The organism is Bifidobacterium gallicum DSM 20093 = LMG 11596, assembly GCF_000741205.1.
In the GTDB taxonomy this organism is placed as follows: domain Bacteria; phylum Actinomycetota; class Actinomycetes; order Actinomycetales; family Bifidobacteriaceae; genus Bifidobacterium; species Bifidobacterium gallicum.
The window spans coordinates 1-115343 of the sequence record NZ_JGYW01000005.1 but is presented as its reverse complement, the minus strand read 5'-3'; the positions used below and the strand labels follow the sequence as shown (position 1 = coordinate 115343).

The 115343-nt window shown below is 56.1% G+C and carries 90 protein-coding genes, 2 tRNA genes and 2 pseudogenes (1 of these 94 running past the window's edge); 24 read left to right on the top strand and 70 right to left on the bottom strand.

The genetic code is table 11. The annotated features are described in order from the left end of the window. Positions 1-588, bottom strand: a pseudogene (locus BGLCM_RS04910) (ABC transporter permease subunit) (its annotated part extends 375 nt beyond the left edge of the window); the annotation flags it as partial. Between BGLCM_RS04910 and BGLCM_RS08505 the strand changes: the two are divergent. Further along, entirely contained in the window at positions 551-730 is a 180-nt protein-coding gene (locus BGLCM_RS08505) for a hypothetical protein (RefSeq protein WP_006294129.1), read from the top strand. The pseudogene BGLCM_RS04910 and the gene BGLCM_RS08505 sit on opposite strands and share 38 nt — an antisense overlap. A 101-nt stretch (positions 731-831) precedes the next feature. Then, positions 832-1791: an ATP-binding cassette domain-containing protein gene (locus tag BGLCM_RS04905; RefSeq protein ID WP_069187321.1), complete on the top strand. Its 960-nt coding sequence runs from the start codon at positions 832-834 to the stop codon at positions 1789-1791. 85 nt (positions 1792-1876) lie between these two features. Here the strand turns inward: BGLCM_RS04905 and metF are convergent, their stop codons facing one another. From metF to BGLCM_RS04880, 5 genes are all read right to left on the bottom strand, one after another. Beyond that, entirely contained in the window at positions 1877-2779 is a 903-nt protein-coding gene (gene metF / locus BGLCM_RS04900; RefSeq protein ID WP_006294127.1) for a methylenetetrahydrofolate reductase [NAD(P)H], read from the bottom strand. 109 nt (positions 2780-2888) lie between these two features. Next, positions 2889-5189, bottom strand: coding sequence for a 5-methyltetrahydropteroyltriglutamate--homocysteine S-methyltransferase (gene metE, locus BGLCM_RS04895; protein ID WP_006294126.1), 2301 nt, complete (start codon positions 5187-5189; stop codon positions 2889-2891). A gap of 155 nt (positions 5190-5344) precedes the next feature. Beyond that, positions 5345-5839, bottom strand: a complete 495-nt coding sequence (locus BGLCM_RS04890; RefSeq protein WP_081450365.1) for a SixA phosphatase family protein — start codon at positions 5837-5839, stop codon at positions 5345-5347. A 53-nt stretch (positions 5840-5892) separates the two neighbouring features. Beyond that, on the bottom strand, positions 5893-6996 hold the full coding sequence (locus BGLCM_RS04885) for a tRNA (adenine-N1)-methyltransferase (protein ID WP_006294124.1): 1104 nt from the start codon (positions 6994-6996) through the stop codon (positions 5893-5895). Between the two features lie 91 nt (positions 6997-7087). After that, complete coding sequence (locus BGLCM_RS04880; RefSeq protein WP_148401518.1) at positions 7088-7957, bottom strand: ABC transporter ATP-binding protein; 870 nt, start codon at positions 7955-7957, stop codon at positions 7088-7090. A 208-nt stretch (positions 7958-8165) separates the two neighbouring features. Here BGLCM_RS04880 and BGLCM_RS04875 point away from each other — a divergent pair, with 208 nt between their 5' ends. After that, entirely contained in the window at positions 8166-8684 is a 519-nt protein-coding gene (locus tag BGLCM_RS04875; RefSeq protein ID WP_148401517.1) for a peroxiredoxin, read from the top strand. Positions 8685-8765: 81 nt separating this feature from the next. Here BGLCM_RS04875 and BGLCM_RS04870 read toward each other — a convergent pair whose 3' ends face one another. The 7 genes from BGLCM_RS04870 to hemW all read right to left on the bottom strand — a co-directional run bounded on the left by BGLCM_RS04870 (position 8766) and on the right by hemW (position 18351). Beyond that, on the bottom strand, positions 8766-9221 hold the full coding sequence (locus tag BGLCM_RS04870; protein ID WP_044084998.1) for a membrane protein: 456 nt from the start codon (positions 9219-9221) through the stop codon (positions 8766-8768). Positions 9222-9389: 168 nt separating this feature from the next. Continuing rightward, complete coding sequence (locus tag BGLCM_RS04865; protein ID WP_006294120.1) at positions 9390-9599, bottom strand: helix-turn-helix domain-containing protein; 210 nt, start codon at positions 9597-9599, stop codon at positions 9390-9392. Between the two features lie 63 nt (positions 9600-9662). Beyond that, on the bottom strand, positions 9663-9791 hold the full coding sequence (locus tag BGLCM_RS08700) for a hypothetical protein (RefSeq protein WP_274518192.1): 129 nt from the start codon (positions 9789-9791) through the stop codon (positions 9663-9665). 53 nt (positions 9792-9844) lie between these two features. Continuing rightward, positions 9845-10420, bottom strand: coding sequence for a hypothetical protein (locus BGLCM_RS04860; RefSeq protein WP_006294118.1), 576 nt, complete (start codon positions 10418-10420; stop codon positions 9845-9847). Positions 10421-10777: 357 nt separating this feature from the next. Then, a complete protein-coding gene (locus BGLCM_RS04855) occupies positions 10778-12313 on the bottom strand; it encodes a glutamate synthase subunit beta (RefSeq protein WP_044084997.1) in 1536 nt (511 codons plus the stop codon). Position 12314: 1 nt separating this feature from the next. Then, on the bottom strand, positions 12315-16877 hold the full coding sequence (gene gltB / locus BGLCM_RS04850) for a glutamate synthase large subunit (protein ID WP_044085077.1): 4563 nt from the start codon (positions 16875-16877) through the stop codon (positions 12315-12317). A gap of 307 nt (positions 16878-17184) precedes the next feature. Further along, positions 17185-18351, bottom strand: coding sequence for a radical SAM family heme chaperone HemW (gene hemW, locus BGLCM_RS04845; protein WP_006294114.1), 1167 nt, complete (start codon positions 18349-18351; stop codon positions 17185-17187). Positions 18352-18885: 534 nt separating this feature from the next. Between hemW and BGLCM_RS04840 the strand changes: the two genes are divergently transcribed. Next, positions 18886-19350 (top strand): GNAT family N-acetyltransferase, encoded by a 465-nt coding sequence (locus BGLCM_RS04840; protein ID WP_044084996.1) that lies wholly within the window; start codon positions 18886-18888, stop codon positions 19348-19350. Positions 19351-19467: 117 nt separating this feature from the next. Here the strand turns inward: BGLCM_RS04840 and lepA are convergent, their stop codons facing one another. Beyond that, positions 19468-21348, bottom strand: a complete 1881-nt coding sequence (gene lepA, locus BGLCM_RS04835; protein WP_162831964.1) for a translation elongation factor 4 — start codon at positions 21346-21348, stop codon at positions 19468-19470. Between the two features lie 151 nt (positions 21349-21499). On the opposite strand from lepA, the gene rpsT reads away from it, so the two are divergent. After that, complete coding sequence (rpsT, locus tag BGLCM_RS04830; protein WP_006294111.1) at positions 21500-21760, top strand: 30S ribosomal protein S20; 261 nt, start codon at positions 21500-21502, stop codon at positions 21758-21760. Positions 21761-22009: 249 nt separating this feature from the next. Here rpsT and BGLCM_RS04820 read toward each other — a convergent pair whose 3' ends face one another. The 3 genes from BGLCM_RS04820 to BGLCM_RS04810 all read right to left on the bottom strand — a co-directional run bounded on the left by BGLCM_RS04820 (position 22010) and on the right by BGLCM_RS04810 (position 25096). Continuing rightward, a complete protein-coding gene (locus BGLCM_RS04820; RefSeq protein ID WP_006294109.1) occupies positions 22010-22903 on the bottom strand; it encodes a trimeric intracellular cation channel family protein in 894 nt (297 codons plus the stop codon). 149 nt (positions 22904-23052) lie between these two features. Next, positions 23053-24180, bottom strand: a complete 1128-nt coding sequence (locus tag BGLCM_RS04815) for a branched-chain amino acid aminotransferase (RefSeq protein ID WP_044084995.1) — start codon at positions 24178-24180, stop codon at positions 23053-23055. Between the two features lie 322 nt (positions 24181-24502). Further along, entirely contained in the window at positions 24503-25096 is a 594-nt protein-coding gene (locus BGLCM_RS04810; RefSeq protein ID WP_006294104.1) for a 50S ribosomal protein L25/general stress protein Ctc, read from the bottom strand. Positions 25097-25377: 281 nt separating this feature from the next. On the opposite strand from BGLCM_RS04810, the gene BGLCM_RS04805 reads away from it, so the two are divergent. Beyond that, on the top strand, positions 25378-26409 hold the full coding sequence (locus BGLCM_RS04805) for an alpha/beta hydrolase (RefSeq protein ID WP_006294103.1): 1032 nt from the start codon (positions 25378-25380) through the stop codon (positions 26407-26409). A gap of 124 nt (positions 26410-26533) precedes the next feature. Here BGLCM_RS04805 and BGLCM_RS04800 read toward each other — a convergent pair whose 3' ends face one another. The 3 genes from BGLCM_RS04800 to BGLCM_RS04790 are packed head-to-tail and all read right to left on the bottom strand — an operon-like array spanning position 26534 to position 29410. Beyond that, positions 26534-27970, bottom strand: coding sequence for an NAD(P)(+) transhydrogenase (Re/Si-specific) subunit beta (locus BGLCM_RS04800; protein ID WP_006294101.1), 1437 nt, complete (start codon positions 27968-27970; stop codon positions 26534-26536). 3 nt (positions 27971-27973) lie between these two features. Beyond that, positions 27974-28282 (bottom strand): NAD(P) transhydrogenase subunit alpha part 2, encoded by a 309-nt coding sequence (locus tag BGLCM_RS04795; protein ID WP_006294099.1) that lies wholly within the window; start codon positions 28280-28282, stop codon positions 27974-27976. 3 nt (positions 28283-28285) lie between these two features. Then, positions 28286-29410 carry an NAD(P) transhydrogenase subunit alpha gene (locus BGLCM_RS04790; RefSeq protein WP_006294097.1) on the bottom strand — a complete coding sequence of 375 codons (1125 nt, stop codon included), beginning with the start codon at positions 29408-29410 and terminating at the stop codon, positions 28286-28288. 479 nt (positions 29411-29889) lie between these two features. Between BGLCM_RS04790 and BGLCM_RS04785 the strand changes: the two genes are divergently transcribed. Then, a complete protein-coding gene (locus tag BGLCM_RS04785; RefSeq protein ID WP_006294093.1) occupies positions 29890-31953 on the top strand; it encodes an AMP-dependent synthetase/ligase in 2064 nt (687 codons plus the stop codon). A 172-nt stretch (positions 31954-32125) separates the two neighbouring features. On the opposite strand, the gene era is transcribed toward BGLCM_RS04785, so the two are convergent. The 6 genes from era to BGLCM_RS04755 form a co-directional block, all read right to left on the bottom strand. After that, the gene (gene era, locus BGLCM_RS04780; RefSeq protein ID WP_006294091.1) at positions 32126-33139 is read right to left on the bottom strand and encodes a GTPase Era; all 1014 of its coding nucleotides are present in this window, start codon (positions 33137-33139) and stop codon (positions 32126-32128) included. Further along, positions 33132-34655, bottom strand: coding sequence for a hemolysin family protein (locus BGLCM_RS04775; protein WP_006294089.1), 1524 nt, complete (start codon positions 34653-34655; stop codon positions 33132-33134). Before BGLCM_RS04775 ends, era begins: the two co-directional genes overlap by 8 nt. Before the next feature lie 111 nt (positions 34656-34766). Beyond that, complete coding sequence (ybeY, locus tag BGLCM_RS04770) at positions 34767-35312, bottom strand: rRNA maturation RNase YbeY (protein WP_006294087.1); 546 nt, start codon at positions 35310-35312, stop codon at positions 34767-34769. Next, positions 35309-36436, bottom strand: a complete 1128-nt coding sequence (locus tag BGLCM_RS04765) for a PhoH family protein (protein ID WP_044084992.1) — start codon at positions 36434-36436, stop codon at positions 35309-35311. Before BGLCM_RS04765 ends, ybeY begins: the two co-directional genes overlap by 4 nt. A gap of 111 nt (positions 36437-36547) precedes the next feature. After that, positions 36548-36883, bottom strand: a complete 336-nt coding sequence (locus BGLCM_RS04760) for a histidine triad nucleotide-binding protein (protein ID WP_044084990.1) — start codon at positions 36881-36883, stop codon at positions 36548-36550. Between the two features lie 193 nt (positions 36884-37076). Continuing rightward, positions 37077-37874, bottom strand: coding sequence for a 16S rRNA (uracil(1498)-N(3))-methyltransferase (locus BGLCM_RS04755; RefSeq protein ID WP_044084988.1), 798 nt, complete (start codon positions 37872-37874; stop codon positions 37077-37079). A gap of 170 nt (positions 37875-38044) precedes the next feature. On the opposite strand from BGLCM_RS04755, the gene BGLCM_RS04750 reads away from it, so the two are divergent. Continuing rightward, positions 38045-38135: transfer RNA gene (locus BGLCM_RS04750), tRNA-Leu, on the top strand. Between the two features lie 169 nt (positions 38136-38304). On the opposite strand, the gene BGLCM_RS04745 is transcribed toward BGLCM_RS04750, so the two are convergent. Then, entirely contained in the window at positions 38305-39585 is a 1281-nt protein-coding gene (locus BGLCM_RS04745) for an O-acetylhomoserine aminocarboxypropyltransferase/cysteine synthase family protein (RefSeq protein ID WP_044084986.1), read from the bottom strand. Between the two features lie 721 nt (positions 39586-40306). Here BGLCM_RS04745 and BGLCM_RS04740 point away from each other — a divergent pair. After that, on the top strand, positions 40307-41188 hold the full coding sequence (locus BGLCM_RS04740; protein WP_006294080.1) for a TrmH family RNA methyltransferase: 882 nt from the start codon (positions 40307-40309) through the stop codon (positions 41186-41188). Positions 41189-41332: 144 nt separating this feature from the next. On the opposite strand, the gene BGLCM_RS04735 is transcribed toward BGLCM_RS04740, so the two are convergent. The 13 genes from BGLCM_RS04735 to aroC all read right to left on the bottom strand — a co-directional run bounded on the left by BGLCM_RS04735 (position 41333) and on the right by aroC (position 61061). Continuing rightward, on the bottom strand, positions 41333-41887 hold the full coding sequence (locus BGLCM_RS04735; RefSeq protein ID WP_044084984.1) for a metal-sulfur cluster assembly factor: 555 nt from the start codon (positions 41885-41887) through the stop codon (positions 41333-41335). Positions 41888-41935: 48 nt separating this feature from the next. Then, the gene (gene sufU / locus BGLCM_RS04730; RefSeq protein ID WP_006294077.1) at positions 41936-42496 is read right to left on the bottom strand and encodes a Fe-S cluster assembly sulfur transfer protein SufU; all 561 of its coding nucleotides are present in this window, start codon (positions 42494-42496) and stop codon (positions 41936-41938) included. 21 nt (positions 42497-42517) lie between these two features. Continuing rightward, complete coding sequence (locus tag BGLCM_RS04725) at positions 42518-43792, bottom strand: SufS family cysteine desulfurase (protein ID WP_006294076.1); 1275 nt, start codon at positions 43790-43792, stop codon at positions 42518-42520. 46 nt (positions 43793-43838) lie between these two features. Then, positions 43839-44615: a Fe-S cluster assembly ATPase SufC gene (sufC, locus tag BGLCM_RS04720; RefSeq protein WP_006294075.1), complete on the bottom strand. Its 777-nt coding sequence runs from the start codon at positions 44613-44615 to the stop codon at positions 43839-43841. Between the two features lie 2 nt (positions 44616-44617). Next, on the bottom strand, positions 44618-45847 hold the full coding sequence (gene sufD / locus BGLCM_RS04715) for a Fe-S cluster assembly protein SufD (RefSeq protein WP_006294074.1): 1230 nt from the start codon (positions 45845-45847) through the stop codon (positions 44618-44620). A gap of 3 nt (positions 45848-45850) precedes the next feature. Beyond that, positions 45851-47380: a Fe-S cluster assembly protein SufB gene (gene sufB, locus BGLCM_RS04710; RefSeq protein ID WP_006294073.1), complete on the bottom strand. Its 1530-nt coding sequence runs from the start codon at positions 47378-47380 to the stop codon at positions 45851-45853. 176 nt (positions 47381-47556) lie between these two features. Beyond that, complete coding sequence (locus BGLCM_RS04705) at positions 47557-49068, bottom strand: L,D-transpeptidase family protein (protein ID WP_052295070.1); 1512 nt, start codon at positions 49066-49068, stop codon at positions 47557-47559. A gap of 279 nt (positions 49069-49347) precedes the next feature. Continuing rightward, positions 49348-51012, bottom strand: coding sequence for a CTP synthase (locus tag BGLCM_RS04700; protein ID WP_044084982.1), 1665 nt, complete (start codon positions 51010-51012; stop codon positions 49348-49350). Positions 51013-51082: 70 nt separating this feature from the next. Continuing rightward, the gene (locus BGLCM_RS04695) at positions 51083-51511 is read right to left on the bottom strand and encodes an Rrf2 family transcriptional regulator (protein ID WP_044085071.1); all 429 of its coding nucleotides are present in this window, start codon (positions 51509-51511) and stop codon (positions 51083-51085) included. Between the two features lie 164 nt (positions 51512-51675). Next, positions 51676-56955: a type I pullulanase gene (pulA, locus tag BGLCM_RS04690; RefSeq protein WP_006294067.1), complete on the bottom strand. Its 5280-nt coding sequence runs from the start codon at positions 56953-56955 to the stop codon at positions 51676-51678. A gap of 484 nt (positions 56956-57439) precedes the next feature. Further along, a complete protein-coding gene (locus BGLCM_RS04685) occupies positions 57440-57886 on the bottom strand; it encodes a type II 3-dehydroquinate dehydratase (RefSeq protein WP_006294065.1) in 447 nt (148 codons plus the stop codon). Between the two features lie 106 nt (positions 57887-57992). Continuing rightward, positions 57993-59582, bottom strand: a complete 1590-nt coding sequence (locus BGLCM_RS04680) for a bifunctional shikimate kinase/3-dehydroquinate synthase (protein WP_006294064.1) — start codon at positions 59580-59582, stop codon at positions 57993-57995. 285 nt (positions 59583-59867) lie between these two features. Then, complete coding sequence (gene aroC / locus BGLCM_RS04675) at positions 59868-61061, bottom strand: chorismate synthase (protein ID WP_006294063.1); 1194 nt, start codon at positions 61059-61061, stop codon at positions 59868-59870. A 46-nt stretch (positions 61062-61107) separates the two neighbouring features. Between aroC and BGLCM_RS08060 the strand changes: the two genes are divergently transcribed. Beyond that, positions 61108-61611: a prepilin peptidase gene (locus BGLCM_RS08060; RefSeq protein WP_006294062.1), complete on the top strand. Its 504-nt coding sequence runs from the start codon at positions 61108-61110 to the stop codon at positions 61609-61611. Between the two features lie 99 nt (positions 61612-61710). Here the strand turns inward: BGLCM_RS08060 and mltG are convergent, their stop codons facing one another. From mltG to BGLCM_RS04640, 6 genes are all read right to left on the bottom strand, one after another. Next, positions 61711-62916, bottom strand: a complete 1206-nt coding sequence (gene mltG / locus BGLCM_RS04665) for an endolytic transglycosylase MltG (RefSeq protein WP_044084980.1) — start codon at positions 62914-62916, stop codon at positions 61711-61713. Between the two features lie 50 nt (positions 62917-62966). Then, positions 62967-63437 carry a Holliday junction resolvase RuvX gene (gene ruvX / locus BGLCM_RS04660; protein ID WP_006294060.1) on the bottom strand — a complete coding sequence of 157 codons (471 nt, stop codon included), beginning with the start codon at positions 63435-63437 and terminating at the stop codon, positions 62967-62969. A 226-nt stretch (positions 63438-63663) separates the two neighbouring features. Beyond that, positions 63664-66357 (bottom strand): alanine--tRNA ligase, encoded by a 2694-nt coding sequence (gene alaS, locus BGLCM_RS04655; protein ID WP_006294058.1) that lies wholly within the window; start codon positions 66355-66357, stop codon positions 63664-63666. Positions 66358-66371: 14 nt separating this feature from the next. After that, complete coding sequence (locus BGLCM_RS04650; RefSeq protein ID WP_006294057.1) at positions 66372-66611, bottom strand: hypothetical protein; 240 nt, start codon at positions 66609-66611, stop codon at positions 66372-66374. After that, entirely contained in the window at positions 66611-67030 is a 420-nt protein-coding gene (locus BGLCM_RS04645; protein ID WP_044084978.1) for a DUF948 domain-containing protein, read from the bottom strand. Before BGLCM_RS04645 ends, BGLCM_RS04650 begins: the two co-directional genes overlap by 1 nt. 144 nt (positions 67031-67174) lie before the next feature. Continuing rightward, the gene (locus BGLCM_RS04640) at positions 67175-67855 is read right to left on the bottom strand and encodes a histidine phosphatase family protein (RefSeq protein WP_044085067.1); all 681 of its coding nucleotides are present in this window, start codon (positions 67853-67855) and stop codon (positions 67175-67177) included. A 50-nt stretch (positions 67856-67905) separates the two neighbouring features. Between BGLCM_RS04640 and BGLCM_RS04635 the strand changes: the two genes are divergently transcribed. After that, positions 67906-68277 carry a phage holin family protein gene (locus BGLCM_RS04635; protein WP_006294054.1) on the top strand — a complete coding sequence of 124 codons (372 nt, stop codon included), beginning with the start codon at positions 67906-67908 and terminating at the stop codon, positions 68275-68277. Positions 68278-68470: 193 nt separating this feature from the next. On the opposite strand, the gene rpsD is transcribed toward BGLCM_RS04635, so the two are convergent. The 3 genes from rpsD to BGLCM_RS04620 form a co-directional block, all read right to left on the bottom strand. Then, a complete protein-coding gene (rpsD, locus tag BGLCM_RS04630; RefSeq protein WP_006294053.1) occupies positions 68471-69097 on the bottom strand; it encodes a 30S ribosomal protein S4 in 627 nt (208 codons plus the stop codon). A 233-nt stretch (positions 69098-69330) separates the two neighbouring features. Beyond that, positions 69331-71967: an ATP-dependent helicase gene (locus BGLCM_RS04625; protein ID WP_006294052.1), complete on the bottom strand. Its 2637-nt coding sequence runs from the start codon at positions 71965-71967 to the stop codon at positions 69331-69333. A 120-nt stretch (positions 71968-72087) separates the two neighbouring features. Next, positions 72088-72831: a putative ABC transporter permease gene (locus tag BGLCM_RS04620; protein WP_160268320.1), complete on the bottom strand. Its 744-nt coding sequence runs from the start codon at positions 72829-72831 to the stop codon at positions 72088-72090. A gap of 557 nt (positions 72832-73388) precedes the next feature. On the opposite strand from BGLCM_RS04620, the gene BGLCM_RS04615 reads away from it, so the two are divergent. After that, on the top strand, positions 73389-74384 hold the full coding sequence (locus BGLCM_RS04615) for a hypothetical protein (protein WP_044084977.1): 996 nt from the start codon (positions 73389-73391) through the stop codon (positions 74382-74384). A 271-nt stretch (positions 74385-74655) separates the two neighbouring features. Next, positions 74656-76059, top strand: coding sequence for an asparagine--tRNA ligase (gene asnS, locus BGLCM_RS04610; protein WP_006294044.1), 1404 nt, complete (start codon positions 74656-74658; stop codon positions 76057-76059). A gap of 120 nt (positions 76060-76179) precedes the next feature. On the opposite strand, the gene BGLCM_RS04605 is transcribed toward asnS, so the two are convergent. Then, on the bottom strand, positions 76180-77040 hold the full coding sequence (locus tag BGLCM_RS04605) for a CDGSH iron-sulfur domain-containing protein (RefSeq protein ID WP_238548636.1): 861 nt from the start codon (positions 77038-77040) through the stop codon (positions 76180-76182). Positions 77041-77277: 237 nt separating this feature from the next. Between BGLCM_RS04605 and BGLCM_RS04600 the strand changes: the two genes are divergently transcribed. Further along, a complete protein-coding gene (locus BGLCM_RS04600) occupies positions 77278-78468 on the top strand; it encodes a MalY/PatB family protein (RefSeq protein WP_006294039.1) in 1191 nt (396 codons plus the stop codon). A gap of 133 nt (positions 78469-78601) precedes the next feature. On the opposite strand, the gene BGLCM_RS04595 is transcribed toward BGLCM_RS04600, so the two are convergent. The 4 genes from BGLCM_RS04595 to BGLCM_RS04580 form a co-directional block, all read right to left on the bottom strand. Then, positions 78602-79363 (bottom strand): carboxymuconolactone decarboxylase family protein, encoded by a 762-nt coding sequence (locus tag BGLCM_RS04595; protein WP_006294038.1) that lies wholly within the window; start codon positions 79361-79363, stop codon positions 78602-78604. 76 nt (positions 79364-79439) lie between these two features. Further along, complete coding sequence (locus BGLCM_RS04590; protein ID WP_148401514.1) at positions 79440-79832, bottom strand: alpha/beta hydrolase; 393 nt, start codon at positions 79830-79832, stop codon at positions 79440-79442. After that, complete coding sequence (gene frc / locus BGLCM_RS04585) at positions 79833-81149, bottom strand: formyl-CoA transferase (protein ID WP_006294036.1); 1317 nt, start codon at positions 81147-81149, stop codon at positions 79833-79835. Positions 81150-81389: 240 nt separating this feature from the next. Next, positions 81390-83870 carry a phosphoketolase gene (locus BGLCM_RS04580; protein WP_006294035.1) on the bottom strand — a complete coding sequence of 827 codons (2481 nt, stop codon included), beginning with the start codon at positions 83868-83870 and terminating at the stop codon, positions 81390-81392. A gap of 666 nt (positions 83871-84536) precedes the next feature. On the opposite strand from BGLCM_RS04580, the gene guaA reads away from it, so the two are divergent. Both guaA and BGLCM_RS04570 read left to right on the top strand, forming a co-directional pair. Beyond that, on the top strand, positions 84537-86099 hold the full coding sequence (guaA, locus tag BGLCM_RS04575; protein WP_006294033.1) for a glutamine-hydrolyzing GMP synthase: 1563 nt from the start codon (positions 84537-84539) through the stop codon (positions 86097-86099). Between the two features lie 309 nt (positions 86100-86408). Beyond that, complete coding sequence (locus tag BGLCM_RS04570) at positions 86409-86594, top strand: type II toxin-antitoxin system prevent-host-death family antitoxin (protein ID WP_160268321.1); 186 nt, start codon at positions 86409-86411, stop codon at positions 86592-86594. Positions 86595-86893: 299 nt separating this feature from the next. Here the strand turns inward: BGLCM_RS04570 and BGLCM_RS04565 are convergent, their stop codons facing one another. Both BGLCM_RS04565 and BGLCM_RS04560 read right to left on the bottom strand, forming a co-directional pair. Then, positions 86894-87313 carry a very short patch repair endonuclease gene (locus BGLCM_RS04565; RefSeq protein ID WP_044084976.1) on the bottom strand — a complete coding sequence of 140 codons (420 nt, stop codon included), beginning with the start codon at positions 87311-87313 and terminating at the stop codon, positions 86894-86896. 39 nt (positions 87314-87352) lie between these two features. Beyond that, positions 87353-87628, bottom strand: coding sequence for a DUF4230 domain-containing protein (locus BGLCM_RS04560; RefSeq protein WP_274518193.1), 276 nt, complete (start codon positions 87626-87628; stop codon positions 87353-87355). 100 nt (positions 87629-87728) lie between these two features. On the opposite strand from BGLCM_RS04560, the gene BGLCM_RS04555 reads away from it, so the two are divergent. Next, positions 87729-88004, top strand: a complete 276-nt coding sequence (locus BGLCM_RS04555) for a hypothetical protein (RefSeq protein WP_202961059.1) — start codon at positions 87729-87731, stop codon at positions 88002-88004. 108 nt (positions 88005-88112) lie between these two features. Here the strand turns inward: BGLCM_RS04555 and msrA are convergent, their stop codons facing one another. After that, complete coding sequence (gene msrA / locus BGLCM_RS04550) at positions 88113-89075, bottom strand: peptide-methionine (S)-S-oxide reductase MsrA (RefSeq protein WP_148401513.1); 963 nt, start codon at positions 89073-89075, stop codon at positions 88113-88115. 209 nt (positions 89076-89284) lie between these two features. Between msrA and BGLCM_RS04545 the strand changes: the two genes are divergently transcribed. The 3 genes from BGLCM_RS04545 (at position 89285) to BGLCM_RS08055 (ending at position 91188) form a co-directional block, all read left to right on the top strand. After that, positions 89285-89506, top strand: a complete 222-nt coding sequence (locus BGLCM_RS04545; protein WP_006294021.1) for an ATP-binding cassette domain-containing protein — start codon at positions 89285-89287, stop codon at positions 89504-89506. Next, positions 89488-89730, top strand: coding sequence for a hypothetical protein (locus tag BGLCM_RS04540; protein WP_044091213.1), 243 nt, complete (start codon positions 89488-89490; stop codon positions 89728-89730). The genes BGLCM_RS04545 and BGLCM_RS04540 overlap by 19 nt, the downstream gene beginning before the upstream one ends. Before the next feature lie 84 nt (positions 89731-89814). After that, entirely contained in the window at positions 89815-91188 is a 1374-nt protein-coding gene (locus BGLCM_RS08055; RefSeq protein WP_052295066.1) for a hypothetical protein, read from the top strand. An 82-nt stretch (positions 91189-91270) separates the two neighbouring features. Here BGLCM_RS08055 and fucO read toward each other — a convergent pair whose 3' ends face one another. The 5 genes from fucO to BGLCM_RS04505 form a co-directional block, all read right to left on the bottom strand. Further along, entirely contained in the window at positions 91271-92422 is a 1152-nt protein-coding gene (fucO, locus tag BGLCM_RS04530) for a lactaldehyde reductase (RefSeq protein ID WP_006294017.1), read from the bottom strand. Positions 92423-92613: 191 nt separating this feature from the next. Then, positions 92614-93852 carry an RNA-guided endonuclease InsQ/TnpB family protein gene (locus BGLCM_RS04525; protein WP_006294016.1) on the bottom strand — a complete coding sequence of 413 codons (1239 nt, stop codon included), beginning with the start codon at positions 93850-93852 and terminating at the stop codon, positions 92614-92616. Between the two features lie 174 nt (positions 93853-94026). Continuing rightward, entirely contained in the window at positions 94027-95130 is a 1104-nt protein-coding gene (locus BGLCM_RS04520; protein ID WP_006294015.1) for an AEC family transporter, read from the bottom strand. A 136-nt stretch (positions 95131-95266) separates the two neighbouring features. After that, positions 95267-97057, bottom strand: coding sequence for an oxalyl-CoA decarboxylase (oxc, locus tag BGLCM_RS04515; RefSeq protein ID WP_006294014.1), 1791 nt, complete (start codon positions 97055-97057; stop codon positions 95267-95269). A gap of 371 nt (positions 97058-97428) precedes the next feature. Continuing rightward, positions 97429-98922: a chloride channel protein gene (locus tag BGLCM_RS04505; protein ID WP_006294012.1), complete on the bottom strand. Its 1494-nt coding sequence runs from the start codon at positions 98920-98922 to the stop codon at positions 97429-97431. Positions 98923-99301: 379 nt separating this feature from the next. Here BGLCM_RS04505 and pta point away from each other — a divergent pair, with 379 nt between their 5' ends. Both pta and BGLCM_RS04495 read left to right on the top strand, forming a co-directional pair. Further along, entirely contained in the window at positions 99302-100975 is a 1674-nt protein-coding gene (pta, locus tag BGLCM_RS04500; RefSeq protein WP_044084972.1) for a phosphate acetyltransferase, read from the top strand. Positions 100976-101140: 165 nt separating this feature from the next. Next, positions 101141-102370, top strand: coding sequence for an acetate/propionate family kinase (locus BGLCM_RS04495; protein WP_044084971.1), 1230 nt, complete (start codon positions 101141-101143; stop codon positions 102368-102370). 493 nt (positions 102371-102863) lie between these two features. Here the strand turns inward: BGLCM_RS04495 and aroA are convergent. Continuing rightward, positions 102864-104295 (bottom strand): annotated as a pseudogene (aroA, locus tag BGLCM_RS04490) (3-phosphoshikimate 1-carboxyvinyltransferase). A 305-nt stretch (positions 104296-104600) separates the two neighbouring features. Here aroA and BGLCM_RS04480 point away from each other — a divergent pair. Together BGLCM_RS04480 and BGLCM_RS04475 are read left to right on the top strand one after the other, a co-directional pair. Beyond that, positions 104601-104674: transfer RNA gene (locus BGLCM_RS04480), tRNA-Pro, on the top strand. Between the two features lie 225 nt (positions 104675-104899). Next, complete coding sequence (locus BGLCM_RS04475; RefSeq protein WP_044085062.1) at positions 104900-106102, top strand: hypothetical protein; 1203 nt, start codon at positions 104900-104902, stop codon at positions 106100-106102. Between the two features lie 111 nt (positions 106103-106213). Here BGLCM_RS04475 and glgX read toward each other — a convergent pair whose 3' ends face one another. The 7 genes from glgX to BGLCM_RS04440 form a co-directional block, all read right to left on the bottom strand. Further along, positions 106214-108355, bottom strand: a complete 2142-nt coding sequence (glgX, locus tag BGLCM_RS04470; protein WP_187367850.1) for a glycogen debranching protein GlgX — start codon at positions 108353-108355, stop codon at positions 106214-106216. Between the two features lie 38 nt (positions 108356-108393). Continuing rightward, positions 108394-109050, bottom strand: a complete 657-nt coding sequence (locus BGLCM_RS04465; protein ID WP_044084969.1) for an NUDIX hydrolase — start codon at positions 109048-109050, stop codon at positions 108394-108396. A gap of 65 nt (positions 109051-109115) precedes the next feature. Continuing rightward, the gene (locus tag BGLCM_RS04460) at positions 109116-110003 is read right to left on the bottom strand and encodes a Nif3-like dinuclear metal center hexameric protein (RefSeq protein WP_006294002.1); all 888 of its coding nucleotides are present in this window, start codon (positions 110001-110003) and stop codon (positions 109116-109118) included. Between the two features lie 80 nt (positions 110004-110083). Next, complete coding sequence (polA, locus tag BGLCM_RS04455; protein WP_006294001.1) at positions 110084-112966, bottom strand: DNA polymerase I; 2883 nt, start codon at positions 112964-112966, stop codon at positions 110084-110086. Between the two features lie 141 nt (positions 112967-113107). Continuing rightward, positions 113108-113881 (bottom strand): ANTAR domain-containing response regulator, encoded by a 774-nt coding sequence (locus BGLCM_RS04450; protein ID WP_006293999.1) that lies wholly within the window; start codon positions 113879-113881, stop codon positions 113108-113110. 219 nt (positions 113882-114100) lie between these two features. Continuing rightward, entirely contained in the window at positions 114101-114688 is a 588-nt protein-coding gene (locus BGLCM_RS04445) for an NUDIX domain-containing protein (protein ID WP_044084968.1), read from the bottom strand. A 415-nt stretch (positions 114689-115103) separates the two neighbouring features. After that, positions 115104-115343, bottom strand: a 240-nt coding sequence (locus BGLCM_RS04440) for a zinc ribbon domain-containing protein (protein ID WP_044084967.1), incomplete at its 5' end; no start/stop codon positions are given.

Here is a 115343-nt window from a genome sequence, read left to right as displayed (position 1 = left end):
GGCATAGACGTGACGGCCGAACACGGTGCGTGTCAGGATGAAGTTGTAAACGAACACGAGTACGGCGAGGATGACGAGCATGATCGGGATACCGCCTTGCGTGGCGTTGCCCGACAAGCCCAGCAGGTAAGTGACAACACCGATCAGCAGGATCGCAATGACAATCTTCGTGACAGCCAGGGCCATCGGTTCAGGAGTCAAACCGGCTTTGGCGACGCGCTGGCGACGACGCAGCTGGCAGTAGGCGAACACTACGGCGCATACGATACCGACCACAATCGTCAACCCGTCGAACAGACCCTACCAGCCGAAAATGTTCGGCAGGTAGTTCCTGGCGATGGCGCGGAATTCCGGAGAAGTGATCGGCACGGATTCACCGACGATGACCGTGGCCAAGCCGCGGAAGATCAGCATGCCGGCCAGTGTTGTGATGAAACCCGGGATGCCGACGTACGCGATCCAGAAGCCCTGCCAGCAGCCGATGACCAAACCGACCATGAGCGCGATGAGAATGGCAACAATCCAGTTGACACCTTGACGTTCCATAAGTATGGCGCAGACACCGCCCACGAACGCGACAATCGAACCGTTGTCGCAAGCGTTGCAACGGTTGCTGTTTCCCAATGTGCTCGACGTCATTGATGTGCTGCCCTCACGCTTCCCTATCAATGGGGCGGCCATCGGCGCTGCGCTCATGGCCGCCGAGGAAGCCAAGACCAATGCGCAGTAAGTATTAGTGGGCATGTGACATCATGCGGAACATGGCGACGCTGATGTGGAAAACGGGTAGAGTAAAGGGAATTGCACACATGTGCGGGGAGGGTCGGATACATGTCGGTACAACCGGTGATGTCACTCAAAGGCGTCAGCAAGCAGTTCGGGCATAATGAAGCGTTACGCTGCGTTGATGTTGACATCCACGCGCATGAGATCACGGCCATTGTGGGCGACAACGGTGCAGGCAAGACCACGTTGGTTCATGTCATTGCAGGCTTGATTCAACCCGATGCCGGCCATATTGAGTTGAACAATGAAACGGTGACCTTCACCTCCCCTAGGCATGCCACGCAATTGGGAGTGGCCGCCGTATTCCAAAATCCCGAGTTCTGCGACAACCTTGATGTTGCAGCCAATCTGTTCCTCGGCAATGAGTTGACCCAATACGGCGGCGTTCGTGACGACGATGCCATGCATAGGCAAGCCAGACAAGCATTGGACTCGTTATCCGCATCCATCAGTGCGAGTCGGGACATCAACTCACTGTCGGGAGGCCAACGCCAGAGCGTGGCGATAGCCCGCACACTGCTGCGCGATCCACACAGCATCGTGTTGGACGAGCCCACAGCGTCACTATCGGTGATCCAAACCGCGGAAGTGCTTGATTATCTCGTGCGGTTGCGCCGTCAAGGCCGCGCCATTGTCATGGTATGCCATAATCTGCCTGACGTGTTCGCTGTTTCCGACCGCATCATTGTCATGCGCCGAGAACTTGTGGTTGGTGAACATCTGACTGCACAAACCACTGAAATCAAGTCAAGTGACGGAACAGCAAAACAAATTCCAACAGCTCTCAGGCATTGCGTCCTGCAGCCTTGTGGTAATCCTCATGCTGTTGAACTTCGACATCGCGTCTTGGGTGGCGATCGGTGCGGTTATTGTTGGCGTGGTAATCGCGGCCATCCCCGTATGCAAACGCGGATTGCGCGAGCGCTTCCCGATGCTCAAGCCGGCACAACCGTCGTCTCCACTCAAACGCGGTCGCAAGCGTTGAACACGATTGAACATCATTGACGTATGACCTGCTTGACTGTCATCATCAGCCGGTCAGCCGGCCATACGGTTGAACAGTCGAGCAAGTCATGCGTCAACGTCCATGTCATGCCTGAGGTTGCTGGTCCGCCGTGAACAGGTCCTGCACGTTCGTCCAGATGCGCCGTGCCACCGCCGGACGGTTCATCGTATACAGGTGGATGCCATCCACGCCATGCGCGACCAGGTCGGCAATCTGTTGACTGGCGTATATGATGCCGGCTTGTTGCAAGGTTGCCGGATCATCCGACCAACGTGTGAGCATTTGTTCCACTGGTGCGGGGACTCGTGACGCGCACATGGAGGTCATGCGCCTGACTGATTTGGCGTTGGTGACAGGCATGATGCCCGCTTCAATCGGTACGGTGATGCCCGCGTCACGGGCCAAATCGAGGAAACGGTAATAATCATCGTTGTCATAGAACAATTGGGAAATCAAACGTGTGGCGCCCGCATCCACTTTGCGTTTGAGGTTATCGACGTCCTCTTGCAATGTTGATGCTTGAGGGTGTTTCTCGGGGTAACAGGCGCCAAGGATTTCCAAGTCGGGACGACGCTGGCGAATATATGCCGTCAAATCGCTGGCATGGGTGAACACGTTGACGGGTTCGCGATCGGGATTGCGGTCGCCGCGCAAAGCCAATATGCCGGACACGTGGGCGTCGTCGAACATCGCCAACGCCTCATCAACATCGTCGGCCGTCAAATATTGTGCGGTCAAATGTGCCACCGCGTTGATGCCGTATTCATGATGAATTGTATGGGCGATGCGGGCGGTGGCGGTACGGTCGGCCGATAGGCCTGTGCCGTACGTGACGGAAATGAAGTCGGGTTTCAGTCCGGTCAACCCGTCCAACGTGTCATAAATGGTGCCGACGGAAGCGTTGCGTTTGGGAGGGAACACTTCCAACGTAAAATGGGGTCGTGTCTCATGTTGATTCCGTTTCTCATAATCAAATCTGGTGTGCATCGGATGATGCATATGGCAACGGCTTCCCTATGTATGCCATCAGGGAAGCCGTTGTCTTAGCTGTCATGCGTGCATGTGCCGGAGCCTTGCCATAGTCGACTGCCTGGCGTCACAACATTGCGCGCGTGTGCCGGGCCGCTTCAACCAGATTGGCCAAGCTTGCCCAGGTTTCATGCTCGCCACGCGTTTTGAGACCGCAATCGGGATTGATCCACACTTGCTGCGCATCCATTTTGTCGAGAATCTGCGTGATGCGGTCCTCAATTTCTTCGACGGATGGGATACGAGGCGAATGGATGTCGTAGACACCTGGTCCCGCTTCGGTTTCGAATGCGGATTCCTGAATCGCGTCAAGCACGACCAAATCCCCACGCGAGGCTTCGAAACTGATCACATCGGCATCCATGGCATCGATATCGCGGATGATGTCGTTGAATTCCGAATAGCACATGTGCGTATGGATTTGCGTAGTGGGTTTGACCGCACTGTGCACGAGACGGAACGCAGGCACCGCCCAATCCAAATACTCACTATGCCAGTCATCGCGGCGCAGCGGCAGTTTCTCACGAAGGGCCGCCTCGTCAATTTGGATTACCGTGATGCCGGCGGCTTCCAAATCAAGCACCTCATCGCGAATGGCGAGCGCGAGCTGCTGGGTTTGTTCCTGCTTGCTGATGTCTTCACGCGGCCACGACCAGTTGAGTATGGTGACCGGTCCGGTCAGCATGCCTTTCATGGGCTTGTCGGTTTTGGATTGTGCGTAGGAGCTCCATTGCACTGTGATTGGACGTGCACGTGACACGTCGCTCCATACGATGGGTGGCTTGACGCAGCGTGTGCCATATGATTGCACCCAAGCGTTCTTGGTGAACAGGAAGCCGTTGAGGTTCTGGCCGAAGTATTCGACCATGTCATTGCGTTCGAATTCGCCGTGGACGAGCACATCCAGGCCGAGTTCCTCTTGGCGGATGATGGCGTCATCAATGCAGGTACGGATGAACTCGTCATACTCGTCCTGGGTGATTGTGCCTTTGCGTAGTTTGGCTCGTTCCGCGCGCACTTGGGCTGTTTGCGGGAATGATCCGATTGTCGTTGTGGGCAACAATGGCAGGTTCAACGCTTCATGCTGCAATGTACGGCGTTGGTTGCGCGCTGGATGTCGCACATAATCGTCATCGCCCAATGCGGCGATACGCTGCTTCACCGCCTCATCTGCGCTCACGCGTGAACCATCAAACAACGCTTGGTTGTCGGCCAATATGGCGCTGGTGCGGCGAGCGTCCTCGTCTGCTTGGGCCAAGTCCGCCAACGCTCGCAGTTCGCCGAGTTTTTCAACGGCGAATGCGAAATGGCGCAGCACGTCGTCGCCCAGTTGCGTTTCGCTGGCTGTACTAAAGGGCACGTGCAGCAATGAGCTTGCCGTGCTTACGGCCACATGGTCCGTCTTGGTGAGCAAGGCGTCGATCACACCAAGGCTTTGTGCGAAATCATTGCGCCAAATGTTGCGGCCATTGACCACGCCTGCGAACAGCGTGGTGTCTTGCGGTACGCCATGCTGTTGCACAGCCACCAGGTTTTGCTCTTTGCCTTCACACATGTCGAGGCCAATGCCGTCAAAGCCCAGTTCGCATACCGTGGCGTACACGTCGGCGATGTGGCCGAAGTATGTGTTGAGCAATACTTTGACGTCACCTTCACGTGCCGCCAGGATGCAGGCGTGCAAACGGCGGAACAATGCGATGTCGGCGTCACTCTTGTCCATTGCCAAAGCGGGTTCGTCAATTTGGATCCATGTGGCGCCCAATTCGGCAAAACGGCGCAGAATCTGTTCGTAGGCTGTGCTGATCTGTTCTTCCAACGCATCGGTGACCGTGATTTCTTCCGCATCGGCGCCACGCAGGAACTTCAAGAACGTGTAAGGGCCAATCAGCACGGGCTTGGTGTGGATGCCGGCTTCTTGCGCTTCCACGAACGCGTCGAACGGTGCAGTGCCGTTCAATTGGATTGACGTGCCTTGTTCATATTCAGGAACAAGATAGTGGTAGTTGGTGGTGAACCACTTCTTCATCGGCAATGCGGTCACGTCCCCATGCTCACCCTGGTAGCCGCGGGCCATGGCGAACATGGTCTCTTCAGGATTGTTGAAACCCAAGTCACGGTAGCGTTGCGGAATCACATTGAGCAGCATGGCCGTGTCGAGCATTTGATCGTAATAACTGAAATCATTGCTCGGAATTAAATCGATGCCCATGTCTTTCTGAAGCATCCAGTGTCGCATGCGCAGCTCATGACCCATAGCGACCACATCGGCAAGTGTGGCATTGCCCTTCCAATAGGCTTCAATGGTTTTCTTGAGCTCACGGTCGCCGCCGATACGCGGGAACCCTGACACTGATGTCAGAACGGTCATCTGTCCTCCGAATCATAATGGTGAATGATTGGGGGAAACACTAGCAATCCGGCCATATGCTAGCCTTATGCATCTCACATTATGATTGCCGGCATACCGTTATGCAAGCCATTGCGAGCTCAGCAACAGTGATGATATTGGTCGTTACCACTGGTTCAGTCGAAATCCTTGGGGCCCAACACCGCCAGTAATGTGGCCTGCCGCATATCCCATGATTTGAACGGGGCCGATGAGCCAAAAATTACGCAGGTCGCGGTAGGCAATCCCAGATTGAGCAGGTCAAGCAAATGCTGGTCGGAGGCGGGGTTGGCCAACCATTGGCTTGCCATCGACACGGTTGGCTCATGGCCAAGCACCATCAGCGTATGACGCTTCTCTTTGCAACCATGCAACGCGTCGAACACGGCTTGCATGCCATCGCCATACAAGCTTTTGTGCCAATCCACTTTGGGTTTGTCGCCAAAAGTTTTGAGCATGCGCATACAGGTTTGTTTGGCGCGTACAGCACTGGAACAGTCAATTTGATCAGGCACTAATCCCAATTCGCGCAACCCTTTGGCCATGGTCTTGGCTTGCTTGAGCCCTTTGTCGGTCAATTCGCGATTGAAATCCCCGCTGGCATGGAACGGTTCCGTCTTTGCATGGCGCATGATGACGAGCACATAATCTTGTTTACGGATAGCTTTGGCGAGCTTCTTCACATTCACCGCTCATGCTCCTTCACACTGATGCCGGGCTGGTCTGCTGGCTGGTCCGATTCTAACGCGTTCATCTGTCGTGTCAGATCACGAAGCACTTTCGACAACTTGCGATCGGAAATATCACGCAATTCCAAGTCTTCCAACCGTTCAGCGCGTTCTTGTGCCGTGAGCGAATCAACGTCGGTCATCGTGTCTTTGGTGGCGCGGTCACGTTTGCGCAACGCGTCAAACCCCGGTGCCATGGTACGGCTGATCACGAGGAATCCCGTGTGGCCGATCATCTGGTGGTCCGGGCGAATGGCCAAACCTGTCGCTTTCCAATTGCGTTCCAATGTTTCCTGGATTTGCGGTTCGGTCCAATGCCCCGATTCGCGCAACGCTTCAGCAAGACGGGAAATCTGGGTTGTTGTTGTCACATACGCACACAGTATGCCGCCAGGCGCAATCACACGATACGCTTGTTCCAAACGATTCCACGGATCGAGCATATCGAGCACAATACGGTCGTAGGAATGTTCAGGCAACGTGGCTGCGACCGAGTCAAAATCACCGGTCAACAAATGCCACCATGAAGGCTCACACCCGAAATACAGCGCGGCGTTCGACCAGGCGATACGCGCAAATTCAGGCCGCAGCTCAATGGTGGTCAACTGGCCGCGCTCATCAACGGCGTCAAGCAAATTGATGCTCATGGCACCCGAACCGGCACCGGATTCAAGCACGTTCATGCCTGAACGGATATCAGCCAGCTGAATGACTTGGGCGATATCCTTGGGATACATGATTTGGGCGCCTCGGGGCATCGACAACACATAATCAGCCAAACGCGGACGCATGACGGCAAACTGCCAACCGCCAATGGCGCGCGTGGCTTTCCACGGCTTGTTGGCGTCGCGCTCCGGATGGTTACTGTTGACCTGGGATTCACGCTTGCCAGTCACCGTGGTCACCACGATGCCTTCCGTGCGGCCAATCACATCATCATGCAAAATCAATCCATGTGAGGTTTGCGTACAACCTCCCGGCACCAGCTGATCGGTAATCTTATTGGATCTGCGGTCGGTAAACTGCACCTTCTCCCCTGCCTGCAAGGGTCCTCGACGCATGGACGCTCCTCCTTTGCCGCTGTGTCATACCGTATAGAGCGTAGCCCATGGCCACCACGAGCCACGTCACCACTACACGAAAACTTCCGCGTTAACGCACAAAAGCGCTAAAACGACCGTCACGCTCATGTACCTCAAGCGGCATGCCAAACAGTTGTGACAACCGTTCGGAAGTCAACCCTTCGGCAATTGGCCCCGCATACACAATCGTTCCGGCAGCCGGATCCGCACCGACTTGAGATTCACCAGTTTCACCACGACGGCCCATGATGGCGATATGGTCGAATCCTGGTGGAATTTCCTCAAGATGATGCGTGACGAGCACGATGGTGCGCTGATCCGCAGCTTGCGCCAATTCACGTAACGCACCAATCGTGGTTTCGCGACCTCCCAGGTCTAGACCGCTGGTCGGCTCGTCAAGAATCAACAAATCAGGATCGCCCATCAACGCGCGGCAAATCAGCACACGCGTGCGCTCCCCCTCGGAAAGCCGCACCATGGTCTTGCCTTCCAAATAGCCGATACCGAACCGTTGCATCAGCGAACGCGCCAACGCATACTGTTCCTCGCTATAGGTGTCACGCCAACGACCCGTCGTGGCCGTCACCGCCGTGACCACGGCATCAAGTGGATCTTCGAATTCAGGGATGGCGCGAGCTAGTTCCGCCGAACTCAACCCAATGCGATGCCGGTAGGAAAACACATTCACTTTGCCAAGCCGATTGCCCAGGATTTCAACCACGCCTTGCGAAGGGTACCCGCGGGACGCCATCATTGACACGAGCGTCGATTTGCCAATACCATTGGGGCCAAACAACACCCAACGCTGCCCCGTGGGAATCTCCAATTGCACATCAGAGAGAATCGTGCGGCCCTGACGGCGGAACCCCACATCCGTCAAACGCAGCGCCGTCGGATGCTCCATATTGATTGGCGATGATTGCAATGGTCCATCCATCATGACCTCCTGTCCGCTACCGTAAGCCGCAACAATCCCGTAGACACTCTTTGCCGAAATTCTTGGTATAAGTGAACTGTGATTGAGTGCCATTGTATCGACCGCCGCATGCTGATACGCGATAGTTCCTGAATGTCGGCTGGAAATCTTCGCAAGGTTCTCACCGCGCGTATTCATACGATTCCAAGGAACGGCACCGTAGGATATGACCATGACCAATAACACTATTGCAGGCGAAAAGCCTTCGTTTGAACATCCAGTCCACCTCAAGGCCGGCGAGAGCGCACCGAACTTCGAACTCGAATCCGACGAGTACAAGCACTATGCGCTCGCTGATTTCAAGCACCAGAACGTGGTGCTGTTCTTCTATCCGCAAGCCATGAGCAGCTTGTGCACGATTGAAGCCAAGGGCTTCCGTGACAACATGGAAAAGCTGAACAATCTGGGTTACACCGTGATCGGCGTTTCCGGCGACGGCGTTGACAAGCTGCAAGAGTTCCGTGAGAAGTACAATCTGAACTTCACGCTGCTCTCCGACCCGACCTATGAAGTGCATAAGCTCTATGGCACCGTGACTGAAACGCATGAAGACGGCAAGAAGCAGTTCCATACGGTGCGTTCCACGTTCGCCATCGGCAAGGACGGCAAGATTGAACTCGCCGAATATGACGTCAAAGTCGACAACCATATCAACGAGTTGATCCGTGACATCGAAAAGGTTGAGCGCTGAGACACCGCTGAACGTTTCACAAAACAAGCAAGGAGCCGGCTTCCCAATCGGGAAACCGGCTCCTTGCCGTATGGCCTGCAATCAGACCGCTGTGCCGTTCTGGTCCAAGTTCGGATTGTTCTTCGGGTTGCCGGCCGTGAAGAACAGGCTCAACACACCCAACGCGAATACGCCGGAAACCACGAGGATGGCCCAATCGGGATGGTTGGGCAGCCACATCACGACGAAGAAGAACATGGCGGAAACCACGATGACCACCCAGCTGACCAGACGAGCCCAATTACGGGCCGAATGCGGCGCGCGCACTGCGGGCGGGTCAAAATCGTTGGGATCGGTGTCCATGGCGTGCTCTTCGGCTTCAATTTCGCTTGAAGTCGGCTTCCACGGACCTTTCTTGCCTTCCGCGATGCGCACGGAGCGCTCCTGGAGCTGTTGCTCATCAATCATGCCTTTGCGGCCGCGGCCGTTTGTGGAATCATACTGCTGGGGAATGCCTTTGCCCTTGGCTTTGGCACGACGTTCTGCGCGATTCGCCATAATGTGGTGCTCCTTCATAACAAAACGGTCGGCGCAATGCGCCGACCGTGGGATTGCTGTGCTCCAGTGTACTTGACTTTTTCTTGCGTTCATACCGCTCATGCCAAGAGCGCCAAATATCGGGAGGCTACGTTGGGGTGACCCCGTCTATCAGGATAGAGCGTGCGCTCAATCTTGCGTGTACACAAGAATGTCGCCAGGTTGGCATTGCAAGGCTTCGCAAATGCCGGCCAATGTGGTGAAGCGGATGGCGGATACGCGATTGTTCTTGATCTTGGAAAGATTGACATTCGTAATGCCTACCTTGTCGGCAAGTTCATTGAGTGACATATGCCGTTGCGCCATCATGACGTCGAGCGTGAGTTCAATGTGTCCCATGGCGGGACTCCTTTCCAATGAATGCACCGTGGAGAATCGTAAAGGTCCAATGGCGGTGCGGTGCTAGATGTGACGTTCCAGGTGTTTGCTGTGTGCTTCCTCGCATGCGAGGATATGTGCCACACTGAGCATGATCGAGCTGATGGTGAGGGTCAACAGCCCGATCATGTCAATGCTGATGAGATGTCCCATGATCAATGGTTCTGTTCATCGTGATGCGTGGTGGAATCCATCACGGCACTGTCTTAGACAAGGCCTTCCACGTCTTGACGCATCACCTCACCTTGGGCGAAGACTTGGGAGATGCACAGCATCAGCAGGCCAAGCATGAGCATGGTCACATTCAACACATACGTGACCATGCCATGGCCCAGCGCAAGTGTGCCGACTGCGCAGACAATGAAGCCGATGACAATGGTCAGCAGCAAGAAGATGCCGATTTCACGCACCATGCGCGTCACATCCTGCTGGAACGGTGTGGCCCCCCTGGCGAACCAGGTGCGCCCTTCGGCCGTTTTGATGATCAAGTAGGTGTCGCGGAACACCATGGCCATGGCCACAAGCATGAAGAACGCGCCAATGGCATAGGTGCGCAGTCCCCCGGCGTCAATCACGCCATGCGCATCAGCGACGTGCACGCTCAATCCGTAGGTATCGACCACGCCGTCGCCAAGCAGGTTCGCTGGCACCAACGACGAAATCCAAGAGGTGGAGAACCATGAGCTGACAAACAGCACGAGTGCGCAAACGGCGGCGATCCAATGCAGGATTTCCACAATCTTGGCCAGCACCTTGGTCAGGGAATCAAGTGGAGTGTTCATGACGATATCCTTTGCTCTATGGGAACAACTATTGTTCAAATGACTATCAGCTGATGGTCCCATAGTAACGCAATGATTATCGCCTTTCAACTACTTATTAATGTATTTCGATAAATAATTATCGAAAAGCAAGTATTTAGAACGGTTGCAGACGCCCGCCAGTCAACAAACTGGATGTTCACTATGCGAACACACCCTGAGCCGAACCGGTGTCCCGTAAAGCAGGCAACCATCACCAACATTGCAATACCAAGGCGACGCCACCCTTCCCGGCCTCACACATATCAACAACAAAAGCCGGTGTGACCTCCCAAGAGCATCACACCGGCTCAAACAAGCACAGTCTTGAGCGTGAACTCAGACGCGCGGCAGCATCATCGGCTTAGCCGAAGCCTTGATAGGTGCCGGCAGCTCCGTACCTCCCATCAGATAGGAATCAACGGCGGCCGCACATGAACGCCCCTCAGCGATGGCCCAGACGACCAAGCTCTGGCCGCGACCCGCGTCACCACAGGAGAACACGCCTGGCTGGCTCGTCTGGAACGCGTCATCACGCGCCACGTTGCCACGAGCATCAAGATCCACCGGCATCTGCTCAACGAGCGTGTCGGTATCGGGATGCAAGAAGCCCACCGAAATCAGCACAAGATCGGCAGGAATCACGCGTTCCGTACCCGGCTGGCGAGTGAACGGGCCGTTCTGGCCAGGAGCCACGTCAACAATCTTGAGTCCCGTGACGTGACCGTGTTCATCCGCGATGAACCCTTCAGTCTGCGTGGACGTCTCGATGGTGACCTTTGCTTCCTGCTCAGGAGTGCCCTCGAACTCGACGGAATCGGTGTTGTAGATATACTCGCCACCCTCTTCCATCGACGATGTCTTTTGATACAAGCGGGCGAACGTAGGCCACGGCTGGTTGTCAGGACGAGTCAACGGTTCCTGCGGCATGATCTGCAGCACCGTCACATCCTTGGCACCCTGACGGATCGCCGTGCCCAAGCAGTCGGAACCCGTGTCGCCACCGCCGATGATGACGACATGCTTGTCTTTGGCCGTCAAATCATGCACCGGCTCCACGCCATACACGCGACGCGTCGCATCCGGCAGGAACTCCATCGCGAAATGGATGCCATCCATCGAACGGCCCGGCAGATTCATGTCGCGCGGCACAGTCGAACCGATGGCCACAACGACAGCATCATACCGGTCACGCAACTCATCCCACGAAATATCCTTACCAATCTCAGTATTCGTGCGGAAACGCGTGCCTTCAGCTTCCATCTGCTCAACACGCCGGTCAATCAGACGCTTGTCAAGCTTGAAGTTCGGAATACCGTAGCGCATCAACCCGCCGATGGCGTCATCACGCTCGTAGACGACGACCGTATGGCCGGCGCGAGTCAACTGCTGGGCGCAAGCCAAGCCTGCAGGACCGGAACCAACCACAGCGACCGTCATATCAGTCAAACGCTGGGGACGTTGCGGCTCCACAATGTCAAGCTCCCAAGCCTGGTCAATAATCGTGCATTCGTCGTTACGGATCATCGTCGGCGGCTGGTGGATGCCCAACACACACGCGGACTCGCACAAAGCCGGACAGATACGGCCCGTCACTTCCGGGAAATTGTTCGTCATCGACAGACGGTCATACGCATCCTGCCACTGTCCCTGACGCACCAAATCGTTCCACTCGGGAATCAAGTTGCCCAGCGGGCAGCCAGACATGCAGAATGGCGTACCGCAATCCATGCAACGGGCGGCCTGCGCTTGCGTCCACGGCTGCAAACCGGACTCGGCATGGACGTCAAGCCAGTCCTGGATACGCTCCTGAACCGGGCGCTCCGCGAGTTCATGACGTGTACGGACCTTCAGGAATCCTTTTGGATCACCCATGTCAGCGAGCTCCTTCCATAACGTGCTCGTACGTCTCTTCCCAGACGCCAGGTGCATTGAAATCGATGTGTTCCAGGTTGGCCTGCTTCATGGCGGCCGTCATCGCAACGAACGGGCGCGGCACCACATGCGTGAAGCGCGTGCGCGCATTGTCCCAATCCTCGAGCAAACCTTGCGCGAATGCGGAACCCGTTTCCTCAGCATGCTTGGTCACCAGACGCTTGAGCTGCTCTTCAGGAGCCGGACCCTGGTGCAGCGGGGACGCCGCGGCACGCTCGTTTTCCTGGTCCAGCGTTTCGAACAGCAGCGGACCGTTCTTGGCGGCCGGATTGACCTTGTCCATGTCCAGATCAAGCACATAGACGTTGCCACCCGAGAAGCCCGCACCGAAGTTGCGGCCCGTCGGACCCAAGATGACGACGGTGCCACCGGTCATGTATTCACAACCATGGTCACCAACACCTTCCACCACGAACGTGGCGCCGCCGTTACGCACACCGAAACGTTCGCCAGCACGGCCGGCCACAAACATTTCACCCGAAGTGGCGCCGAAACCAAGCACGTTGCCGGCAATGACGTTGTCATGCGTGTCATAGCTGACATCGGCATCGGGGCGGATGATGATGCGGCCGCCGGACAGACCCTTGCCCGCATAATCGTTGGTCTCGCCGATGACGCGCATCGTCTCGCCACGCGGAATGAACGCGCCCAGCGACTGGCCTCCCGAACCATGCAGCGTCATGTCGATCGTGTCGTCCGGCAAACCTTCTTCGCCATAACGCTTCGTGATCTCGTAGCCGAGCATCGTGCCGAGCGTACGGTTGACATTGCGAATCGGCATGTCGATGCGCACAGGTTCACGACGTTCGAGCGCATCGGCGCACAGCGCGATCAGTTCGTTGTCCAGAGCCTTGTCGAGCTCATGGTTCTGGTCGATTGTCTTGTGCAGGATCGTGCCGGGTACCGGGCCGGGCTGCATGAGCACGTTCGTCAAATCAATGCCGGCTGTCTTCCACTGCTGCACAGCCTCGTTACGATCCAGGCACTCGACGTGGCCCACGGCCTCTTCGAGCGTGCGGAAACCGAGCTCAGCGAGAATCTCACGAACCTCTTCAGCGATGAACATGAAGAAGTTGATCACGGCTTCAGGAGTACCCGAGAAACGTGCACGCAATTCGGGATCCTGCGTGGCGATGCCTTGCGGACACGTGTTCTTCTGGCACACGCGCATCATGACGCAGCCTTCAACAATCAACGCGGCCGTGGCAAAGCCGAATTCCTCGGCTCCGAGCAGCGCGGCAACCACCACGTCGCGACCCGTCTTCAATTCGCCATCGCACTGCACGGTGACGCGCGAACGCAAGCCGTTAAGAATCAGCGTCTGCTGCGTTTCCGACAGACCGATCTCCCATGGCGTACCCGCATGTTTGATCGCGTTGAGCGGGGCCGCGCCCGTACCGCCGTCATAGCCGGAAATCAGCACGACATCGGCATGGCACTTGGCCACACCCGCGGCCACGGTGCCCACGCCGAACTCGGACACGAGCTTGACATGCACACGGGCTTGAGGATTGGCGTTCTTGGCATCGTTGATCAGCTGCTTCAGATCCTCAATCGAGTAGATATCGTGGTGCGGCGGCGGCGAAATCAACTCCACACCAGGTGTGGAATGACGCACCTTCGCAATCCACGGCGGCACCTTGGCGCCTGGCAGATGGCCGCCCTCGCCGGGTTTGGCGCCCTGGGCGAGCTTGATCTGCAAATCCGTGGCATGCACCAGGTAATTGCTCGTCACACCGAAGCGCGCCGAAGCGATCTGCTTGATCTTGCTGCACAGCAACGGATTGTTCAGACGGTCTTCCGACTCGCCACCCTCACCCGAGTTCGAGCGTGCGCCAATCGTGTTCATCGCGATGGCCAGCGTCTCATGAGCTTCCTTCGAAATGGAACCGTAGCTCATGGCGCCAGTCGAGAAACGCTTGACAATCTCGGTCGCCGGTTCAACTTCATCAATCGGCACGGGCTTGCGCGTGGACTGCAACGACATGAGGCCGCGCAACGTCATCAAACGGTTCGACGTGTCGTTGATATGCTTCGAATACTGCTTGAACATACCGTAATCGGCGCGGCTCGTGGCCTGCTGCAGCAGGAAGATCGCCTCAGGATCGTTGAGATGGTCCTCACCCGTGCGACGCCACTTGTAGTCGCCGCCGGTCAGCAGCTTGCGATGCGGACGAGCGGTCCACATCTCGGGATAGGCCACGCGGTGGCGAATCGCCACCTCTTCAGCCAGCACATCCAGGCCGACGCCACCAACACGAGACACAGTGCCCGTGAAGTACTCGTCAATGATCTGCTGATCAAGACCCACGGCCTCAAACAACTGCGCGCCACGATAACTCATGATCGTGGAGACACCCATCTTGCTCATGATCTTGAGCACGCCAGTGGACAGCGCGTTCTTCAGATTCGCCACAGCCGTGGCCGGATCAACGGTCACATAGCCTTCACGAGACAGGTCCTCGACCGACTCGAATGCCAGATACGGGTTCACCGCGGCGGCGCCGTAAGCAATGAGCAGCGCCACATGGTGAATCTCACGCACGTCACCGGCCTCAACGACCATCGAAATCTGCGTGCGCGTATGGCGGCGCAGCAAATGGTGCTGCACGGCCGAAGTCAGCAGCAGTGAAGGAATCGGACCCCACGTGTGGTCGGAGTTGCGGTCGGAAAGGATCAGGAAGTTGCTGCCGTTGGCGATGGCTTCGTCAATCTCGGCGAAAATCTCCTCGATACGTTCACGCAGCGCCTCGCCACCACCGGCAACCTGGTACAGGCCGCGCACCACGAACGGCTTGTAGTAGCCGTCGAGCATGCGGGCGCGATCCAGACGCTTGAGCTGGCTCATCTGCACGGAATCGAGCACCGGCTTGCCAATCACGATCTTCTTTGAATGCAGTTCGCAATCCTCAAGCAAGTTGGGTTCGGGACCAATCGCTGATTCCAGCGAGGTCACAATCTTCTCACGTTCCCAATCCAGCGGCGGGTTCGTGACCTGCGCGAATTTCTGCGTGAAGTAATCGAACAGCATGCGGCTGCGCTTGCTCAGCACCGACATCGGCGTGTCGTTACCCATCGACCCCAAGGGCTCCTTGCCCGTGTTGGCCATGGGAGTCAAAATCATCTTGAGGTCTTCTTGCGTATAGCCGAACGCACGCTGACGACGCGTCACCGAATGGTTCGAATAATTGATGTGCTCACGCTCGGGCAGTTCGCTCATCTGCACCGTGTTCGCTTCAACCCATTCACGGTAAGGATGCTCGTGGGCCAGCTGCTGCTTAATTTCCTCATCGGCGATCATGCGACCTTCAGCCGTGTCGATCAGGAACATGCGTCCCGGTTCCAGACGGCCCTTCGCCTCGATCTGATCGTCGGCAATCTGCGGCAGCACACCGGCTTCCGAAGCGAGCACCACGTAGCCGTCCTTCGTGACCTGCCAACGTCCCGGACGGAAGCCGTTGCGGTCAAGCACGGCGCCAACCTGTGTGCCGTCGGTGAAGATGATGTGGGCCGGGCCATCCCATGGCTCGATCAGCGTGTTGTTGTATTCGTAGAACGCACGCACGTCCGGATCGAGCTCCTTGTTGCTCTCCCAAGCCGGAGGCACCATCATCAAGACGGCATGCGGTAACGTACGGCCAGCAAGGTTGAGCAGCTCGAGGCATTCGTCAAACGTGCCCGAATCGGAGTAGCCGGGCGTGTCAATCGGCAGCAATGGCTTGATATCGCCCAACAGTTCGGAGCTGAACATGCCTTCGCGTGCGGAAAGCCAGTTGCGGTTGCCCTGGATTGTGTTGATCTCGCCATTGTGGGCCAGTAAGCGGAACGGCTGAGCCAACGGCCACGACGGGAACGTGTTCGTGGAAAAACGCGAATGCACGATGGCCACAATCGCCTTCATGCGTTCATCTGACAAGTCCGGGAAGAACGGCTTGAGCTGCATCGTCGTGAGCATGCCCTTGTACGTAATCGTACGCGCGCTCAGCGAGGCGAAATACACGCCGACTTCATGCTCCACGCGTTTGCGCACGCGGAAGGCCTTGCGGTCGAGCGCAATGCCTTCAAGCTCACCTTCCGGATCCACCAGCACGAGCATTTTGAACGAGGGCATGCTGGCCAAGGCCTGCAAGCCAAGGCCGTCAGGATTCGTGGGCACCGTGCGCCACGCCACGGCCTGCAGTCCCTCTTCCTGGGCGATATTGGCGATGGCCTGCTCCTGCTGGCCACACACGCCCAAATCGCGGTCAAGGAACGCGATACCGGCCGCATAGTGGCCTGCCGGCGGCAATTCCACATCCACCACAGCACGCATGAACTCGTCCGGCATGCTCATCAGGATTCCCGCACCGTCACCCGTGTTCTCCTCGGCACCCACGGCTCCACGGTGGTTGAGGTTGACAAGCACTTCGATGGCATCGTCAACGATGCGTCGCTCAGGCTTCCGGTTGAGGGTGGTGACCATGCCCACGCCGCACGCATCGTGCTCGGCTCGAGGGTCGTACATCCCCTCGGGGTCATGGATGGTCAAATCAAGCGGGGCCTGGAACGTCACCGCGATCACCTCTCTTTGAACTGGTCGGCGCGCCGCCAGATTCAGCGGCCGCCTTGTATTGTGCGTTCAAAGATTACAAGCGCCCGTGTTTCCGCCCTCCCTCGCGTCCACATAACGAATCAGCAGTATTGCGCTGCGTTGGCAGCAACAAGACATGAAATGACGCGGATTTCGAGGGGGGTACCTCGTCATTCGCCCCGACTTTGTTTCGAACGAGTTTCTTACGTATTTCCAAATCTTGCGCTGCTTAGCCTTGGTTTTAGCTGATATATTCCATCAATTGCATAATCATTGCGTCATTGAGCAGCCTGCCACGTCGCGTCGGCACGGCCCTGCCCTCATTCAAGGCTCGCGGATCAAGCAACCCTTCATCAGCAAATTGCCGCCATGCAGCCTGTGGAATCCGTGCATCCGCCTGTGCGATATCGAGTCCCTCGCGGATACGCAGTCCCAGCATCAGTTGCTCTTCGGCCTGTTCAGTGGCGCTGATCGTCTCACTGCCGGCAAACGGCACGCGCCCCTCGTTGATTGCTTGCGCCCACACTTTGGGGTGGGTGATGTCCCACGCGCGCACAGCGCTGCCCTGCACATCACCGTAGTGTGAGTGGGCGCCCGGTCCGATGCCGGCCCAGTCCACATTGCGCCAATATCCGAGGTTATGCCGCGATTCGTAGCCCGGTTTGGCCCAATTGCTCACTTCATACCAGTCGAAGCCGGCTTGGGTCAGCAACGTGTCGGCAATATCATATTTCGCGGCTTCATCGTCATCATCAGGTTTCGGCAACACTCCCGCGGCAATACGCCGCCCCATCGTCGTGGTGGGTTCCACGGTCAGCGCGTAGGCGGAAATATGGTTCACACCAAGCGCGATGGCTGTTTTGACCGACGTGCGCCAGTCATCAAGGCTCTCCCCCGGCGTGCCGTAAATCAGGTCCACGCTCGAACGCAGTCCCGCCCGGTTTGCCGCATTGATTCCGGCTTCCACATTCGCCGGCGTGTGTGTGCGGTCCAGCGTGTGCAACACGTGCGGCACAGCCGACTGCATACCGAACGAAATCCTGGTGAAGCCCGCGTCGGCGAGCGCCTGGATATAGTCCGCATCCACCGTATCCGGGTTGGCTTCTGTGGTTATTTCCGCCCCGGCCTCAATACCCCAAATACCGTCTATGGCCTGCACCATGGCTGCCAGATTGCTAGGCGTCAAGATTGTGGGAGTACCGCCGCCAAGGAACACCGTCGAAACCGGACCCTCGTCGAGGCCGTGATCGAGCTGCCATTGACGCACCAGTCTCATCTCTTGTATGGCTTGGTGCGCATATCCTTCCCGCGACGCACCATTGCCAAGGTCCCGCGCCGTATAGGTATTGAAGTCACAATACCCACAACGACGCAAGCAAAACGGCACATGCACATAGACTTCGAACATGGTTTCCAATCTAGCGCAACGCCATTCCGACGAGTAGCTCATCAGCGGCGCCCTACCGAATCCGCCCGGACACCTGACCAAGGTGGGTTCCTATGCCGAGCGGCTGTTCCGATATCGTTCACTGTCTTATCTGGATGCACAAGACACTGGATCGGCGTTCATGCAGATGGCTGCACGCAACGGCTGAGTCGGCATATCGCAGTAACGGCATATTCACAACGAACAGTCACGTCGTTATCACCTCTAAAGCCGCATATCTACCTATATGTCTGCCTGCACATGAGGCGTGCTGTAGCGCCTATGAGGTAACCGCTCTCCCCACATGCATTAACTGTGTTAATTAATTAACTCAGTTAATACTCACGATGTCATTTGAAGATGTGGAAAAGAGAGTGCAGAAAGCCTATGACTGAGCTCATCGCATTGTTATGCTGTAGCTCCTGCCAATTAATGGAAACAATACAAGAGATTGTTTGCTCAAATAAAACAAATGACATCAATGGCATTAGTAGCCATTTCCACAAAGGAGCTATCATGATTCGCGAGGCCACAACTGCTGACATCAAGGACATGCTTCGTCTGTATGCACAACTGCGCAATAGGCCAATACCACAAGTATCGGAAGGCATTTCGTCAACATGGCAGTCCATTCTCGCCGACCCTAACCACCATGTCATAGTCTATGAGCAGAGTGACGAGATTATTTCCTCATGCATATGCTTGATTATTCCTGATTTGACTCATGGCTTGCGTCCCAAAGCCATCATTATGAATCTGATTACTGACGAGCGGTACCGCCGTCAGGGATTTGGTTCCGCATGCATGGGCTTTGCACAAAATTTGGCCTTTAGGGAAGGCTGCGCAGAAGTTGAGGTGCACATTCCAAACGATCGGCACATTCTGTATGAATTCATGCTCAGCATCGGCTACCAGACAGATACCGCATTCAACATCTGCCGTAAGCCCGTGCGACCCTCGCGATATGCCACCTGGTACTAATCGCAGGTGAAGCATCGTGGTAAGGATGATTATGCCGCGTTGACCCAGCCGGGTGGGATGGATCGCTGCAATCCATCCCACCGCGATACCACGACCAACATTCAAATTCGGAAAAGCTCATCCCTCGGTTTTTTGAGCGGCACGAATCTTGTCTTTGGTGTCGCGGTCGTTGCCGGCTTCACCGGTGGACAAGGCGGCGACGAAGGCTTCTTGAGGCACTTCGACGTGGCCGAGCATCTTCATACGCTTCTTGCCGGCCTTCTGCTTTTCAAGCAGCTTGCGCTTACGTGTGATATCGCCGCCATAGCACTTGGCCAATACGTCCTTGCGCAACGCGCGGATGTTTTCACGTGCGATGATGCGTGAACCGATGGCCGCCTGGATTGGGATTTCAAACTGCTGGCGTGGAATCAGTTCGCGCAGTTTCTTCGTCATCATGACGCCATAGCTGTAGGCCTTGTCACGGTGCACAATCGCGCTGAACGCATCGATCTTCTCACCTTGAATCAGGATGTCGACCTTGACGAGATCAGCCGCTTGTTCGCCATCCTCATGGTAATCAAGCGACGCATATCCTTTCGTGCGGCTCTTGAGTTGGTCAAAGAAATCGAACACGATTTCAGCGAGTGGAATACGGTAATGCATTTCCACGCGGTCGGTGGAGATGTATTCCATCGTGCCCATGACGCCACGGTGGTCCTGGCACAAATCCATGACAGCGCCAATGAACTCTTTTGGCGTGATGATGTCGGCGGCGACCACCGGTTCCACAATGCGCTTGATCTTGCCTTCCGGGAACTCGCTCGGATTGGTCACGCGATGTACGGTGCCATCTTCGCTCGTCACCTCGTAGGGCACGTTCGGTGCCGTGGAGATCAGGTCCAAACCGAATTCACGACTCAACCGTTCCGACACGATTTCCATATGCAACAGTCCCAAGAAACCGCAGCGGAAGCCGAATCCCAACGCCACAGACGTTTCAGGTTCATAAATCAATGCCGCATCATTGAGCTTGAGTTTATCCAACGCTTCACGCAATTCAGGGAATTGCGCATTGTCAATCGGGAACAAGCCCGCATATACCATAGGTTGCGGATCGCGATATCCCGGCAGCGGTTCAGTCGCCGGATTCTTGGCCGAAGTGATCGTGTCGCCAACCTTGGACTGGCTGACGTCCTTGGCACCCGTGATCACATAACCGACTTCACCGGCACCCAACGCTTTCGTGGGCATCATGTCGGGGCTGATCACACCGATTTCGATGGGGTCATGCTGCATGCCGATACCAAGCATTTCCAACTTTTCACGACTGTGCAGCTCCCCGTCAACCATGCGGATATAGGTGACGATGCCACGGTACGAGTCATACACCGAATCAAAAATCAAGGCGCGCGACGGCGCTTGCGGATCGCCTTCAGGAGCCGGGATATCGGTGACAATGCGGTCAAGCAGTTCAGCCACACCCTCACCCGTCTTGCCGGAAACGCGCAACACGTCGGACGGGTCACAACCGATCAGACCAGCGATTTCCTCGGCATGCTTGTCTGGTTCGGCGCTGGGCAAATCGATTTTGTTCAGCACGGGGATAATCGTCAAATCATGGTCAATGGCCATATACAAGTTGCTCAACGTTTGCGCTTCAATGCCTTGCGTGGCATCCACGAGCAACACCGCACCCTCACATGCGGCCAACGCGCGTGAGACTTCATAGGTGAAATCTACGTGACCGGGAGTGTCAATCATGCCCAACGTGTATTCCACGCCATCAAACGTCCAAGGCACGCGCACGGCCTGCGATTTGATCGTGATGCCGCGTTCCTGCTCAATATCCATGCGATCGAGGAATCGGTCACGCATCTCACGTTCGGGCACAATGCCGCTCAGCTGCAGGATTCGGTCAGCCACCGTCGACTTGCCATGGTCGATATGGGCGATGATACAGAAATTTCGAATCACCGACTGATCGGTGAAACCCGGCTGGTTATGCTGCGTGGCCACGCAATCCTCCTCGTTACACGAAAACTCCATTGATTCTAGCGTTAGAGCGTGGAAAACATGCCCACTACACCACACTGCACATTATCCATGAGGCATGCTAGTATTTCACGACGTATGTCCTTATAGCACCAAGCCGTTTGGAGAATAGATAGTGGCAAACATTAAGTCGCAGAAGAAGCGCGTGCTGACGAACCAGAAGGCTCACATGCGTAACGTCTCCGTGAAGTCCGCGCTGAAGACCGCGGTTCGTCACGTCCGTGAAGCCATCGCCGCCGGTGACAAGGCTCTCGCTGAAGAGAAGTTCGCAATCGCATCGCGCAAGCTCGATAAGGCAGCAAGCAAGGGTGTGATCCACAAGAACCAGGCTGCGAACCGCAAGTCCAGCCTCGCTCTGCAGATCAACGCCATGTGATGCACGCGTCGGCACTGACCGACGTAATCATTGAGCTTCAGACTGGAACCGTACTTGTACGGTTCCAGTTTTTCTCTATTGCGATGCCTCCACCAATCGCACCGGCGCCAACCATATTGATGAGGCACGCCAGAACAAACGAGACACCGAATATGATGAAGGGCCATATCGTTGATATGGCCCTTGCTATTCTCACCTATGGCATGTCAATCGTCATGCTCGTCGATTGATGCCGACTTGCCAACTTCCCTATTGGTTATTGTGGCCAGCATCAGATTTGATGTCTGCCATGTTTTCCTGAAGATGCACATCCGCTGGCGATGATGAGGCGGATGCCGATGACGGTGTGCGCAACAGTTGCATGGCGGATCCGTCATCATCGTTGGCGGTCGAGTCCACTTCTTGCACAATGCTGGTGGGATGCTCGTCATGCAATGATGCACGATGACGGACCTCACGGCGAATCAATGTGCTCAGCAGCACAGCTTTCTTACGTTTGACAGCGCCTGGCAATTCGATGTCGAACTTGACAGAAGCCAATCGCAACGCAACCACGAGCAACACAATGACCACGTCCAGGCTGAATTCGGCATGGAACGAGATGGCACCGTATTGTTCCATGCGCCACACCACCACGGTCAACACGCAGCCGATGACTGAAGGCACGATATACCAATGCCGGTCACGGATGATTTGCGGCACATCATTGAGCAGAATGTCACGGATTGTGCCACCGCCGATGGCCGTGAACGTGCCCAAAAACACTGCGGTCAAACCCGACGTGTTATACATGAGCGCCTTGCTCGCACCATTGACGGCAAACAAACCGATAGACAACGCGTCAATCGTCAGCATCGTCCATTTGAGTTTGTTGACCTCCGGGTGGATGACGGCGACCACGCATCCCGAAGCGAACGCTGTGAACACAAAGCCACGATCAGAAATGCCCGCAGGTGGCACTGCGCCCAACAACAGATCGCGCAAAATACCGCCGCCCAATGCGGTCAGCCATGCAGTGATCAAAATGGTCAGCAAATCCAGTTTCTTCCGGATTGCGGTCAAGCCTCCACTCATACCGCAGAAGAAAATAGCCAGATATTCGATTGTCTGGAAGAATGGGCTGGTTTGTAGTGCAATTCCCACGCAATCCCCTTCTTTCGAGCACACAATAGAAACACGCAAACACTACCACAGTGGAAATATGAGTACAGCGTCATAACGCGTGTTGGGGCGCCCACTATCCAGAGTGAACGCCCCAACACCGTAGACAATCAGTCTAGTCTCGCGTGTATTCAGCACACCTTCCACATCCAGTTATGCGGATCTTCAATTTCGCCAAGCTGAATACCCAGCAGCTGGTTGCGGATGGCCATCGTCAACTCGCCAGGCTTACCGCCATTGACTTCGATGTCGAACGTTTCCGACTTGAAACGGCCAATCGGCGTGACAATAGCTGCCGTGCCACAAGCGAACACTTCGGTCACTTCACCCGACTTGATGTCTTCAAGCAGCTGGTCGAGAGCGATCATCGTCTCGACCACGTCATGGCCGTCATCCTGCAGCAGCTGGATGATCGAACGGCGCGTGATGCCCGGCAGGATCGAACCGGTCAGGCTTGGCGTCTCCACATGGCCGTCCTTGTGCACGACCATCATGTTCATGCCACCGAGCTCTTCGAGATAGGTCTGCGTGGCGGCATCCACGAAGCACACCTGTTCGCAGCCCTGCTCAATGCCACGATATTCACCGAGCAGCGAGGCGGCATAGTTGCCACCACACTTGGCGTAACCCGTGCCACCGGGGCCTGTGCGGAAATACTTGTTTTCCACCCAGATGCTGACGGGCTTAATCTCGCCCGGGAAGTACGGGCCGGACGGGGATGCGATCACGCAATACTCGACCTCTTCAGGAGCGCGCACACCCAGGAACGGTTCGGAAGCGAAGATGAACGGACGCAAGTACAGCGTGTATTCACGACGCGTGGGCACCCACTTGACATCCTGCATGGTCAGCGCGGCCACGGAACCGAGGAAGTCGTCAATGGACACCTCGGGAAGATAGAGACGACGGGCTGAATTCTGCAGACGCTCGGCATTCGCATCCGGACGGAACAGCCAAACCGATCCATCGGCATGATGATAGGCCTTAAGACCCTCAAACACTTCCTGAGCGTAATGCAGCACGGAAGCGCCCGGATCGAGCTTGAGCGGCGCATACGGTTCGATACGGCGGTCAGACCAGCCCTCCCCCTTCGTCCAGCTCATATGGGCCATGCTGTCGGAAAACAGCTGGCCGAATGCCGGCTTGTCAATCAGCTCTTCACGGCGTGCGTCCGAAGCCTTGTTCTCGTTGGGCAGCACGGTGAATGCCTGGGCGAGCTCCTGCAAACGAGCCGGATTATGATGGGATTCATTCGTCATAACTATCATCTTCTTCATGGTCGGTCGACAAAGGATGTCGCGAAGCTTGCGATTGGTTCCATACTGTTGCACAATCGGACGGCTTGTCCAACGATAATGTTCACCATGTGACCCACTTTGTTGTAATCAATACAGTTTCTTCAGAAGTCCAGGAAGTCGGAATACTGCGATGGCACAAATCTGGCGCACCTGACTACGCTACAGCAGATATGGAAAAGCCCCGCAATCCAGTGTGAATTGCGGGACCCTCATAAGCATTACATCACGCGCCAGCATGCCACCGCGATCAAGCGGGCCGTTCAGCGCAACGCAATGTCAGTACTCACTCAGCGTCAGCGGCAGGAGCTTCCTCAGCCGGAGCTTCAGCGGCCTCTTCATCTTCCTTGACGGACACGATGGACTCGTCAGGATCGGTGACGTCGAGCTCGATGCCCTCCGGCAGCTCAAGGCCGGCAGCAGTGATGTGCTCGCCAGCGCTCAGACCCGTAACGTCAATCGTGATGCGCTCAGGCAGATTGGCCACATCAGCGCGGACCTTGAGCATCTGGACGTCGACGAATGCGGTGGCAGCGCCCTTCGGCTCGCCCTCAACAAACACCGGCACCTCGACCTCGATCTTCTCGCCGGCCTTGACCTCATAGAAGTCAACGTGCTCAACGATGCGCTTGACAGGGTTGCGCTGCACATCCTTGACCACTGCCATCGTGGACTTGCCGTCATACTTGAGCGTGATCAGGGCGTTGTTGTGACGCAGAGCCAGCGTCGTTTCCTTCATCGGCAGCGTCAGGTAGACGGGCTGGTCGCCACCGGCGTACACGGTGGCCGGGATCAGCTTGGCGACGCGCATGCGGCGAGCCGGGCCCTTGCCGAACTCAGTACGCAGGTTGCCTTCAAGAGTAATGGTTGTGGTTGCCATTGTGAGTTCCTTTCTGTGTGGTTTCAGCGCATCAACGAGCCGAAAGCACAGCGGAACCGCGCTTTCATGCCGAGTCGATAACGGAGCGCGCGCTCCCTCGCCAAAGCAACTTCCTCACTATAACCGCATGGCTGAACAAACCAAGAACAACTGGTTGCGCTTGACAACCGTGACGGCAATATTGCTGGAAGAGAAGAGCGTTCACTGGCAGACGTGCCAGCAGCAAGAATGGAAACTAAGACAACCATTGACTGAGCTCTTGAGCAGAAAGCGGCATCATCATGACCACATCACACCCAGCCAAGCGCGTGACCGCCGGCACCATCGTGAAGAAAGCGGCGCTCGGTGTCGCTGCAGGCGCAGGCCTCTACGCCCTTGCCTCGGCGATCGCGTTCGAATTCACCATTGACACGAAATCCCCTATTTCCATATTCGCAATGAAGAAAAGCGGACGCTTCAAAGTGATGCAGACGCCCAGCGACTTCACTGCGGAAGCCGCTGCATGGTTCCACAACCAGAAGCATTCCGTGTATACCGACAGCACTGACGGCAAGCAACTGCACGCCTGGAAATTCGAGCCGTTCGATTCCACGCCACGGCCCCACCAATACGTGCTGTGCATCCACGGATATATGGGAACCCCGACTGAAATGCAACCATGGGCCTACCATTTCGCGATGCGAGGCTTCACAATCCTCGTGCCGTGGCTCAGCGGTGAAGGGTTGCAACACAACCGCTACACGGGCATGACCTACACCGAAAGCCTGGACACGCTCGACTGGATCAACTACATCATTGGGCAAGACCCGCAAGCGCAGATCCTGCTCGACGGCACCTCCATGGGAGGCTCCACAGTCATTCTGGCCGCGGGCGACCACCCGATGCCAAGCAATGTCAAGGCCATATTGTGCGACAGCGCATTCGACTCCCCCTATGAGGAAATGATCGGATCGACGCAGCGCAACACGCATCTGCCGCGACCAATCGCCAAAGCCTTGGTCAATGGCGTGGACGTGATCAACCGCATGGTGCAAGGATTCTCGTTCAAGGACATTTCGATTACGGACGCGGTAAGCCGCATCACGTTGCCGATCCAATTCCTGCAAGGCGCCGATGACAAAGTGGTGCCCAAGGATTCGATCATGCACCTCTACGACGCATGCCCGTCCACAGACAAACGCCAGCTCGTGATCCCTGGAGCCGCCCACGTGTATGAAGTGCTGACCGAACCTGAACTCTATTGGACCACCGTGGATTCGTTTGTGGACGACTATTTCCCGGCACCGCAGCAAACGGCCAAGAAGTCAAAGTGACAGCAGTGCTCAATTTACTGTAAACCCACGATAACGAAAGCGGGATGACGCCATTGAAGTGCCATCCCGCTTTGTATTGCCATCTTGACGAACGCATGCTCGTCACACGATCGCTATGAGGATACTAGTTCAGCAGTTCCTTGACAGCTGCGATGACAGCCTGCAGGCCGGCCTTCGCGTCGCCGAACAGCATCTGCGTGTTGTCTTCGAAGTACAGCTCGTTTTCGATGCCTGCATAGCCGCGACCACGACCACGCTTCATGACGACGACGTTCTGCGACTTGTCGACATCGAGAATCGGCATGCCAGACACTGGCGTACCGGGCTTGCGAGCGGCAGGGTTCGTCACGTCGTTGGCGCCGACCACCAGCGACACGTTGGCCGACGGGAACTGCGGATTGATATCGTCCAGATCCACGAGCTCCTCGTACGGCACGTTGGCTTCGGCGAGCAGCACGTTCATATGGCCAGGCATACGGCCGGCCACCGGATGAATCGCGTATTCGACTTCCACGCCGTGTTCCTTGAGCAAATCACCCAAATCAGCGAGTTCGCGCTGAGCCTGTGCCTGAGCCAGACCGAAGCCTGGCACGAAGATGACCTTGTCGGCATAGACGAGCTGCACAGCCACATCATCAGCGGACGTTTCCTTCATCGTGCCTTCCGGACCGTCAGCGGCACCGCCGGCAGCATCCGAACCGCCGAAGCCGCCAGCAAGCACCGACAGCAGCGGACGGTTCATGGCCTTGGACATGAGCACCGACAGCGTCACGCCAGCGGCACCCACGAGCGCGCCAGCCACAATCAGAGCCACGTTGTCAATGGCCAGGCCGGACATGGCCACAGCCGTACCAGTGCAAGCGTTGAGCACGGAAATCACCACAGGCATGTCGGCGCCGCCGATCGGGATGACGAACACGAGGCCATAGCACAACGCGAACACGGTGGTCAGGATGCTCCAGAGCAGCTTCTGCTCGGGGAACACGCACAGCAACACGAACGCGGCAATCGTCAACGCGGCAAAGAAGATATTCCAGAAACCCTTGCCCGGCAGATTGAGTTTCTTGACCCATTTGATGCCCTGCAACTTGCCGGCGGCGATCAACGAACCCGTGAACGTGATCGAACCGATTAGCACACCGAGGCCTGCCGTGATCAGCACGACAAGGCTGGGTTCCTCACCGGCCAGGATATCGTTCAAAGCCACGAGCGCAGCAGCGCCACCACCCACGGTGTTGAACACGGACACCAGCTGCGGCATGTCGGTCATCTTGACCTTCTTGGCCGAGACGACACCGGCGATGGCGCCGATGGCGATGCCGGCAATCAGCACGATGACGGCGGTGACACTGATGAAGCCTTGCACAAACAGCACGACGAATGCCATGACGCAAGCGACAATCATGCCGAATGCCGAAATGAAGTTACCTTTGCGGGCGGTCTTCGGGGAGTTCATGAAATGGAGGCCCATGACGAACATGACGGCCGAAAACAGGTACACGAACCATGCCACAATGTCGAGCACGGAAGGCCCTTGGTTCAGTTCTGCAATGACGAGCATGGTTTACTTATCGCCTTCCTTCTTCGACTTGGACTTGTCGGACTTGAACATCTCAAGCATGCGGTCGGTGACCACGTAACCGCCCACCACGTTCATTGTGCCGAGCACTGCGGCAAGGAAGATGAACACATACGACAGCCAGTTGTCGGCTGTGGCGGCCACGATGACGACACCAACGATAACGATGCCGTGAATCGAATTGGCACCGGACATCAACGGCGTGTGCAGTGTCGCGGGCACCTTGCCGATGACCTCGATACCGATGAGCAGTGCGAGTACGAACAATGTGATGGATACCACGAGAGTAGGCATGAATTACTCCTTCGTTCCTGCGACGACCATGGCCTGATCGATCTCGTCGGATGGGTCAATTGTCAAAACGCCATCCTTGATGAAATGCGTAAGAATATCAGCCACGTTACGGCTCAACAGATTCGATGCCGTCGTGCTGACTTCGCTTGCCAAATAGGGGGCGCCAATCACCGTCACGCCACCTTCAGTGACCTGCGTGCCAGGAGCGGAACCTTCCACGTTGCCACCGAGCTCGCTGGCCGCGCAGTCAATAATGACCGCACCTCGATGCAGGCCGTCCACACCCTGCTTGGTCAGCAGGACTGGAGGCTTGCGGCCTGGCACCTTGGCCGTGGTGATGATGATGTCAAAACCAGCGGCCTTCTCGTCGACAGCGGCCTGCTGGGCTGCTTGCTCTTCAGGCGTCAGCGCGCGAGCATAACCGCCCTCGCCTTGGCCCTTCGAGAAATCAAGACCCAAGTCAAGGAACTTGGCGCCGAGCGATTCGACCTCATCCTTGGAAGCAGGACGCACGTCATATGCCGTGACGACAGCGCCCAGACGCTTTGCCGTACCAATGGCCTGCAAACCGGCAATACCGGCACCGAGAATCAGCATCTTCGCCGGGCGGATGGTGCCAGCGGCCGTCGTCATCATCGGCAGGAACGAACCATAGGCATTGGCTGCCTCGAGCACAGCCTTGTAACCCATGACCGAATTCTGCGAGGTCATCTCATCCATGGACTGGGCGGCGCTCAGCTGGCGCGGCAAACGCTCAATAGCCACAGCGGTCAATCCCTGCTGCTTGAGCTCATCGACATATGCTTCATCGGTGAACGATCCCAACATGCCGATAACCCAGGTGCCGGCCTTGAGCTTCTTGACCAGCTCGGCCGAGGGTCGGTCCACAAAACCGATGGCATTGGCTTGCTCAATAATCTGCTGTGCGGTGGTGACCTTCGCACCTGCCGCCTCATAATCGGCATCCGTATAGAATGCTTTGTTTCCTGCGCCCGATTCGATAAGACACGTAACACCCGCTTTACGCAGGCGAGTAACAATATCCGGCGTCAGGGCGACACGGCTCTCGTGATCCGACGTCTCGTCGAACACGCCAAAGAGCACGCTGCCTTCTGGTTGTTCAGCCATTTGAACCCTTTCTTCGCATCCCCCACTATGGGATGTGTGGTTATTCAGCGCACTACTGTAACCAAATACACCTATTTGGGCGAAATGTGTCCATCTTTCGGCATTGCAATGGGTTACCAGACGTTTCGGGGGTGACATTCGGCACGCGTTGGCCCAGATTCACCCAGTGGACCCCGCGCCTGTGGCAGCGGCGAGTAGGCACAGCTGCCGGTCGCAACAACAACGTCATCAACGGCACTGTGAACGGCACTGGATGCATCCTGCATCACCGCTGTTCGGGCACAGCGTAGATAGCTCCGTGTTTTTCGCTGAATCACTGGAAAATGGCGAGATTCCAGCAGTAATTACGGTACCGTAGCAATGTGTTGTGCTATTTCACGGCTAGACTCGTGCTGTAGATAAGCATCGGCGGATTTTATTTGCCCATTGTTCCGTCACCCCACGCGGGTCATCCCGCCGAATCAAGGAGCGCAACCATCATGTCGTTACTGCAGTCGCTGCATCATACCGCGTCCAAAACGGCGCAAAAAGTATTGAACCTCAAATCGGATTTCTCCCATCCTGTCAGCGATGACGCTTCTTCCGACACACCTGATTATGTGGATCCCTCACTGATGCCACAGCATCATGATTATGAGCATTTGCCACATGTGGACTATTGGGGTCCCGACCGGCCTACGACCACCTTCATCGATGCCGATTCCAGTTTCATCACGGCATCCACCGAAGGTAATCCTCCACTGCCCGAGGATTTCACGATTTATAACCTGTACGCCAATCGAGCCGAACGTATGGGTGATGAACCGCTGTACACATACAAGTCCGGCAATACATGGTTGACCAAGACCGGCAATGAGACGCTTGAAGACATTCGCGCAGTCGCCAAGGGTCTGCTGCATTACGGTCTCAAGCGTGGCGATAGCGTGGCATTCATGTGCCGCACCTGCTATGAGTGGGATGTGTTCGACGCCGCAGTGCTATCTATCGGCGGCGTGCTCGCCACCATCTATGACACGGACTCAGCTGAGCAGATTCGTGATATCTGCCAGAACTCCGATGCCCGATTGCTCGTGGTGCAAACGGACGAGATGAAAGCCAAGACACCGAAGGCTGTCGAAGAATGCCCGAAGCTTGAACGCGTCATGAATTTTGAGAATGGCGCTTTGGACGAACTCAAAGCTTACGGTGCCGGTGTTTCCGATGCCGATCTTGATAAGCGTATCGCCTCGGTCAAGCGCAACGACCTGTGCTCAATCGTGTACACGTCGGGTTCCACGGCAGCACCGAAGGGCGTGGAAATCACGCATGAGCAGTTCTGCGCCACGGCCGTCAATTTGCCCCCATATATGCCGGATTTGTTGTTCAACAAGAAGCATCGCGTTTTGCTGTTCCTGCCGCAGGCCCATGTGTTTGCGCGTGCGATCAACTATATTTGCGTCGCTTCCGACATTCATTTGTACATTGCCCAAGGCATCAAGACGATGACTGCCGACTTGAAAGTGGCACGCCCACACATCATGATTGTGGTACCGCGTGTGCTCGAAAAGGTGTACAACGCCGCATCCCAGAAAGCCGGAACCGGCCCCAAGGGCATGGTATTCGCCGCGTCAGTGGTGGCAGCACAGAAGTACATGCATGAAATTGGTGAACGAGGCCACGCCAGCAAGTTTGTGACGGCTCGCCGTAACGCGTTTGATCCCGTGATTTATAAGCAAATCCGTGAAGTGCTCGGTGGACATGCCCAATGGTTCGTCACGGGTGGCGCTCCGCTGGATCCTGAACTCATGGCGTTCTTCCGCGGTGCGGGTGTTCCGGTCTATGAAGGATACGGCTGCACGGAAACCACAGCACCCTGCGCGTTCAACCCGCTTTCCGTGCCCTACCATGAGGGTTCTGTTGGCATCCCGTTCCCCGGATTCCAAGTGCGCATCGGCGATGGCAACGAAATCCAAGTCAAGGGTGATTCGGTATTCAAGCGGTATCACAAGAACGAAGAAGCCACCGAATCCTCATTCACTGAAGATGACTGGTATTGCACGGGTGACTTGGGACGTTTGGATGATGATGGCTTCCTCTACATCATCGGCCGCAAGAAGGATCTGATCATCACTGCAGGCGGCAAGAACGTCTCCCCCGGCCCCATGGAGGAAGTCATTACACGTTGCCCGATCGTCTCCCAAGCCTTAGTGCTGGGCGACAAGCGTCCATTCATCTCGGCATTGATCACGCTGGATCCCGACATGTTGGCGCAATGGCTGCAATCCAAGGGACTCAACCCCGATATGACGATGGAAGAGGCATGCAACAATGCCGCCGTACGCGCCGAGGTGCAAACCTGGGTCGACAAGGCGAATGAAGGCGTATCCCGTGCTGAGTCAGTGCGCAAGTTCATTATTGTGCCTGAAGAGTTCTCCCAAGAAAACGGGTTGATGACGGCATCCATGAAGATTATCCGTCCGAAGGTGCTGCAGCGCTACACCAACCTGTTGAACACACAGATGTATACCAAGCGCAATCCCGCAGCGAATGTTGACGGCCGCTGACCTGTCGGCTTCCAGCACATCACCATTCAGCCCATACCAATGAGGAGGGGTGTCCAGTGCAACAACTGCACTGGACACCCCTCCCGTATTTCTTGTATTACACACGGTTAGTTATTGACATTACCGTCTTGCACAAGCCGATATTGCCCGGCTAGTGCGACTTCCAACCGGATCAGAACCCGAGCTTCTCAAGCTTCTTCGGATCGGACTGCCAGCCCTTGGCCACTTTCACATGCATGTCAAGCTGCGCTTTGCAACCAACAATGCGGTTCACAGCAGTGCGCAGTTTCTTCTTGACGCGCACCAGATGCTCGGCTTTGTGCCCGATGATGATGGGTTTCTGCGAGTCACGCTCCACATAAATCGACACCATGACGGTGGCCTTGCCGTTATAGCGCTCGCCAGTTTCCTCGTCAATCGGATATTCAATGGAATCGACGACCACTGCCAAAGAGTGGGGCAATTCATCATTGAGTTCCTCAAGGAATGCGCCACGAATCAGTTCGGCGATTGTCTCTTCAGGGCGTTCCTCAGTGATTTGTTCGGCAGGATACATCTGCGGACCTTCAGGCAGATGCTCAATCAGCACATTGCGCACTTCTTCGATGTTGTCGTCCTTGAGCGCGCTGACGGGCACAATATCAGTGAAATCAGCAAATTCGTTGATTTCGATGAGCTTGTTGATCAGGGTTCCCCGATCAAGTTCATCAATCTTGGTCAGCACACCAATCAGCGGCACTTTCCAGCTGAATGAACCATCATCACGTTTATGGGCGAACTCGGCACGCAAACGACTTAAAATGCGCTTGTCGCCGGGGCCGATTTCCTGGTCGGCCGGCAGCAGGAACGCAATGGCATCGCAATCCGCCAATGATTCATCCACAATGTCGTTAAGACGCTGACCGAGCAACGTGCGCGGGCGATGAATACCTGGCGTGTCCACGAGCACCATTTGCGCGTCATTCGTCGTCAAAATGCCTCGAATGGCTTTGCGCGTGGTTTCCGGACGCGAAGATGCGATGGCGATTTGCGTGCCCAATAACGCATTGATCAGAGTGGACTTGCCGACGTTCGGCCTGCCCACAACGGCCACGAACCCTGAACGCGTCACGTTCAGGTCTGGATGCGACGTGGTATCCGCGGTAGCCGTAGTATCGGTAGTCTCGGTGGCTGCTGTCTCACTCATGCTTGTCTCTTTCTGTATGGTTGGTGTGGTCAGTGTGGTCAGTATGCCCAGCCTCAGCATCAGCATTGTGCTGCGAGGTCTTGGAGCCTTCTGCCGAATGAGCATGATGCTCATCATGTCGGTCAGATTCATGGACCGAGGATTCCTGATCCTTGCCGGGTTCTCGCTGCTCTCCAGTTTCTGTGTCAGTATCGACTGCTGCGGGTTGGGCCACAATCATCGACACTTTTTTGCGCCGTCCCGCCGAATCCACTGCAGTCAATTGGATGCCATGAGTTTGCACGCTTGATCCCACAATTGGCACGCGTCCCAACAACTTGGTCAGCAGGCCATAGACCGTGTCCACGTCGTCTTCGTCGAGATCGACTTCAAACAGCTCCTCGAGCTCGGCAATCGGAGTACGGGCCGGCAACAGCCATGCCCCGTCATCACGCTGATGCGGTTCCGCATGTTGCGTGCGATCATGTTCGTCTTCAAGCTCCCCCACGATTTGCTCAAGCGCATCCTCAATCGTTACCATGCCGGCAATGCCGCCATACTCGTCAACAACAACAGCCACATGATGGCGCGTCTGCTGCATCTCATGGAACAGGTCGTCCACAGGTTTCGATTCAGGAACAAGCATCGGTTTGCGCACAATGCTAGCAATCGAACGATCTTTGGCTGAACCGTTGAATGCCGTTGCACGCACGGCATCTTTCAGATAGGCGATGCCAATAAGGTCATCCACATCGTCACCAATCACCGGAATACGCGAGAACCCCGAACGTGAGCACAGCTTCAGAAACGAGCCGAGTTTGGCATCTTCATTGATCGTGATCATATCAGTGCGAGGCACCATGATTTCACGGGTCAACGTGTCGGCCAAAGTCAGCACATTGCGCAGCATTTCAGAAATCTCATCATCAAAATTGTTGGATTCCGCAATACGATCAATGGCGGCTCGACCTTGATCAAGCTGCAGTTTTTCCAATTCCTCATCATCGGAAAGTTCAGCATGAGGATGCTCATTTTTCTTTGCGGCCCTAGAGGCAAACGGCGCCAGCCTGCAGGCCACACTCATCAGCGTGGCATGCTTCATCAGCAGCAGCAACGGCTGCTGGTTGCCCAGGTTGCGCGGTTGCGTCAACATGACTATGAGCGCCACAACAATGCTGAACAGGAAGCCCGCCAACAGCACAACCCACAGTTGGAACCCCCACACCATCATGATGGCACCCACACAAGTACCCGTAAACACGTTGGCAAGCACACGGCAATAACTGCAGGCACTCCCCGTTCCCGAACGGTCCGCCACGAGTCGTTGAATCCGGTACACACGATGGATGCGTTTGCCGCGCATGAACTCGCTGAGTTCACCGTCAGTGCGCAGGTCAATGACCATGTTGTTCATGCTGGCCCGAGTCACCCAGCGCACGGCGTTTTCCAGCGATGCCAACGTCATGGACAGACTGACCAACAGCACTACTGCAATACCCAACAGCACACTGACAACTATGGTTACCGCCTCAGTCATGAGGCTCCTTCTTCCTTGTTTGCATGGTTTGCATGCGGATGGTTTCCATGAACACGGCGCCCCGCGTCAACCCGTAAAAACAAGCTTGAGCATTGCGCAATCATCACGCACTCAATGGCCAAACTGGCGCAATCCGCCGTGTTCCGCATCCCATATTTGCAAAGCGTCAGGCACCCCTTGCGGCGCTTCGAGCGACCAGTGCGTGCCTTGGCGCACGGCAAAGAATGTCAACAGCAGTTGGCGTTGCAAGCCGAACATTTGGCGTTCCTGGTCTTTGGTGCGGTGGTCATAGCCCAGCAGATGCAATACGCCATGGATCGTCAGCAGCAGCATCTCTTCCATTGCGCTGTGCCCTGCGGCGGCAGCCTGTTGGGCTGCCACCCACGGGCAGATCACAATGTCGCCAAGAATGCCTTCCGACAGTGCGTTGGTGCTTCCCGGACGCAGTTCATCCATCGGGAAACTCATCACATCGGTAGGTCCCAACAGTCCCATCCAGCGTTCATGCAGTTGCGCAATCGGGTCGGGATCGACAAACAGGATGGCCAAATCCGACTGCGTGCTCACTTGCATCTGTTCCATCACCCATAACGCCAGATCGGAAAACACTTTTCCATCAATCTGCCATTGGGTTTCATTGGTCACGTCCACGCTCATTGCGTTTGCTCCTCGCTATGCTGCCGCTTGCCATGTGCGGCTCGGGTTGGCGCATGGCCGCCGGCCGCGGCATCGGCCTGTTCATATGCCGCCACAATCCGGCCCACCAAGGCATGCCGGACTACATCATGCTCACCCAAGTGCACAAATGCAATGCCGGCAATGCCACCCAAGATACGTTCAATCGACTGCAACCCGCTGCGCGTGCGCGGCGTCTCCAGATCAACCTGGGTCACATCCCCTGTGACCACCATTTTGGTATTGAATCCCAGGCGCGTCAGGAACATTTTCATCTGCTGTTCCGTTGTGTTCTGCGCTTCGTCAAGAATCACGAACGCGTCATTGAGTGTGCGTCCGCGCATGTACGCCAAGGGTGCCACTTCAATCGAGCCGTCATCCATGCAGCGCTTGAGTTGGTCGGGGCCCAGCATGTCGGATAGCGCGTCATAGAGAGGTCGCAGATAGGGATCGACTTTCTCGTTCAATGTGCCGGGCAGAAATCCTAATCGTTCTCCTGCTTCCACTGCCGGACGTGTCAGAATGATGCGCCGGATACGGCCGTCCTGAAAATCACGCACGGCTTTGGCCACGGCCAGATACGTTTTTCCCGTGCCTGCCGGACCGATTGCGAACGTGATTGTCGCGTCATTGATTGCGTTGACGAGGGCTGTTTGTCCTGCTGTTTTGGGGCGCACCGGAACGCCTGCTGCAAACGTGATCGTTCCCGGAACCTGCGGCTTGCGCCGTTCGGCCCGCTGCTCACGTGGCGAGCGGATCGAACGTTCAGCGGCGCGCAATTTCTCGACCGTTTCACCGTGTCCGGGAACCAGCTGGCGAACGGGATTGGACAGCACTTGCTGATCGAGCATGCGGCGGACGGTAGCGGCGTCCATAGGCGACCCATAGGCGGCGTCCATCACTTGCTCAAGAATGTCTTGGGCTTGGCTGGCTTGGGACTCGCCTTCCCGGGTTGTTGATTGAATCGTCACGGTATTGCCGCGAACGTGCATGGTAATGTCACCGAAGCGTTCATCAATTTCGCGCAGCACTTCGTCTGCGGGTCCGAAAACGTTGACCGCGTCAAGTCGGTCGGGAATCGTCACGGTTCGTGTGGTGGTCGCCAAGGCTGTTTTGTCATCCCCTTGTTAGTTGGTTGCGTGTAAAGTTTGCGCACAATGATTCAGGAATGTGGGCAGATTCACGATATTGATTTCTGCCCACCTCTCGTCGCGGCTTTATTCATCAAGTTTTTCACCGGTCAAAATATGGCCATGCACATGGAACACGGTTTGCCCCGCATCTTCGCCCGTATTGAATACCAGACGGTATGCGCCATGGAACTCCTCATCGGCGAGCTGCTGCGCCACTTGCACCATATGGGCCAGCTGCTTGGGATCAGCTTTGGCCAGCTGCGCCACATTCTCATAATGGTTGCGCGGCACAATGATGATATGTACTTTCGCCTGAGGATTGATATCTTTGAAGGCGTAGGTGGTCTGGTCTTCGTAGACTTTCTCACTGGGGATTTCACAGTCGATAATCTTGCAGAAAATGCAATTCTCGTCCTTCATGGTTCCCTTTCTAATCATGTTGCCATCATGGTGCTCACGGGCGTGGGTGCCACACTCATGCGTACTGAGCACCATCGTATTGATATTGCCGGATTTTCGCCACATCAATATAGGCCAATGTTGTGGCGCGTGCACTATGCCGACGCATGGGCGCCTATAGGATTCAACGATAGCGGCGCAGACTTAACTCCAGTTACAGGATGCGTCCCGTTGTGCGGCTCAGCAATGCCAAGGCCACCGGTCCCGCACTAGCCGCCCGCAAGATGGTACTGCCCAGTACGCAACACAATGCTCCGGCTTTGGCGAACTGCGCCACTTCCTGTTCGCTGATGCCGCCTTCGGGACCGACCACGACATACACGGTTCGTGCACGTTCGTCTTCAAACGTGCGGTTCATCATCGCTTGCACAGCTTCTTCGACATGCGACCAATGCGTGGTTTCATCCTGATGCAACACAACCACCACATCCCCATGCACACAGGCACGGCGACAAATGGCTTCGACACCTGAAGAACGCACACATTCGCCAAGCTTGGGAATCCATGCGCGGCGTGATTGCTCGGTGGCAGCCACGAGCGTTTGCTGCCATTTGCGGTCGGTACGCCCCTGCTTAAACCGTGCGATCGAGCGGTCAGCCTGCCACGGAATGATCTCATCGGCACCAATCTGCGTAGCCATGTCAATGGCCTGTTCATCATGACCCGTTTTGGCCAATGCCTGGATCAGCGCCAACCGGATGCGCGGTTCCGGTTCCGTCTCAAAACTACGCACCTGCACCGAGCCGCTCTGGTCATCAAGCACACTGGCATTGATACGCAGCCCTTTGCCGTTGGACAATTGCAGGGCGTCCCCGTTCTTCAGACGCATGGCGCCCATGGCATGGCGGCGTACCGCATCCGGAAGTTCAATCACCCATCCTTCGTGCAAGGTGTCACCATTGAGCGGTGAATCATCATGGCTGGGGTCAATCAGAAACATTGGACTCGTCATGCGCTCCAATCTACCGTTGCCACTAACCCACGGCGTGGTGCATGACCGTGATGTCGATGCGCGCCAGATGACAGTGTTTGGTATGCCTACTCAATGCGACACGCCGAGACTTGCGTAAACCAGTGGAGCGGCTTATAGTTTCATTTCGTTGCCGCGAGCAACCAACACCTGTCCGGGTGGCGGAATGGTAGACGCGCTAGCTTGAGGTGCTAGTGCCTATTTTAAACGGGCGTGCGGGTTCAAGTCCCGCTCCGGACACCACGAAATCCTTGGATTCTTACGAATCCAAGGATTTTTTGCATATATGCTCCCCTTATCTGATGGAAGCAGAGCAGTCGCTATGGGGGCTATAAACGGTGTATGTCTCCAAGTCGCAATACTGGAGACACACACTGCTCATGGCTATGGCATTGTCACCAAGACCTCCGGGTTAGAGTGCGGCGAATCCGCAATCGAGGTCGGCGAGGATGTCATCAATATGTTCAGTGCCGATGGACAGGCGAATCGTATTGGGCTTGATGCCGGCTTGAGCCAGTTCTTGTTCGGGCAGCTGCGCATGGGTCGTGGTGGCTGGATGAATGACCAGTGATTTGACATCGGCCACATTGGCAAGCAACGAGAACAGTTCCAAATTGTCGATGAACCGCCACGCTTCCTCTTGCCCACCCTTGATCTCAAACGTGAAAATGGAGCCTGCACCGTTCGGGAAATACTGCTGGTACAACTCATGGTCAGGATGGTCAGGCAACGACGGATGATGCACGGTCTCGACGAGTGGATGGTTTGCCAGATACTCAATAACACGCTGCGTGTTATAGGCATGCCGTTCCACACGCAATGAGAGCGTTTCCAATCCCAGCAGCAACAGGAATACGTTAAACGGCGAAATCGTGGCACCTGTATCGCGCAGTAGGATGGCTCGCACATATGTCGCGAATGCGGCCGGTCCTGCAGCCTCGGTAAACCGGACTCCATGATAGCTGGCATTGGGTTCGGAAAGCCATGGGAATCGGCCGGACGCAGCCCAATCGAACGTGCCGCCATCCACAATCAGGCCGCCCAGCGCAGCGCCATGGCCGCCAATGAACTTGGTACCCGAATGCACCACAATGTCGGCACCATGCTCAATCGGACGAATCAGATATGGCGTACCGAACGTGTTGTCCACTACGAGCGGCAGCCCGTGATTGTGGGCGATCTGCGCTAATGCATCAATATCAGGGATATCACTGTTGGGATTGCCCAACGTTTCGATGTACAACGCCTTTGTTTCCGGGCGGATTGCCGCTTTGACCGCATCAAGGTCATGCACGTCCACGAGTGTCGAGTCAATACCGAAGTCCGGTAGCGTATGCGTCAGCAGATTCGCTGAACCGCCATAAATCGTGCGTTGTGCCACAATGTGGTCCCCTTGGTGGGCCAAAGCTTGGACCACATAGGTGATGGCGGCTGCGCCCGATGCCACAGCCAGTGCGGCCACTCCCCCTTCAAGTGCAGCCACTCGCTGCTCGAGCACTTCCTGTGTGGGATTGGTCAAACGTCCGTAAATGTTGCCCGCGTCGCTCAACCCAAAGCGTGCTGCGGCATGGGCGCTGTCATTGAACACGAATGATGTGGTGGCATAAATCGGCACGGCGCGTGCGTCTGTGGCCGGATCAGGCGTTTCCTGGCCGGCGTGGATTTGGAGGGTTTCGAAATGCTGGTTCGTCATGATGGTTCCTTCATACAGGATTCGCATGGTGCGCAAGGCAGGGAATGGAAATGGTGATTGGGTTGCCTGGCGATCCATGTGATGTCAAATGGTCTGATAATGGGGCTTGGTCAAGCGGCAACCGTCATGTGGCTCAATACGTTGTGGGTCACATTGACATATGACGGGATGTGAAGAACAGCTTGGACAATATCAGCACTGCGGCAACTAGCAATACGATGTCAACGTATGCGCTTGCTATGCGGCAAAGCTCCCGGATTGCGGATGGACCGGCGAATGTCACAATCGCATAATGATTACCGAACAGCGATTGCAAGGTCCCCGGCCATCTCGTTGGTCCGGGAGTTACGCATTCGACGAATTGCGGCAACGGCCATCATGTCATCGTGCCGCACATTGAGGAAACCCTGCGCAGTGCAAGGTGATGCCATAACCTGCATGGGTCTCCTTTCCATAGAACAACGTCAATCGGTGTTGTCAGCGAATCTGGCGTATCGAAGACGTGTGAAGTTTTCCGTTAACCTAGCAGCGCCACGTTGACATGATGGACGACACGTTCACAATATGGACATTCCGTAGTGTTCACGGCCATCATGTGTGCCGCACAGGCCGCACAGTTGTTGGTATTCTGGCGTACGCTACGACTGGAGCGCTTCCGATCAGCGAACTTCCCTATCCCTGTCATCCGAATGTGCGCATCTGTAGAAAGGCCGGCTTTGCCATGCAGTTCATACCGATTGATTCCGTTGATGATGAACGTATCAACGCTTATGTGAACCTGACTGAATTGCAGTTGCGCAACAAACTTGAGCCAAGCAAAGGTCTGTTTATCGCCGAATCGCCAAAAGTCATCGACCGCGCGTTGGCCGCAGGCCGCGAACCATTGTCCTTGCTGGTGGAAGAACAGTGGATTGATGGTATGGGCGATGAGTTCGCCTTCATTGACGAGCATTGGGGGCCTGACATTCCCGTATACATTGGCAGTGAGGCCACGCTGCACAAGCTGACCGGCTACCGGTTGCATCGTGGCGCGTTAGCGGCTATGCGTCGCTGGCCATTGCCTAGTGTCGAGGACGTATGCCGCAATGCAACCCGTGTGGCTGTGTTGGAAAATGTGGTGGATCATACGAATGTGGGCGCCATCATGCGGTCAGCGGCCGCGTTGGACGTGGATGCCGTGCTTGTTACTCCATCGTGTGCCGACCCGCTGTATCGTCGTGCAGCACGCGTATCGATGGGCACGGTATTCCAAGTACCATGGACGCGTATCGGCGGTGAGGGTGATGTGCGCACCGCCGACAAACATGCATGGCCTGAGGCGGGACTTGAGCAATTGCATGGCTTGGGCTTCACTACTGTGGCCATGGCGTTGACTGATGATTCCATTTCGATGCAAGAGCTGGAACGTCGCTTGCGCAGCGACCCGCTGGAACGTGACCATATCGATAAACTCGCGTTGATTTTCGGCACTGAAGGCGACGGTTTAAGCCATACCACAATCGCCCATGCTGATTTGACCGTCAAAATACCAATGAGCCATGGTGTTGACTCGCTCAATGTTGCCGCATCCAGCGCCGTGGCGTTTTATGCCACACGAAAGTGAGCCGCACGGTACACGTCATGCCATCAATCTCTCACCCAAGCAAGCACAATAAAGAAGCTGCGCCTCACATCAGCTCCATTGAGGAGCGATGTGAGGCGCAATCATATGAATCGTGAATATCCGCCTATTGGTATGCCGGCACCATCAGTATCGCGGCAACGCGTCGAGATTAAACCCGATGGCCGCCAGCTGTTCACGTCCCTCAGGCGTGATGTTGTTGACAGTCCAGCGCGGCGTCCACGTCCAGTCAATGCGGAACTCTTCCACGAGTCCAGCCAATGTTGTGGCGCATTCATCTTCAATCAAATCAGTCAACGGGCATGCGGGTGTCGTCAATGTCATCGTCAGGATCGCACGTCCCAACTCGTCAATTTCAATGCCGTAGACAAGTCCCAAGTCAACCACATCGATGCCGAGTTCGGGATCGATGACCTGGTGCAACGCTTCTTTGACATCTTCTGCTGTGGCACGGCCAATATCATCGATGGCTTTCATCGCAATGCCATTGTTGCAGCATCCATCCTCGCCATGCCCACCGCATGCGCATTCATGCTGTTCCTGCTGCAAGGTTCCTCCTTTGAGGTTTTTTGCCAATGAAGGATTGGCCATCACAGCCTCAGCCTCATCAACATTCGGTATGGCTCGGTTGACCGCTTCAAAAATAGTTGACTGCGGTCCGGGCACCATGGAATCCGACATCGTTCGTTTCTCCTGTCATGTAATGGTACGTGACTGCGTCGTTCTTGGCTAGGCCTCATCTTGCGCCGGTGAGCCCGAAGCTGTCAACGCCCTGGCCATCGAATCCTTGAGACCTTCCCATCCCAGCAATGCGCATTTGATGCGCATCGGATATTTCGATACACCTTGGAAGACCACTGCGTCACCCAACGCTTCTTCCTTGGACTCGTCATCCAATCCCCTGCCGCGCGATTGCATCAGCTCATGGAAATCCGCAAACAGTTCCATCGCATGGTCGACTGGTTGGCCTTCCACCAGATCAACCATGACTGACAAGCTGGCTTGGCTAATTGAACATCCATGGCCGTCCCAAATCAGACGCTCAATGATATGCGGTTCTTGCGCGCTGATTTCCACATATACGGTCGCTTCATCACCGCACGTCGGGTTGAACTGGTGGGACTGCCCGGTAGTGCAAGCTTCATGCAGCGCGGTCACGCTGGCTTGCCCCGCTGTGGCATGTTCGTCGGCCAGATCAGCAGCGAACGTTTGCTTGCCGTGCGGATGTTTGGAGGCTTCAAGAATGACCTCCTGATACATTTGTTCCAGTCCGCTATCTATTTCGGCCATATTTATTTCCCTTTTCTCCCACTATGCGTGAAAAAACGGTCGTACCTGTGCCACGGCTTGCACGAAAGCCCGAGCCTCATCGACCGTATTGTAAATGCCGCTTGACGCACGGTTTGATGCATAAACGCCGAAATGGCGATGCACGGGTTGCGCACAATGATGGCCCACACGGATCGCAATGCCTTGGGCGTCAATGAATTGGCCTACATCATGCGGATGCACACCCTCAATTTCGAACGCCACCGTGCCAATGCGATCACGGTCGTTGGCCGGTCCAAGAATGCGTACACCGTCAATGTCGCCTATCTTGAGCAATTCTTTGGCAATCGCGCGTTCATGCTGTTCGAACCGGTCCATGCCGATGCCTTGCATCCATTCAGCGGCCACACCGGCAGCCACGACTTGGGCGACGGGTTGGGTGCCCGCTTCAAAGCGTGCCGGCGGCATCATGTATTGGGCCGGCTGATCCATCCAAGCCAATTCGACCATCGAACCGCCAAAATTCGCCGGCGGCAACGCTTCCAGCAACTCACGTTTGCCATAGAGGAATCCCACGCCCGTCGGACCATACATCTTGTGTGCGCTGAACGCGGCGAAGTCCACATCCAACGCATGAAAATCCACAGCCAAATGCGGCACCGACTGGCAGGCATCCAGCACCATAATGGCACCGACCTCATGCGCGCGGCGTACGATGGGCGCCAAATCCGTGATTGCGCCAGTCACATTGGCCACATGCGTGACAGCGACGATTTTGGTGCGCTCACTAATGACCTCGTCGGCCATGTCGGATCGGATGCGACCATCCTCGTCCAAGTCGAACCAGAGCAACGTGGCGCCCGTACGGGCCGCCAATTCCTGGAACGGCAACAACACCGAATGATGTTCAGCTTTGGAGACGACAATCTCGTCACCCGGCTGCAACGCGAAACGCTGCGCAGCCTGTCCACCACGGCCCAATGACGCGTTGCCGAACGCGGTAGCCAACAAGTTGAGACCTGCCGTGGCGCCCGACGTCACCACAAGCTCCTCCTCGCCTTCCTGGGCATTGGCGCCTACCAGGCGTGCGACTTTGGCGCGGGCGTCCTCAAACGCCATCGTGGAGCGGGCGGCGAGTTCATGGGCGCCGCGATGCACACCGGCGTTGATTGTCGCATAGAACTGCGATTCAGCATCAATGACACTCTGCGGTTTTTGCGCTGTGGCCGCTGAATCCAGATATACAAGCGGTTTGCCATGCACAGTGGTGCCAAGGATCGGGAACTGCTCGCGAATCTGCTGCAACGTGGGTGCCAATGCTACTCCTTCAACGCCGATGGGATGATATGTGAATGTTACGCAATCAGGCCAATGCCGATTCCGAAGCGCCTTCCGGCATGAACTCGTCGTAACCGCGTTCTTCCAGTTCGTCAGCCAATTCAGGTCCACCGGTCTTCACGAAGTGGCCATCGGCAAATACATGCACGATGTCCGGCTTGATGTATTTGAGGATACGCGTGTAATGCGTGACCATCAGAATGCCGAAGTTGTCTTTCTCCTTGGCACGGTTCACACCTTCCGACACAATACGCAACGCATCCACATCCAGGCCTGAGTCGGTTTCGTCGAGGATGGCGAACTTCGGAGCCAGCATCTCAAGTTGCAGCACTTCAGCACGCTTCTTCTCGCCACCAGAAAAGCCCTCATTGACCGAACGCGTAGCGAACTTGGGATCCATCTTCAGGCGCTTCATCGCTTCAGTGAGTTCCTTGGTCCACGTGCGGATTGCAGGCGCTTTGCCATCCACTTCGGTTTTGGCCGTGCGCAAGAAGTTCGTCATCGACACACCCGGCACTTCAACGGGATACTGCATAGCCAAAAACAGACCAGCCTTGGCTCGCTCATCCGGCGTCATCAACAGCAAATCCTGGCCATCAAGCAACGCCTGGCCCTGCTCGATCTCATACTTGGGATGTCCGGCCAAGGTGTATGCCAGTGTCGATTTGCCCGAACCGTTCGGTCCCATGATGGCATGCGTTTCACCAGATTTGACCGTGAGATTGACACCTTTGAGAATTTGCTTGCGGCCTTCCTTCGTTTCGACGGAGGCGTACAGATCCTTGATTTCCAATGTATGCATGATTACTTGTCCTCCTCGAAGACGGAATCGGAGTTGGGGGTTTCGCTACGTGCCAGACGACGGTCGATGGCATCCATAAGATGGCCGGAAATGGCGTCCACGCCAATTTCCTCAATGAGCTCCGCGAAGAATCCACGGACCACAAGCTTGCGCGCCTCGCGTTCGCTGATACCGCGTGATTGCAAATAGAACAATTCCTCGTCATCAAAACGTCCGACGGAGCTGGCGTGGCCGGCACCGATGATATCACCGTTCTCGATTTCCAGGTTCGGTTCGGAATCGGCAATAGCACCAGGCGTGAGCACAAGATTACGGTTGAGCTCATAGGAATCGGTACCTGGAGCGGTGGGCTCAATCAGTGCGTTGCCAACCCATGTGGAGTGCGCGCCCTTACCGCTCAACGCACCTTTGTATACCACGCGGGACTTGCAATCGGGTTCGTTATGCACAACCATTGTGCGATGCTCAATATGCTCGCCCGGATCCACAAAATAGATGCCGAGCATGTTCACATCACCATGGTCGCCACCAAAATCCTGATCCATGCGGATGCGCACCACATCGCCACCCAACGTCACGACGGCATGGCGCAAGCTCGCGCCCTTGCCCACATGGATGCGATGGTTGCCCACATGTTTGGAACCCGCCTGCCATTCCTGCACAAACGTCGTGGAAATCTGGGAATCCTCCCCTGTCGTAATTTCCACACCTTCAGCCAGCATAGCCATACCGCTATGCTGCACCACCACATCGGCATGCACATTGGCATCGGCATGAATCACCAGATGCAACGCATCCATATCCATACCGCTGCCTTCCACCTTGACAAGCACCGGTTCGTCAAGATCATGCTTGATATGCACGATTACCGCCTCGGCGCTGGCGTTCCACTGCACCACCGAGGGACGGTCGTTCGGTTTGGACACTTTGCCCGAATAGCGCTCGCCCATGGCTTCACGCGTAGCCTCGACCTTGGCCGCGTCGAGCTTGTGGCCTTTCATGTCACTGATTGTGACATGCGTGCGTCCTGACGCGGTGAATGGCACGAAGAATTCGTTGATGCGGTCCACAGGAGTAAAACGAAAATCATCCTGCTTACGGGACGGCACAGCGAAATCGTCGAGTGAGAATGAGCGCGGCGCACGGTCAGCGCTCGACGGCATGGCAGCGGGAACCTTGTACGGATCGTGAGGGTCCGCTACCGGAATGTTGATTTCCTTGACGGTAGCCATAAATCAGCCCACCGATCCTTCCATTTGCAGTTCAACAAGCCTGTTGAGTTCCAATGCGTATTCCATAGGCAGCTCACGGCTGATCGGCTCGACAAAGCCGCGCACAATCATGGCCATGGCTTCCTTTTCTTCCAGGCCGCGGCTCATCAGATAGAACAGCTGGTCTTCAGAAACCTTGGAAACGGTAGCCTCGTGAGCCATCGACACGTCATCCTCACGCACGTCAACATGCGGATAGGTATCGGAACGCGAAAAATCGTCGACGAGCAACGCATCGCATACGACGTTCGAACTGGAACCTTCAGCACCCTCGACAATCTTGACCAGACCGCGGTAGGCTGAACGGCCGCCGCCACGGGAAATGGACTTGGCCACAATCGTGGAGCTCGTGTGCGGAGCCAGATGAATCATCTTGGCACCAGTGTCCTGATACTGGCCGGCACCGGCGAAACCGAGCGACATCGTGGACGCGTTGGCATACGGTTCGGCGAGAATGCAAGCCGGATACTTCATCGTGGCCTTGGAACCGATGTTGCCGTCGACCCATTCCATCGTGCCGCCTTCACGCACATAGGCGCGCTGCGTGACGAGATTGTAGACGTTGTTCGACCAGTTCTGCACGGTCGTGTAGCGCACACGCGCGTTCTTTTCCACCACGATTTCGACGATGGCCGCATGCAGCGAATCAGTGGAATAGATCGGGGCCGTGCAGCCCTCAACGTAATGTACGTAGGAGCCTTCATCAGCAATGATCAACGTGCGCTCGAACTGGCCCATGTTCGGTGTGTTGATACGGAAATAGGCCTGCAACGGGATATCCACATGCACACCCTTGGGCACGTATACGAACGAACCTCCTGACCACGCGGCCGTGTTCAACGCGCCAAACTTGTTGTCGTCGGGCGGCACGACTTTACCAAACCACTTGCGCACAAGTTCAGGGTATTCACGCACTGCCGTGTCGGTGTCCACAAAAATGACACCCTGCGCGGCCAAATCTTCCTGAATCGAGTTATAGATGACTTCCGACTCATACTGGGCGGCGACGCCGGACACGAGCCGGCTCTTCTCGGCTTCGGGGATGCCGAGACGGTCGTAGGTCGTACGGATGTCGTCAGGCAGGTCTTCCCATGTGGCGGCCTGCTTGCCCACAGGCTTGACATAGTACTTGAAATCATCGGCATTGAAGCCCGTCAAATCGACACCCCAGTCAGGCATCGGCATGTCAACGAACGCACGATAGCCTTTCAGACGCATGTCGAGCATCCATTCAGGCTCATGCTTGTCTGCGGAAATTTCGCGCACAACTTGTTCGTCAATGCCTTTTTTCGCAGCCTCACCTGCGGCATCGGAATCATGCCAGCCATACGTGTATTCGCCAAACTGGTCGATGATTGCATCATCCTGTTTAATTTTTTCCTCGTTGACGCGAGCCCTGTCTGCCAGGTACTGGCTCATCTCGACGTCAGCCGCGGCATTCGGTTCTTGGGGATTTGCCACCGTTGCCTCTTCTGTTCTTCGGTTGGTTTCCATCCATTAACCTAACAGTTTGGCCGTGTAAATGCCAGTGGTTCTTTCAAGAGCGTCAACATTACACAAAGGCCGGCGTTGCAACGAATAACCAGTGGCAACGCCGGCCGTTGTGAGCAATACCACAGCGAACGTTTGCGCTGTGTCTTGGCCAGTCTTATCGGATGGGATGTTCCAGCTTACTGCTGCACGTGCACGGGAGTGCCTTCCACAGCAAATTCAAAGAACCATGGGGCCACATCCCAGCCAATGCCCACGCAACCATGCGATGTATTGCCCATGGCTGGAATATTGGCATCATTGACGGCGTATGACGTCGCGATGCGATGGATTGCACAGCCTGAACGCGAGAAGTAGTTGACGAACCCGACTCCTTTGACATCCCAGCTTTCCTTGGTACCGTCAGACAAGGTCAAGTTGCCGCTCATGTCTTGCGATTCGTATTTGAGCCACACGTCAAAATCACCCAGCGGCGTGCACAAATCGCCCGCACAAGCGCCCGTCTGCACGTTGTTGCCTTGACCAACCGACGCATTGAAACTGCGCACCAGTTTGCCGTTCTCATAGGCATACACTTTGCGGTCTGACAGGTCGACCACCACGTTGCGTTTGGTTTCAGTCACCTTCATTGGATCGACCTTGCCCGCCAGCACAATGGACGGGGATTTGCCCTCGAGCACTGCCGGAGCCTGGGTCAGGATGGCGTCCGCCGCATTGTCGGCCAATGTCACGCCGTCATGGCCTTCCGAGATGACCTTGATCACTTCACCATCATTGCCCGTCAACACCACACGGTCTTCCTTAGTGGAAGACAACGTCGGTTGGATGTCGTTCGTGAAATAGTCCTTGATGGCTTGCACATCGAATAACACGTTGCCTTTACGCACTTGGTGCTCTCCGGTCGTCTCCGACACGTCCACGCTGGACACCTTGGCCAGGCCGGCAGGATCAAGTTTGGCAATCGTCTCATCGTTCATCGTGAACGTGATCGGGTTGGTGATATAACCGTTCAACGTATCGGCAGCCTGTTGGGCCTTGACGTCGGTGATAGCCGGTTCAATCGTTTCGACGGTGGCTTGTACCGCTCGCGCGTGGGTATCCGTGCCGTTGACGGCGGCTACCAGTTGATCAGCGACAGGCTTGACCGCAAGTCCTTGCGAATTGACAGCCGGAGACGTCACGAATGACGTGCCTTCTTCATTGAGCGTGACGGTAGCGTCCTTGGGATCGTTGACCTGCTGATTGAATTTGGCATTGAGTTTCGTCGCGTCGGCCTTGGTAGCGTCCAATCCCCCGTCGACTGCGTCCTGGCTCCACGGCATATATTTGGTGAATACATTGCCATCTCGCTTGGCTGACATTGTTGCATCAGCCAGTGCCTGCGGATCGGTTTGCATGCCGATATCAGCCAACGTGATACGTTGTTCAGTCCCGTTATACGATACACTCACCGCCGTGTTGGCGGCACAGTCTTCCACGAATTGCACGACTTGTGCGCGGCTTTTGCCGGTCATGTCCTGTCCCCACAAGCTCACACCCGGCAGCACATGTGACTGGAAAAACAGTACGATGCCAGTCACGCAGGCCGCAAGCACCACGATTACACCCACAATCCACGGCCAGATGTGACGCTTCTTGCGTTGACTCACTTGAGCGTTCGCCATCGGATCCGGTTGCGGTACCACTGACATGTCCACCTCATAGCTTGTTGGAATAGGTATCTTACGTTGGGCAATAATCACCCTGCGTATCATCGTACGCAACGTTCATCGTAAGCCTTACCCCCGCCGTAGTCCATAAACCTGCTCGTTTTTCGCAATTTCTTCAAGTTTTTCACGGGCTCGAGGCACCCTGTATTTGGGTCGTCTGCTGGCGGTAGGCAGCACTCAGCCCGCGCTGAACACTATACAAAGATGTATTTCTGTTCAACGCGGGCTGAGCAACTCACAGCACCGGTATCTTTACGATGCTTACTGGCGTGCTTCCTGATGGTCAAGTGCCGCCTGCACCAGGCCTGCAAACAATGGGTGCGGCTTGGTTGGACGGGACTTGAATTCAGGATGAGCCTGCGTGGCGACGAAGAACGGATGCACGTCGCGCGGCAACTCCACGAATTCGGTCAATTCACCGTCCGGGCTCTGGCCTGAAATGACGAGACCACCTTCACGCAGCGCATCCTTGTAGGCCACATTGACCTCATAACGATGACGATGACGTTCGGTCACATGCGTGGTGCCATACAAATCGGCTACAAGAGAGCCTTCGAGCAGTTCAGCCGGATACGAGCCCAAACGCATCGTATGGCCCATATCACCGTTGCCGGCCACAATGTCCTTCTGTTCTTCCATCGTCGCAATGACAGGATGGGCGCAATCCGGCTCAAACTCGGACGAATTGGCGTCCGCGATGCCGAGCACATCGCGCGCATACTCAATGACCATGGACTGCAGCCCCAAGCACAGGCCCAGCGTGGGCAATCCGTGTTCACGCGCGTAGCGCAGTGCGCCGATTTTGCCTTCAATGCCTCGAATGCCGAAACCGCCAGGGATCACAATGCCATCCACCTGGTTGAGCGCCGATGCGGCGCCTTCTTCTGTTTCGCACAAGTCGGCTGCAACCCACTTGACGTTCACCTTGGCGTAATTGGCAAAACCACCTGCCTTGATAGCCTCGGTGACCGACAGATAGGCATCGGGCAAATCAATGTATTTGCCCACAATGGCAATGTTGACCTCATGCTTGGGATGATGCACACGCTCAAGCAGGTCTTCCCATTCGTCCCAATCCACATCATGGAACGGCAAGCCCAGTTCGCGCACCATATAGGTGTCAAGACCCTCATCGAACAGCGTCTTGGGCACATCGTAAATGCTTGGCGCGTCCACGCAGTTGACCACGCCTTCAGCGTCCACATCGCACATCAGCGAGATCTTGGCCTTGATGGATTCATTGAGCTTGCGGTCGGAACGCAACACGAGCGCATCCGGCGTGATGCCGAGCTGGCGCAGCATCATGACCGAATGCTGTGTGGGCTTTGTCTTGAGTTCGTGGGCGGCGGCGATGTATGGCACGAGTGACACATGCACAAACATGCAGTTGTCCGGTCCCAGTTCACGACGCACCTCGCGGGCGGCCTCAAGGAATGGCTGGGATTCAATGTCACCGACAGTACCGCCGATTTCCGTGATGATCACATCGACATCGTCGGAAGCCTGGGCACGCATACGCGATTTGATTTCATTCGTGATATGCGGAATCACCTGCACGCACTGGCCCAAGTATTCACCGGCGCGCTCTTTGCGCAACACTTCCTGATAAATCTGTCCCGTGGTCACATTGGCCTTCTGGCTGAGGAACACATCAAGGAAGCGCTCATAATGGCCGATGTCCAGATCGGTTTCGGCACCATCTTCAGTAACATAGACTTCACCATGTTGGAGCGGGTTCATGGTGCCTGGATCAACGTTGATATATGGATCAAGTTTCTGCTGCAGCACATGGATGCCGCGGCTGCGCAACAGACGTCCGAGGGAGGATGCCGTCAGACCTTTACCAAGGGAGGAGACCACACCACCAGTAACGAAAATATGCTTGGTAACGTGCTCTTGGGAATTGCCATGTTTGCTTCTAACCATGGAACTTCAGCCTATCATTTTGCCGTGACGCGGCGTGTTGGCACGGGGGGTATCACAACGAACATGCTTGTCACATAAATGTGCGCATGTGTTGCGCCAAATCCGCGACCGTCATGGACTGCAATTCACGTTCCATGGCGGCATGCACACGGTCAAGCCGCACATCGAGCACATCATGGATATGCCGTCCCACCGGCTCGCTGCGCCCTGGATTGTCATGGAAATTGAACAATCCCGCATCATCGACCGCTTCAACAGCATCAAAAATGTCAAGTAACGTAATGTCTTGAGGGTCGCGGGCCAATACGGCGCCTCCGGCGCCTCGCGTGACAGTGATCAAATCGTCATTTTTCAATTGTTGGATGAGCCGGCGAATAATCACGGGATTCGCGTTGACGCTTTTGGCCAGGAACGTGCTCGTGACTTTATGGTCCGATGAGTAGACATCAATGGCTACCATCACATGCACCGCCATGGTGAATCGACTCGAAATCTGCATGCCCCCTATTGTAAGTGCGATCGTTTGCACAGCAGCATTCATGCCAGATTGCGGGCAGCAATAATCATGACAACCTCCAGCCATGAAGAAAGCCCGGACCATGATGGTCCGGGCTTTCCCCTTCACTTGCTCATTGTTCGTTCAATGAGCATGCACAGGCGCTTTCAGCGTCCGTTCTGCTTGGCACCGCGCAGATGCTGCACATAGCACAGTGCAAGACCAGCCATGAGCAGTGCCACTGCGATAGCGGCCACAACGATCACCGAAGAACCCGTGGCAGCCATAGGCGAGGAATAGCCATCCACACCATTGGCACCATTAGCACCGTTGGCACCGTTGACGCCATCCGCACCGTTCGCTCCATCAGCGCCATTAGCACCTGGAGTTCCATCCTGGCCTGGACGGTCAATCGTTTCGTCATCCTGATGATCAGGATCGGCTGGGTCGGACGGGCCGGATGGGTTGTCCGGATCGGCCGGGTCGGACGGATCCGCCGGGGACTTGTCGGTCAGCACGGTGGCGGACAGCGGCGCAAGCGTCACACCGTCAGCGCCAATCACGAGCTGGTCTCCAGCCTGGGCGACCGGTCCGCTCACCGTGTCGGCAGCATCGGTGGTGTCGGTATCAGCGGCATCATCCAATGCGGTCAGAACCGGCTGCGCAATCGTGGTGCCGAGCTCCACATTGCCATCACCCACGAGCACCGAATACGTTCCAGCCTTGACACCTTGCAACGTCTTGGCATCCTCGTTGGCATTGAGCGCGATGATATAGGTATCATCACCGTTCTTGACCTCATAGGCGACAATGCCGTCTTGGGCCTGCAACACCTTGGTCTGCTCGTTGATTGCGAAGTGGTCTGCGCGACGCAGCGCGTTGACCTGCTTGCGCAGCTCGATGAGTCCCTTGACATAGTTCACGCTGGATGCGTACTCATCCTGGGACATGCGGTTCCAATCCAGAGCGTTGACACTGTCACCCGACTTGTAGCTGTTCTCGTCGCCGCCCTTGGTGCGCAGGAATTCCTGGCCAAGTTGGATTTCAGGGATGCCATAGCTCAGGAACACGGCGGAGTCGGCGAGCTTGGCACGCTTGATGCGCGTGGCCAAATCATCATTGGGCACCGACACTTCAAGCTTGTCGTTGAGCGTCAGGTTGTCGTGGATTTCCACATACTGCACCACCTGTGTTGCGGAAGCGTAGTTCGACGAACCACCGTTGCACTGCTCAGCAGCATCCTGGCCATCAGCCTTCTGGCAACCCAGCATGTTGGTCAGCATGAGCTTTTCCATACCAGGCTTGCCTGAGATGTAACCCGTGTCAAGCGAATCGAACACCGAGCCCTTGAGACCATCGCGAATCGAATCGTTGAAGAACGACACTGAGGAATTCTCATTCTCCAATGCCTTGGCGTTGATCTGCGTGGACATCATCGACTTGTCCATCGTGGTGTTCATGTCCCAGCCTTCGCCAACGATCATGATGCTCGGATCGATGGCGTCAAGGGCCGCACGCACAGCCTGCATCGTCTTCAAGTCATGCAGACCCATCAAGTCGAAGCGGAAGCCGTCCATGTTGTATTCCTTGGCCCAGTAGGTCACGGAATCCACAATGTACTTGCGCATCATCGCACGCTCGGAAGCCGTATCGTTGCCACAGCCCGAGTTCGACACGAGCGAGCCGTTCTGGTAACGGAAGTAGTATCCCGGCACCGTCAGGTTGAACGGGTTCGAATTCAAGTCGCCAACATGGTTGTACACCACATCCATGATCACGCGCAGGCCGTTGTTGTGCAGGCCTTCAATCATCTGCTTGGCTTCCTGAACACGAGCCTGTGGCTTTGCGGCATCCGAAGCATACGAGCCTTCCGGCACGTTGTAGTTCTGCGGATCATAACCCCAGTTGTAGTTCGAATCGTCCAGCGGCTTGGTTTCGTCAACGCTGATGTAGTCATACATCGGCTGAATCTGCACATGCGTGATGCCCAGTTCCTTGAGGTAGTCAACACCCGTGGCCTGGCCGTCAGCATTCTTCGTGCCGTTCTCGATCATGCCCAAGTACTTGCCGCTGTGCTCGTCGCAGACGCCCGAAGACTTGTCCTTCGAGAAGTCACGCACGTGCGTTTCAGCAACCACAGCATCGGTCGGGCTGTGGAACGCAGGCATGCGCTTCACGTCACCAATCGAAGCCTGCTCGTCAGACAGCACGACCGAACGGTGGCCGTTGACCACAGAGGCCTTGGCGTAGGGGTCGGCGGAATCATTGACGGTCCCATCGGCGAAGGAAACGCGATAGATATATGCCGTGGATGCAGCGACCTGTTCGGTCACAGCCCACACGCCCTTGTCGCCACGCGTCATGGCCACAACCTTGTCTTCAGCCGCATCAGCGCTATCCGACGCCTTGAACGTGACGAGCTCCACCTTGGTTGCCGTCGGTGCCCACAACTTGAATGTGGTGCCATCCTTGGCCCAAGTTGCGCCAAGATCATCGCCGTCATAAGCGAATTCCTTGTCGAACTCGTCGGTACGGACCACAGAACCGGCTACGGCGTCGGCCGAACCGAAGCCTTCAATTTCCACCGTGTACTTGGCGGTCAGATCAAGGTTGTCCTTGAGCGTGACCGTCACCGTGGTGCCGTTGACCGTCACATCCTCAATGGCGACTGCCTTGCCGTCAGCGCCGCTGACCTTGACGTCGTCAGCCTTGATGTCGGCCTGCTTGGAGAGCTTGACATCAATCGCATTGTTCTTGGCGATCTGCGCCGAGACGATACGGGCGCCGAGGGACGGGCGAGCCGTGTAGACGGTCGCGTCATCCTGCATGAGCCACACTTCAGCCTTGGCCGTGCCGTCATTGCTGAACACGAGCGCATCGGCAGACATCTTGATGTCGCCGTCAGAGCCGTCCTTCTTCTTCCACTCGTCCACACCGTAGCGGCGCAACAGACCGAAGTCCGAGTCGCCGTTTGCAGCCTGATAGGTGTAGTTGGAGAACGATGCGGTAGCAACTTCGCCCCAGTCATCATGGCTCGTGAACTTCGGAGCGAAACCGTTGGAGTTCGAGTTCCACATCCACAGATCCCACTGCGGCACCTTCGTCTCGGTATCCGCTGCATTGAAGTAGAGACCATCGTTGCGCATGTAATGCACGGTGACATCGACCTTGTCGGCCTTGCACTGGTAATCAGCCGGAGCTTCGGTCAACGTCGTATCGGGGTCACCAGTGCCGTCCACCCACAATTCCACAGTGCCGGTCTTGCTGACTGTGGCGGTACGATCACCGCCGAACTTGTTCCATTCCGCAGTGGTGATGATGAATCCGAACTCGTTGTACTTGCCATCGAACGTGAGTTCGGCGACCTTGCCGTAGCAATCCTCACCTGTGAACGGATGGTTCACAGCATTCATATCAGCGCCAGTCGAATCCTTGCCCCACACATAGACACCACGATTGTCGTCAGCATCCTGCGGCTTGTAGTGCACGACCATTCGCGTCTGCGCGTCAATCGATTCGGGATTGCCCACAGTCAGCGTTCCGTTTTCGACGCCAACATGCGTGATGCCCTTGGCGACCAGATAGTTGGCGCCATTGTTGCTATCCCAGTCGGATCCGCCATTGTTGAAGCAGATCTGATGTTCCTCGCCCTTGGTGTCAATCGTCTTCTTGTAGTAGCCCTGAGCGTCCGGGCCTTCCATCTGCTCACCCGGCTCAGCCGTCCAGTCGGAACCGGCACCGTGATGCACGAACACCTTGTCCCAATTGTTCGTCGGCTTGTACCACACGGTCGTCGTCTGGTCGTCCGGCTTGACAGACGTGTCAGGAATCACAACGTCCGGAGTGCTCGGGTCGACTGCCACGTCGGATGCCGGATGCGACGCCTTCGTGGCACCTGCATAAAGCGCCACTGCCTGCATGGCCGGAACCGTCGTCTTGACTTCACCGCCAGACACGGTCACCGTCTTCGAGCAGTCCTGCACAGCGTAGACGTCGCAGTACTCGCCATCAGGCAGCGAAGTCTTGTAGGTGGCCTCGTAATCTTCGGTCGAGTTGTTGATCGCGACAAAACCTTTGTCACCACGCGAGAACGCGATATTGTTCTTGCCGTCATCCTGCCAGTCGGTCACCGTCGTGCCATCCACATAATTATGGAACGCAATCATGCCGCGCGTTGTCGTCCAACGCTGCTGGCAGTTCCATGCGCCATCCTTGGTGGAGCAAGCCTGGTCGAAATCGACATCGTCCACCTTCGTATCGGTGGCTCCCGGAGCGCCGGCGTCATGGCCTTCCTGGCCATCCTCATACTTGTAGTCGGAAATCAGACGCGGCGTGCCGTAATCATAGGCCAGCATGAACGCATTCGCGAGAGCATACATCGAATCGTTCTTGTAGGTGATCGCGCCATCGTTGCGTGCCGTGTCCCAGTTCGTGACGAACACGTTCGCCAAATTGGACGGAATCGCGTTCGGATTCGACGACGTGTCGCCGAGGCGCGTAGCGAGGTCGCCCAAGCCGGCGATGCTGCCCTTGAACTTGGCGTTCAGGTCCGACTTGTAATCGAACTGCGTGACAGTGCCAGTCTCAAAATAATTACGCGGTTGGATGCCGGCAGCTTCATTGGCATTGCCGATGACTTCCTGGATCCAATAGATGTCGTTGGCGTTCTTGCCAATCTTTTGGGCCATCTTGTCTTTGATGGCCTTCATATCATCCTTGTTGATGTGCTTGACGGCATCCATGCGGAAGCCCTTGACACCCAGGTTGTAGAGCTTGACGAGATAATCGGATTGGATGTCTTGCACTTTGGCGCTCGACGTGTCGAAGTCCCACATCGAGCTCAGACGGCCTTCCTGCACTTCCTGCTGATTCGTGTAATCAGCGATGCTCTTGCCGTTCTCGTAATCATGGAAATCGGCGGCGGTCACACCTTCTGGATACTGGTCATGCTCCCCCGTGAAGCCAGGATATTCACCGGTCGAGCCGTTATATGTGGTGCCGGCAACGCCAGTCTGCTCGCCTGCAGCCACGTCCGAACCGGTCGTCTGGTTGAGCACAACATCAGCGATGGTGCCCACACCTGCAGCCTCACACTGTGTGACCATGTTCTTGAACTCGGCTTCGGTGCCCAGTTTGGAATCGAGTTTATAGCTGACAGGCTGGTAGGAAGTCCACCAAGGCGTGCCTTGGATATGTTCCTGAGGCGGTGAAATTTCCACGTAGGCCACGCCTTCCGGGCCATATGTGTTCGTACATTCCTTCGCAATGGAGTTCCAGCTCTGCTGGAATGCGATGACCTGCACGTCGGTCGCTTTGGGTAATTCTGCTGCATTGCTGGGATCCGCATGCGCCGGCAATGACACGCCTGCACACAGGCTGGCCACCATTGCCGTCGACAGGGCGATGCCTGTCCGACGCTTTGCGGAGCTGTTTGGCATTGACGCCATCCCTGCTCCTCTTCTCTTCTTTTTCTCTTCTTTCTGATTCCCGCAGTAGGTGATACTTGCGGTTTTTGGTCGGCATGGTCGACGAGTTGCCAGATGGGATCGCCATTGATTCGTCTTGCATGCCAGCTTGAAGCGACGCATGGCTTGTGGCCTGGCCGTGTCAACGAAGCATGTGCGCGGGACCTTACGTCGTTGCGGAACCCTCTTGTGCAATGCATACGTTGTCAAGACAGCTGGAACCAAGTATAGGGGGCGTTCACCAAACCTCCAAAAATCCACAGATAAATGACCAGTATCTGTCAGATTTGTCCAAAAACAGCGCCGCAATCAGCATGCACGACTGGAGCGTTCTTCATTGAAGCGCTCCCAAATTCCTGTGATACAGCAATGTTGCGCCAGCATTCTTCAAGAACACTGGCGCAACAGCGACAACCGCCTACTCTTCGCTATGAGTAAACTGTTGTGATGGCTTTGGTCATAGCCATTACTGACGGATGAGTTCCGCTACCGCTTCCAATGCGAGACGGTATCCGTAGAATCCCAAACCCGTAATCGTTCCCGTGGCCACAGCGGAAATCACGGAACGTTTGCGGAACTCGTCGCGCGCTGACGGATTCGAAATATGCACTTCCATGAGCGGCAGTCCTGCGTCCCCGACCATGTGCGCCGCGTCCGCTAATCCGTAGGAATAGTGCGTGAAGGCGGCTGGATTCATGACCACAGGATTGCCATTATCGGCGGCTTCGTGCATCCATCCGATCATCTCGGCTTCATCATCGGTCTGACGTACTTCAACAGTAAGGCCCAAATCCTGCCCCCATTGCGTGCACAACCGTGTCAGTTCAGCCAAGTCCTGCTTGCCATACACGTCAGGCTGCCGTACGCCCAAACGTCCGAGATTTGGTCCGTTGACCACCAGTACGGTTGTCATCCTCGCCCTGCTTTCTTGGAAACTATATTGATTTCTGCATAAGCCACATGCGGTAGGCAACGGGGGCATATGCAGAAATCACACTACAAATAAAATACTGATTTATTTACGCCTGCACCAAACGGAAGGCCTGCTCGACCGCTTGGGCCGGCGGATCTTCAAGATGGATGACGTGACCAATCTTGTCAACAATGACGAAACGCAACGTGTTGCCACGGGCTTTCTTGTCGCGGTGCATGAGCGTGAGCACGTCATCGAAACGGTCATGATGCCAGCTCGTCGGCAACCCGAGTGAATCAAGCAGCGAACGAGTCTGATCCACGAATGCGTCGTCCACGTGACCGGTCAGACGCGCCAACTCGGCCGCGTACACCATGCCCACGGCCACGGCATTGCCATGACGCCAGCGGAAGTGTTCAAGCTGTTCAATGGCATGGCCGAACGTATGCCCATAGTTGAGGAATTCGCGCAAACCGGCCTCACGCAAATCATTGCTGACATGATGGGCTTTGACACGCACCGTACGTTCAATCAACTCAGCCACCACGGGTTCAAGGTCGGACCCCAAGAACGTGGATCCGTCAAACGCGCGCAGTTGGTCCGCGTGGTCTTGCAGAATCGTCAGGATTTCCGGGTCCCCAATAAACCCGGACTTGGCCACCTCACCCAAGCCTTCAATGAAAATGTCGTTCGGCAACGTCACGAGCGCACGCAGATCAGCGAGCACACCTGCCGGCGTGTAGAACGATCCGACAAGGTTTTTGCCTTGCGGCGTATTGATGCCCGTCTTGCCACCTGTGGACGCGTCCACCATCGCCAACAATGACGTCGGACAATTCACATAGCGCACACCGCGCATCCACGTGGCGGCCACAAACCCGGCCAAATCAGTGCAAGCGCCGCCACCCAGGCCCACCACAGCGTCGGAACGCGTGAAGCCTTCTTCACCCAACCGCTGCCAAATGCCATTGGCAACCTCAATCGTTTTACCAGCCTCGGCGTCGGGAATCGTGATATCACTGACTTCATAACCGGCTTGACGCAACAATGTGCGCGCCTGATCGCTATGCCGACGCACCGAAGTGGTGTGGATCAGCGCCACACGCACGGGTTTGGGACCGAGCACGTGAGGCAGCTGCGCCAACACGCCTTCACCAATCTGCACATCGTAATCTTCGATGCCGTCCCCTGTCACGTGGACAATGCGTTCGTTCATCACGTCCACCATCCTTTCTGCCGCTTTGGCCGGAGTCATGCTGTGTGTGCGTACGGTCACATTGGCCATGCGTGTATACGTCGGATTGCGCTGTTCAAACAGCATGCGCCAACGGGCATCCGCATCGCCGTCCAACATTGGCCGCCCCCCGCCCTTCCTGGCGCGTTCCATGGCCTCTTGCGGGTGAGCCATTAAATAAATGACTTTACCGCCCTGCAATTTGTATTGTTCAAGCGCATCCTGAATTGCGGGCGTCATCGGCGCCCCTCCACCCAACGCGAAGATGCCGGGAAAGCGTTGCAAATGTTCAATGACCACATCGCGTTCTACCTCACGGAACGCGGGTTCACCATGTTCGGCGAAGTACTGCGGGATTGGCATGCCAATGGCTTGTTCAATACACAAGTCGGCATCGGCGAATGGCAAACCCAGCAGATGGGACGCCTCTTTGCCGATACGGGTTTTGCCGGCTCCCATCATGCCAATAATGACGGCGAGCGGATGCCCTTCATCAGTCAGATGCGCCGAGCAATTGTCAGTCGTATGGAATGCGTTGTTTCGTTTGGATAGCGCGGAGCGTCGGGATGGCCTGCGACGCTTGTTCCCCGCTGCCGCATGGGCATGATGCGGTTGTGCGGTTGGTCCGTTACGGCGTGGCCTGCGTCGACGATGTCGAGATCCTGCCATGGCATGTCAGCTTTCTGTACGCAAGTGGGGTGGCACAGGGCCTCCCCACAACAATGGTCATACTGGTTTGCGCGGTATTCAGCGCATATGCTCAGGCCAGGACGCCAGGTACTGTTCAATGTTGGCCCGTGTTTCAGCGACACTGTCGCCACCAAACTTTTCCAACAGATACTGGGCCAGCGTCAAACGCACCATGGCTTCTGCCACTACCGCAGCAGCCGGCACGGCTGTACTGTCGGAACGCTGGTTAATGGCTTGCGCGGCGGTACCATCGGCAACGTCTACTGTGTTCAATGCGCGCGGAATCGACGGGATGGGTTTCATCGCGGCGCGCACAATGATTGGTTCGCCGTCAGACATGCCACCCTCAATGCCGCCAGCACGGTTCGTGACACGTGTGATATGACCGTTAGCATCCATGACCATTTCATCGTGGGCTTGGGAACCTGGGCGCATTGCCTCGAGGAATCCGTCACCGATTTCCACACCCTTGATGGCTTGAATGCCCATCACCGCTGAGGCCAAGGCCGCATCAAGACGGCGGTCCGATTCTACGTACGTACCCACACCAGCAGGCATGCCGTAGGCGATGACTTCTACCACGCCACCCAGTGTGTCGGCATCCTGTTTGGCTTGATCAATGCGCTGCATCATGGCTTGCTCAGCCTCGGTATCAAGCGTGCGCACAGGCGACGCGTCAAGCTGTGCCACATCTTCTGGGCGGGGACGCTGCACCTTCGTGACATCGAGCACACCAGCCCCGCCAATCGACAACACATGGCTGACCGTACGAATACCGAACACTTGATCAAGGAACTTGGCTGCAATACAGCCCAATGCTACGCGCGATGCCGTCTCACGTGCACTGGAGCGTTCAAGCACAGGGCGCGCATCATCAAACCCGTACTTGCGCATGCCCGTCAAATCGGCATGCCCTGGACGCGGGCGTGTCAACGGGGCGTTGCGGCCTTCGCGCGCCAGCTCATGGTCGAGAGGATCAGCACTCATCACTTCGGTCCATTTGGGCCACTCGGTGTTGCCGATTTCAATGGCAATCGGAGAACCCAACGTGCTGCCATGACGCACACCCGTCAGCATGCGCACCTGGTCTTGCTCAAACTTCATGCGTGCGCCACGGCCATATCCCAACCGTCGCCGCGCAAGAGCGTCAGCCACATCTTGCGATGTCACCTCCACGCCGGCCGGCAGCCCTTCCATCATGGCGACCAATGCCTCTCCGTGGGATTCCCCCGCCGTTTGCCAACGCAACATGCCAACTCCTTTGATTTGAACCAAAACTCCGGCCTATTGTAACAGCATGAATACAGTTGTGGCGATACCGGGTCTCATATGTGCCGCCGTGCTCTGCGCCGGCGATATTCGTAGGCGGCGTGTGTCTCGGCGCGTGGTCATCGGGGGCATAGCCGCCCAACTGGCCACGCAATGTGGATGGGGTTGGTTGGCGAACGCATGGATGGTGCCTGCCGCCGGCTTATCGGGCATGCTGATTGCAGGTCTAATGCAGTGGATATTGGCATCCGTTGTGCCGGGTTCGTTGGGATTCGGCGATGTGACATGCGCCATGTTGCTTGGTACGGTGCTTGGTCCGTTTGGCGCCATTCCGTTCACCATATGGTGGCTCGTTATGGGTGTGATTGGGCTGGGCGCCCTTGGATGGGCATCACGTCGCGCCGGCGCCGTACTACGACGCAAATCGCGGTCACGGCGTCGCAGGCATCATATCAGCATCCCGTTTGTGCCCGTGATGCTTGCGGCCGCAGTGATCACCATAGTGGTCAGCCAGTGCGGGCTGCACTGGTAATGGGATTCACTCCGATATGACCATGGCTGCACTCGCCATCACGGCTGATTCAAACTGACCTCACCATGGTCATGCTCGGTATGTGCTTATGGACTGACACTAACTCGCGTCAGGGTTATTGGTTTTGTATTCCTGCACATACTGCTGGAATTGTTCGTCATTGTCGGTGAACTTGGTTTCACCCGTCTTCAGGTTCACCGTCACAAAATACAGCCAATCACCGTCTTCAGGATGCAATGCCGCTTGAATCGCATTATCGCCCGGATTGCTGATTGGTGTGGGTGGCAAGCCCTTGTTGACACGCGTGTTGTAAGGGTTGGACGCATCAGCCAATTGCTCATTGGTCAGCATGTTGCCCGTGGTGTGCAATCCATAGGCGACTGTGGAATCCATGCCCAAGGTCATGTCTTTGGCCAAGCGATTGTCAATCACGCGTGTGACTTTGCCGTAGTATTCAGGCAAATTGACTTCAGCCTCGGCGATGGAGGCGATAATCAGCAACCGTTCACGTTCTTGACCTTGCGGCACGCCCAGTTCATCAAGTTTGGCAATGCGCGCTTCGACCATCGTGCGCAGGATTTGTGTGGCGTCGTTCTCTTTGGCCACATCATAGGATCCTGGTTCAAGCCAACCTTCGAATGACCCGTTGGCTTCGGCAGGCAGAATGCCCGATCCCTTATTGTCAAGAATCTTTTGGAATTCCTCTTGCGGTATGCCGCTGACCTTGGCCGCGTTGGCAATCACATCGGTATCACGTTCCCCTGGGCGCACCTCAAGGAATCCTGCAGCATTGCCTTGGTTTGAAAGGATTGTGGCCGCATCCGATGCTTTCATCTGCAGTTTCATCGGGAATGTGCCAGGATACAACGTCAAATGGTTGGCTGCGACTACTGAGGTAAATGCTGCCGCTGATTTGATAATGCCTGCATCAACGAGGTTTTGTGCGATTTGATCGGCACCTTGCCCGGTTTCCACCGAGAATTGTACATCGCTCGTACCGGGACCCGGATAATCATCAACGACGGCTTGGTTCGTTTGCCCTGACTGCCAATTTTTCAACGCCTTGACTGCAACAATACCGCCAACGACCAGCAACGCCAGAACTGCAATGGATACCACGATGGCAACGATACGATGGCGTTGGCGCGCCTTGCGCCTTGCTCGCATCGCACGACGGGACCTGGGTGGGCGTGGCGGCGCATAAGCGCCATTGCCATCATGACCATCATCATGGTGTTCGATATGTGAACCATCGTCCCATGTCGTATTCTGCTCGAAGAAATCGTGCAGATCGCCATCTGTCACTCTTGTCACCTCTTGATCGTTGTTCACGCCTCATACCGGCTCAAGCCGTATCACGCTTGCTGATGGTCGCTGCCGGCTTGGTCTAAAGCGGATTGGAGAATCTCCACTGCCGACTGTTGATCGACCATGGCTCTGTGGTTGCGTCCCTGCACCTGTGCATCATGCAAACGCCGATGTGCATCCACCGTTGTGAGCCGTTCATCACATAGCGTAACACTGGGCATGGTTGTAATGCCACTGCGTGGGTCTGCCACTTCTTGCACAAGCCGATGAATCAGCTCTCTCACCCACGTGCGCGCCTTGCGCGCGCTGGCGCCTTCCGTGCCGTCAAGTTGCAACGGCAACCCCACCACCACATGATCCACTTGCTCGTCTTCAATGATGGCCAGCACTTCATCGAATTCGACACCATAATTGCCCCGCACAGTGATATTGCCCGCAGGGTGTGCAAACGTCAGTTGCGGATCAGACAAGGCCGTCCCTATGCGGGCATTGCCCAAATCAAGACCAAGCCAAACCAATGTTGTTCATCCTTCCTGTACGTATGAACGATGCCTGGCAGCATAGCAAACAGCAATCAGCCATGTAGCCTTCCGCCACAACACCTGTGTGCGACAATCCGTCAAACACTGCACTACCCATGATGATGCCCCGATCGGTATGCACCAATCGGGGCATCATCACCATGTGGGGATGTGATGAGCATCATGCCCATATGCTGTTGCCATCATGCTCATCATCGACCTCTCACGCCTGCAGCACTTGTGCCTTGAGGTTGGCCAACGCGTCGTCAATCTTTGGAGCGTCGGAGCCGCCGCCTTGGGCGAAGTCAGGCTTGCCGCCGCCACCACCGCCCAGCGTCTTGGCTGCGGCGCTGACCAATGCACCAGCCTTGATGCCTTGCTCGCGCGCAGCCTCATTGGTTGCTACGGCGATCATCGGCTTGTCATCATCAGTCAAACCAGCCAACGCCACCACCACAGGCTTATCTGCGCCGAGGCGGTTACGCACATCCATCACTGTCTTGCGCAACGAGTCGAATGAGCCGAAATGGCCGACGTTCTTGACCGCGACGAGCACCGTGTCGTTGGCTTGCTTGGTTTGCTGCACCAAGTCAGGAACCATCAGGCTCAGCTGTGATTCATACATGGCCGACAGACGGCGATCGGATTCCTTGAGCTTGCCGAGCAATGTGTTGATACGGTCAGCCAACTCGTCAGGACGCGCATTGAGCGTATCGGACAACTGCGAAACCAGCGCGTGTTCGCGGGCGCTGAAGTCATAGGCGCTCTGGCCTACCAATGCGTCCACACGGCGCACACCCGAACCGATCGAGGCTTCGGACATGATGTTGATCTGGCCGATCTTGCCCGCATAATCGACGTGCGTACCACCGCAAAGCTCACGGCTCCATCCGTCGTCGCCAATCGTGACCACGCGCACAATGTCGCCATACTTTTCGCCAAACAGATGCATGGCACCCAACGCGATGGCGTCATCGAACTTCATCTCTTGCGTGGACACACGCAAGTTGTCACGCAGACGTTCATTGACTCGCGCTTCCACCGAGTTCATCAGGTCCTTGCTTGGAGCGCTCGACCACTGGAAATCAAAACGCAGACGGTTCGGAGCATCCTCGGAACCACGCTGTGTGGCGTGGGGGCCGAGTTCCTCGCGCAATGCCTTGTGCACAATGTGCGTGGCCGTATGGGCACGCGCAATAGCGCCACGGCGCTCAATATCGATGGATGCTGTCACATCGGCACCAACCACCAGCGTGCCTTCCACGAGACGGCACTGATGCACAATCAAATCCTTGATCGGCTTTTGCACATCATCAACTTCAAGCACAGCACCATCATCGGCAATGATGGTGCCCTCATCAGCCAGCTGGCCACCGGCTTCGGCATAGAACGGCGTGTGGTCAAGAATGACTTCCACCGTAGCCGGCGCCGTGACGGCAGGAACCGACCCTTCGCCTTCCTTCATGATGCCGATGACACGTGAACGCGTGCTGACTTCGGTGTAGCCTTCGAACACAATCGGGCTCTCCAGCGTCTTCTTGAAGTCATCGTATTCGCTCAAATCCACGTTGTGACGCTTCTTGAGCGCGTCCTGCCGTGCACGCGACTTTTGCTCAGCCATGAGCTCGCGGAACTTGGCCTCGTCAACCTTCACGCCCTGCTCGGCAGCCATCTCCAAGGTCAGCTCGATCGGGAAACCGTAGGTATCGTGCAGTTGGAACGCCGTGTCACCCGTGATGACAGCAGGCTCAGTAGAGTCGGTGTCTTCATCCTTGGCCTTCTTGACAGCCATGTCGAAAATCTCGATACCGTTGGTCAAGGTGCGACGGAACGCGTCTTCCTCACCATAGGCGGCTTCGGACACGTCCTTGAACGTGGCAGCCAGTTCAGGATAGTTCGGTTCCATGGCGGCTTCGGACACCGGCAGCAGCTGTGGCATCACAGGATCCTGGTAGCCCAGCACGCGCATTGCTTCCACCGTGCGACGAATCAGACGACGCAGCACATAACCGCGGCCCGCGTTGCTTGGACGCACGCCATCGCTCATGATCATCAACGCGGAGCGCACATGGTCGGCGACCACGCGGAACTTGACATCCGCGTCCTTGTCGTCGCCATACTTGATACCCGTTATTTTCTCACACGCTTCGATGACCGGGTAGACTTCGTCGGTTTCATAGATGTTTTGCTTGCCCTGCAGCAAGTACGCCACACGTTCAAGACCGGCACCCGTATCAATGTTCTTATGGGCAAGCTCACCCACAATATGCAAATCGGTTTTCGATTTGACGTTGTCGACCATGAAGTTCTCGAACACGAGATCCCAAATCTCGATGTATCGGTTTTCATCGGCGATCGGGCCACCCTCAACGCCGTACTCAGGGCCGCGATCCACATAGATTTCGGAGCATGGACCGCCAGGGCCGGGGCCGCCTGTGGTCCAGAAGTTGTCTTCCATGCCCAGAATCTGAATGTGTTCAGGATCCACGCCCTCATTACGCCACAAGGCGCGTGCTTCATCATCGTCAGTGAATGTGGTCATCCACAGTTTGTCTTTGTCGAAGCCCAGGCCACCTTGGTCTTGCGGCATCGTCAACAAGTCATAGGCGTAGTGGATGGCTTCTTCCTTGAAGTAATCACCGAAGGAGAAGTTGCCGAGCATCTGGAAGAACGTGCCATGCCTTGTGGTCTTGCCAACCTCGTCAATGTCGAGCGTGCGCACGCACTTCTGGTTGGACGCCATACGATGGCTTGGCGGCGTCTGCTCACCCATCAGATACGGGATGAACGGCACCATACCGGCAATCGTGAACAACGTGGTGGGATTCGGGGAGATAAGCGAAGCGGAAGGCACTACCAAATGGCCTTGCTGTTCGAAGTAATTGAGGTATCGCTTGGCGATCTCGGCTGTACGCATGAAGATTGCAATCCTTAGTCTTTGATGATGCCGGAATACTGCTGGTTGAGTTGGGCTTCACGGGTGCGCTGCGCGGTCTTGAACTCGGTGATGAGTCCCTCTAACGTGCGCATTGCCACATGATCCTGGTCAGGGCCAAGCACGAACTGACGTGCCTGATCTGGGGTGTTGGCCTTCACATAGGCCTGTGCTTTGCTGACTGCGAGCACGCCTGTGGCGACTCCCAGTCCGATCCAGAACAATCGTTTGAACATCAGGCCTCCTTCATGGGTTCGGTGGCGTCAACGGCGGCTGCATCCGCTGCAGGCGCCTTGGATGCCTTGGCGTCCATGAACGAACGCGCGGTGGTCTTGATGGCGTAGAAAATCGACGCGATCTTGATAATCGGCTTGCCCAGGAACGAACCGTACAGATTCGTCAGTGCGCCAATATTGTTGGCCGTGGTCGAAGCCGCTTGAGAAATGTCATTGACATCAGCGAGCGATTTGTTGACTTGCTTGACCGTGGTCACGCCTTCGTCAAGAGCCGGAATCGCATGATCGCCAGTGTCCTTGATTGTCTGAGCCATCTGGTCGAACAGCTTGCCCAAACGAATCAGCGGATAAATGAGGAATCCAGCCAATATTGCGAACACGATGGCAGCAATCAGACCTGCGATTTCACCAATACCCATCTTGGGCACCTCTTTCCCGTTGCGGAGCCGAACGAGCATCGTTACGACTCAACCTACGCGCTTACAGTAACCAGATGGCAAGACGCACAGCCTTTTACGGCCATGGCATGCGCTCACCATGATACAGGCCAAACGCTGGATATGTTAGGGCCGTTCGTCATAGGCCACCACGATCACTGCGTCATCCAATGGACGTGTGAAGTCAATATCGAGCCAAGTATGCGATCCATTGCGAGGCCGTTGGGACAGGTCGTAACCTGCTGGCGCGAACCGGTGCATGAGGCTCAACAACGTATTGCCGTGTGATATTTGCAACACATGGTCGCCATCCTTCAAGACAGGATTGGAACCAATCAGCGCGAACCCCTCTTCTACTCGGGACCAGTACTCCGCATCTGATTCGGCATCATGGAACGGGTCGGCTTCCTTGAGAAAATCCCTCGTGGCCGCAAGCCCATAACGCTCAACTATGGCGTTGTATGTTGGTGCCCCATGTGGACCACCCGCCGCCAACCACGCCATATTCATATCCTGGCCTTCAAAATAGCCGTACGATTGCTCGCGGAAATGCATGTCGCTGATCAACGTGGGTCGCTTATGACCGGCTGCTTCGTTGATATCGAGAATACGTTGCGCCGTGATTTGGGCACGCGTAGTGTCGGAACAATACGCTGCCGCAAAATCGAATCCGGCCAATGTATGCCCGGCCACGTCGGCATCGGCGATACCACTTGGGGTCAATGGCGAGTTCGACCATCCTTGCAGTCTGTTGTATCGGTTAAAAAACGTTTGTCCATGACGGACCAGATGCAGATGAATACGCATAGTCATGATTATTGCACGCATGACGTGCGCAATACGGCATACTGGTAGCTGTGTCACATTTCATTGTTCGTTGGCTTGTTCTGACCATCGCCGCGGCCATCATGGTCGCGCTGTTGCCGGGCTTTACCGCCATCGGTTCGCCGCCTGTCCTTGGCGTCGCCGCGTTTGCGCTGTTCATGGCTTTGCTGGACGCTTCCATCCGCCCGATCGTCAATCTGCTGTCACTGCCGTTGACGTTCTTGACGTCCGGCATTTTTGCGCTCGTGCTCAACTGGGTGTTCATCATGGAACTGGCATCATGGTTGGTGTCCTCACTGTTCCATGTGGGTGTCACAATCGGCGGCTTCCGGTGGGCCGTGCTCGGTTCGCTGATCATGTCCATCGTTTCCGGCATCGTCTCGTCCGTCATCGGTGCCGACTGACTCGCCTTTGCTATTGCCGTAGCCTCGACATGGCCACCATACCGCCATGCCATCGCCTCACGAATGGCATGCGTCACCAGAGTCACCTTGTGGCGTTATATGCCGTCACAACGGGAAAAGCCCCGCATAAAGCGGGGCTTTTCTCGGTATGTATGTCCTTATGCTGTATTGATTTACAGTATGTGGATCCAGATCAGCGGGCGTAGAATTCGACCACGTACTGGATGTTCACCTGCACCGGGATTTCCTCGGCCTCAGGCTTGCGCGTCAGGGTAGCCTTCAAGGAAGGCAGGTTCACGTCCAGGTAGCCCGGAACCGGAGGCAGCACATCGCGGTGCACGCCTTCAGCAGCGATCTGGAATGGAACCATCGTCTGGCTCTTCGGCTTGACCTGGATGGTCTGGCCGGGCTTGACGCGGTAGGACGGGCGATCCACAATGTTGCCGTCCACGAGGATGTGGCGATGGACCACGAACTGACGGGCCTGAGCCGTGGTACGTGCAATGCCGGCACGCAGCACGAGGGCGTCAAGACGGGTCTCAAGGTCGGTCAGCATGGCGTTACCGGTCTGGCCGGCGGTGTGGGTGCCCTTCTCGTAGGCAGCGCGCAGCTGCTTCTCCGAGATACCATACTGAGCGCGCAGACGCTGCTTCTCGCGCAGACGCACGGCGTAATCGGACTCAGTGCGACGGCGCGTACGGCCATGCTCACCAGGAGCGTATGGACGCTTTTCGAAAATGCGCTGAGCCTTGGGGGTCAGTGCAATGCCCAGGGCGCGGGAAAGACGCACCTGACGGCGGGAACGCTGAACGTTCGTCATTGTTCAATTTCCTTTGGTTGAATCTGTCGTTGTCTGAACGGAACGAATGCGCATCATGAACGATGCACATCCGCTGAGTCGGCCTCTCCAGTGCTTCATCGTGCCGCAACACGAACGGCCATCACATGGCCGCCGACCCACTGATGGGCTGTGACTCCAGACGGTGCATTCCGGCCGGAACACACCAATCGACAACCCTACACCTATGGCCGGATGAATCACCGTGGTGTTGATCACAACTTTTCGATCGGTGCCATTCGCAGCATCAGACGCTTGGTGCCATTGGAACCAAAATTAACGGTCAGTACTGAATTCTCACCTTTGTCTTGTGTGTCAACCACGGTGCCAAGCCCAAACTTGTCATGCGTGATTTTGTCGCCCACATGGAAATCACTGATGTTGAGCCCATTGTTCTTTTGGATCGACGACGCGGGTTTTGCTGTTGGTTTGCCACTTTTACGCGTTGTGACTTTGCCGGACCGGGACGATGATGCATGGCCTGAGCCTCGAGAACCATACGAGCTTGAACCATATGATGAACCCGATCCGTATGAGGCGCGTGACCCATGCGGGGCATGCGACCCGAAGGTGGCATGCGATCCGCGCGACGAGCCGTAGGAACCACCGCCGAATGTGGATTGGGAATGCGAACGGAGCGAACCAGAGGAATCATAATCATGGGCAGCACTACGAGGAGCCGCGGAACCGAACGAGGAACCACCGAACGTGAAACCCTGCGGTTCGTCGTCAACCCAACCGCCGAACTCGTCGTCATCATCGCCCCAGCTGGAACGCATGCGTTCTATACCAGCTTCACGACGTTTCCAATCAATAAGTTTGTCGGGAATTTCGTCGAGGAACTGGCTGGGCAACATTTCATTGGCCTGTCCCCACTGGGCGCGTACGGCAGCGCGCGTGACATACAAATGGCGTTTGGCCCGTGTGATGCCCACATACGCAAGACGCCGCTCTTCACTGAGTTCGGTATCATCTTCCATGGCGCGCGAATGCGGGAACGTTCCCTGCTCCATGCCCGTCAAGAAGACGACGGGATATTCCAATCCCTTGGCCGTATGCAGTGTCATCAACGTGACCTTGCCGGTATCTTCCTGTTCCCCCGGAAGCTGGTCCGAGTCGGCCACAAGCGCCGTCGTTTCCAAAAAACCGGCCAAAGACGCGTCGGGCGTAGTCTGCTCATACTCGGCCGCTACGGACTGCAGCTGAGACAGGTTCTCCACGCGTGACGCGTCCTGCGGGTCGTCGGACTTGCGCAGCTCCTCGAGCAGCCCGGATTCCTTGAGCACCTGCGCAACAATGGCGGACGGCTTGGAATCATGTTCGGCCGCAAACTGCCGCAGCGACACCATGAGATCACGGAACCGACGCAACGGATTCGCCGTGCGCGCCGTCATGCCCTCAATCGAGTCGGCTTGTTCCAGCGCTTGCCAGAACGTGCCACCAATCTCGTCGGCATGGGCGGCGACCAACGCTTCGGCACGAGCACCGAGCCCGCGTTTCGGCACATTCAGAATACGGCGGACATTCACGTTGTCAGCCGGATTGACGATGGCTTGCAAATAAGCCATCGCGTCCTTGACCTCACGACGCTCGTAAAACTTCGTGCCACCGACCAACTGATACGGCACATGCGCACGAATGAGTCCCTCCTCAAGCGCACGAGACTGCGCGTTGGCGCGATACATGATGGCCATGTCGCAGAAGCGCACACCTTCTTGCGTGTTCAAACGCAACAGTTCCTGCGCAATCCAGTGGGCCTCAAGTTGGGCGTTGTCGGCCGCATATCCGGTGATCAACTCGCCCGATCCCACAGCCGTCCAGAGCTTCTTGGGCTTGCGGCCCTCGTTGTTGGCGATGACAGCGTTGGCCGCATCCAAAATCGTCTGCGTCGAACGGTAGTTCTGCTCGAGCATGATTGTGCGGGCGTTCGGGAAATCCTGTTCGAAATCCTGGATGTTCGAAATGTCGGCACCGCGGAACGCATAAATGGACTGGTCCGAATCACCTACCACCGTCACACTGGCCTGCGGGCGGCCACCCGCTCCCCCAGACTTGGCTTGGTCAATGCCTGCAAGTTCGCGGATCAACACATATTGGGCGTGATTAGTGTCCTGATATTCGTCGACGAGAATAAAGCGGAAACGATTGCGGTAATAGTCAGCCACTTGCGGATCGGTTTGCAGTAGCTCGACCGTACGCATGATCAAATCGTCAAAATCAACAGCATTGGCCATGCGCAACCGATGCTGGTACTCGGCGTACATGACGGCATAGAGTTCCTCAACGTTGCCGATACGGCCGAACTGATAGCCTCGCATACCGGGCTTGTAATCGGCGGCATAGGTAGCCAACTGGGTCTGCCAACTGATGAGCTGGTTTTTATAATCGCTGATACGCGCCAGAATGTTGCGCGGCGTAAAACGCTTGATATCAACGTTCAAATCGGATGCAATCAGCTTGATAAGCCGTTCACAATCAGCAGTGTCATAAATCGAAAAGCCGGACTTGAGTCCCACCGACTCGCCATTGCGGCGCAAGATGCGCACGCAGGCCGAATGGAACGTGGACACCCACATGCGTTGGGCTTCAGGACCAATCAACGCTTCCAAACGTTCCCTCATCTCGGCAGCCGCCTTGTTCGTGAACGTGATGGCCAATATCTGGCTCGGCCATGCGCCAAACTGGCTCAAAATCCAAGCGATACGGCGTGTCAACACGCGTGTTTTGCCGGAACCGGCGCCGGCGCCAATCAGCAGCGCAGGCCCGGAATATTGTACGGCCAATGCTTGCTGTTCGTTGAGATCACCAACGAGTTCCTGGGGAGTACGAGCGATGAGCGCGGCGTCTTGCACGAATCCGAATCCTTCCGGATAGAGAACAGTTCAACTCGAAGTAGTGTACGCCCAAGCCTCCATCACAGCCAGCATGCCTCGATGCTCTTGGACTGGGCAACCGGAATTGGCCGGCGTATCTCATTGCTGCATGTGCGCGACGTACGGGCCCCCAAATACGGGCGTGTAGGAAGCGATGACGCACAATGCGAACGCAATCATGACCAGCACAAACACGATGTTGGCCCAACGCTCGCTGAGCTTGTAAAAGCCCATGCAAATCAACGGGTAAAACACCCATACGTACACGGTGGCCATCAAACCGATGAAGAAGTCGTTGACAATCCATCCCTGGTTGAGGATGTTGCCTGGCAACACGGAGTTGTCCCAGAACGGATAGACGCCGTTAGCGTCGGGCTGATTGATAATCAGGCCGATCACTGTTTCAAGTACGGCCGCGAGCGCGACCATGAGGATGAATGATTCGAATATGGCGCCCCATAGTGTTTTGCGTCGGTTGACAATCCATTCTTTGAGCGGTTCGATAACGAGTGTCATGGCGACGGCTCCGATGCCGTATACCCAGTACGGCACGAACCATGGGTCGTGCCATACGGCGTAATCGGGTGACACGATGCCGAAGAAGTGGTTCATCGTCAGGCAGTATGGCAGTTCCATCCAGTGGCCGATGATGCTGAATAGTGCGAGGCATACGGTTAGGGAGCGCCAGAATGCCCAGGTGCGTGGTTGGAACCAGCCTATCTCGTCGTGTTTGAGGTTGTCGTGGATTATGGGCGCGGCGGGTTCTCCTGAGTCATGGGGTTCGCTTTGCCCGTACTGGTGGTGACGGTTGGATGTGTTGTGATCATTTGGCCTGTTGTTCATCGCGCTCATCCCCTAGATATGTGAGGTTCTGCGATGAGTGTATCGATATTGTGTGGGGAAAAACCTGATAATTTGCCATTCTCCTCTATCAGTGAGAAAACGGCGCTGGCGGCATACCGAGTGACGTCACCTAGTTTGAGGGCACGCGCATGCATATCTATGCATAAACAACGGTGCATATATGCAGTTGTGGGCCGCTTTCCGTTGGAAAACGACCCACAACTGAGGAAGTCCGGTGCTGGAACCAGTCCCCTATAGCCAAGATCCCCTCTCGCCTAGCCCAACCCTAGGCTTCCCGCGAATCAGTATACACGGCACGTTCAAGATTGCAAATGCGTGGGCCGTGTGTCAACCATGACTGAGGATCATATAGAGCTATCGGCTCATTATGCAATGCGCTGTTGCATATGCATGGTGGTGCATAGTGCTGGGTACTAGGGAGTAATTCATGATGCTTGATTTTTGCGCTGATACCAAGGAACGCCGCATGGCTTGGCCCTGCCACGTACATTGGAAGGTAGTACTGTCATTCGTTTTTTTACTGGTAAGGAACCATCATGACTACTGCACATCGCGAGGCGGCGCGACATCCAGATGTCCCTACGCGCACACCTCAGCCGCACGTTCCACAACGCGATCAGCCGTCAGCGCATGCTGGCAGCCTCAATGAGACCACTCATGGCCATCCGCACCTTGATGACATGCGCATTGGCTATGAGTGGCATGCGCGTCGACGCGCTTTTGGCATGGCCAATGGTTTGGGGTTGATTATTATGGGCGCGGCAACCGCTGATTTCATGGGGTTGTTGCCCCAAGACAACAGTGAGGATGTGCGCCGTGTGGTGGATTGGATTGATGAGCTGATCGCCCATGAAAGCCATGAATTGATCCAGCTGTCGAAGCATCAGTCCCATCCCGAATCGTTTCTGGTGTTCATTGTGATTGCCGCTATCGGCATGTTCATGTTGCGTAACGCTTCGGAGGATAACGCGCAATATCATGAGGCGTTTCCTCGTCTTACATTCCGTTACCCGAAGGAACGGCGCCGTAGCATGCGTATCGCGCATGTCCTTGGCGTGTTGGCTTCGATTGCGTTCATGCTCATTGCTTTCGTGCTGCTGCACATGGCCAGCAATGCTGGCTGGCCGATGTATTTGGTGGAAGGGTTGCGTAAAACGGCCATAGCTATTGGCGCATGGGTGATTGTGTATTGCGGATGCTGGCTGGGCCGCTGCAACGTCAAGCTTTACAATTTTTCATCATTGCGGTTTGCCAATATTTATGAGATTTACAAGGAACGTAAGCATGCCAACGCCGATGGCATTCCGAGCCATGCGTCCATCCGTGAAAAGACATTGTGTGATTGGGATATGAACCTGGGTCGTTTGGCCAGCATTATCGCTGTGCTCGGTGCTGCTGCTGTGGCGTATCTTGATGGTACGCGCACGTCACAGTTTTGGCTGCCCATTGTGGTGGTCATTGTGATCATTTTGTTGATTCGCTTGGCCATTACGCATTATGCTGTCACGCATTTTGAACACATTGATTTATAGATCCTTGGGGTCAGCCGGGGATGCTTTGCGACACGGCATTGCGGCTGATCAACGGCTGCTGCGCGCAGCGCCCGTATGGGTTTGTGCAGTGCTCGTATGGGCCTGTATACGCTAATCCAACAACTATTACCCCCGACACACTATCGGCTACAGATGTACGTGGCAGCAGATGCCATGCGCGCTACGATGAGGTCGTCGAAGGTCAAGCGGGTTGTCATCTGCTCCGCTTGTCCAATGCATCAAATGCACTCAATGCTTAAAGGAGCATGCCATGAAGCGCACGCCTATTGCGCAACTATTCGCCAACAGCCAGCAGCTGGGCGGTACCACAGTCACCGTCTGCGGTTGGGTCCGTTCGATTCGCGATATGAAAAACTTCGGTTTCGTCATCCTCAACGACGGCAGTTGCTTCAACGACGTCCAAGTGGTAATGAACCGTGAGACATTGGCGAACTATGACGATATCGCCGCGCAGAATACGGGCGCTTCGCTCAAGGTCACCGGTGAGCTCAAACTCACGCCGGACGCCAAGCAGCCGTTTGAAATCGCCGCGCAATCCATTGAGGTGCTTGGCGCTTCGTCCCCGGATTATCCGTTGCAGAAGAAGCGTGCGACGACGGAGTTTTTGCGTACGATCCAGCATATCCGCCCGCGCACGAACCTGTTCCGCGCCGTGTTCCGCATCCGTTCGGTTGCGGCAATGGCCATTCATGAGTTCTTCCAGTCACGCGGGTTTGTGTATGTCAATACGCCCATCATCACCACGAACGACGCTGAAGGCGCCGGTGAGATGTTCCGCGTCACCACGCTCGACATGACCAATCCTCCGCTCAACGAGGATGGCACGATTGATTGGAGCCGGGATTTCTTTGGCAAGCCCGCCAGCCTGACGGTTTCCGGTCAGCTCAACGCCGAGAATTTCGCAATGGCGTTTGGTGATGTCTATACGTTCGGTCCCACGTTCCGCGCTGAAGATTCCAACACGAAACGTCACGCCGCCGAGTTCTGGATGGTTGAGCCTGAAATGGCTTTCGCCGACCTCAATGACGATATGGATCTGGCCCAAGCCATGTTGCAGTCCGTCATCACCACAGTGCTTGAACAGTGCGCTGACGAGCTGAACATGCTCAACCGGTTCGTGGACAAGGGTTTGCTCGAACGCTTGCGCCACGTCGCCACGTCTGATTTCGCGCGCGTCACTTACACGGATGCGATCGCCATTCTTGAGCAGGCCGTAGCTGACGACCACAAGTTTGAATACCCGGTCAAGTGGGGCGTCGATCTGCAGACTGAGCATGAGCGGTATTTGACGGAACAGCATTTTGGCAAACCCACATTCGTCACCGATTATCCTGCCGGTATCAAGGCGTTCTACATGCGTTTGAACGATGACGGCAAGACTGTGGCCGCCGTGGACTGCCTCGTGCCAGGCATTGGTGAGATCATTGGCGGCTCCCAGCGTGAGGAACGTCTTGAAGTGCTGGAACGCCGCATCGACGAACTCGGCATGGATAAGGAACAGTACCGGTATTATCTTGATTTGCGTCGCTACGGCACCGTCGAGCACGCCGGCTTCGGTCTCGGTTTTGAACGTCTCGTCATGTATTTGACCGGTGTCGACAACATCCGCGACGTGCTGCCCCACCCACGCACCGTGGGTCACGCCGAGTTCTAATACTTATTTCTGCATACCCACACATGCCAAGGGGGCTCCTGCCAACGCAGGAGCCCCCTTAACCGTATTGTCAGGCACGTTGCTCACAGGCTGCGCACCGCGTCTCATTCTCAAGCGAGATCACGGACGCGGATTGTAGGCGAACATCGGATCAAGTTCACCCGTTTGGCCGTCCCAGACTGGCGAATTGTCGCGGAATTGCACGTTGATATGCATGGCATCGCAGAACGGCGAGTTCTGCGTATTGCCGCAACGGCATAATGCATACCGGTTGCGGCGCTCATATTCCGTACCATCAGCACTGATCAATGCGATATCACCGGCCACAAACAGAGGCGCTGAATAGCCTTCCTGCACATCCTCAAGAATGACAATGGTCGGCGTGAAGTCCTGCTCATACGGTTTGCCTGTGGCATTGTTGAACGAAACCAGGCGGCCCGTCGGACAGTTCCATGCGCCGGCAATGGCGGCGCTTACATCACGTTCATCAGTGCTTTGCTCAGTAAGCGTCCAGGCTTCGGAACCAAGTTGGTGGCACATGCGCGCAAAAGCACACCGCTCGTCATCACCCATCGAAACCACAGGACCTTCATAGAGGCCCGCACGCTCGTCGTAGGGGCGACGATCGGCAACTTCGGTGCCATCAAACCCGTTCTTGACATGGGAGCCATCACAAAATGGCGGGTTCGCCGAGGTTCCACACCGGCACAATGCCACCGGGCGTCCGGGCTGCGTGGTGAATTCGCGAATACGGTTGTATTGCATATGCATGCCATCGGGTGCCGGCACAATCGCATCCTCAACAATGCGCACTTCGCCACGCACAATATAAGGGCCATTCTTCGTGATCGTGATGGATGGCCGTTCATCGGTCACGTCACTGTGATGCTTGGCCGACATATTGCGTCCCGACACGGTTGTAGTGGCACTTGACGGTACATCATGGGACCGTTTGGTTCCCGTCCTAATCCAATCGCTCATTGCTGATTCCTTACTATGACTATGCCTGAAGCATTGATGGTTATAAGTGACGTTACTCGTGCACAATCAGGTTCACCGATAGCGGGAATACCGCTCAAACGCTGCACTTCAAGGGTTGAACCCGGCCAACCGGCTTGACATAGCGGTAGGCAATGTGCTGGTGACATGTTGGACATTGTCGGCCGTTAGGCTGGGCGCGTATCCGCACAACAGCCCTATGGCAAGACAGGAAGGTGAATGATGACACCACAACAGCGCGCATGGTTTGATGAACCTGTTGACCGCAGTGGCACGAATTCCCTGAAGTGGAGCATTGATGATGGCGAACTGCCGTTGTGGGTAGCCGACATGGATTTCCGCGCCGCTCCATCGATTCTTGAGGCGGTCCAACAACGTGCTGCCCATGGCATTTTCGGGTATTCGGTTATTGATGAAGATTGGGCTCAGTCCTATGTGCACTGGTGGTCACGACGCCACCAGCTGGAGTTACAGCCCGAATGGCTCAATTTCGCCACAGGGGTCATTCCGATCCTGTCCAGTTGCGTTCGCGAATTCACCGCGCCCGGTGACAATGTGCTCGTGCAGACCCCGGTGTACAACATCTTTTTCAATGTGATCCACAACAATAATCGCAACCTGGTAGATAGTCCGTTGCGCTATGATGCGCAGACCGGCGAATATTCCATTGATTTTGAGGATTTGGAAGCCAAGCTCGCCGATCCGAACACCACTATGATGATTCTGTGCAACCCGCACAATCCGATTGGCAAAATCTGGGATGCCACCACATTGCAGCGTATCGGAGAGCTGTGTGTGCGCCATGGGGTCATGATTCTTGAAGACAGCATCCATTGCGATATCACCGACCCAGGTGTTGCGTATGTGCCGTTGCTCTCGCTCGACGATCGATTCAAATCCAACACGATCATGTGCGTCTCCCCCACCAAAGCGTTCAATATCGCCGGATTGTTGTCGGCCTGCGCCGTGGTGCCGGATGCATCCTTGTGTAAGCGCGTACATCATGCGTTGCAAGTCGATCAGGTGTGCGATGTCAACGCGTTTGCGGTTCAGGCCACGGTCGCGGCATTCAATGAGGGTGAATCATGGTTGGATGCGATGAGGGAATATGTGGCGGAAAACAAGCAATTGGTGCGCGACTATCTCGCCGAGCGTCTTGCACAGATTCGGCTGATTCCGTCGCGAGCCACCTACGTGTTATGGCTGGATTGCACAGCATTGATGCCTGCCTTGGCACAAGGCGTGACATTGGCGGATGATATTCGCCGCACCACCGGATTGTTTGTTACGAACGGAGCCCAATATGGAGGCCCCACCGAAGCCTTTTTGCGCATGAACGTCGCTTGCCCGCAATCCATTGTGATTGAGGCACTCCACAGGCTGGAGCAGTATTTCAACCAAATTGTATAGGCGTGTTATGGATACACGTACTTGATGGCATAGGGATGCTATCCATCCCAGGAGGCGGTTCATATTGAGCCTTGCAAGCAGCTGAGCACACGCTGAAGCCAGCGCACCGCCAGGCTGCGGACACTGCCCATGGTTAACGGGCGGTCGCCGCGAGATATTCGGCGTCGTCAACCGGTTCGAGCCATTCATTGCTCGTGTTCGTCCCGGGAACTTCCACAGCAAGATGGGCAAACCAACTGTCAGGAGCGGCACCATGCCAATGCTTGGTGTTGGCGGGAATGTTCACGCACGTGCCCGGCAGCATTTCAATAGGGTCCTGCCCCTCAATTTGCGCAAAGCCACGTCCGGCCACGCCAATAAGAATCTGGCCGCCACCTTGGTCGGCATGGTGAATATGCCAATTGTTGCGGCATCCCGGCTCGAACGACACGTTGAACATGTTGACTTGTTCGGTGCTTAAGGGCGTCAGGTAGCTCTGGCCGATGAAGTACTGTGCAAACGCGTCATTCGGCTGGCCAATCGGAAAAATCATGCTGGATTCAAACTGTGTTTTGGCGTCGGCTGCCCGATCCGCAGGCTCGTTCCACACGTCTTTGGCCAAGCGGAACACAGCCCACGCTTTCGGCCATCCCGCGTAGAACGCGACATGCGTAATCGCCGCAACGATTTCTTCACGTGTCACGCCATGGTTCTTGGCGTTTTGCAAATGATAGATGAGTGATGTGTCGGTAATACCTTGGCTCATCAGCGCAACTACGGTAATCAGGCATCGCGCCTTCATGTCGATACCAGGAATGTTCCAATTCTGCCCAAACAACACATCGTCATTGAAATGGGCGAAATCAGGGGCGAAATCACCCAGCTGATCGCGTCTGGCGGTTTGCGTCACCGTCATATTGAACTCCTTACTCCATCAATGAATGCATAACGGAACCGTTACGGCTAACATGGCCTCTACAGGGACTTGTTCTTTACTGACCCAAGTACTGGGTGTAGAACGCTTCGATGGTGTCGAATGGAATGTAGTCGTAATTGTCATACAAATCTACATGAACGGCGCCTGGAATAATCATCAATTTCTTGTTCTCGCCCGTAAGCCGCTGGTACGTGTCCTCACTAAAATACCGTGAGTGTGCTTCACTGCCATGGATGGGCAACACCGCACCCTCAATCTCATTCGCATACGCCATCAGCGGCTGGTTCAGGAAGCTTTGGCAACCAATGGCCGTCCAACCATCCGTGGAGTTCAAGGAACGCGGATGGTAGCCGCGCGGTGTCTTGTAGTAGTCGTGGTATTGCTCAATAAATACGGGATGGACTCTCCAGGAGCCCATCCCGTATTCAATCACTGAAAGAAGTGCCAATCACTTCTCGATCAAATCAGCTTTCACACCATCATTGCTACCGATGACGCCGTTGGCTGCCATCTGGGCAATCTGATCATCGGTGTAACCCAACGACTTGAGGATTTCTTCGTTGTTTTCGCCGAGCTTTGGAGCGCGCTGATAATCCGGGGTGAAGCCGTCAATCTGGAATGGCAGACCGATGGTCTTGAACGTGCCACGGGCGTCCTGCTGGTCGATGGTGACAATCGTGCCATCCGAGTTGAGGTCGGGATCGTTCTCGAGCTCATACCAATCCAGCACAGGACCGACCGGAACGCCCTTCGCGCCGAGTTCCTTGGTCAGCGTGTCCTTGTCGTACTGCATCGTGTATTCCTCAACACGCTTGTATACCTCAGCCTTGTGCTGATCGCGGGCATTGGCCGTGTTGAAGTTCGGATCGGTCAGCCAATCCTGGAAGCCCATGGCGTTGCAGAAGTTCTCGAAGCCCTTCTGGGACTGCTGGATGACGATATACACGTATGCGTTCGGATCGGTCTCCCAACCCTTGGCACGGTAGCACCAGCCGAGCACGAGGCCGCCTTCGGCGTTCTCGCCACGCGGGATGGCCTTGCCGAACTTGTAGCCCGGGTAGCAGGCGTAATACGACAGTTCATGCAGGTGATCGAGGATGAGCTGATCACGAAGCTTGATGCGGCACAGGTTCAGCACAGCGTTCTGCATCGACTGGTAGACGTAGGAGCCTTCGCCCGTCTTCTCACGCTGCATCAGGGCGGCCAGAATACCAATCGTCAGATGCATACCGGAGTTGGAATCACCCAGAGCGGCTGCAGACTGGGTAGGAGCCGTGTTGTCACCAGTGTTCCAGCCGGTTGCGGCGGCTGCGCCGCCTGCGGACTGTGCCACGGGCTCGAATGCCTTGACATGCTCATAGCGGCTGCCACGGTTGAAGCCCTTCAAGGAGGCCATGATGCACTTCGGGTTCAGCGCATGGACCTGTTCCCAACCAAAGCCCAGCTTCTCAACATCGCCAGGGCCAATGTTTTCCACAAAGACGTCGGCATCCTTGAGCAGCTCGGTCAATACCTTCTTGCCTTCAGGATCCTTCATGTCCAATGTGATGGACTTCTTGTTGGCGTTGAGCTGCAGGAAGTACAGCGAGTACGAGCCGTCAACATCGTTCATCTCGCTACGGGTAGGATCGCCTCCCTTAACCTTCTCAAGCTTGATGACCTCAGCGCCAAGCCATGCGAGAAGCTGGGTGCAGGATGGACCGGACTGGACCTGGGTCCAGTCGATGACCTTGATGCCTGCGAGTGGTGCATTGTTTGCAGTCATGTACGACCTCCTTAATGTGGATGTTGGCCTTAATATACGGTTGCAAAGTTGAGAGTTTCCTTAGGGTTCCGCTCATGGTCGAAACCACGGTGTTCTCCCAGTTGTTATTCAGCATCATCTAATATCGAGTTCGATTCGCTACAGGGTTTATAACGTCACTTATACGAAAAAGGGTCTTGCATGGTTACCCATGCAAGACCCTTCCCTAGCAGAACGCTATCAGAGGTTCGTCAATCAGACTCACTCGTTGTCGCCTGCGGTGGCAGCCGTTGCGGAAACGGCGCCCGGCAGGTCGGTCTTGACGCCCGGCCACACCCAGTCGGTGTAATCCGGAATGTCGTAGCCGTTGTCGACAGCGAACTGGTAAGCCTCGATGCGGAAGTCCTCGAGCTTCTTGATCTCGTCGGCGTACTTGTCGGCGTCGATCATGCGCAGTGCCGTAGCGGTCAGCTCATAACGATCGATGTCGTTGACACGCACCATGTCGTACGGCGTGGTGGTGGAGCCCTGCTCCTTGTAGCCGACCACGTTGAAGTTGTCGTGGTTCGGGCGATCGAAGATCAGGCCGCGCACGTCGTGCGCATAGGAGTGGTACGCGAACAGCACCGGCTTGTCTTCGGTGAAGAGCTCAGCGAACTCGGCATCGGACAGAGCCTGATCGTTCTCCTTGGCGGACTGCAGCTTGATCAGATCCACCACGTTGACGACCTTGAACTTGACGCCGAGCTTGTTCAGACGATCAGCAGCAGCCATGAGCTCCTGAGTCGGAACATCGCCAGCGGAAGCGAGCACAATCTCGGCCTCATCGTTGGTCTTGACGTTCGAAGCCCACTCGAATTCGCCAGCGCCCTTGGCAACCAGCTCACGAGCTTCGTCCAGCGTCGTCCAGGTGGCAGCAGGCTGCTTGCCGGCGACGATGGCGTTGATCATGTTGGTCGACTTGTAGCACTTCTCAGCGATGGCCAGCAGCACGTTGGCGTCGGTTGCGAAGTACAGGCCGATGACGTGATCGTTGTTGAACGTCTTGTTCAACAGGACGGAGGTGACACCCGGATCCTGGTGCGAGAAGCCGTTGTGATCCTGACGCCACACGTGCGAGGACACGAGCAGGTTCATCGAGGAGATCGGCTTACGCCACGGAATCTCACGCACCGTAGCCTCGAGCCACTTGGCGTGCTGGTTGAGCATGGAGTCGATGACGTGCACGAAGGACTCGTAGGAGCTCCAGATGCCGTGACGACCCGTGAGCAGGTAGGCCTCGAGGAAGCCTTCGCACTGGTGTTCGGAGAGCTGCTCAGTGACCTGGCCGGTGACAGCCATGTGCTCATCGACGAGGTCCTTGGACAGGTAGCCGTTGTCCCACTGCTTGTTGGTGACTTCGTAGGAAGCCTGCAGACGGTTCGAAGCGGTCTCGTCAGGTCCGAAGATGCGGAACGAATCCGGGTTGTTCTTGATGATGTCACGCGTGTACTCACCGAGCTTACGCGTAGCCTCAAGCTGGCCCCAGCCGTGGCCGAATTCCTTGACTTCCTTGACCTCATAGTTCTCGAGGGCCGGCAGATCGAGCTCTTCACGGATCACGCCACCGTTAGCATTCGGGTTGGCGCCGATACGCAGATCGCCCTTCGGCATGAAGTCGACGACGTCATCCTTGATGGCGCCCTTGTCGTCGAAGAGCTCTTCCGGCTTGTAGGAAGCCATCCAGTTCTTCAGCACTTCGAAGTGAGCCTCGGTATCGCGGGCGGAAGCCAGCGGCACCTGGTGTGCACGCCAAGAGCCTTCGGTCTTCTTGCCGTCGATGAACTTCGGGCAGGTCCAACCCTTCGGGGTGCGGAAAATCAGCATCGGGTAGAACGGACGGGTCATGTCATCCGTGTTGGCGGCAGCCTTGATATCGCAGATCTCGTCGAAGATGGTCTCGAAGAGCTCAGCGAAACGACGGTGGATCGACAGGTGATCCTCGTTGTCGAAGCCGGCGACGAACTCGTACGGGTGGTAGCCCAGGCCGCGGAAGAAGTCATGCAGCTCTTCATCGGACACGCGAGCGAGGATGGTCGGGTTGGCGATCTTGTAGCCGTTGAGGTGCAGGATCGGCAGCACGATGCCATCGGTGCGCGGGTTCACGAGCTTGTTGGACTGCCAGCCGGTGGCCAGAGGGCCAGTCTCAGCTTCGCCGTCGCCGACGATGCAGGGCACGAACAGGCTCGGGTTGTTCATCACAGCGCCGTAAGCGTGGGACAGAGCATAGCCCAGCTCGCCACCTTCGTGGATCGAGCCCGGGGTCTCCGGAGCGAAGTGCGAAGGAATGCCGCCCGGATAAGAGAACTGACGGAAGAACTTCTGCAGGCCTTCCTCATCCTTGGTGATGTTCGGGTAGTACTCGGTGTACGTGCCGTCCAGATAGGACTGTGCAGTACCGGCAGGACCGCCGTGGCCAGGACCCATGATGAACACGGTGTTCTGCTGGTGGTCAGCGATCAGGCGGTTGATGTGGGCCAGAAGGAAGTTCAGGCCCGGGGTGGTACCCCAGTGGCCGACGAGGCGGTACTTCACGTCATCGCGAGTGAAAGGTTCCTTCATCAGCGGGTTGCTACGCAGGTAGATCTGGCCGATGGACATGTAGTTGGACGCGCGCCAATACTTGTCCATGCCTTCGATGGCCTCTTCCGAAACCGGACGGTTCAGCTTCTGCCAGGGGGTGCCAATAACAGGACTTGTCATGTGTTCTCCTGTACTCCTGCACATTTGAGTGCATGTGGTTATTTCCATTCAGGTGCGCGCCCCTAATGATGCTGATTTGACAGTCGCAAGGGGGTGCACGCCCAATCGGTGTTCATAGTACGGTACATGATTGACTTTTGAACGAAAAATGAGAGTGTATGAGCAGAAATGTTCACTTTTCTTCCACATTTGTGCTTTTGTCCCATTGATTTGTGAATCTTGACTTCCACCCCAGCAAAAGCTGAATTGCCTAGAAAAATCAAGCTTTTCACAGGTATACACCCTATAAATCACGTGCGCTTGCTCAGCAATCGGGCGGCGTGTTGGCAACATTCCTGGCACTTGATTTTCCAACACTTCACACCACGTTGCAGACCCTAAGGCATCTATGACTCTCGCAATTGTGTCGTACTTCACATCAATGACTGGTTCTGTTCGCTTCCTTGACCGCAACAACCAGACATACATGGCATACATGTTTTTACAGGTTGTGCATACCGAGAGTCCATGTAGCACTTCATGCAGTGGACAAAACCCAACCATTGTCGGCTTTGAACAGCACAATGGAAAACATCCGCCACCCCTACCACCGTTGGTGAACATGCGGCTTTAGGGGGAATCGCGGGAAACCAGCCGAACGATTTCAAGAAACAGAGGTTCTCTCACATGGCTCAAGGCCCCGTCCTCGTCGTTGACTTCGGTGCGCAGTACGCGCAGCTCATCGCCCGTCGCGTACGTGAGGCGAATGTGTATTCCGAATTAGTGCCACATTCCATGCCAATCGAACAAATGCTCGCCAAAGACCCCCAGGCCATTATCTTGTCTGGAGGCCCCGCGTCGGTCTTCGAACCCGGTGCCCCCGGTATTGATCCGGCCATCTTTGATGCAGGCATCCCGATGCTGGGCATTTGCTACGGCTTCCAGGTCATGGCCCACGAGCTCGGCGGCGACGTGGACAAGGCCGCACTCGGTGAATACGGCAAGACGATGGCCGTGATTGACGAGCCCAGCGGCATGCTTGAAGATTCACCGCATGAGCAAGATGTGTGGATGAGCCACGGTGTGGCCGTCAACAAGGCCCCTGAGGGCTTCTCGGTCATTGCTCATACTGAAGGCGCCCCTGTGGCCGCCATGCAGGACGAGTCCCGCAAGTTGTATGGCGTGCAATGGCATCCGGAAGTCAAGCACACTCCCCTCGGCCAAGACCTTATTATCAAATTCCTGCATGAATGCGCAGGGCTGGCCAACAACTGGGATTCCAAGAGCATCATCGAAGACCAGGTCGCCAAGATCCGTGAACAGGTTGGCGACGCCCAAGTCATCTGTGGCCTGTCTGGCGGCGTGGATTCCGCCGTTGCGGCCGCCTTGGTGCATAAGGCAATCGGCGATCAGCTCACTTGCGTATTTGTGGACCATGGCCTGTTACGTAAGGGAGAGGTTGAGCAGGTCAAGCATGATTTTGTGGCAGCCACAGGAATCAAACTCATCGCAGTGGACGCTTCTGAAGAGTTCCTCAGCGCGTTGAAGGGCGTAAGCGAGCCCGAGAAGAAACGCAAGATTATCGGAGAAAAGTTCATCCGCACGTTTGAGCAAGCGCAACGTCAGGTCATTGAAGAAGCCGGTGCGCAAGGCAAGGAAGTCAAGTTCCTCGTGCAGGGCACGCTCTATCCCGATGTTGTGGAATCGGGCGGCGGTGACGGCGCCTCGAATATCAAGTCGCACCACAATGTGGGCGGGCTGCCTGACGATCTGAAGTTCGAATTGATCGAACCGCTGCGCACGTTGTTCAAGGATGAAGTGCGCGCCATTGGTACCGAATTGGGCTTGCCCGAAGAAATCGTGTGGCGCCAGCCGTTCCCGGGACCGGGCTTGGGCATCCGCATCGTCGGTGAGATCACGCAGGAACGTCTGGACGTGCTACGTGAAGCCGACGCCATCGCACGTGAGGAACTGACGAAAGCCGGTCTCGACCGCGATATCTGGCAGTGCCCCGTTGTGCTGTTGGCCGACGTGCATTCGGTAGGTGTGCAGGGTGACGAACGCACGTACGGCATGCCGATCGTGCTGCGCCCCGTGTCTTCGGAAGACGCGATGACAGCCGACTGGTCGCGCGTGCCGTACGATGTGCTCGCCGCAATCTCGACGCGCATCACGAACGAATGCCGCCAGATCAACCGCGTAGTGCTCGACTGCACCTCAAAGCCGCCGGCAACGATCGAGTGGGAGTGACGCACACCCGATAACCCTTCAATTCCATAAAGGTCACCAACGGTCTGAACTGGGCATGTTTCCAGTTCAGACCGTTGGTGTATCCAGATGCATGCAGAGTCCGATGACTATCGGAAAGGGATGAAATTACCGAATCCCGGGCAGCAAAGCACAACTTGTGAGGAACAACATAAATAGGCTGATTGTGGTAGCACCAAGCATAATGCTTTGGCTTGCATATACACTCGCTTCAACAAAGTGAATTCACATATGAAAATATAGATGTTTTTGACAATTATAGAGATATCACTTGAATATGTAGGAGCAGTCATGGCATACATGGCTAGTTTTACGGATGCGCGCATCAACTTCACTCAGATAACAGATCTGGTGATGAACAAGCATATTTCCGTGACTGTGTTCAAACGTAACAAGCCTGCATTCAAAATCGTCCCTATCACCGATGGAGCATCAGACGAGACTGCCGAGTATCTTTCCCTTGTATCCGACCATTGAGGAAAAAGCAGCAAGACTTTGCTACGAAGTGGCAGCCTAGCACCCATTTGTTGACGGTAACAAACGCACGGGAGCCTTGCTGCTCGGTGTGCTCTTGAGGAAATACGGATTGATATTCAAACCCCGCTCCAGCGAGTATCTCCATATCGTCATGGCTGTGGCATCAGGAGAAAAGCAATATCCTGACTTACTCGAATTCGTCCGCGCAAGCACATCACCAGCAATGTAATGAACATGGACCGACACGCGCCGGTAAAAGACGACTACAGCTTAAACCATGTTTCCATTGGCAGTTCCCATCAGTTTTCACCCACAATGGTGCGATAGACACGCTGCAATGTGTCTTCGAGCACACTCTTCTTGAGTTCGCATTCCCAGACAGTCACCACATTCCAACCGGCATCCGCCAATTCACGATGGTTGCGTGCATCCCGCTGTTCATTGCGCGTGATTTTCTCGGTCCAGAACTCCACATTCGATTTGGGCCAATGGAACGCCGCACAATCATGGTGATGCCAGAAACAACCGTTGACAAACACGACCGTCTTGTATTTGCGCAATACAATGTCGGGAGTGCCCGGCAGTTTGCGCACATTGACGCGATACCTCAGCCCACGCGAGAACAAATACTTGCGGACCATGAGTTCCGGCTTCGTGTTCTTGCCGCGGATATGCGACATGATCCGACTGCGTTTGTCCGCCGACACAATATCTGTCACAGCACTCCCGACATTGTCGCTTAATTCATTGCGACAATATCACTTCTTGGCGTCAGCCCAATCCACTTTCACCGTGTAGGAGTCACCAAGGGCCGCTTTGAACATGTCCTTGATATTTTTGGCAGCTTCCGTTTTCGTCTCTTCCAGCAATCCGCCTTCCACCGCCTTCTTCTCACTAATTTCTATGCATTCGCGCTGGAACTGATCAACATCGGACACCTTAATGAGATTGAGAATGTTATTGTTTTCCTCAAGCACTCCCGACTCCTCCATATTAGGAGTGTTACTGATGATGTACGGCTGCTGAAGCGTAATGTTGATATAAGCCGAGAATAATGGACGTCAAGAACGGTACACCAATACAGCCACACAGCTACCTAGCTACACAGCTGTACCAGTGAGGAGAGCCACAATCATGACCACAATGACTTGCCCGGAGTGCAACGGCGAACTCGAACAAGGTTTCCTGTTCTCAACCAAAGATGGCGCATTCAGCTTCGCGGACGAAGTGCCGTCCTCGTTTAAGGACGCGAAGAATGCACCCCGGTTTTGTACAAATCACTGCACCCAAAGTCGGCGGCCGCGCCAACGTGCCGGCATTGCTGTGCCGCGCTTGCCGCCAGCTCATCGTTACGTACTGAGCGTCACGACGATACCTATCAATTCAATACGCAATCCAAAGGGCCGTTGACCTTCACCTGGTCAACGGCCCTTATCGCGAGCGCCGGTCACGCGCACGGCTCAGTCACGTCAGTCATGTCGCTTCATGTCGCCATCGACGGCGTCCGATGCGCGGTCACTATTTGCCGGTTTCTTGGCGCACACGATCGATGAGCCATCCGTAGCCTTCTTGTTCCATGTTGGCCAAGGGGATGAATCGTAGCGCGGCGCCGTTGATGCAGTAGCGTAGTCCGCCTCTTTCTTGTGGTCCGTCGGTGAATACGTGTCCGAGGTGGCTGTTGGCGAATCGGCTGCGTATTTCGACGCGTGGCCGCCCTGGCAGCGTTTGGTCTGCGTGCCTGCTGACTGCAGACTCGTTGATAGGTTTTGTGAATGCGGGCCATCCGCAGCCTGAGTCGTATTTGTCGCTGGAGAGAAACAGTGGTTCTGCGCTGACGGCATCCACATAAATACCCGGAGAGAACTCATGGTCGTATTCGTGTGAGAATGGCCGTTCGGTGGCTGCGTGTTGGGTGACTTCATACGTGGTTTCCGGTAGTGTTTCGCGTAATGTTGCGTTGTCCGGTTTGGTGTAGAGGTGTTCGGCGACGAACCGGTCGGCGTCGGCCAGGTTGACGTGGCAGTATCCGCCCGGGTTCTTGTTCAAGTAATCTTGGTGGTATTCTTCGGCGGCTGTGAAGTTGCGTAGTGGTCCGCTTTCTATGGCGAGGGGCTTGCCGACGGTCTGTTGCAACGCCGTGAGGAACTGTGCCACTTCAGCTTCATCGGCATCATTGGTCCAGTAGATGCCGGTGCGGTATTGGGTGCCGCGGTCGTTGCCTTGCTGGTTAAGTGAGGTGGGATTGATGGTGCGCGCATAGGCTTGCAGCAGCAGCGGCAAGCCGAGTGCTTGCGGATCGTAGGTGACTTCCACTGTTTCTGCGGCGCCTGTTTGCCCTGTGCATACTTGCGTATACGTGGGCGCTTCCACATTCGCGTTTGCGTATCCGACTCGCGTGTTCACTACTCCTGGGATGCGTTGCAGGTAGGCTTGCGTGCCCCAGAAGCATCCTCCGGCCAGGTATATGGTTGCTGTGTTCATCGGTTTCATCCTTGTCATGTTCCAGAAATGTCGCAGACAGGGCCGTTTATCCGCGTCTGCATTTGCGCCTGCTTTCAAGGTTCAACAGGTTTGTTGTCTGCCTCATTCCCGCTGCTGTTCGTTGAGGAGTCTGCCTAGGTTCCGCCTTTTTCGTATGCCGTGTTGTGGTGTTGTGGCGTGCTTTTTGGGAAGAAAGGTGGAGGTTGCTTATGGACACGTTCGTGTCTTCTTCTGCCGCCCCTGTTATCGATTCGAGTGATGCCGCCGCCCTGCTGCAAGTGCGTGGCTTGACGAAGTGGTATGACGGTTTTGCGTTGTCTGATGTGGACCTCGTGGTGCCGCCTGGCATGATTGTGGATTTGGTGGGTGTCAACGGTTCAGGTAAGACGACGTTGATGAGGTGCGTGCTCGGGTGCTGCCGTTCGTCATGAAAATGGGCTTCACCCGTGCGATCAGGTATGTGCCCGTGGTCATGCTGTTCGCGATGCTCGTTGCCTGGGGTGCACTGCAGGAATCCGACGTGGCATTCATCGCCGGACTGCCGGAATGGTTGGTCACTCCGCTCGGCGCTTTCCTCGTTCTGATTGGCGGTTTGGCCGTGTACGCGCTGTCGTTCGTCATTTCCGCACGCCTGTACCGCACGCGCAGTTTTTAGGCGCTTGCGCCGGCCTCGAACATGGGCGCACGTATCAACCGCTTACTTTTAGACTGAATGGTATTGGTCAGTCAAGGAGGCGGGATGCGTGCGCTCAACCATTGCGGCGTGTGGATTACGGAGGCGGCCATCAGTGGCGTGCCAATGATTCCGCTGTTCATTTTTGTCACATCCTTCATCGCGCACGAAGGCGAGTTCACGTACGTGCTGCCGTTCGTGCTGTTTTACGCGTTCAACAAGATGGGTGAATTCACGCTCGGCATGTTCGGCGAAGTGAACAACCCGTATCGGCTCGCCCAAATCAGCGCGTGGATTGTCATTGTTGGCGCGCTGGTATGCTGGTTCGGCCATCTGAGCATCATCTGTTACGACATTGCCGGCGTACTGATCGGATTCGGCAGCTCAATTTTCGGCACGATGTACCGCACCGTCAAATCGGAGTTACTGAAAGCCGGCACGTTCCCCTACCCGCACGCCAATCTCATGGGATTCGCGTTGATGACCGTCTTCTCATTCGCCATCCTGGCCGCTCAGGGACGTTTGGAAACAATTATTATTTCCGTTTACATCATCATGGCTGTCATCGCGTTGCTTACGTTGCAATCATTCGACCTGAGCGACACGATGAAAAACCGGTCATTGTTCCAACCGCATACCGGTGACATGCGCTACGGCATCCCCGCACTGCTGATGCTGCTGATCGCATTTTTCGTACGCCTGTTCAAACAGACAGCAGGAGCCGCCGACATCATCATTGTCATGGTGCTCGTGGCGATCATCCTCGTCGTCGTCAACCAGTGCAAACGCTACCTGCCGGCACAAGCATTCAACTACCATGGCATGTATTACAACGAAGTGCTGATCATGGTCGTGCTGTTCAACGTGTTCTACTACATCGCCAGCAACAACATTCCGGGCGTGCTGATCATCAATGGATTGCAATTCCTCGGCCAATTCCTCGCTATGCTCGGCGCATCCGCACTGATACGCAAACTTGGCAGCCACAACATTCCACGCTTGATCACACTCGCCATGATCATCGCACTGATCGTTTTCGCCATACCAAACACGATCACCGATTGCATCGCCGTATTCGCAATCGGATTCCTGTCACAAACCGGTGACGCCATGGTCAGCGGTACCTTCCGTCACCAATCACAACTGACCGACGTCGACCAGGCGCTGTCTTCCCAGAAAACCATCGGCACCGGTATTGTGGCCGGACAAACCATCCTCGTGATCGTACTCGCCATGGTCTCACTGGCCGTATTGCACAATGACGCGCTCGCCATGTCCGCCTACGCGTTCCACATCAGCATCAACCACGTGGATACGGCGTTCATGATCACACGCTGGATCTGCTCAGCCATCATCGCGATCCAAGGCATCATCATGGCAATCCGCAACCATGGGACAGGCATTGCAGAACCACGCGTCTTGGGTACTCAATCCCGATAGGATTCGATCACGGACATACGCATAGGATGGTCCGTTGGCATATGGCATGCCAACGGACCATCATCGTTCAGCCCCCGCTCGATCACATCAGCGAACGGTACAGTTCAAAGATTTCCTGTTGCGTAGGCTTGCGCGGATTACCTGGCGTACACACGTCGGCGTACGCGTCACGTGCCAACGCTTCCAGATCATCCTCAGTGGCACCTACCTCGCTGATTGTTGTCGGATTGCCCAAGTCTTTAGTCAATTGCGCCACGGCGGCGACCGCATCGTCACGCACTGCATCAAGATCACGGCTATAAGCACCTTCCACACCGAACGCGTCCGCGATATCACGGTACTTTTCACCGCTGTATGCCTTGTTGAACTCCATGACGGGCGCCAACAAAATGCCGTTGGCCACACCATGGGCCACACCAAGCTGGCCTCCCAATGGGTGGGCCATGCCATGCACGAGACCCAATCCCACATTCGAATAGCTCATACCCGTGATATATGACGCGTACGCCATCTGCTCGCCCGCGTCCACATCACCATCGACACTCTTGGCCAGGTTCTGCGCAATCATGCGGATCGTCTGCATCGACAACGCGTCCGACAAACTCCACGCACCCGGTGTGACCACGCTTTCAATCGCATGCGTCAACGCATCCAATCCCGTAGCCACCTTGAGCGAGCGAGGCATGCCATCGGTCAGATCGGGATCTACGAACGCCAGAATCGGAATGTCATGCGGGTCGACGGCCACGAACTTGCGTTTGTTCTTCGTGTCAGTCACCACATAGTTGATTGTGGTCTCCGACGCCGTACCGGCGGTCGTCGGCACGCCAAAAATCGGCACGCTCGGATGCCTCGTATCCGCCACACCTTCGAGCGAGAGCACATCGGCAAACTCGGGATTCGCCACCACAATGCCAATGCCTTTGCACGTATCTTGTGGACTGCCACCACCCAAACCGATCAGGAAATCAGCACCCGACTTCTTGAACTCTTCCACACCATGCTGAATGTTTTCCACAGGCGGGTTCGGCTGCACATCATCAAACACAACATACGGCATGCCGGCCGCATCAAGCACGTCAGTGACTTTCTTGACGGTGCCGTTATCCACGAGCACGCGGTCGGTCACAATGAACGCTTTCTTGAAACCGCGCGACTTGGCGGCCGCGGGAATTTCGTTGATCGCTCCCCTGCCGAAATAGGCGGTCTGGTTGAAAATCATGCGATATACCATGGGTCAGCTCCTTTGCTGCACTATCAGTGCCGCTATCCCCTAGCGGCTACTAGCCCACTGTAGCCGCAGTCGACGGGGGTGTGCAAGCGGATTGGCTAAGGGGCATTGCGAGAATATGGATGTTGACGTCCTCCCCACGGCTGAAGCCGGGGGATTCCTTTCCTCGCGGAAAGGGTTTTCTGTTTCACCGACTACGCTTCGCACTGCGACAATGCATCGCGGTGTTTGCGTTGGTCTCCGCAGACGTTCACCGCAAGCCCTGCGGCGAGGATGTTTTTGGCTGCGTTCACGTCCCTGTCATGGGTCGTGTGGCACGCGGGGCACGTCCATGCCCTGACGTTCAACGGTTTGCGGCCGGTGTTCTTCCCGCAGGTCGAACAGATTTGGCTGCTGGGGTACCAGCGGTCGATGACCACAAGCTGACGCCCGTACCATTCGCACTTGTATGCGAGCATGGTGCGCAACATACGCCAGCCCGCGTCCGTGATACCGCGGTTGAGGGCGCGTTTGGCCGTCTGGCCGTTGCGTTTCCACCGTCCCGGCTGTTGCGGGTCGGCGACGGGTTTGCACCTGCGGCTCATGTTTTTCACCGCCAAGTCCTCGATGACGACCGTTTGGTTTTCACGGACGATTCGGGTCGAGAGCTTGTGCAGGAAATCCTTGCGCCGGTCCGCGATGCGGGCCTGAATACGGGCCACCTTCAACATGGCCCTGCGGTGATTGTTGCTCCCTTTCCGTTTGCGCGCCAGATCGCGTTGCGCTTTCCTCAACCGTTGCGCGTCCCGTTTGCGGAATCGGGGGTTGGCTGTCTTTTCCCCGTTCGAGGTGATGGCGAAGTCCGTCAACCCCATGTCGATGCCGACCTGCGTACCGGCCTTGGGCAATGGTTTGACGTGTTCCTCGACGAGGATGCTCACATGCCAGCGTCCGGCCGCGTCCAATATGACGGTCACACTCGACGGCTTGGCGCTGCGCGGCAGCGTGCGGCTCCACTTGATATTCAAGGGTTCGCCCATCTTGGCGAGCTTGAGGTCGCGGCCGTCCCATGTGAACGCGGTGCGCATGAACGACGCGGAACCGCCATGGGACTTCTTCTTGAATTCCGGGTAGTCGCCACGCTGGTTGAAGAAGTTGGAGAACGCCGCCTGCAAATGTCTTACGGACCGTTGCAATGCAACGGAGGACACGTCGTTGAGGAACGACAGTTCCTCGGTGTTCTTCCATAGGGTCAACTGGCGGCTGGTTTCCGCGAAGCCTATGCGCTCGTGCCGCGTCGTCCATGCTTCGGTGCGTGCAGCCAAAGCCTTGTTGTACACCAGACGGCAGCATCCGATGGTACACCGAAGCAGGTCCTCCTGCTGGGGCGTTGGATAAAAACGGAACCTGTAGGCCCGCTGGACCACACCATCGGAACTCATGGTTATAATCATGGCACAGTTTTTATAAGACATGCGCGCCTTACATCCCCATGCCTAAAGGCAGGGGCTTTACGGCGCAACCCGGTAATGGACGGGAGCGCGGGAAGGTGATGTGGGATATGCGGAAATAAAAAAAGGGAGGCTCCCTGACGGAAGCCTCCCCGAGTGTCAGTTGCAATGGCACGTTTAGAACTTCGGCACGAGCCAAATCCACAGCAAGCAGGTCACAGCGAACGCAACAGTCGACACAGCCGTGGTCGACGCGCCTTCCTTGACGTAAATGTTGTAACGGCTCGAAATGATGATGCCGGAGAAAGCAGGCGGCAAAGCGACGGACAGCACGAGCATAGCCAGCTTGTTGATGTCATGACCCATGCCGCACAGCAAGCCCACACCCAAGAAGGCGGCAGGCGTGATGAGCAAACGGTAAATCGTGTTCCAGATGGTTTCCCAACCGAACGAGAACTTGACCGTGGACAGTGCCAAACCTGCAGCCAACACGGCCACACCAGAGTTGGCCTTGGCGATCAGATCGAACGTTGGCGCGACCTGGTCCGGGATACGGATGCCGATCAGCACGATGATGATGGCCAGGATAGGAGCCCAGCACACGGGCTGTTCAAGAGCGTTGACCAACGCGGCAACATTCTTGTTCTTGATATGGCGCTTGGCCTTGCCCTTCTTGTCGGAAGCGGCGACGGAAATCTCAGCGTCCTTGTCGGTCTTAGGATCCTTCGTAGGATCGACAGCCACATCACCCTTGGCGGGAGCGGCGGTCGGCAGCTGCTTGTTGGCGGCGGCCATGGCAAGCTTCTCATTGTCACGCGCCTGACCCAGGTTGATCAGGTACATGCCGATCGGGATTGTCACCGCGTTGACCACAATCGAGATGATGGCGATGACGAGGTTCGTACTGACCGTGTTGCCGTAAATCGGGTCGAGCACAGCGAAACCGAGAAAGCCGATCGTAGGTGAACCTGCGATCAATGCGCACACGGCAGCTTCCTGCGTGTTGTGCTTGAACATGAGCTTGCACAAGAAGTACGAAAGCATGAACATGACGATGATGCCAACAAAACCAAGGATTGTCAGCGTCAAATCAGCGGCCAGCATGCCACGCGTGGCCTTGACAATGGAGATGAACAATGCCGCAGGAAGGGCGATGTTCAACACAACCTTGTTCAGGCCCTGTCGCTGGTCATTGTCGAAGTAATGGAACTTGCCACAGACATAACCCAATGCCATGATCACGATGATCGGCACGATGTCCGTAATGATGATTTTTCCCATGGGAGTGTCCTATGAAATTGGGGGGGTGGATACCGGCGGCATCCCGGATTCACACGGTACGGGATGCCAGCCAAGGTGCTGTCCGGCCCTGCCCTTCTCGACGGGGTCGGACAGCATCATGGGTGACATGTGTCAATCACATGCGGGCGCCTTCGAGGTACGGGTTGGCCGTAACCTCGGACGTGGCCAGAGGACCGACCACAGGCTTGGGGTTGAGGTTGCCGATATGGCCCGACTCGCCGCCCGCGTAAATGGCGAGCTGCACGTGCACGAAACTCGGCTTGCCCGAAGCGACGGCCTCTTCGACCATCTGCTCGACCTCATCCGGGGTCGTGGCGTAATAGCCTTGGCCACCGAACGCTTCAATCATCTTCTCGTAGTGCGCATCATAGGTCAGCGTCAATGGCGAAGGGTCGCCGTCTTTGCCGAGGTTCTCAAAGTCGCCACGGTAGATGCCACCGTTGTTGAGCACGACGAACGTGATCGGCAGGTTGAAACGGCATGCCGTTTCCACTTCCATGCCATCAAAGCCGAATGCCGAATCACCGCCGATGTACAACACGTTCTTGCCCGTGGTCACGGCCGCACCGATTGCATAGCCGGTACCGCAACCCATGACACCCCACGTGCCGCAGTCAAGACGATGGCGAGGCTGGTAGATGTCGATGACATCACGGCAAATATCGAGCGTGTTCGCGCCCTCATTGACCAGATAGAGATCCTGATGGCGGTCATAGACCTTCTTGATCGCGCCCAGCGCATCAAAGTGGCCCATCGGCACCTTGCCCGAATCGATACGGGAAGCGAACTTGGCGTCGTTCTTCTCGGAATCGGCCTTCAGCTCATCAATCCAATCCTGCGGGGCCTTGACCGGCGTCTTGGCCAGGCCGGCGTTGAGCATCGTCATGGCCGACTTGATGTCGCCCAGAATCGGCACGTCAATCTTGCGCGAGTTCTCAAACTCCTCAGGGTTGATGTCGATTTGGATGAACTTGACATCAGGATTCCAATGCTTGCCCACACCGAAGCTGAGCATCCAATTCAAACGTGCACCGACCAGCAGCACCACATCGGCAGTGCGCAATGCCAAACCGCGTGCGCTGGCCGTCGAATGCGGATCAGTATCAGGAATCAAGCCCTTGGCCATGCTCATCGGCTGGAACGGCAGATCGGTCTTGGAGATGAACTCCTGGACCTCGTTCTCAGCCTGCGCGATTGCAGCACCCTTGCCGATGATGACGAGCGGGTTCTTGGCTTGCGACAGCAGCTGCAACGCCTGGTCGATGCTTTCTTGGGAAGGCTGGACAGCCGGATCAGGGTCCGTGGCCGTCCACAACGCGGCATCAGCGTCAGTCTTCGTCATCGTCTGGGCAACTGCGTCATCAGGGAAGTCGAGATAGACGGCGCCCGGACGACCCGAGCTGGCCACGTGCATGGCGCGTGCCACCGACAGCGGCACATCCTCGATACGGTCAAGACGGTATGCGGCCTTGGTGAACGGTTCAGCATAGGCGCGCTGATCAAGACCTTCGTATTCGCCTTCCTGCAAATCAACCACGCTACGGGTGGACGATCCGCCAATCATGATGACTGGGAAGCCGTTCTCCGTGGCTTCCTTGAGCGGCGCCAGGCCGTTGAGGAAACCGGGAGCCGACACGGTCAGTGCCACGCCCGGACGACCCGTCAGGAAGCCTTCCGCGGCAGCCGCGTTCACGGCGTCCTCCTCATGGCGCATAGCGATGAAACGGATGCCCATGCCTTGGGCAATACGGGCGAAATCGGTGACCGGAATGCCGACCACGCCATACATGTGCTTAACGCCATTCTTAATCAGGGCTTCAGCCAGATAGTGCGGAGAATCCGTCAGGTTCTCAGCAACGGCGGGCGTTGCGGTTTGCGGCGTCGAGCCAGTAGTTTCTACTGCCATTGCAACCTCCAATTGTCTTTGGTAATTGAGGCCGATTGTATGGATGGAGGTTTTGTGAAAACTGAAAATATGGTGATTTCACACAATTAGCGAACAGCAAATCCTAGAGCACAATTCCCAGCTTATGTTCAGCTTTATCGGTCATATCATCATGACCACTCCCCTGAGCGGCGAACGCATGGTGTATCTCTTCTCACCCCCTCATGCCGCTCACGTCAAGCGTGTGACCACTGCCGCGAGCCGCATACGTTACAACGGGGGCGCCGGCGTTGGCGACACTCCAGTGATGATGACGCTGCGACAAGGCCGCTTATGGCAAACTGTGCACGACCAACTGCGTTGACTATGGGGCCAACGATTGTTAAGCACAATCATGCTTGATGCTGCGGCACGGTGGCATCGTCCGATGAAGCCGTGAGATCAGTGTGTTCCTCATGTTGTTCCGCTTGCACGGCCGTGTCCGAACTTGTGTCCATGACCGCTTGCACACCGTGCGCGATCTCGTCCATCATCGCAATCGGGCCCTTGTTGGCCACGGCGTTGTCTTGTTGGGTCAAGTCGGCGAATGTGGAATGCACGCGTTGCGGTCCGCTGCTGACGAGCAGGCGGATGCCGGCGCCATACATGCCGACCGGATACGAGAACAGGAACGCGACGAATACGCTGATGGCCAGCAGCGCCCACATGCCCCAACCGAAAATCTCACATCCCATGAGGAATGCGGCCAACGGACAACGGTCAAATGCCGCGAAGAAACACATGGCGCCCAATGCGGCGCCCAATAGTGGATCACAGCCCGTCATGACCGAACATGCCGAGCCAAGCAATCCTCCCATGCACAGCGACACCATGATTTCGCCGCCTTTGAACCACATGCCCAAACACAGGATTGACAACACCATTTTTGGCGCAAAATCCCATGACACGTTCGATGTGGCGAGCGCCTCGTTGAGCAGCTCGCCACCGGTGCCTGAGAATTTCCACCAGTCGCAGCTGATGACGAGCGCGGTGACAATGGCGCCGCCGATGATGGTCCAAATCCAGTAGCGGGTGCTGATGCGTTCTGTGATTTCATGCAACAGTCGCACGAAGAATGAGAAGATGCTGCCACCTAGCGCGCAAGCTACGCCGATGATGATGCAAAATCCGATGATTTGCCAGTCGATATGAGGGATGGCGACCTTGGTGATGATGTCGCCGATACCGAAAGTTCGTGCCACGAAGTAGGCCACGAAGCAAGCGACAAGCATGGAGGCGACATAGCGTAAGCATTGGAAGTGCAGCAGCTCGTAGATGAACATCAGCGAGCCCAGCGGCGAGAAGAACAGCGCCGAGAAGGCTGCCGCCATGCCTGTTGCCGCAGTGTACCGGTTGGTGAACATTGCGCCGTCTTCACGCTCATAGAACACGTTGCGCAAGTGGAATGGTTTGCCTACGGTGTAGCCCAGGCTGCCTCCCAGTTGCAGTGCGCCGGCTTCCTTGCCTACCGAACCGCCTGAGAAGATCGACATGGCGGTGCTCAGGATGATGGCTGGCGCCAGTAGGATTGTGATGGGTTTGCCGGTGCGGATGCGGTCGATGACCGATTCGGTGGTGGTGTTTGCGGGAATCTTCCACCATTGGTACAGCAGAATTTCCAGCACACCCATGGCAGGCAGTGTCCAGATGAGCCAATGATGGTGCTGGAATATGGTATGTGCCCATTGCACGCATAGGCATAGCACGATGGAACCGAATCCGCAGACCAGTCCGCATACGATGGCGAATGCCATGTGACGCATGGCCTGGTTCCAGTTGATGGCAGGATGTGGTGCGCGTTTGGCCTGAAGCACTGTGCCATCCGCAGTGGTATTCAGTTTCGCCATGCCCGTTCTCCTTCATGCTTGTTGCCATGCTTGCTGCCAACGCTGTGACGCGTGGTGTGGTTTCGATACTAAATGACATGGCTTGGTTCACATGCCGGTTTCCGGCAAGGGCGCAGATTCGCAACGGTCTGAGCCTTGAGGACTGGCCATGATTGTGACACAGGTCACGTTCGCGGCTATGGGTGCGGACGGCGTGGGCTATGACGCGTTGGGTTACGATATGGATGGCCTTGCATGACCATGGCGCCGGCACGATCGAGGAAGTCGAAGCCGACCGCTTTTGACGGCCATCAGCATGGGCTGGCATGCGCAGTGGTGCGTGTGCGAACAGCAGGACGTGTCCAAGCATAGAGACCATTCAATTACATAAGGAGTCACAGTGAGCCATCTCAATGTCAGCATCATCAGTCCCGAACCGGGCAATGGACGCAATGTGGTGGCGCTCGGCGTCGTGCAGGCATTGTCGCAAGAGCTGGGCCGTGTGGGCGTGTTCCGTCCGGCAATCACCAAAACTGAAACGTATACAGGTGCTTTGCTTGACGCTGCAAACATTGGACAGACGCGCGGACAGGCCACAGGTGTGACACCGCGCGACGCGCGCATGGACCCGGAGCTGAGCCGTGCCACGATTGTGGCGCGATTTACGGAAACTGAAGCGCAGCTTGAACCAGCAGCCATGGTCATTGTGGGTTCCGACAAGTCCAACGTCGGTGATCCGGCTCGCTTCGCATTCAACGCGGAAGTGTCTGCAGATTTGCGCGCCCGCATCCTGTTGACCGTGTGCACGATTGGACGCACTCCCGATGAAGTGCAGCAGACGATTGAAACCTGCACGCAAGTATGCACGAATGCGGGCACGGCCGTGGTTGGTGTGTTCGTGACGGGATGCCGTGACGACCAGGCGGACAGGATCGCCGAGCATTTCCGTGATTACGCGGTTCCCGTATGGCCCGTCGCGTTCGTCGATATGGATGAGCCGGACGCGCTGCGCAAAGCGCAAGACGCGTTCAGTGCCAGTGTGGACATGTCGTCGCTGATGGACGCGGTGCATACGCCGTTCACACCGCCGATGACGCCGTTTGCGTTCCAATACAGCCTGTTGGGCCGTGCCAAGGATCATAAGAAGACGATTGTGTTGCCTGAGTCCAGCGATGACCGCATCCTCAAGTCGGCCGATTACCTGCTTAAGCGTGACGTGGTCGACATTATCCTGCTCGGTGAGCGTGACGCCATTCTTGAACGTGGCCGCCAAATGGATTTGGACAGTTTGGACAAAGCCCGCTTTCAGTCAATGAACGATGAGAGCATGCTGGCCACGATGGTTGACAAATTGTGCCAGTTGCGCGCCAAGAAAGGCATGACACCTGAGCAGGCACGCGCCACACTGCGCGACATGAGTTATTTCGGCACGATGATGATTGTGCTGGGCCATGCTGACGGCATGGTGTCGGGCGCGATCAATTCCACCGCGAACACGGTGCGTCCCGCATTGCAGCTGATCAAGACGAAACCCGATGCGGCATGTGTGTCGGGCGCGTTCCTCATGTGTTTCAAAGACCATGTGGCCGTATTCGCCGACTGTGCGATCAACACGAACCCGGACGCCGCCACACTGGCCGACATCGCGATCCAATCGTGTGACACGGCACGCGCGTTCGGGCTGGAACCACGTCTGGGGATGCTTTCCTATTCCACATTGGGCTCAGGCAAAGGGCCGGATGTCGACCTTGTGGAACAAGCCACACAGCTCGTCGTGCAACGCGAACCGCAGCAGCCGGTGGTCGGTCCCGTCCAGTTCGACGCGGCCGTCTCCCCCACTGTGGCGTCCATCAAAGCCAAAGGCAATGATGTGGCCGGCCATGTCAACGTGTTCGTGTTCCCCGACCTGACTGCAGGCAACATCGGCTACAAGGCTGTGCAGCGCACGTCTGGCGCTGTGGCCATCGGACCGATCCTGCAAGGCTTGAACAAGCCCGTCAATGATTTGTCACGCGGCGCCGAAGTCCAAGACATCATCAACACAATCGCATTGACAGCCATCGAAGCGCAATAAGCAGAACACCATGCGCTGTGCACATTGCCATACCACGCACATCGCATGGTGTCCCGTTCCATGTAACGCCATGCCAACCCCCGTGGCGTTACGGGCCTGTAGTAGTCTGACTGAGGGAAAACCATGTCCCTTGGTTCAATATCAACAATTATGGAGGAAGCCACCATGGCGAAAACCGTCCTTGTCATCAATTCGGGTTCCAGCTCGATCAAGTACCAGCTCGTGGATTTGGAAACGGGTGAAGGTATCGCACCCGGCCTCGTTGAAAAGATCGGCGAGCCCATCGACGGTCACTACAAGTACGAGTACAACGGTGAAAAGCATGAGCTGACCGAAAAGATCGACACGCATGAGCAGGGCCTCAAGCGCGTGCTTGGTTTCTTCGACGAATACGGCCCCAAGCTTGACGAAGCCGGCATCGTGGGCGTGGGCCACCGCGTGGTGCAGGGTGGCGCCACATTCACCGCTCCGGCCCTCGTCACCGACGCCACCATTGCCGACGTGCGCCGCCTGGCTACACTCGCCCCGCTGCACAACGGTCCTGAGGCCCAGGGTGCTGAAGTCATGCGCTCACTCATGCCGGACATTCCTCAGGTGTTCGTGTTCGACACGTCGTTCTTCAGCCAGCTGCCAGCCGCTTCCTACACCTATGCGTTGAACAAGGAAGTCGCCGACAAGTACCAGATCCGCCGTTACGGCGCTCACGGCACGTCGCACGAATTCGTGTCGGCCACCGTGCCGTCGGTCGTTGGCAAGGATGCGGAAGGCCTCAAGCAGATTGTGCTGCACATCGGCAACGGCGCTTCCGCTTCGGCTGAACTGTCAGGCAAGCCGCTCGACACGTCAATGGGTCTGACCCCGCTGGAAGGCCTCGTCATGGGCAGCCGTACGGGCGACATTGATCCGGCTGTCGCATTCTATCTGCAGCGCAACGCCGACATGGACGTCGATCAACTCGACGACCTGTTCAACAAGCGTTCGGGCATGATGGGCATGACCGGTTTCGGTGACATGCGCGAAGTGCACCGTCTGATCGCCGAAGGCGACGACAACGCCAAGCTCGCCCTCGACGTGTACATCCACCGCATCGTCAGCTACATCGGCGCTTACGCCGCTCAGCTCGGTGGTGTGGATGTGATCACGTTCACCGCTGGTGTTGGTGAGAACGATGAAATCGTGCGTCGCATGGTGTGCGAGAAGCTCGCTCCGTTCGGCGTCAAGCTCGACCAGGAGAAGAACGATACGCGTTCCAAGGAAGCCCGCGTCATCTCCACGCCGGACTCTTCGATCATCATCGCCATTGTGCCGACCAACGAAGAGCTCGCCATCGCACGCAAGACCGCGAAGATCGCAGCTGACGGCGTTGACGAGTACGGCAACAAGGTTGCAGCCTGACATCATCGTATGTGGTCATGTCCACGATGCTTGGCATTCGTGACATGACCTCATGATCAACCAAAGCTCATCGTGCCCGCCCGTGCCATATGCATGGGCGGGCACGTTTGTTGGTTGCGCCGCTAGGTGCCAGACAGTGACGCAGCGCCATGGCGGACAGACATGGCATGTGGCATGAACAGTAATACAACAAGAAAAAGGGGCTCGCAAACCCCCGAATGCGAGCCCCAACTCAAGAAAAGTCCAAGAAAAGGGGACGTTGTATCGCCGTTGATACAACGCGTCTGACAGGGCAGTCAGGCTGGACGAACCAGCCTGATGCCGCTTGTCCCCTCAACAGGTTCCATCATGCCAGCCTAGTGCCGTGTTGCCAAGCTGAAATGAACCTTCTGCACATAACCTTTACGAATAAACGAACCCTAATGCAATGCCGGCCGTGCAACCCTCCTCGGAAGTTGGCACGGCCGGCACAGGACGCAACGCAACAATGCGCTTAACGCTGCACTTGTTCAAGCATACGCGTCCACAACCCCACAAAATCAGGGATGGTTTTGCGTGTCGTAAGCACATCCTTGACCTGGATGCCGGGGATACGCAAGCCCAGCATCGCGGCGAACGTGGCCATGCGATGATCGGCATACGTGTCCATTACCGCACCATGCAAAGCGGACGCAGGCACCGCATGGATGGCGATGCCGTCCTCCAACTCCTCAGCAATGCCGCCAACGCGACGAATCTCAGTGACCAACGCAGCCAAACGGTCCGTTTCGTGGCCGCGCAAATGACCGATGCCATGCAATGCCATGTCGGAGGAAGCCAACGTAGCCAACGCTGCGATACTCGGAGCAATCTCGCCGGCAGCCGACATGTCGAACGACCCCAAACCCAGCAAACGCTCCCCCCGCGCTCACCGTGAGCAATCCAGAATATCCGTTGGGGAACAACGCCATATCCTCAGTAGAGTTAAATGGACGGTCATCCAACGTCACAGTGGCCCCCATGTTCGCCAACATGAACGGCAACAATCCGCCAGGCTGCGTCGTATGCGCCGGCCAATTCGGCACGCTGACCGAACCACCCGCAATCAACGCGGCACCAAGGAACGGCGCGGCATTCGACAAATCCGGCTCAACCACCACTTCCAGAGGCATCGCCAGCGCATGGGGTTCAACCACCCATACGCCAGGCTCAGGCATCGATACCGAACCACCGGCCTGACGGATATCTTCCATCGTCATGCGAATATGCGGCATGCTCGGCAACGACTCGCCCACATGACGCAACTCGAGCCCCGAAGGAAGTTTTGAACCAATCAACAACAGTCCAGACACGAACTGCGACGATGATGACGCGTCGATGCTGACCACGGGACGTGCCCCGTCGCTGCCGGCAAGCTCGGCAGGTGGCGTGACCGTAAACGGTAACCGGCCTGGTTGACCGTCAAACGACACTTGCGCACCCAACTGGACCAGGCCGTCCAGCAACGGTTCCATCGGGCGCGCATACGCCTGCGCGTCACCGTCAAACCGTACGGGACCGTCGGCAAACAACGCCAAGCCCGGCACGAAACGCATGACCGTGCCCGCCAAACCGCAAAACACGTCAACCACGCCATGGAAGCGGCCGTCCACAGGTGGATTGACCTGCACAGTCGTGCCCTCAAACGGATCTTCAATACAAGACACGCCCAATGCACGCAACGCGTCCAACATCAGACGTGTGTCGCGCGAACGCAACATGCCTACCAAACTCACCGGGCTCGTGCCAAGGGCCGCCAAAATCAAGTACCGGTTCGACAATGATTTGCTCCCCGGAATCGTCACTTCAGCTTCGAGAGGTTCCTTGGCGAGCGGCGCAGGCCACGGATCGGGAATATGCGAATCCTGTGAGCCGGCTCCAACGCTGGGTTGGTTGAGTAAAGTCATAATGCCCCATCCTAATCACAGGCCAGACCACAGGCCGGGCTGCAGCATTGCACCAACACAAGTGCGTCGCTTCTCCACGCCCCGACCAAATGCCAGCCAAGTGCTCTTCAACTGCTCTTCAAGCGCGGAACGGCTCGGGCAAATCACCCCGTCTTCCGCATCCGCACAGCGCGACATTCCGTCGATTGCCCACATGTCAACCCTCATGCTATACTCGTCGATTGTGCCAAGGCGAGCTTGAAAGAAACCTTTTCAGCAAGCCTTGGAACGGCTACTGATTGCGGCGTGCCGCAACCATGAGTCATCGGGCTGTAGCGCAGCTTGGTAGCGCGTCTGCTTTGGGAGCAGAATGTCGCAGGTTCAAATCCTGTCAGCCCGACTTATATCGTTGGAATTCCAACGATTCCACAGGTCACCGAATTGTTTGGAACGCATTTGCGGAACGATTCGGAATGATGTCGACTTTCTTGAGACCTTCCAACCCTCTTGCTTGGGTGACTACAGTGATGGTTTCGCATCATTGCATTGTTCATCCGCGGTATAGCCCACTCCCCACCTTGTGAGAATATGACTGCATGGCAAGGAGTGTGGTCTGGGCATGAACATGGGGCGTCACCAACGAGCGGAATCTGCGGGACTGGTCTCCTTCTTGTGCAGCGCCATCATTAGCGGCGTGGGCATGATGCTGTATATGGACTACGCGTCCGCTATTTGGCAGGTCAGTATGCGCCGGTTCATGGTGTGCGCCGCTTTCGTTGCCTGCTGTGGCGTGGTGTCGTTCATTGTCGGCTATGTGCATCGCAGTCGCGTGGTCAGTGCAACTCCGGGTTTGTTGGGTCCGTTGCGGCGTGGTATTGAAATCCTTGCGTTGTCGATTGTATATGCGGCCACGTTGTTTTTGACGTCGTTCATGTTGTTCAGTTTGGCGAATTCGACAATGGGCACGAGCTTGTTCACTGATTACATTCCCGCGTTGACCGCCGCGTTCAGCGGTATCAGTGGGTATATCACGTTTGTGCAGGCCGAGCTTATGGATGCCAAAACGTTGGCTTCCCTGCTGCCGCTGTTCATTGTGTCAGGCGTGATCACTGCAAGCATGACCACGAACGACCCCAATTGGTTTCGCAACAATTTCTCCCAGTTGGGTGACCGCACCACGTTTGCGGCACGCATGTTCAACGCGACGCTCATTGTGGGTGGCGTATGTGTCATCATTATCAGTTATTTTGCGATTTCCGAACTGATCGCCACGTATCGTGTCCGTTTTGACAATCCCGACGTGTTGCGTACGATTCATGTGGGCTACAAGATTCCGCGGTTTTATTTTCGTATTGGCGCGTTGACTGTGCTGTTGTTGCTGTCGGGCTTGTGTTTCATTGGTATCGGTTTGTTCCGTTACACTCCCCATCCGCTCATCCACAACGTGTTCGCCCGCGGGTTGCCGTGCATCATGGGATTGTTGCTGATCAGCCTGCCATGGTTGGCTCCCCAACTGTCGCGCACCATGTACGTCGTCAGTGACATTGCGTTGCTTGCTGCAGCGATCGCCGGTATCTCCTGGATTATGGGACACAACACGTTGACCAACGTCGAAGCGCTTGCCGGCATGCTGTTTCTTGGGTGGTTCATTGTGTTTTCCCGTCAGATCGCGGCGATTGAATCGGATCGTATCCAACGTCAGCTGGTGCAACGCAATACGGGTATCACGAACGATTTTGAACTTGAGCAGGCCGTACGCAACGACGAGCAACTCGTGTTTGAATCCAGTTTGCAAGGCCCGTTACGTCCCAGCCATCATCAGGAATAATGGGTATTTCCGTTTTCGTTTCCATGGCATACAAGAACCGCCTCCATGCGCACGATGCATGGAGGCGGTTTGCTAGATGCCGTATTTGCCGGAATTATGGCCTTGGCTGGATTAGAGCATGGATGAAGCGTCCTGTTCATCCACACTGATCAGCAGCAGGAAACTGCGTGGTTGCGCGGTGATGTTGAAGCCCGCTTCATAATTGAGTTCGGGTCCGTCGGGATTGAACGTGTCAATCAGCAGACGCCATTTCTTGCCATAATCCTCATTGGGCAGCGTGAACTGCACCGATTCGTAATGGGCGTTGAACAACAGGATGAAATCGTTGTCTTCAATACGGTTGCCATACCAGTCCACTTCAGGAATGTCCTTGCCATTCAAGAACACCATGATTGAGAACGCATGCGTATTGCTCCACGCTTCCATATCCATGATGGAACCCGAAGGGTCAAACCATTCGACCTGGGGCAACTTGTCGGGTGCGTCCTCGGGCAGGCGGCCTGTGAAGAACCGACGGCGATGCAACACGGGATGGTTTTTGCGAATATGGATGAGTTTGGTCACATAGTCGAGCTGGTCGCGCTGCCAATCATGCAAATCCCAATGCGTCCATGACAATTCGTTGTCTTGACAATAGACGTTGTTGTTGCCCAACTGCGTGCGGGCGACCTCGTCACCACCACAAATCATCGGGATGCCTTGGCTGAACAGCAGCGTGGCGAACATGTTGCGCATCTGCCGGTCACGCAAATCAAGCACATCCTTGATGTTCGTCGGGCCTTCTACGCCACAATTCCATGAACGGTTGTTGCTTTCGCCATCATTGTTGTCTTCCAGATTGGCCTGGTTGTGTTTCTCGTTGTAGCTGACCAGATCGTTGAGTGTGAACCCGTCATGGGCCGTGACGAAATTGATGGAAGCCACGGGTTTGCGGCCGTTCATCTGATACAAGTCGGAACTGCCCATCAGACGGCTCGTGAACTCAGGCAACGTTGAAGGTTGCGAACGCCAAAAATCGCGTACGCAGTCGCGGAACCGGCCGTTCCATTCCGACCAGTTCGGCGGGAAGCCACCAACCTGGTAGCCGCCCGAGCCCAAATCCCAAGGTTCAGCAATGAGTTTGACACGCGAAATCACGGGATCTTGTTGCACAATGTCGAAGAATGCCGACAGTTTGTCGACCTCCTGGAATTGACGGGCCAACGTGGCAGCCAAGTCGAAACGGAATCCGTCGACGTGCATTTCACTGACCCAGTAGCGCAGCGAGTCGGTGATGACTTGCAGGGCCGCTGGTGAACGCATGAGCAGCGAGTTGCCGGTGCCGGTGGTGTCAAAGTAGTGTGCACGGTCGTGGTCGACCAGACGGTAATAGGCCGAATTGTCAATGCCACGGAAGCTCAAGGTTGGGCCTTGATGGTTGCCTTCGGCCGTATGGTTGTAGACAACGTCTAGGATGATTTCAATGCCGGCATTATGGTAGGCCTTGACCATGGCTTTGAATTCGTTGACCTGCTGGCCGCGTTGGCCGGAGGACGAGTAGGCGTTATGGGGGGCGAAGAAGCCGATGGTGTTGTATCCCCAGTAGTTGTTCAGACCCTTGTCTTGCAGGAATGGATCGTTGATGAACTGGTGGATCGGCATGAGTTCAAGTGCCGTAATTCCCAAGTCTTTGAAATAGTTGATGACGTTGGGATGGGCCAGGCCAGCATAGGTGCCACGCATTTCTTCAGGTACACGTTGACTTAGGTTCGTCATGCCGCGCACGTGCGCTTCGTAGATGATTGTGTCGCTGTATGGCGTATACGGGTGTTTGTCATTGCCCCAATCGAAGTAGGGGTTGACCACAGCGGCTTTCATCGTGTGTTCAGCGGAGTCAAGGTCATTGACGTGATACGGATTGTCGACGTCGTCAAACCAGTAGGAGTATAGGCTTTCGTCACCGTCGATGTTGCCTTCGATAGCTTTGGCATAAGGATCCAATAGCAGTTTGCTGGGATTACATCGCAAGCCTTGGGATGGGTCGTAAGGGCCGTATACGCGATACCCGTAGAGTTGGCCGGGCACGATGCCTGGTATATAGATATGCCAGACGTATGAGTTTTGTTCGGTCATTTCGATGCGCGTTTCATTATCATCGTCATCGAACAGGCAGAGTTCCACACGTTCGGCCACTCGGGAGAATAAGGCGAAGTTCACGCCGGCGCCGTCAAATGTGGCGCCGAGCGGATACATGGATCCAGGTCGAGTTTGCATACCCTTCAGTATGGCACAACGAGCCGAATCCGGCGCCGTCATACCCCCGTTACACGGCGCAATTGTTCATGTTGGATCGCAATGACCGAGTTGGAGGCGCTGATGGGCAGCGCGAGTAGGTCGGTCCAGCTGACCCATGCGGATTCCACATGCTCGTCAGCATCAAAATGGCGTGGCTCATGGTGATAGTGTGTCAGATGCATGACATAGATATGTGCGATTTCGTCACTCATGCCCTCACTGGAATAACATGAGCGCACATGGTCGAGCTGGCATGAGTCTACATTGTCGGGAACAATGCCGGTTTCCTCACGCAATTCACGATACGCCGCATGCTCCGGATTTTCGTCCTTGTCAATCAAACCAGCGGGCAGACCGTAGGCGAACATGTTGGCACCCGCCCGGTATTCGCGTTCAATCAGATAGCGATCGTTGACAGTATCATGCACGAGCATGACCACAGCTGGGGCGTGCAAGACGACTTGCCGATGTATGCGCACGGGTTCATTGTTCACGTCGGTCAATTCCACCACGCGTTCTTGCACGCTGAATATGGCACCTTCATACACGGAGGCGGATTCAACGACACGTGCCGGCGTATCCATACGGATACCACTGTGCGAGGCGCGTAGTTCCTTGTTGACGCGCATGCGTACTGATGCGTCCGTGCGCTGTTGGTGTCCGGTTCCGGTCATGGCTTGCTCCCCTGGTTTCGATGTGACGTGACGCCACGTGGTTGCTGTAACGCGATGCGGACGCGTCAGATCGTGAAATCCCACGGGTCCGTGGGTGTCGAGTTCCAACGTGCAGCGGGTCGCGATCCGCTGATCAGTTCGATTGCGTCGGGCACATCGGTCAATGCGTAGCGGAACCACAATGATTCAATCGCACTGTGCGGCGTATTGATCAACACGGGACGTGTCTGCGCGTCCCCGTTTCCCAATGCGATGCCCTCAGCGCGCATACGGGATTCGTAGATTGCCTGTTGCATCTGATCAGTGGCCGGATGATGGCGCAAATCACTGGTCACATAGCAATCCACACCGAGCGCGTTGACACGCGCGAATTCCGAATCCCCGGATCCGGGCAGCACAGCCACCGTGCGGATTGACGCGTCTTTGGGACCACTGACTTGAATGCCATATTGCGTCGACGGCAATGCAGCGGCCACCCGCTGTGCGAACTGCTCAAGGCTTATCGGTTCGGGCAGCACACCAACACGTCCCAATCCCACGGCATGCGGTGTGGAAGGGTCATCAATCGGTTTCAATGGCTGCTGGTCTTGCAATCCGAACGCGTCAGCCGCTGCCATGCCGACGCCACGCCAAGCAGCATCAGCATTCGTATGGCCCACCCATAATCCGCAATGGGCGCGTACGAGCTTGTTGACGATGGCGCCATGCACACCCAACCCCGACACTTCATGTACAGCCCGGAAGAACAGCGGGTGATGCGTGACGAGCAGGTTCGCGCCTGATGCGATGGCGTCTTCAACCACATCCATCGTCGGATCGGCCGCAAACACGATGGAATCGACCGGATCGCATAAATCACCGACGATAAGCCCCGGATGATCCCAGCTTTCCGCATATCGTAGCGGATACAACGTTTCCAACGCGTTGACGGCTTGCATGAGATTCGTAGTCATGATTGTTTCTTCCCTTCCACGGCCATACGTGTGCGACTATGATCAGCTGAGGTTATCTCGAATAAGGTCACCATGCATGCTTAATGCTGCGCCAATTGCCAATCAGTGCCAATGCCTGTCGACACATCCAATGGCACGGCCAACTGCACAGCATGTTCCATGGCATCCTTGACCAATGCTGTAGCCGACTCATGCTCTCCCGGAGCCAACTGGACGACCAGTTCATCATGGATTTGCAACACGATGCGGCTGCGCATTCCTTGCGAGCGCAATGCGCGTTCGGCGCGGATCATGGCCATTTTCATGATGTCGGCTGCTGATCCTTGGATGGGTGCGTTCAATGCCGCGCGTTCCGCCGCTTCCCTGACCATGCGGTTCGGTGAACGCAATGCGGGGAAATAGCGGCGTCGGCCGAACATGGTTTCGGTGTATCCGCGTTCGCGGGCCGTGGCCACCAATGATTCCAAATACTCATGGACTTTGCCGAAGGTGCGGAAGTACTGCTGTTTGAGCGCGTCCGCTTCTTTTGGTGTGATGCCCAATTGTTGGCTTAATCCATATGAGCTCAATCCGTAGGCCAGGCCGTAGCTCATGGCTTTCACGTGACTGCGCTGGTCACCGCTAATGTCATCCACAGGGATGCCGTAGACGAGGCTGGCTACATACCGGTGGAAATCGGCGCCGGATTTGAAGGCGTCAATTAGGGCTTCATCACCGGAGAAGTCGGCCATCAACCGCAGTTCCACCTGTGAATAATCGGCGGACAGCAATGCGTCGAATCCTTCTGCCGGTATGAACGCGGATCGGGTATCTCGGCCTTCAGCGTTGCGGTTGGGTATGTTTTGCAGATTGGGGTCGGTGGAGCTTAATCGTCCGGTTGCGGCCACGGTTTGTTCGAACGTGGTATGGATATGCCCGTCGGTGCGATTGATCGCATCAATCAGGGTTTGAACGATTTGCTGCAATTTGTTCACTCCACGGTGTCGCAATATGGCACCAAGGAACACGTAGGCGGCTGATCCTTCTTCCGCGTTGGCATAGAGTGTGGTCAACGTGGCTGCGTTCGTTGTATAGTGGCCTGACTTGGTTTTGCGCAATGGTGTCAGTCCCATGTCTTCGAACAGTACTTTGCCGATTTTTTTCGGGCTCGACAGGTTGAATTCACTGCCTGCAGCATCCCATGCCATGCGTTCCATGCGTCCGGATTCCTCAGCGAACGTCGCCAACAACGAGTCCAGGCGCATACGGTCAACGGCCGCACCTTCCTGCTCCATGCGGTATAGCACGACCGATACGGGCAGTTCAATGCATCGCAACAACGCATATTGTTCACGCTGTTGCAGTTCACGCGCCAAATGCCGTGCCATCGCCGATACCAATGCGGCTTGTAGGCCCAAGTCCTTGTCATCCTGGGTTGGCGTCTCGTCGTCCATATTGTCAAAGTCGAGCGTGCCCTGGGCTTGTGTCTGTACGGCCGGAACGTCGATGCGGAGGAAATGTTCGGCATATTCGTCGATGGTGTGTCCCGTGTAATCGGGATCGGCCAAGTATCCGGCAAGCTTCGTGTCAAACAGCGGTATTGGCACGTTCAGACCGGCACTTTGCGCCATATGCAGCAACGCTTTGTATCCGTGTACGCTCATCGTGTTCGCATGGGTGCTGATGATTTGCTGCACGGCATCGTGCAGGGATGTGTCACGCATGGCAACGACCACCGCGTGACCTTGTGCGCTCAGCACGATAGTCTTCAAGCTGCTCGCCCCCGGTTTGGCATTGCCGACTGCCACCAGTGTCCATGAAGCGTTGACGGCTTCCTCGCAATCATTGGACTGCTGATGCAATTGCGTGACAATGTCCATGCGGCCGGCCGCGTTCTCGCCGGTTGCTGGCTCATTCGTCGTCTGGGTATCGTCCGTGACTGCCGGCAGATACTGTTCAGCCCACGCTATCAGCGCGGCGGCATCCGTCACTTGGTCCAGCACGGGAATCTGCAGTTGCTGGTCACTATCGGCAATGGCGTCGACGTCCACTGCACCCGGTTGTGCTGTGCTGTTACTGAATGCGTTGAGGATTTTCGTGCGCGTGCGTGAGCCGAATTGCAGCGCGGAGAATAACGCGCTCAATTCGGCATGGTCCACGTTGCCGAAGGTCAGGTCGTCCACGCTGACACCCAAATCCAAGTCACGCACCAACGCGTTGACTTTGCGGTTCAACAACACTTGGTCGATGTTGTCGCGCAACGCTTCGCCTTTTTTACCAGTGATCTGATCGGCATGCTCAATGATGCCTTGCAATGAACCGTACTGGTGGATCCATTTGGCTGCGAACCCGTCCCCCACGCCGGGAACGCCGGGAATGTTGTCGGCTTTTTCGCCACGCAATGCGGCCAGATCCGGGTATTGTGCGGGTGTCACGCCATATTTTTCCTCAACAGCGGCAGGGGTCATATGTTTGAGGTCTTTAAAATGGTGCCCCGGATACAACACCGTGGTGTCGTCATCAATCAGTTGGAACGCGTCACGATCGCCCGACAATACGAGCACACGGTCCCCCGCTTGTTGCCCCATTGAAGCCAGCGTGCCGATTACATCGTCCCCCTCATAGCCGGGTTGCTCGATATAGGTCACACCCAACGCTTGCAACGCTTGTTGGATGAGCGGCAACTGGCTGAGCAGTTCCTGCGGCGCCGCTTCACGCGTCCCCTTATACTCCTCGAGCAAGTCGTTGCGGAACGTGCCACCCTTCACGTCGAACGCCACGGCCAGACGCGTGGGATGTTCATTCGTGATGACGTCGCTGAGCATCGTCAAAAACCCGTAGACGGCGTTCGTGGGTTGACCTTGCGACGTGGTGAAACTTTCTACGGGTAGGGCGAAAAACGCGCGGAACGCCAGTGAATGGCCGTCAATGACGAGCAGCGTATCCGGAACGTGTGTCGATGAAGTGTCACTCATAGTCACCATGGTGCGCCGAACCCTTGTCATTCAGCTCGCGTTTGGCACGCACCTGCAGTTGGCAGTTGAATATGCAAACGGGACTGTATCCCCTATTTTCAGGGGATACAGTCCCGTTCATGTGCGTGCTAGTCACGTAGGATCCAAGACTCACTCGTCCTCGGACGCTGGTTCTTGCGAATACTTGTCGATGATGGCCTGTGCCAGACGACGCTTGGGAATGCGCTGGTCCATCGAAGTTTTTTGGATCCACCGGAACGCGCCCTGTTCCGAGAAGTTCGCCCGGTCCATGAGCAATCCCTTGGCCCGGTCGACGAGTTTGCGCTCTTCAAGCGTTTCCTCGGTTTTCTTGAGCTTCTCTTCGGTCTCTTTGAGTTTCTCCTGCGTTTCCTGCAGTTCGTTCTCGTTACGTTCCACGCTATCGAGCAGATCATTGATTTCCGCGAACCGACCATAGGCCACTTCAATCGCCGGCAGCAGTTTGGAAACTTCATACGGTTTGGTCACATATGCCATGGCACCCGCGCCAATGGCTTGCTTGACCAGATCGGCTTGCGAGAATGCGGTCAGCATGACCACGGGCGCAATGTTCTCATCACAGATGATGCCGGCCGCGGTAATGCCGTTCATACGCGGCATTTTGACATCCATGCATACCACGTCAGGACGCAGTGTGCGCGTCAGTTCCACCGCTTCCTCACCGTTGGCGGCTTCACCAATCACCTCATACCCGTTGTCTTCAAGCATGGCGACCAAATCCATACGGTTCACGGATTCGTCTTCAGCTACCACGACGGTACGTTTGCGCGGTTGCGCTGGTTGGTCCTGTTCCACGGCGTCTTGCGCCGCTGCCTCCAATTCCTGTGCAGACAACACTTCCTGCTCGAGTTCGGCGGCTTCTTCATTCGTGTTGTGTTCTGCCATAGCTCTTTTCTCTTTCACACCTTACGCGACACCAAAACTGCAGCGTCGCATCCTCGTCCATGCGGCTCCCGGCTCATCATCCACGACCACTGCAACGTCGCACGCCTGAAGAGCACCGTTGTTGAGTATAGTACAAGCCCCGCATGCCTATGGATACGCATCGTTTACATGGACGTGGCCGGGACCGCCATCATGCGTGCCACATCAATCAACCATAGGTTATTGCAGCAAATCAGGACGGGCAGCCAAAGCCTGCACGGCAATAATCGACTTCGCGTCAATGATCGTGCCGGACTCGACCATGTCGAGCGCTTCCTGAGGCGTGGCGAACCGGACGGACGTCAACAAACGTTCCTCATCGGCGTGCGCTGGAGTCAACCCACGGGCCAGGAATAGCGTCGTATGCTGCGTGGAGAAACTCGGTGAGTTGACGAACCGGCAAATCTGCTGGTAATGCTCAGCTTCAAACCCGGCTTCTTCCTTGAGCTTGAGTTTGGCCACCTCCAGCGGGCTCAGCACACCATTATCGGAGTGTCCGGCCGGAATCTCCAGCGTCCAGCGATGCACCGGCAGACGATACTGCTCCACGAGCGGGATCGTGCCGTCCTCAGTGACAGCGATCACACCCACCGACTCACCGTTGTTGGCTTGCAACAAATAGCGTTGGAAATGGCCGATCGGCGCTGAATTGTAAGACACGCGGTCCACGTTGAAATAATGCCCGGAGACCACGGTCTCACGCGACACTTCACTGACCGGAGCCGTGCGCCACGGATCAAACTTGCGATATGTTGACTTGCTCGTCATGCACTCGTTTCCTTTCATCATCTTCGATATTCGGACTGACAACGATTTCATTGTAAGTCGTGCCCCATGCTAGATGCGTAAAATTTTTGGAAATATTGCTGCACAACGAGTTTCCACCATCAATCGTCACATGCTCCCACCCGCACTCCGTGGCCTGCGTCAGGCCACCTTCCGACTCTCAGTAGGCGTTCAGCAGGGATACAAGCGCCGAATCCATCAGAACACCCATAGGATTATTCCTTCTTGCCGGGCCCAAGAACTGCCAAGGTAACAAAAACCTACCTACTGGCTGAGTCATAAAAAGCTTGTGGTCCGTCTTCTTGACATCCTCCCCCGCCTGTAGAGGCGGGGGATTCCTTGGCCTCACGGCCGAGGATTTTCTGTTTCACAGACTACGCTTCGCACTACAACGTGATTAGTTGTTGTGGTGTTTGCGTCCGTCTCCGCAGACGTTCACCGCAAGCCCTGCGGCGAGGATGTTTTTGGCTGCGTTCACGTCCCTGTCATGGGTTGTGTGGCAGTACGGGCACGTCCATGCCCTGACGTTCAACGGCTTCTTGCCGTTGTTTTTACCGCAGTGGGAACAGATTTGGCTGGATGGGTACCAGCGGTCGATGACGATGAGCTGGCGCCCATACCATGCGGCCTTGTATTC

Coding starts and splice junctions, on each gene's coding strand:
- BGLCM_RS08505 (WP_006294129.1), top strand. CDS start 551: ATGGCGCAGACACCGCCCACGAACGCGACAATCGAACCGTTGTCGCAA.
- BGLCM_RS04905 (WP_069187321.1), top strand. CDS start 832: ATGTCGGTACAACCGGTGATGTCACTCAAAGGCGTCAGCAAGCAGTTC.
- metF (WP_006294127.1), bottom strand. CDS start 2,779: ATGCACACCAGATTTGATTATGAGAAACGGAATCAACATGAGACACGA.
- metE (WP_006294126.1), bottom strand. CDS start 5,189: ATGACCGTTCTGACATCAGTGTCAGGGTTCCCGCGTATCGGCGGCGAC.
- BGLCM_RS04890 (WP_081450365.1), bottom strand. CDS start 5,839: ATGCGCCATGCAAAGACGGAACCGTTCCATGCCAGCGGGGATTTCAAT.
- BGLCM_RS04885 (WP_006294124.1), bottom strand. CDS start 6,996: ATGCGTCGAGGACCCTTGCAGGCAGGGGAGAAGGTGCAGTTTACCGAC.
- BGLCM_RS04880 (WP_148401518.1), bottom strand. CDS start 7,957: ATGATGGATGGACCATTGCAATCATCGCCAATCAATATGGAGCATCCG.
- BGLCM_RS04875 (WP_148401517.1), top strand. CDS start 8,166: ATGACCAATAACACTATTGCAGGCGAAAAGCCTTCGTTTGAACATCCA.
- BGLCM_RS04870 (WP_044084998.1), bottom strand. CDS start 9,221: ATGGCGAATCGCGCAGAACGTCGTGCCAAAGCCAAGGGCAAAGGCATT.
- BGLCM_RS04865 (WP_006294120.1), bottom strand. CDS start 9,599: ATGGGACACATTGAACTCACGCTCGACGTCATGATGGCGCAACGGCAT.
- BGLCM_RS08700 (WP_274518192.1), bottom strand. CDS start 9,791: ATGGGACATCTCATCAGCATTGACATGATCGGGCTGTTGACCCTCACC.
- BGLCM_RS04860 (WP_006294118.1), bottom strand. CDS start 10,420: ATGAACACTCCACTTGATTCCCTGACCAAGGTGCTGGCCAAGATTGTG.
- BGLCM_RS04855 (WP_044084997.1), bottom strand. CDS start 12,313: ATGGGTGATCCAAAAGGATTCCTGAAGGTCCGTACACGTCATGAACTC.
- gltB (WP_044085077.1), bottom strand. CDS start 16,877: ATGTACGACCCTCGAGCCGAGCACGATGCGTGCGGCGTGGGCATGGTC.
- hemW (WP_006294114.1), bottom strand. CDS start 18,351: ATGTTCGAAGTCTATGTGCATGTGCCGTTTTGCTTGCGTCGTTGTGGG.
- BGLCM_RS04840 (WP_044084996.1), top strand. CDS start 18,886: ATGATTCGCGAGGCCACAACTGCTGACATCAAGGACATGCTTCGTCTG.
- BGLCM_RS04815 (WP_044084995.1), bottom strand. CDS start 24,180: ATGACGAATGAATCCCATCATAATCCGGCTCGTTTGCAGGAGCTCGCC.
- BGLCM_RS04810 (WP_006294104.1), bottom strand. CDS start 25,096: ATGGCAACCACAACCATTACTCTTGAAGGCAACCTGCGTACTGAGTTC.
- BGLCM_RS04805 (WP_006294103.1), top strand. CDS start 25,378: ATGACCACATCACACCCAGCCAAGCGCGTGACCGCCGGCACCATCGTG.
- BGLCM_RS04800 (WP_006294101.1), bottom strand. CDS start 27,970: ATGCTCGTCATTGCAGAACTGAACCAAGGGCCTTCCGTGCTCGACATT.
- BGLCM_RS04795 (WP_006294099.1), bottom strand. CDS start 28,282: ATGCCTACTCTCGTGGTATCCATCACATTGTTCGTACTCGCACTGCTC.
- BGLCM_RS04790 (WP_006294097.1), bottom strand. CDS start 29,410: ATGGCTGAACAACCAGAAGGCAGCGTGCTCTTTGGCGTGTTCGACGAG.
- BGLCM_RS04785 (WP_006294093.1), top strand. CDS start 29,890: ATGTCGTTACTGCAGTCGCTGCATCATACCGCGTCCAAAACGGCGCAA.
- era (WP_006294091.1), bottom strand. CDS start 33,139: ATGAGTGAGACAGCAGCCACCGAGACTACCGATACTACGGCTACCGCG.
- BGLCM_RS04775 (WP_006294089.1), bottom strand. CDS start 34,655: ATGACTGAGGCGGTAACCATAGTTGTCAGTGTGCTGTTGGGTATTGCA.
- ybeY (WP_006294087.1), bottom strand. CDS start 35,312: ATGAGCGTGGACGTGACCAATGAAACCCAATGGCAGATTGATGGAAAA.
- BGLCM_RS04760 (WP_044084990.1), bottom strand. CDS start 36,883: ATGAAGGACGAGAATTGCATTTTCTGCAAGATTATCGACTGTGAAATC.
- BGLCM_RS04755 (WP_044084988.1), bottom strand. CDS start 37,874: ATGACGAGTCCAATGTTTCTGATTGACCCCAGCCATGATGATTCACCG.
- BGLCM_RS04745 (WP_044084986.1), bottom strand. CDS start 39,585: ATGACGAACCAGCATTTCGAAACCCTCCAAATCCACGCCGGCCAGGAA.
- BGLCM_RS04740 (WP_006294080.1), top strand. CDS start 40,307: ATGCAGTTCATACCGATTGATTCCGTTGATGATGAACGTATCAACGCT.
- BGLCM_RS04735 (WP_044084984.1), bottom strand. CDS start 41,887: ATGTCGGATTCCATGGTGCCCGGACCGCAGTCAACTATTTTTGAAGCG.
- sufU (WP_006294077.1), bottom strand. CDS start 42,496: ATGGCCGAAATAGATAGCGGACTGGAACAAATGTATCAGGAGGTCATT.
- sufC (WP_006294075.1), bottom strand. CDS start 44,615: ATGCATACATTGGAAATCAAGGATCTGTACGCCTCCGTCGAAACGAAG.
- sufD (WP_006294074.1), bottom strand. CDS start 45,847: ATGGCTACCGTCAAGGAAATCAACATTCCGGTAGCGGACCCTCACGAT.
- sufB (WP_006294073.1), bottom strand. CDS start 47,380: ATGGAAACCAACCGAAGAACAGAAGAGGCAACGGTGGCAAATCCCCAA.
- BGLCM_RS04705 (WP_052295070.1), bottom strand. CDS start 49,068: ATGTCAGTGGTACCGCAACCGGATCCGATGGCGAACGCTCAAGTGAGT.
- BGLCM_RS04700 (WP_044084982.1), bottom strand. CDS start 51,012: ATGGTTAGAAGCAAACATGGCAATTCCCAAGAGCACGTTACCAAGCAT.
- BGLCM_RS04695 (WP_044085071.1), bottom strand. CDS start 51,511: ATGCAGATTTCGAGTCGATTCACCATGGCGGTGCATGTGATGGTAGCC.
- pulA (WP_006294067.1), bottom strand. CDS start 56,955: ATGGCGTCAATGCCAAACAGCTCCGCAAAGCGTCGGACAGGCATCGCC.
- BGLCM_RS04685 (WP_006294065.1), bottom strand. CDS start 57,886: ATGACAACCGTACTGGTGGTCAACGGACCAAATCTCGGACGTTTGGGC.
- BGLCM_RS04680 (WP_006294064.1), bottom strand. CDS start 59,582: ATGATGGGAGCCGGCAAAACCCGTATCGGCAAAGAGGCGTCCCATCTG.
- aroC (WP_006294063.1), bottom strand. CDS start 61,061: ATGTTGCGTTGGCAAACGGCGGGGGAATCCCACGGAGAGGCATTGGTC.
- BGLCM_RS08060 (WP_006294062.1), top strand. CDS start 61,108: ATGAATACAGTTGTGGCGATACCGGGTCTCATATGTGCCGCCGTGCTC.
- alaS (WP_006294058.1), bottom strand. CDS start 66,357: ATGCGTACAGCCGAGATCGCCAAGCGATACCTCAATTACTTCGAACAG.
- BGLCM_RS04650 (WP_006294057.1), bottom strand. CDS start 66,611: ATGTTCAAACGATTGTTCTGGATCGGACTGGGAGTCGCCACAGGCGTG.
- BGLCM_RS04645 (WP_044084978.1), bottom strand. CDS start 67,030: ATGGGTATTGGTGAAATCGCAGGTCTGATTGCTGCCATCGTGTTCGCA.
- BGLCM_RS04640 (WP_044085067.1), bottom strand. CDS start 67,855: ATGCGTATTCATCTGCATCTGGTCCGTCATGGACAAACGTTTTTTAAC.
- rpsD (WP_006294053.1), bottom strand. CDS start 69,097: ATGACGAACGTTCAGCGTTCCCGCCGTCAGGTGCGTCTTTCCCGCGCC.
- BGLCM_RS04620 (WP_160268320.1), bottom strand. CDS start 72,831: ATGAACAACAGGCCAAATGATCACAACACATCCAACCGTCACCACCAG.
- BGLCM_RS04615 (WP_044084977.1), top strand. CDS start 73,389: ATGACTACTGCACATCGCGAGGCGGCGCGACATCCAGATGTCCCTACG.
- asnS (WP_006294044.1), top strand. CDS start 74,656: ATGAAGCGCACGCCTATTGCGCAACTATTCGCCAACAGCCAGCAGCTG.
- BGLCM_RS04605 (WP_238548636.1), bottom strand. CDS start 77,040: ATGAGCGATTGGATTAGGACGGGAACCAAACGGTCCCATGATGTACCG.
- BGLCM_RS04600 (WP_006294039.1), top strand. CDS start 77,278: ATGATGACACCACAACAGCGCGCATGGTTTGATGAACCTGTTGACCGC.
- BGLCM_RS04595 (WP_006294038.1), bottom strand. CDS start 79,363: ATGACGGTGACGCAAACCGCCAGACGCGATCAGCTGGGTGATTTCGCC.
- frc (WP_006294036.1), bottom strand. CDS start 81,149: ATGACTGCAAACAATGCACCACTCGCAGGCATCAAGGTCATCGACTGG.
- BGLCM_RS04580 (WP_006294035.1), bottom strand. CDS start 83,870: ATGACAAGTCCTGTTATTGGCACCCCCTGGCAGAAGCTGAACCGTCCG.
- guaA (WP_006294033.1), top strand. CDS start 84,537: ATGGCTCAAGGCCCCGTCCTCGTCGTTGACTTCGGTGCGCAGTACGCG.
- BGLCM_RS04570 (WP_160268321.1), top strand. CDS start 86,409: ATGGCATACATGGCTAGTTTTACGGATGCGCGCATCAACTTCACTCAG.
- BGLCM_RS04555 (WP_202961059.1), top strand. CDS start 87,729: ATGACCACAATGACTTGCCCGGAGTGCAACGGCGAACTCGAACAAGGT.
- msrA (WP_148401513.1), bottom strand. CDS start 89,075: ATGAACACAGCAACCATATACCTGGCCGGAGGATGCTTCTGGGGCACG.
- BGLCM_RS04545 (WP_006294021.1), top strand. CDS start 89,285: ATGGACACGTTCGTGTCTTCTTCTGCCGCCCCTGTTATCGATTCGAGT.
- BGLCM_RS08055 (WP_052295066.1), top strand. CDS start 89,815: ATGCGTGCGCTCAACCATTGCGGCGTGTGGATTACGGAGGCGGCCATC.
- fucO (WP_006294017.1), bottom strand. CDS start 92,422: ATGGTATATCGCATGATTTTCAACCAGACCGCCTATTTCGGCAGGGGA.
- BGLCM_RS04525 (WP_006294016.1), bottom strand. CDS start 93,852: ATGATTATAACCATGAGTTCCGATGGTGTGGTCCAGCGGGCCTACAGG.
- BGLCM_RS04520 (WP_006294015.1), bottom strand. CDS start 95,130: ATGGGAAAAATCATCATTACGGACATCGTGCCGATCATCGTGATCATG.
- oxc (WP_006294014.1), bottom strand. CDS start 97,057: ATGGCAGTAGAAACTACTGGCTCGACGCCGCAAACCGCAACGCCCGCC.
- BGLCM_RS04505 (WP_006294012.1), bottom strand. CDS start 98,922: ATGGCGAAACTGAATACCACTGCGGATGGCACAGTGCTTCAGGCCAAA.
- BGLCM_RS04495 (WP_044084971.1), top strand. CDS start 101,141: ATGGCGAAAACCGTCCTTGTCATCAATTCGGGTTCCAGCTCGATCAAG.
- BGLCM_RS04475 (WP_044085062.1), top strand. CDS start 104,900: ATGGGGCGTCACCAACGAGCGGAATCTGCGGGACTGGTCTCCTTCTTG.
- glgX (WP_187367850.1), bottom strand. CDS start 108,355: ATGCAAACTCGACCTGGATCCATGTATCCGCTCGGCGCCACATTTGAC.
- BGLCM_RS04465 (WP_044084969.1), bottom strand. CDS start 109,050: ATGACCGGAACCGGACACCAACAGCGCACGGACGCATCAGTACGCATG.
- BGLCM_RS04460 (WP_006294002.1), bottom strand. CDS start 110,003: ATGACTACGAATCTCATGCAAGCCGTCAACGCGTTGGAAACGTTGTAT.
- polA (WP_006294001.1), bottom strand. CDS start 112,966: ATGGTGACTATGAGTGACACTTCATCGACACACGTTCCGGATACGCTG.
- BGLCM_RS04450 (WP_006293999.1), bottom strand. CDS start 113,881: ATGGCAGAACACAACACGAATGAAGAAGCCGCCGAACTCGAGCAGGAA.
- BGLCM_RS04445 (WP_044084968.1), bottom strand. CDS start 114,688: ATGACGAGCAAGTCAACATATCGCAAGTTTGATCCGTGGCGCACGGCT.